Raw genomic sequence first — 103,243 nt, 5'->3', positions numbered from 1 at the left:
ACCCCAGGCCATCGACCTGGGGTTTCAATATGGAGCGGGTGACGAGAATCGAACTCGCACTCTCAGCTTGGGAAGCTGATGTTCTACCACTAAACTACACCCGCGTAAGACGCCGGTTACCCGGTGTCGAATGCTCGCTCACTCTACCTCATGGCCGGTCCCTGGCGCTGACGCCGAGGGGCCGGTGCGCGTTTCGGGGCGTGGACATGGGTGCGGGGGGCCGGAGTTGGGGCGTACGGTGGGGGAGTGGAAGAGGGTCTGGGCGGGACCGGAGTGCCGCTTGGAGGGCCATCCCTTTCATCCCGTAATGTGGCTTTCGTCGTCAGTCAGACGCGGCTCTTGGGGAAGGGACTCTGAGGACTTGATGGAGCGCACCGTCGTCCGTTGTGCCGAGGGGCACGTGTTCAGCACCGCTTCGTTCCCGATGCAGCAGGCCGAGCGACTCGGCCCCGGCCGATTGGTCCGGTGTCCGCGGTGTGCGCGGCTCCGGAGCGTCGTTCCGGTCACGCTCGAGAAGCGGTAGGACTCAGCAGTAGGACCAGCGGTAGGACCTGGGGCGCGGGGACTGTGCGAAATGCTGACAGTCCCCGCGTATCCTCGGGGCGTGCTTCTCTCAGACAAGGACATCCGGGCCGAGATCGACGCCGGTCGGGTGCGCATCGACCCGTACGACGAATCCATGGTGCAGCCCTCGAGCATCGACGTGCGGCTCGACCGCTACTTCCGGGTGTTCGAGAATCACCGTTATCCACACATCGACCCCTCCGTCGAGCAGGCCGATCTGACTCGGCTCGTCGAGCCCGAGGGGGACGAGCCGTTCATCCTGCACCCCGGGGAGTTCGTGCTCGCCAGCACGTACGAGGTGATCTCGCTTCCCGTGGATCTTGCCTCGCGGCTGGAGGGCAAGAGTTCGCTCGGGCGGCTGGGGCTCGTCACGCACTCCACCGCCGGGTTCATCGACCCCGGCTTCTCCGGGCACGTGACCCTGGAGCTGTCCAATCTCGCGACGCTTCCGATCAAGCTCTGGCCGGGCATGAAGATCGGGCAGCTGTGCATGTTCCGGCTGAGTTCGCCGGCCGAGTTCCCGTACGGCAGCGACCGGTACGGCTCCCGCTACCAGGGCCAGCGCGGGCCGACCGCCTCCCGGTCCTTCCTCAACTTCCATCGGACCCAGGTGTGAGCGGGAGCGGGGAGAGTGCGGGCATGAGCGTGTCCGACGTGCGGGAGAACCTCACCTACGAGCGGTTCGGGGTCGCGGTCCGTGAGCTCGCCCAGACCATCGCCGACGACGGGTACCAGCCCGACATAGTGCTCAGCATCGCCCGCGGGGGTGTCTTCGTCGCGGGTGGACTGGCGTACGCCCTCGACTGCAAGAACATCCACCTGGTCAACGTGGAGTTCTACACCGGTGTGGGTACGACGCTCGACATGCCCGTCATGCTCGCTCCCGTCCCGAACGCCATCGACTTCTCCGACAAGAAGATCCTGATCACCGACGACGTCGCCGACACCGGCAAGACGCTCAAGCTCGTGCACGACTTCTGCGTCGACACCGTCGCCGAGGTCCGCAGCGCCGTGATCTATGAGAAGCCCCACTCGCTGGTGAAGTGCGAGTACGTGTGGAAGCGGACCGACGACTGGATCAACTTCCCCTGGAGTGTGTTGCCTCCGGTACATAAGTCGGGAGAGGCGCCCAAGGCGAACAAGGAAGCGCTCTGACCTGCGGTTCCGTAACTGTCTCCGCACGCTGAACGGCCCCTGACCAGGTGAATCGGTCGGGGGCCGTTCGGCTGCCCGATGTCCGCGTTGGAGCCGACGCCGCCGAGAGCGAAGATCGCGTCGTCGCCGGGAGTGCCGATCGTTGGCGCCTGCGTTGAAGGTGACGGTCACGGGCGCTGCAGCCGCTCACCAGCGGCTTTGGCACCACGTCGTGGGGACACGGCAGGTTGCGGGGTCGGTCTCACCGATGGGGAAGTCCTCGGCAAAGAGCGCGGCACTCAGGGGGTGCCGCGGACGTCGGTTGATGGCCGCTGCCCGTCCCCGAAGGGCGACTCGGCCCCGCAAGGGATGGAGAAGGCCCCCGGCAGTGGTTCGGTGCCGGGGGCCCTCTCGTACGTACTCGACCGTACGCGGCGTACCGCGCGTCCTCGCTAGAACGTGCCCAGCTTGATGATCGACAGGATCGCGATCAGCTGGATCGCCGACGCGGCCAGTGCCTTCGGCCACGGGAGGTCGTGGGACTTGCTGACCATCAGGGTCAGCAGGGCGCCCGCCGCGACCCAGGTCGCCCAGCCGAGGAGCTGCACGAAGGACGCGTCGCCGCCGAAGAACATGGCGACGATCAGGCGCGGGGTGTCCGTGATGGACATGATCAGCATGGAGAGGCCGACCGTGGGCTGCCATGCCCCGTCGCCGCCGAGCTGGCGGGCCAGGGTGTGGGTGACCACGCCCAGGATGAACGTGCTGATGACGATCGCCACGGCCGTCGTCAGGACGATCGGGACGGCGTTGGAGAGGGTGGCGTTTATGGCGTCCTGGCGGGCGCCGTCGAAGCCGAAGACGGCCAGCAGGCCGTAGAGGAACGTCACGATCAGGGCCGGGGCCCACATCGTGTAGTCGCGCATCTGCAGGAAGGTCTGGTTGGGGGCCGTGACGATGCCCCTCAGCAGGTCCTTCCAGTGCAGACGGGGGCCGATCGGCGGGGCCGCCGCCTGGCCGGCGCGGTAGGTCCCGCCCTGGGTGTAGGGGTCCTCGCCGACCGAGAAGGCCTGGGTGTGACCAGGGCTGTTCGCCGCGTACGGGTCAGGGCCCTGCTGCGGGTGACCGTCGCCGAAGTACTCGGGCTCGCCGTGGCCGCCGGCGCCGCCGCCGTTCGCCTGGGGCCAGCCCGGCTGTCCGCCCTGCTGTCCGCCGCTGTACTGCTGCCCGCCGCCGTACTGCTGACCCCCGTACGGCTGCTGCTGCGAGGGCGCGGGCGGGTAGCCGTACGGCTGCTGGCCTCCCTGCGGAGCCTGCTGTCCGTACGACGGTCGGTGTTGTTGCGGTCGCGCTTGCGGGGCTCGGTCGTCCCGGCCGCGTCCGATCCTGAATCCAGCCACGTAATCGAACGTACCTGGTCCCGCAGTGTGACGTGCGGGGTGCGGGCCATCGGAGGGGGGTTTGGGTCCGAGCTGTGACATCCCCTAAGGGGAGGAGCACGGGTGTCCCTTACGGGGGCACGGCCCCGGGTTCCGCGGGAGGGCGGAAGCCGGGCCCGTGGGTGCGGGCCCGGCTGAAGGACAGCTGGTCTCAGTCCGCGAAGTTGGCGCCGAACGCCGGTGTGCCCGTCGTCGAGACGCCCGCGTCGGCCGGCCAGATGGCGCGGGAGCCGGTCGTGGTGATCTTGGAACCGTTGGAGGGCAGGTAGGTGACGCTGCCGTCGCCACCGTTCTCGTAGGAGCCCACGAGCAGGTCGGCCTTGCCGTCGCCGTTGACGTCGTCGAGCTTCGTGTCCAGGCCGAAGAGGTCGGACTTCTCGTCGCTGCCGGGGACGCCCGGCGTGCTCTGGGCGAAGGCCTGGGCGCCGGAGGAGGTGTTGACGCCGTGCGCGGAGCCGTACAGGACGGTGGCCATGCCGGCGTCCGCGACACCGTTCAGGTCCTCGTACGCGGCGCTGATGACCAGGTCCTGGTAGCCGTCGCCGTTGATGTCGCCGAGGTCCAGCTCGTAGCCGAAGTTGTCGGCCTTCTCCGAACTGCCGGGCACGCTGCCGGTGTTCTGGGTGATCCCGGTGGTGGAGGCCGGGCCAGAGGCGGAGCCGTAGGTGATGTTCACCTTCCCGCCGAGCGCGGAGTCCGGGATGGTCGTGCCGTCACCGGTCTTGTTGTCCCAGGACGCGCCGCTGACGATGTCGCCGAAGCCGTCCTTGTTGATGTCGCCGATGGCCGTGATGATGCCGGGCTTGAGGGTCTTGGCGGCGGAGACGTTCAGGCCGTTCGCGGTGCCGGGCACGTAGTAGTTGGTGTTCCAGCCGTTGTCGGTCTTGGTCTCGAAGCCGTCGACCACCAGGTCGGTGCGGCCGTCGCCGTTGATGTCACCGGCGGTGAGGTTCAGCGGGCCGAGGGCGGTGCCGCCGGACTGGATCGGGGGCTTGATCGTGGTGCGGGCGAGGCCGGCCGCGCCGGTGGAGGTGATGCCGCCCCGATAGACGTAGATCGTGCTGGAGGAGTTGCCGACGGCCAGGTCGGCCTTGCCGTCGCCGTCGAAGTCGCCCGCGGCGATGGTCTTGCCCCAGTAGTCGTGCGAGGAGCCGGCCGGGTCGGCGATGGCCACACCCTTGCCGGTGAGGCCGCTTGGGGAGCCCCAGAGGACGGCGAGGCCACCGGCGTCGGTGTCGTTGCCGAACTTCTCGTGCGCGGAGGACACGGCGAGGTCGTCGTAACCGTCGCCGTTGAAGTCCGCGTACGCCGTGTCGGAGCCGAAGATGTCCCCGGCCTCGGCGGTGCCGGGGACGCCGGCGGTGTTCTGGCTGAGCGTGGAGCGCTTGGCGCCGGACACGCCGCTGTGGGTGCCGTAGAGGACGACGACCTGGCCGGCGGCTTTGAGGCCGCTCACGTAGGCGTCGGAGGCGGAGAAGGCGACGTCGCCGATTCCGTCGCCGTTGAAGTCGGCCTGCGGGACCTTCGTGGAGTCCGCGGCGGTCGCCGTCGCGGCGGAGAAGGTGAGCAGACCGCCCGTCAGCGCGGCCGCGGTGGCCGTCGCGAGGGCGAGTCGCATGACGTGCGTCTTGGCGTGCGTACGGTGCTGCGGGTACTGCCGGTACTGCTTGTGCATGCGGGGGTCTCCTGCGGCATGCGGGGACGCCTGGCGGGCATTCCCAGTCAATGGGGTGCGGACCGCCCGCGTTCACCGGGAGTTGTCCCGGGGTTCGGAGGCTGGTCGGCGAACAGAAGACCTTGAAAGGGGGGCAAGGGTTGTACGTGAGTTTGATTAATTCCTGAGGTGGGTGTCGCTGGTGGTTCAGGAGTCCATTCCCAGGAACTCGGACGTGGAGAACGTGACCGTCGGCTTCGCCGTCACCAGCGCCTCCTTGCTGCCCGCGTACAGCGCGACCGTGTCCTTCGTCTCCCCGTCGTACGTCCTTACGACCAGGTCCGCCCGTCCGTCCCCCGTGAAGTCGGCGACGGTCAGGACCCGGGTGGTGCCCCGGGCCGGCGGCGGCACGGTCACCATCCCCGCCGCGGACAGTCCGGTCGTACGACCCCGCAGGATCCGCAACTCCGCTCCGCTGGAGACGAGTTCGCTCACGCCGTCCCCGTCGAAGTCCCCGGCGTCCAGCACCGAACCGGGGGTGCTGATGCTGTCGCGTACGGCGGTGGGGAGGTCGTAGCGCAGATACGTTCCGTCCATCGAGCCGACCGCCGCGTCCAGGGCGCGGCCCCTGCCGAAGCGGCCGAGGGCGACGTCGATGCCGCTCGGCAGGGCGGTGCCGGTGCGGGTGGGGCCGGCCGGGCCGCCGAGGACGAGCGCGGACGTGGCGGGGCCTTCCGCCGTACGGACGAGAAGGTCGTCGTAGCCGTCGCGGTTCACGTCGAGGGCGGGGCCGGTGGGCACGGTGCCGGGTGAGGGGAGGGGCCCGCCCGCCGCGCGCGGGGCGCCCTTCCTGATGAACGGGCCGCGCAGATAGCTGAGTCGGCCGTCCGAGGCGTGCACGACCAGGTCCTCGGCGCCGTCGCCGTCGAAGTCGCCGCACACGGGCTGGTCGGGCCAGTCGTTGCCGGCGCGGGCCGCCGCCGGTATGACCAGCTCCACCGCCCTGCCGGTGAGGCCGGCCGGGGAGCCGAAGAGGATCTGGAGGGGGACGGGGGGCCGGCCCTGGCCGTCGTACGGCGGGTCCGTCGACACGACGAGATCGGTGAAGCCGTCCCTGTCCAGGTCGCAGCTCGCCTCCGCGTCGAAGACGGCGGGTGACCGGCCCTTCGTACGGGCCGCTTGGCGCGCGGGGTTCAGCAACTGCCGTGCGCCAGGCGCGAGTCCGTGTGCGGTTCCGGTTCCGGTTCCGTAGACGATCCCGATGCCCGCGTCGTCGCCGTGGGCATCGTCCGGGCCCTTGACGAGGTCATTGAGGACCAGGTCGCGATGGCCGTCGCCGTTGAAGTCGTCGGCGGTCTTGCCGCCCTTGCCGCGGGGGACGGGGAGTTGGGCGGGAGCCTTGGCGACGGTCACGGGTTCGTGTCGCGCGGAACCGGTGTTCCCGGTGCCGGCGCATCCCCCGAGCAGCAGTACACAGCTGATCGCCGCGGCCCGTACACCGGCTTTTCGCTCGCCCACCGTTCACCTCATCCGCCCCACGGACAACAACCTCGCCATGATGCGCCGGATTCGGTGGGAGCGGAATCGGAGCGGCATCGCAGCCGCATCGGGGCGGTATCGCCAGCTCGGAAAGGGCTGTGTGTCAGCGATGAGTTTTACAGAATTGTTGACAATATCGAGCGGCTCAATTTACGTTCGCAAGGACCGGACAAACGGGGGCGGCGCCCGGCGCGAAGAGTGGCCCGTGAGCCCCTGAACAGCCGTTTTGGCCGCCGTATGGCCGCCGTGAACAGGGAGAAGGCTTTCCGTGAAGCACAGGGCAGTGAAGCGCAGGACCGTCGTCATGGGTATCGGCGCGACCGCCGGAGCCGCCGCAGCCGGTGGCTTCGCCTTGAGCGCGAACGCGTCGAGCACGAGCTCGAAGTCCTCGGGTGCGTCGGATTCCCTGGTCTTCGACAAGGACGCCTACACCGAGCTGACGACGACCATCACGGACGCCGACGGCACCGATCACACGGTGGTGTACCACTTCTGGAAGGCCATCACCTACGTCGCACGTCCGGTGGACGCGAAGTACCAGAGCCTGAACGTCAGTGTCCCCGTCAAGATCGACGGCAAGGCCGTGGACGCGACGAACGCTCCGATCGTCTTCGCCAACGCGGTGGGCGGCTACATGCCGTCGTCCGTGGCGGACGCCACCGGCGTGGGCGGCGCCGAGATGACCGGGGGCATGCCCACGGGCGGCGCCGGTGGCAGTGCCTCCCCCAGTGCGTCCGCCGGCCCCTCGGCCTCCAGCGGCGCCGGCACGGGCGAGGTGCAGTCCGGCGGCAACGCGATGGTGAACGCCCAGGGCGGGATGGTCAACCTCGGGAAGCTGGGCCTGGCGGCGGGTTACGTCGTCGTGGAGCCCGGCGCGCGCGGCCGGACCCTCACCGACTCCGCCGGCACGTACTACGGCACCGCCCCGGCCGCCATCGTCGACCTGAAGGCCGCGGTCCGCTACGTCCGCGCCAACAAGGGAGTCATCCCGGGCAACACCGACCGGATCGTCTCCACCGGTACGAGTGCGGGGGGCGCCCTGTCCTCCCTGCTCGGCGCGTCCGGTGACAGCCCGATCTACGACAAGTACCTCAAGGAGCTCGGCGCCGCCGACGCGTCCGACGCGATCTTCGCCACCGGCGCCTGGTGCCCCATCACCGACCTCGAGCACGCCGACGGCGCGTACGAGTTCAACTGGGGCACCAACGTCGCGGCGAGCACCGGCAAGGTCGTCGACCAGACGGTGTCGAAGGCGCTGCGGGCCCAGTTCGCGGAGTACCAGGCTTCCCTCAGGCTGCGGGGTCTGAACGGCTTCGGCCCGCTCACGGCCCGCAACTACGACGACTACATGGTGGAGACCTACCTCCAGCCGTCCGCCACGAAGTACCTGGCGGCGCTGTCGGAGGCCGACCGTGCGACGTACCTGGCCGCGAACACGTTCATCACGTGGTCCGGCGGCAGGGCGACCTTCACCTGGGCCGACTTCCTCACCCACGTCGGCGCGCGGAAGAAGACGACACCGGCCTTCGACGCGTTCGACCTGTCCGCGGGCGAGAACAACGAGTTCGGCGTCGGCACCACCGAGGCGCGGCACTTCACGGCGTACGGCGCGAAGAACGACACCACCGGCCTCAGCACCAAGCGGGTCGCGAGCGACATCCCCGAGAAGCTCGACCTGATGAACCCGATGCACCACATCGGGGAGGAGAACCCCGGCCGGTCGAGGCACTGGTGGATCCGCCTCGGTACGAAGGACTCCGACACCTCGCTGACGGTGTCCGCCAACCTCGCTGCGGCGCTGGACAACCTGGGTGACGACGTCAATCACCTCTACTACTGGGACGAGGGGCACGGCTCGAATGTCGACCCGGGTGACTTCCTCACGTGGGTCGCGAAGGTGACGGGCGACTCGAAGCGGCGGCGCTCCGCGAAGTAGCACCCCAGGACGTCGCCCGAGCCCGGCGCCGAGCCCGCACGTCACCGGGCTCGGCGCCGCACCGTCCAAAGCCCCCTTCGCCCCCGCCGCCCCTACCCAACCCATCCCAGGGGCTCCGCCCCTCCCACCCCACCAGGGGCTCCGCCCTCGCACCCCCGCGGGCTCCACCCCGGCCCGCCTGCGGGGCTCCGCCCCTGCACCCCGCCGGGGGCTGCCGCCCCCTGGACCCCGCAGGACTCTGCCCCGGACCTCTGCGGGGCTGCGACCCGGCCCTGCGGGGCTCCGCCCCCGCACCCCACCAGGGGCTGCCGCCGCCTGGACCCGTGCGGGACTCCGCCCTGGACCTCTGCGGGGCTGCGGCCCGGCCCTGCGGGGCTCCGCCCCTGCACCCCGCCGGGGGCTGCCGCCGCCCGGACCCCCGCGGGACTCCGCCCCGGATCCCTGTGGGGCTGCGCGTCGGGACCCCTGCGGGACTTCGCCCCGGGTCCCTGTGGGGCTGCGCGTCGGGACCCCTGCAGGACTCCGGCCCGGACCCCTGTGGGGCTGCGCCTCGGGACCCCTGCGGGACTTCGCCCTGGACCTCTGTGGGGCTGCGCCCCTGGACCTCTGTGGGGCTGCGCCCCCAGACCCCGCTTCGGCCGGAACGGCCTCGTCCTCAAACCCCGGACGGGCTGGGTGATGCGGCCCGGGGTGGGTGGACGGGGTGGGCCTCGTCCTCGAGCGCCGGACCAGGTGGGTGATGTGGCCCGGGGTGGGTGGGCGGGGGGAAACGGCTTCGGCCTCGGCCTCGAGCGTCGGACCGGCGGGATGATGCGGGCCGGGGGAGCGGCTTTGGACTTGTCCTCGGACGGGGCGGGCTGTATGAGGTCGGTCGGGGCGCGGGCCGCGTCTTTGAACGCCGGGTGCCCGAAGGCTTTGGGGGCGCGGGGAACTGCGCGGTCAACCCCCACCGTCCCGCGGACGAAATACTCCGGGCGAGTGGGGCGGCCGGGGCGCAGCCCGGGCCCAGGGGCGCGGGGAACGCGACGGGTCCCCACCCACCCGTGGTCGAAGAAGCCCCCGGGGGGCGAGGAAACGCGGACGCCGGTGGGCGAGAATCTCGGCCCACCGGCGTCCGGATGATCACGCTGGTTACTTCACCGGCTCAGGCTCCGGCTCGCTCTCCGCCTCCGCCGCCCCCGCCGGATCAACCGGCGTCTTGACGGAGTCGAGAAGGAGCTGGGCCACGTCCACGACCTGGACGGACTCCTTGGCCTGGCCGTCGTTCTTCTTGCCGTTGACCGAGTCGGTCAGCATCACGAGGCAGAACGGGCAGGCCGTGGACACGATGTCCGGGTTCAGCGAAAGAGCCTCGTCGACGCGCTCGTTGTTGATGCGCTTGCCGATCCGCTCCTCCATCCACATCCGCGCACCACCGGCACCGCAGCAGAAGCCGCGTTCCTTGTGGCGGTGCATCTCCTGCTGACGCAGGCCCGGGACGGCCGACATGATCTCGCGCGGCGGCGTGTAGATCTTGTTGTGGCGGCCCAGGTAGCAGGGGTCGTGGTAGGTGATGAGGCCGTCCACCGGGGTGACCGGCAGCAGCTTGCCCTCGTCGATGAGGTGCTGGAGCAGCTGGGTGTGGTGGATGACCTCGTAGTCGCCGCCGAGCTGCGGGTACTCGTTGCCGATGGTGTTGAGGCAGTGCGGGCAGGTCGCGACGATCTTCTTCGCCGACTTCGGCTTCTTCGTCGACTCGTCCTCGTCGTCCTCGCCGAAGGCCATGTTCAGCGCGGCGACGTTCTCCATGCCGAGTTCCTGGAACAGGGGCTCGTTGCCGAGACGACGCGCGGAGTCACCGGTGCACTTCTCGTCGCCGCCCATGATGGCGAACTTGACGCCGGCCATGTGCAGGAGCTCCGCGAAGGCCTTCGTGGTCTTCTTGGCGCGGTCCTCCAGGGCGCCGGCGCAGCCGACCCAGTACAGGTACTCGACCTCGGACAGGTCCTCGATGTCGCGGCCGACGACCGGGATCTCGAAGTCGACTTCCTTCGTCCACTCGAGGCGCTGCTTCTTGGCCAGACCCCAGGGGTTGCCCTTCTTCTCCAGGTTCTTGAGCATCGTGCCCGCCTCGGACGGGAACGCGCTCTCGATCATCACCTGGTAGCGGCGCATGTCGACGATGTGGTCGATGTGCTCGATGTCGACCGGGCACTGCTCGACGCACGCGCCGCACGTGGTGCAGGACCACAGCACGTCGGGGTCGATGACGCCGTTCTCCTCGAACGTGCCGATCAGGGGGCGCTCGGCCTCGGCGAGCGCGGCGGCGGGCACGTCGGCCAGCTGCTCCGCCGACGCCTTCTCCTCGCCCTCCATGTTCTTGCCGCCGCCCGCGAGCAGGTACGGCGCCTTGGCGTGCGCGTGGTCGCGCAGCGACATGATGAGGAGCTTGGGGGAGAGCGGCTTGCCCGTGTTCCAGGCGGGGCACTGCGACTGGCAGCGGCCGCACTCGGTGCAGGTGGAGAAGTCCAGCAGGCCCTTCCAGGAGAACTGCTCGACCTGGCTGACACCGAAGACGTCGTCCTCGCCGGGGTCGGTGAAGTCGATGGCCTTGCCGTCACTCGTCATCGGCAGCAGCGCGCCGAGGGCGGTCTCGCCCTTCGCGTTCCGCTTGAACCAGATGTTCGGGAAGGCGAGGAAGCGGTGCCAGGCGATACCCATGTCCGTCTTGAGGGAGACCGTGATCATCCAGATGAAGGACGTCCCGATCTTGATCATCGCGGTGAGGTAGATCAGGTTCTGGAGCGTGCCGACGCTCGTCCCCTTGAAGGCGGCGACGATCGGGTACGAGGCGAAGTACGCGGCCTCGTAGCCGTGCACGTCGGCGAGGGCGCCTTCCAGGCCGCGCAGCGTCATGATCGCGAGGCCGATGATGAGGATGACCGACTCGACGAAGTAGGCCTGGCCGACGTTGGACCCGGCGAAGCGGGACTTGCGGCCCGGCCGGTCGGGCCGGGACAGCTGGCGGATCACGATGAGCGTGAGGATGCCGAGGGTCGTCATCAGGCCGATGAACTCGACGAAGATCTCGTACGGCAGCCAGTGCCCGATGATGGGCAGCGTCCAGTCGGCCTGGAAGAGCTGCCCGAAGGCGTTCACCAGCGTGGCGACGAGGGAGAAGAAGCCGACCGCCACGAACCAGTGGGCGACGCCGACCACCCCCCACCGGTTCATCCGGGTGTGGCCGAGGAACTCCCGGACCACCGTGACGGTGCGCGCGGTCCAGTCGTCGGTGCGGGTGCCCGCGGGGACGTCCTGGCCGAGCCGTACGAACCGGTAGATCTGCGCGATGGCGCGGGAGAACAGCGCCACGCCGACCACGGCGAGTACCAGCGACACAATGATCGCGGCGAGTTGCATTCGGGGGCTCCTCGGGCCTGCGAGGGAGGGAGCTGAAGGCCGACCTTCAGCCGATTACTAAGCGGTAACTTATGCAGTCCGTCTGAGACTACCCATATCTTCCGCCGCACTGTAGCCAGCGGTGCGGTGATCTGCGTCGCTGAGGTCCACCTGAGTCGCCGAAGTCACCGACCGGCAGTTGCGCACGTCACCGGCCGACAACCGCCGAGGTCTCCGACCGACACGTAAACCCGATCGTGTTATCTCCAGCATATTCGCGACATTTAACACTAAATTAGCGGCGTGCTGTACGGAATCGCCGCCGCCACCTCTGCCCTGCTCCTCGCCGCCGTGCTCGCCGCCCTGCTGCGGCTCCTCGCCCTGCGCCTCGGCGTGGTCGAACGGCGGCGGGCGCGCGCGGTGCCGCTGCTCGGCGGGGTCGCGGTGGTGGCGGTCACGGCGTTTGTCGCGAGGGTCGGGGACTGGACGGACGTGGCGCCGCTGGGGCCGGCGGCCGGGCGGCTGCTGGCCGCCGGGATCGGGGTCGGCGTCCTCGGACTCGTCGCCGATCTGTGGCCCCCGCCGGCTCTTGTGCGGGTTCCGCTCCAGGCGGCCGTCGTGACCGGCGCCGCCGCGCTGACCGTGCCGTACGACGAACTCGGCCCGGTGGCCGGGGTGGTGGCCGTCGGCTGGATCGCCCTCGCCACCCATGCCTTCACCTCGCTCGATCACGCCGACGGAGTGATGGGGACGGTCGCGGTGGTGACCGCCTTCGCGCTGAGCGGCTGCGCGGCCGCCGAGGTCATGGACGGGCTCGCGGCGCTGCTGAGCGTGCTGGCCGCCGCGCTGACCGGGTTCCTGATGCACAACTGGCCCCCGGCCCGGATCGTGCCGGGGCGCTGCGGCGCGCTGTTCGTCGGGTTCGTGCTGACCTCGGCGGCGGTACTGGTGCACACCGGGCGGGCGGCCGGGTCGAGCGTGGGCGCCGGGTTCGCGCTGACGGCCGTGGCGACCGCCGACGCCGTACTGGTGCTGGTGTCGCGGCGGCGGGCCGGGCGTCCGCTGCTGCGCGGCGCCCCCGATCATCTGGTCCACCGGCTGCGGCGCCTCGGTGTCACGCCCCAGGGCGCCGCGGTCGTCGTGGGGGTCACCGGTTTCGCGGGTGCACTCGTCGGGATGCTGATCGACATGGGATGGGTGAGCGCGACGGCGGCGTTGTGGGTGGCGGGTGGCGTCGGTGTCGCCGTACTCGCGCTGCTTCGGATCCCCACTTACGGGGGACGGCATGTCCCCGCGTACGGGAGTCGGTTGACCGTGAAGCCGCAGGTCGGACCACGTGTGCAAGCACACCTGCGTGTAAGCAAGAGATAAGACTTGAGCCCCCATGACTCATGTCTGTTGACCCAGCAATGAGTGTGGTGCACACTTGAGTCCGTTCCACTCAAGTCATTGCTGGAGGAATTGAAATGGCACGTGCGGTCGGCATCGACCTGGGCACGACTAACTCCGTCGTCAGCGTTCTTGAAGGCGGCGAGCCCACCGTCATCACCAACGCAGAGGGCGCCAGGACCACGCCGTCCGTCGTCGCCTTCGCCAAGAACGGCGAGGTGCTCGTCGGCGAGGTCGCCAAGCGCCAGGCGGTCACGAACGTGGACCGGACCATCCGCTCCGTGAAGCGTCACATGGGCACGGACTGGAAGATCGAGCTCGACGGGAAGAACTTCAACCCGCAGCAGATGAGCGCCTTCATCCTGCAGAAGCTGAAGCGCGACGCCGAGGCCTACCTGGGCGAGAAGGTCACGGACGCGGTCATCACCGTCCCGGCCTACTTCAACGACTCCGAGCGCCAGGCGACGAAGGAGGCCGGCGAGATCGCGGGCCTGAACGTCCTGCGCATCGTGAACGAGCCCACGGCCGCCGCCCTCGCGTACGGCCTGGACAAGGACGACCAGACGATCCTCGTCTTCGACCTCGGTGGCGGCACCTTCGACGTGTCCCTCCTGGAGATCGGTGACGGCGTCGTCGAGGTGAAGGCCACCAACGGCGACAACCACCTCGGTGGTGACGACTGGGACCAGCGTGTCGTCGACTACCTGGTGCAGCAGTTCCGTTCCGGTCACGGCGTGGACCTCGCCAAGGACAAGATGGCGCTCCAGCGTCTGCGCGAAGCCGCCGAGAAGGCGAAGATCGAGCTGTCCTCGTCCACCGAGACCTCGATCAACCTGCCCTACATCACGGCTTCCGCCGAGGGCCCGCTGCACCTGGACGAGAAGCTCACGCGCGCCCAGTTCCAGCAGCTCACCGCTGACCTTCTGGAGCGCTGCAAGACGCCGTTCCACAACGTCATCAAGGACGCGGGCATCAACCTCTCCGAGATCGACCACGTCGTTCTCGTCGGTGGCTCCACCCGCATGCCCGCCGTCGCCGAGCTCGTCAAGGAGCTGACCGGCGGTCAGGACGCCAACAAGGGCGTCAACCCGGACGAGGTCGTCGCCATCGGCGCCGCCCTGCAGGCCGGTGTCCTCAAGGGTGAGGTCAAGGACGTCCTGCTCCTCGACGTCACCCCGCTGTCCCTCGGCATCGAGACCAAGGGCGGCATCATGACGAAGCTCATCGAGCGGAACACGACGATCCCGACCAAGCGGTCCGAGATCTTCACCACCGCCGAGGACAACCAGCCGTCCGTCCAGATCCAGGTCTACCAGGGCGAGCGCGAGATCGCGGCGTACAACAAGAAGCTCGGGATGTTCGAGCTGACCGGTCTGCCGCCGGCCCCGCGCGGTGTCCCGCAGATCGAGGTCGCCTTCGACATCGACGCCAACGGCATCATGCACGTGACCGCGAAGGACCTGGGCACGGGCAAGGAGCAGAAGATGACCGTCACCGGCGGCTCCTCGCTGCCGAAGGACGAGGTCGACCGGATGCGCCAGGAGGCCGAGCAGTACGCGGACGAGGACCACAAGCGCCGCGAGGCCGCCGAGACCCGCAACCAGGGCGAGCAGCTCGTCTACCAGACCGAGAAGTTCCTCAAGGACAACGAGGACAAGGTCCCGGGTGACGTCAAGACCGAGGTCGAGGCCTCCATCGCCGAGCTGAAGGAGAAGCTCAAGGGCGAGGACACCGCCGAGATCCGCACCGCCACGGAGAAGGTCGCCGCGGTCTCGCAGAAGCTCGGCCAGGCCATGTACGCCGACGCCCAGGCCGCGCAGGCCGCCGGTGGCGCCGAAGGTGCCCCCGGCGCCGAGCAGGCCAAGGCCGATGACGACGTCGTCGACGCCGAGATCGTCGACGAGGAGCGCAAGGACGGTGCCGCGTGACGGAGGAGACCCCGGGCTTCGACGAGAAGCCTGACGTCCCCTCCGGCGCCACCCCTGACGACGCCGAGTCGCAGGCCGCCACCGCCTCCACGGAGGAGGCGGCGGCCCCGGCCGGGGACGCATCAGCAGCACAGATGGTCGGTCTGACCGCACAGCTGGACCAGGTCCGTACGGCGCTCGGCGAGCGCACGATGGACCTCCAGCGGCTCCAGGCCGAGTACCAGAACTACCGCCGCCGGGTCGAGCGCGACCGGATCGCGGTCAAGGAGATCGCCATCGCGAACCTCCTGACCGAGCTCCTGCCGGTGCTCGACAACATCGCCCGCGCGCGGGACCACGGCGAACTGGTCGGCGGCTTCAAGTCGGTGGCCGAGTCGCTGGAGACCGTCGCGGCGAAGATGGGCCTCCAGCAGTTCGGCAAGGAGGGCGAGCCCTTCGACCCGATGATCCACGAGGCCCTGATGCACTCGTACGCGCCGGACGTCACGGAGACGACGTGCGTGGCGATTCTGCAGCCGGGGTATCGCATCGGCGAGCGCACCATCCGCCCCGCGCGGGTGGCGGTCGCCGAACCCCAGCCGGGGGCGCAGACCGTCAAGGCCGACGAGGCCGAGGCGGCCGACGACAAGGAGAGCGGTGGCCCGGACGAGGGCTGACGTTGAACGCATGAGAGAGGAGGGGCGTCGAGGATGAGCACCAAGGACTTCATCGAGAAGGACTTCTACAAGGTCCTCGGCGTCCCCAAGGACGCCACCGAGGCAGAGATCAAGAAGGCGTACCGGAAGCTCGCCCGCGAGTTCCACCCGGACGCCAACAAGGGCAACGCCAAGGCCGAGGAGCGCTTCAAGGAGATCTCCGAGGCGAACGACGTGCTCGGAGACCCCAAGAAGCGCAAGGAGTACGACGAGGCACGCGCCCTCTTCGGCAACGGCGGCTTCCGTCCGGGTCCCGGCGCGGGCGGCGGCAACTTCAACTTCGACCTGGGCGACCTCTTCGGAGGCGGCGCCCAGGGCGGAGCGGGCGGTGCCGGTGGCTTCGGCGGCGGCATCGGTGACGTCTTCGGGGGCCTGTTCAACCGCGGCGGCGCGGGCACGGGTACGCGGACCCAGCCCCGGCGCGGCCAGGACATCGACACCGAGGTGACGCTCAGCTTCACCGAGGCGGTGGACGGCGCGACGGTCCCGCTGCGGATGACGTCCCAGGCGCCCTGCAAGGCCTGTTCGGGCACCGGCGACGCGAACGGCACACCGCGCGTGTGCCCGACGTGCGTCGGCACCGGCCAGGTCGCGCGCGGCTCCGGCGGCGGTTTCTCGCTCACGGACCCCTGCCCGGACTGCAAGGGCCGCGGTCTCATCGCGGAGAACCCCTGCGAGATCTGCCACGGCAGCGGCCGCGCCAAGTCCTCACGCACGATGCAGGTCCGCATCCCGGCGGGAGTGAGCGACAGCCAGCGCATCCGCCTCCGGGGCAAGGGCGCACCCGGCGAACGGGGCGGCCCGGCAGGCGACTTGTACGTCACGGTCCACGTGGACGCCCACCCGGTCTTCGGCCGCAAGGGCGACAACCTCACCGTCACCGTGCCCGTCACCTTCGCGGAGGCGGCACTCGGCGGCGAGGTGCGTGTACCGACCCTGGGCGGCCCCCCGGTCACCCTGAAACTGCCCCCGGGCACGCCCAACGGCCGTACGATGCGGGCCCGCGGCAAGGGTGCCGTCCGCAAGGACGGTACGCGCGGCGACCTCCTCGTCACCGTCGAGGTCGCGGTCCCCACGGACGTGTCGGGCAAGGCTCGCGACGCCCTGGAGGCGTATCGCGAGGCAACCGCGGGCGAGGACCCACGGGCGGAGCTGTTCCAGGCCGCGAAGGGAGCATGAGCAGATGGACGGCCGTCGTCGAAACCCCTATGAACTGACCGAGGAGACCCCGGTCTACGTCATCTCGGTGGCGGCCCAGCTCTCCGGCCTGCACCCGCAGACCCTGCGCCAGTACGACCGCCTCGGCCTGGTCTCCCCGGACCGCACCGCCGGCCGGGGCCGGCGCTACTCGGCCCGCGACATCGAACTGCTCCGCACGGTGCAGGCGCTGTCCCAGGACGAGGGCATCAACCTGGCCGGCATCAAGCGCATCATCGAGCTGGAGAACCAGGTGGCCGCCCTCCAGTCCCGCGTCGCGGAACTGGAATCGGCCCTGGACGGCGCCGCTGCCGCGATGCAGCAGCGCGAGGCCGCGGTGCACGCCTCGTACCGCCGGGACCTGGTCCCGTACCAGGAGGTCCAGCAGACGAGCGCGCTGGTGGTCTGGCGGCCGAAGAGGCAGTCGGACTAGTTCCCACGTAACGAAGGGGGTGGGGAGGTCGTCGACCTCCCCACCCCCTTCGGCGTGCCTCGGCTCACCGCGCCGGTTCGGTGACCGCCCAGTCGCCGGCGGGCAGGGTCTCGGTGCCGTCGGCCCTCACACCGGTCACCCAGTAGTAGGACGTGGTGCCGCGCTTCGCGCCGGTGTCGAAGTACTCGAACGCTCCGGCCGAGGTCTCGTGGATCTTCTCGTACGCGGCGGTGGCGGGGTTCCACCGATAGACGCGAAAGCCCTGCGCGGGCTCGGCGGACTCCTCTTCGCCCGCTCCGAGCCCGGACCAGGTCAGGCGGTTGCCCTCGGCGCCCTCCGCCGGAGTCGCCTCCAGGTGCAGCGGCGAGCCCTCGGGCGTCGGCACGCTCGGCGTGGTGTCGAGCTCGGTCGCGGCCACGGCCTCGGCCGTCCGGGTCCACTTGAAGGAGGAGTTCCCGGACGTGTCGATGGCGTCGACGAAGAAGCAGACACGGTCGCCGTCCGGGCGGGTGGTGTACGAGTACGAGGTGGTGTCGGCCGGCAGATACGCCGTCAGCGTTCCGGAGCACACCTGCTCCTCGCCCTCGTCGCCCCAGAGCTCACCCCAGTAGACGGTGTACCGCCCGAGGTCGGTGGCCGGGTTCTTGTCCCACTCCAGCTCGAAGCCGTACTCGGTCGGGGTGACCGTCAGCCCGGTGACGGCGGGCGGCGGGGTGAGGTCCTCGCGCTCGCCGGCGGCGGCCACGGAACGCGCGGACTCGTTGGCCGCCGCGTCGAGAACGGTCACCCGGTAGTAGTAGGTGACGCTCTCGACGGCCGAGGTGTCCAGGTACGAGAGCTTGTCCGTACTGCCCACCTGGGCGTACACGCCGTTCTCGCTCGTCGCCCGGTAGACGCGGTAGGACACCGCTCCCGTGACCCCGTTCCAGTCGAGCTGCAGCCCGCGGGACACGGAGGTGGCGATCAGCCCGGCGGGCGCGGCGGTCGGGGTCCGGTCGACGGTGGTCACGGCCTGGTCGGCGGTGCCCGTCGACTCGTTGCCGGCCTTGTCGTAGGCGCGGACCTCGTAGTAGTAGGTGTCGCCGGTCGCGGGCACGGTCGTGTCCGTGTACGAGGTGGCGGTCGTCGTACCCAGTCTCGTCCAGGCGCCGCTGCCGTCGACGCGGCGGTAGACGCGATACCCCGCGAGGTCCATCTCCTTGTTCTTCGCCCAGCTCAGCTTGGCGTTGCCGCTCGCCGTGTCGTACGAGACGGAAGTCCCGCTCGGCGTGAGGGGCTTGACCTTGTCGACGGTGGCGGTGGTGCGGGGGGTGTAGGCGAAGGAGACGTTGGCGGCGCCGGTCCAGTTGGCGTAGTCGACGCGGAGGGTGTGCTTGCCGGAAGGGATCGTGAGGTTGACGGTCTTCTTGACCGTCGAGGAGACGTTCTTCCAGAGGTCGACCTTGCGGGTGCCGTCGAGGTAGACGCGCAGGCCGTCCTGGGCGGCGACGGGAAGGGCGAAGGGGCCTCCCGATCCGAAGTCCCTCGTCACGGTCCAGCGGACGCCGAAGTTGTCCTTCGGGAGGCCGGAGGCGGGGGCCTTCGTGCCCCAGTTCTCGCTGACCGCGGTGTCGCAGTCGGTCTTCTTCGGCGTACCCGAGAAGGCGGTGTTCGCGAAGAACTGCCGCTTGTAGACGGGGGAGGCGCAGCTCGTGGCGGCCGAGGCGGTGGGGGTGGCAACGGTGGTGAGGACACCGGCCGTGGTGGCCAACACCACGGCCGTCGCCCGCAGGGTGGTCTTCATCAGGAGGTCAGGCTCCGCTCGGCAGGGACACGCTGGAGTCCACGTTGCTGAAGGTCTCCGAGCCGTCGGGAGCGACGACCGAGAGCAGGTAGTAGACGGTCGTGCCGGCGGGCATGGTGGTGTCCGTGTAGTTGCTGGCGGTGGGCGCCAGGGGGACGTCCGTCACGCGGACGTAGGTGCTCGTCGCGCGGTCCCAGCGGTACACGTTGATGCCGGCGGCCTCCGTGGCCACCGAGTCGGCGCACTCGATGTACATGCCGCCCTCGTCGCCGCGGGTCGTGTACGCGGCCACGGAGCAGGGCGCGGAGTCCTCGGGGACGGTTGTCGGCCTGAGGTCGAGTTCGGTGACGGTGACGGTGGAGACGGGACGGTCCCAGTACGCTCCCGTCCACTCGGCGTAGTTGCCGTAGATGTCGGCCGGGATGACGACGTAGGTCTTCTCCTCGCCGTCCGCCGGCTCCGGGCCGACGACGAACTCCGAGGTGCCGGCCGGCACCTCGCCCAGGAAGTCCGGCGTGCAGCACGACCGGTACTCGTAGACCTCGTAGTGGTCCAGGTCCGTCGCCGTGCTGTCGTCCCAGTCGAGCTTGACGCCGTACTCCAGCGGCTCGGCGGTCAGGCCGGTCACGTTCGGCGGCGGGATCTCGTCGCCGGGCCGGGTGACGGTCAGCTCCGCGGAGCCGGTGGACCACAGACCCGCGGTGTTCTTCCGGATCATCACGTAGTGGTAGGTGCGGCCCTGGTCGCCGTCGTAGTCGGTGCAGCTGCGGATTGTGTTGCCGGCCGCGTCGGTGCGGGTCTTACGGCTGCGGCAGTCGACGGGGTAGGCGCTCGCGATGTTCACCGGGGAGGTCTCCGAGCGGAACACCTCGTAGTCGGCGGTGTCGCCGCCCGCGGGCTCCGTCCAGGTGAAGACCGCGCCCCAACTGGGCGTGGTCGCCACCACGTTCGTGGGCGGAGTGATGGTGCGCCTGCTGCGCACGTCGGCGGAGGCCGCGGTGTTCCCGGCCGCGTCGACGGCGCTGACCTTGTAGTCGTACGCCTTGCCGTACGACGCCGTGGTGTCGGTGTAGGCGGTGGCCGTGGTCTCGGCGAGCTCGGTGTACGAGGTCGCGGTGTCCCGCTTGCGGAGGATGCGGTAGGTGACCGCGTCCGCCGAGGCCGTCCAGGAGAGGTTGTTGGACGCCTCCGTGGCGGTCGCGGTGAGGACCGGAGCGGCGGGCGCGGTGTGGTCGTCCGTGGTGACCGGCCCCTGGTCGGCGCCGCCGGCCGACTCGTTGCCCGCCTTGTCGTAGGCGCGGACCTCGTAGTAGTACGACTGGCCCGTGGCCGGCGGGGTGTCCGTGTGACTGCGGCTGGTGGTCGTGGCCACCTTCGTCCAGGTACCGGTGCCCTTCACCCGCCGATAGACGCGGTAGCCGGCGAGGTCCATCTCCTTGTTCGCGGCCCAGGTGACGTGGACGAGGGAGCGGTTCTCCGCGTCCGGGAACTCCTCGAACCGGGCGCCGGTCGGAGCGAGCGGCTTGACCTTGTCGACGGAGGCCGAGGTGCGCGGACCGTAGGTGAGGGAGACGTTGGCGGCGCCGGTCCAGTTGGCGTAGTCGACGCGGAGGGTGTGCTTGCCGGAGGGGACGGTGACGTTGACGGTCTTTTTCACCGTTGACGACACGTTCTTCCAGAGGTCGACCTTGCGGGTGCCGTCGAGGTAGACGCGCAGGCCGTCCTGGGCGGCGACGGGAAGGGCGAAGGGGCCTCCCGATCCGAAGTCCCTCGTCACGGTCCAGCGGACGCCGAAGTTGTCCTTCGGGAGGCCGGAGGCGGGGGCCTTCGTGCCCCAGTTCTCGCTGACCGTGGCGTCGCAGTCGGTCTTCTTCGGCGTACCCGAGAAGGTGGTGTTCGCGAAGAACTGCCGTTTGTAGACCGGCGAGGTGCAGGTGGTGGCCGCGGCGGCGGAGGTGGCGGTGAGGAGGCCGCCTGCGGTGGTGAGCACGAGGGCGGCGGCGGTCGCGGCCGTCGTGCGTCTGGCTGGGTTCATGCGTTCCTTCGGTCCTGATCGTCAACGGCGGGCAAAGCCGTTGACGATCAGGACCGACAAGGAAGGGGATTGGTTGTACGGATCTTTGCCGCCCTTTGAAGGTCGGGCGACCTTGAAGGTCAGGCGACCTTGAAGGTCAGGCGACCTTGAACGTCAGGTGGGTGGACGGTCCGACGCGCCCGTACACGTCCACGGTGGCCACCTCGACGACGTAGGTCCCGCTCGTGGGCGGTGTCCAGGTGAGGCTGCCGTTCGTGGTCTGTGCGTATGTGCCGCCGATGACGTGCCACTGGTACCCGTGGATGACGCGGTCGTCGCCCGCGGGGCGGGTCATCGTCACGGTGGCCGCCTGGCCGGGTCCGCCGTGCCCCGCACAGTCGTTGGCGGTGCACTCGGTGTACGGCGCCGAGAGCGCGAGCAGCGGAGGCAGCGGCGCCGTGGACGTCGCCGGGGTGACGCGGTCCAAGGAGACGACGTCGGAGGGCGCCGACTCCCTGCCCTGCGCGTCGAGCGCCACCACGTAGTAGGACGCGCGGCCCGCCGGGGCCTCGGTGTCCGAGAAGAGGGTCGCGTTGGGCGAGCCGACCCGGTTCCAGGCGGCGGAGGCGTCGGTGCGGCGGTAGACCCGGGTGCCGTACGCCGCCCCGTCCGTCGAGTAGGCCCAGGTGAGTTCGGTGTCGCTGTCGCGGGGGGTGACCGTCACGCCGGTGGGCGCCGCCGCGTCACCGGGGGCGGGCCGGGTCGCGGTGACCGCCTCGGACACCGGGGAGACGTTCCCGTACGCGTCGACGGCCTGGACCGTGTACGTGACGGCGGTGCCCGCGGTGGCCCGGAAGTCGTTGAACGAGGTGCCGAGGACCAGGTCCGGCCCGTCCGGGTCCGACTGCCCCTCGGGCGCGGCCCACAGCTCGTAGTGCTCGACGTCGTCCGACGGGGCGTTCCAGCGCAGCGCGTTGCCCGCCGTGGTGCCCTCCGCCGTCAGACCGGTGACCTGGCCGGGCGCGAGGGTGTCCGGGGCGCCGGTGTCGGCGGTCGCGGACGGGACGGACTCGTTGCCGACCGCGTCCAGGGCCGTGACCCGGTAGTACAGGCGCTGATGGATGTCGGCCGAGGTGTCCCGGTAGGAGAAGTCCGACACGGAGGACACGAGCCGCTGGAAGGGGCCCTGCGGGGCGCTCGCCCGGTAGACGCGGTAGGCGGCGGCACCGGAGACCTTGTCCCAGCCGAGGGCCACGGAGCCGGTGCTCACCTTGGCGCTCAGGCCGCCGGGCGCGGCGGTCGGGGTCCGGTCGACGGTGGTCACGGCCTGGTCGGCGGTGCCCGTCGACTCGTTGCCGGCCTTGTCGTAGGCGCGGACCTCGTAGTAGTAGGTGTCGCCGGTCGCGGGCACGGTCGTGTCGGTGTACGAGGTGGCGGTCGTCGTGGCCGGTTTCGACCAGGTCGTGCTGCCTTGGAGACGGCGGTAGACGCGGTAGCCCGAGAGGTCGATTTCCTTGTTCTTCGCCCAGGTCAGCCTGGCCTTGCCGGTGGCTTTGTCGTACGCCACGGAGGTGCCCGTCGGAGCGAGCGGCTTGACCTTGTCGACGGAGGCCGAGGTGCGCGGATTGTAGGCGAAGGAGACGTTGGCGGCGCCGGTCCAGTTGGCGTAGTCGACGCGGAGGGTGTGTTTGCCGGAAGGGATCGTGAGGTTGACGGTCTTCTTGACCGTCGAGGAGACGTTCTTCCAGAGGTCGACCTTGCGGGTGCCGTCGAGGTAGACGCGCAGGCCGTCCTGGGCGGCGACGGGAAGGGCGAAGGGGCCTCCCGATCCGAAGTCCCTCGTCACGGTCCAGCGGACGCCGAAGTTGTCCTTGGGGAGGCCGGAGGCGGGGGCCTTCGTGCCCCAGTTCTCGCTGACCGTGGCGTCGCAGTCCGTTTTCTTCGGTGTGCCGGAGAAGGTGGTGTTCGCGTAGAACTGCCGCTTGTACACCGGTGATGCGCAGCTGCTCGCGGCGGAGGCGGGCGCCCCCGAGACGGCGAGCAGGCCGCCGGTGGTGGCGATCGTCAGCGTCGCGGCGAGCGCCGGTCCACTCCGCCCAACTGGTCTCATGCTTCCCCTGTTTCATGCTGCGATGTGTGCGGCCACCTTCGAGACTCGCGGACGTGGGGGAGGGTTGTATGCCGCCAGGGAGCGAGTGACGCAAGTCAATCAGAGGGGTTCTGTGGAAGTGGCGGCGCACCCCCTTCCCATCGTGTTCACTTGGGGAACACAGAATGCTGTTGCCATCTCGTTAAGTGGTTACTCCTTGACGCTGAGGTGATCGCCGCGTTGGCTTTCAGCCACCTGGGTCGCAAAGCAGCTACCTCGCCCGGAAGGCACCTGATGTGAACACTCGTAACACCCGGCTTCGTCGTACCGCCATAGCCCTGGCCTGCTCCGCGATGACCGTCTCCCTCGCCGCCTGCGGTGTCGTGGACGGGATCGGCGGCAGCAACACCAAGGCGAGCCCGACCAAGGGTGACGACATCACGGTTGGCCTGCTCCTCCCGGAGAAGGCCAACACCCGTTACGAGAAGTTCGACTACCCGATCATCGAGCAGCAGGTCGCCAAGCTCACCAACAACAAGGGCAAGGTCGACTACGCCAACGCGGCTCAGGACGCCACCAAGCAGAGCCAGCAGTTCCAGCAGATGGTGGCCGACAAGGTCGACGTGATCCTCGTCGACGCGGTGGACTCCAAGGCCATCGCGAGCGATGTGCAGAAGGCCAAGGACGCGGGCATCCCCGTCATCGCCTACGACCGTCTGGCGCAGGGCCCGATCGACGCGTACATCTCCTTCGACAACGAGCTCGTCGGCCAGGTGCAGGGCAAGGCGCTCCTGGACGCGCTGGGCACCAACTCCTCCTCGAAGAAGATCGTCATGATGAACGGCTCGCCCACCGACCCGAACGCGGCGCAGTTCAAGTCGGGCGCCCTGGGTGAGCTCAACGGCAAGGTCGTCATCTCCAAGTCGTACGACACCAAGGACTGGGACCCGGTCGTCGGCAAGGCCAACATGGAGAAGGCCATCTCGGCCATCGGCCTCAACAACATCGCCGGTGTCTACTCCGCCAACGACGGTCTCGCGGGCGCCGTCATCGACGCCCTGAAGACCATGGGCGTCAGCAAGGTGCCGCCGGTCACCGGTCAGGACGCCGAGCTGGACGCGGTGCAGCGGATCGTCCGGGGCGAGCAGTACATGAGCGTCTACAAGTCCTACCCCGATGAGGCCTCCGCGGCCGCCGAGATGGCTGTGGCGAAGGTCCAGGGGCGTGGCATCGAGTTCGACGCGCTCACCCGCGACAAGGTCGACAGCCCCACGAACAAGAAGATCCCCTCCCAGCTGATGCCCGTGGTCGCGCTGACCAAGGCGAACATCAAGGAGACGGTGATCCAGGACGGCATCTACACCGTCAAGCAGATCTGCACGGCCTCGAACAAGGCGGACTGCGCGGCGATCGGCCTCAAGTAGTCGTGCTCCCGCACTGACGACCTGCACCGACCACTGCGCTGACCACTGCACTGACGAACTTCCCTGACGAACGCGCGGGAGCCCTGGGTGAGGGGCTCCCGCGCGTTCGGCGGATCGGGGGTCAGCGCCCCATCGACTGCCAGATCGTCAGTGCCAGCGCCGTGCACGAGGTGGCGGCGGCGAGGGAGGGCAGGGGCCAGCGGGTGCGTTCCAGGGCGTCGAGGCGGGACTCGTGTTCGTCGAGGGTCTTGTCGGTCTGGTCCGCGCGTTGCAGGAGCAGGGCGAGGTCGCCGCGGGTGGTGGCGAACCCGACGTCGACCGAGCGGCGCAGCCGCTCCAGTTCAAGGGCGACGCTCTCGGCCTCAGTCGTCGGCATCGGCGGTTTCTCCGCGGGAGGGCCCGCGCAGCCACCCCGGCAGCAGCCGGTCCACCGCGGGCATCGACATCACCCGGCTGAGCAGCGCGGCGCCGCCCACCACGGCCGTCAGCGCGGGTACGTCCCGGACCAGCGGGTCCTCGGCGACCAGCGGCAGGACGGTGATCAGGGCGAACAGGGTCTGGAGTGTCGTACGCAGGGTTCTGCGGCCGGCGTCGCTCATCTCCGGGCTCCTTTCGGGTGCTCCAGTGCTTCTCGGGTACGTCCGGCCCCCTATGCGCGCGGGACGCGCAGCTTGTCCCAGCTGGTGCGGCCCGGGGTGCCGTCGGCGTCCTTGCCGACGTAGCCGAGCCCGCGCTGCCAGGCCGCGTACGACAGGACGTCGGCCCGCGTCCACACCGGGCCGGGGCCGATCGAGTAGCGCCCGCACCCCTCCGCGACCAGTCGCTCGCCGACGGCTGTGATCAACGGACTGCGGCGGCCGAGCGCGAAGAACGCGGCGCCCGGGAAGGGTTCGTACGAGACCGGTCGGGAGCCGAGCCGGGCCGCCACCCGTTGCCGCATCCCGGACATCGAGAACGACGGGTCGATCTTGCGGCGGGTCCACTCCTTGTGCGCGATCACGCTGGACGCGGACCAGCCGTGGGCGCGGCAGATCGCGGCGGAAAGCCGTTCCACGGCGGCGAGTTGGGCGGCCGGGTAGGGGTCCCGCCCGTTGCCCAGGTTCTCGATCTCGAAGCCGTAGAAGCGGGCGTTGCCGTCCACGGCGTCCGGTCCGGGGGCGGGCAGTGCGGCCCGTTCGGCCCGTACGGCCTCCAGGACCGCGGTCGAGCCCGAACCGGCGTGGTTGGTGCGGCCGTAGCCGACCAGGTGGACGGTGCCGTCCTTGGTGATCAGGCCGATGCAGAGCGGGCCCGGCAGGTCCGCGGTGCCCTCGCGGCACAGGCGGAGGCTGTCGGTGCCCGCCGTGTGGTGGAGCATGACGCCGTGGACCGGGCCCCAGGCGCCTCGGCTGTTGCGGTTGTGGGTGCGCCAGTTGCGGCTCTCGGAAAGGACGACGCCCTCGTCGCGCAGGGCGCGGGCGAGGGCGTCGGCGGTCAGTGGTGTGGCCATGTGTGCCTCACATCACGGGAGTTACGGTGATGAATCGGTTGGCGAAGGTCGCGGTGCTGGTGGTCGCGGCCGACTTGTAGGCGGCGGTCGCGGTGTAGACGCCGTTCACGGTGAGCCCGGTGACCTGGAACTGGGTCGTGGCGGAGCACTGGTTGGTGCCGACGACGAGTGCCGCGCGGGTGTCGGCGGCGGCGAGCGCGACCGTCGTGTTCAGGCGGATGTTCGCCGACATGTGGCAGGCCGTGGCCGCGCTGCTGCTGATGCGCGCGCCCACCGAGACGAGCACGGCGCCGGAGGCCGGAGCGGTGAAGGTGACGGTGGTCGGGTCGCCGGTGGAGCCGGTGAGGGTCTCCACGTACGCCGTCGACGTCGTCGTACCGGCCGTGGTGTTGGCCTTGTGGACCGGGCCGGGCGCCAGCTGCGTCCAGACGCTGCCGGTGTAGTGCCAGTACTGCTTGGGCGTGCCGAGCCAGCAGAGCATGCCCGCCACCGGGGCGGTCACCTTGGCGTCGCGGGTCGCGGCGTCCGCGAAGCGCAGCACGGTGCGGCCGTCGACGGCCTCCGCGAGCGACTGGATGTGCACGGGGATGTTCGCGGCGTCGGCCGGCTGCGGGTAGGGCAGGCTGCCGAGCGGGGTGAGCAGGGCCATGACGGCTTCCTCCTGGATCCTGGAGTGCGTACGGGACGACTGATCGTGTACGGGACGAGGGGGCGGGGCGCGCGTACGGGACGAGGGGGCGGTCAGTCGCCCAGGGGCGGCGGGAGTGAGCCGACCGGTGTGCCGCCGTCGCCGTCGCGTGCCGCGGCGCTGTCGACCGGGACCGGATGCGCCACGTTCGCGTCGTCGTCGGCGGTCTCCGGCGGTGGTTGCTCCACCAGCGGTTCTTCCGGGGGCAGTTCGCTCATGCCGCACCTCCCGGCGCCTTGAGCAGTTCGCGGTAGGTGATCCTGCTGGTGGTCAGAGCGTCGAGTGTGGCGTTCCGCGCGTCGATCAGGGCGTACGTCCGCTGGTTGCCGTACTCCGGATCGACCGGCGGGTCCGGGGTGAGCCCGGAGTCGGTCGGAACGCCGTTGTAGGAGGTACCGCGCAGGGTCAGCGTCTGCTGTGGAGCGGCCCCCGCCTGGCAGGTGGTGCGGATGCCCACGACCCAGGCGAGGGTGTCGAGCGTGGCCCCGCTGGTGTCCACCACCCGCACCACGTCACCGAGTTGGATGCGTGGATCGTGCAGCACCTCCACCTCGCCGAGTACCGGGACCGGATAACGGCCGGCGTCGAGCATGGCGTGCGAGAGGTCTGAGGCGACCTGCTGCTGTTGCACCCAGTCGGTCGCGGGCGCCTGGTAGACCTGCTTGCCGTAGGCGGCCTGGCTGGTGGTGTTGTACCAGGCGAACGACCGCCGGCGGGGATCGCCCGTCCGCTTCTGCGGGACGATCTGCACGGAGGGCTTGCCGTCCTTGGTGACCGTCCAGACGCTCGCCGTGCCGTGGTTGGCGAACCGCACGAGGTAGTTCGGGCCGTCGCGCCGCGAGCTGACCGTCACCGCGCCCTTCACCGAGGTGCCGCCGGTCGCTGCGCTGCCGAAACGGACCCGGTGGCCGCCGACGGGTGCCACGTCGTCCTCGATCTGGAGCGGGCCGACGTCGAGTTCCTCCTCGGCGATGGCGTACGCGACCTCCACCCAGCCGCCCGGCCTGACCTCCCGCACGACGGTGTCGGTGACGGTGTCGCTGTAGGTGTGGCTGATGCCGGTCCAGTCCTGGTAGGGCTGTTCGCAGTGGTTGCGGCAGGCGTCGATCTCCTCGGAGACGGTGAGGGCGGCGATGTCGCGCCGGGTGGTCACCGTGAGATCGGGCCCGGCGGGCACCGTCCGGAACCGGCCGGGCCCGCGCCAGCGGAAGACGCCCTGCTCGTCGAACTCGGCGGTGGACATGGTGGCGCGGGCGATCTCGGTGAGGGCGTCCCACTGGGAGCCGGAGATCTTCGGCACGTCGTAGAGCGGCACCGTCGCGTCGTCGAGCACCGCGCCCTTGGCCCAGCGGCCCTTCTGCTCCCACTCCTCGGCGGTGTACGAGTCGAGGTCCGGCCAGGAGCGGTCGGTGACCTGGAGGCACTCGACGGCCACGTCGGTCTTCAGGCTGATCTGGTAGAGCTCGGAAGGGGGCTGCACCGAGGAGGCATCGGAGAAGGTGTAGGGGGCTGTCGGCGGGGTGACGTACTCCCCGTCGGGTGCGGTGAGCCGCGGGTACACGGTCGCCGGGGTGTTCCCGCCGACGGCACCGGCCCGGGTGTCCACGGTGAACCCGAGGTGCCACACGCCCTTGAGCGAGGCGAGCTTGGGAATGGTCCAACTGGCGACCAGACCGCCGCCGCCGACCGTGCCTGAGGTGATCTTCACGACGCCGGTGGCGAAGTAGACGTTCAGGGCGTAGTTCCCGTACGCGCCGGCGCTGCGGTCGAAGATCAGCTTGAGTTCCAGTTCGTTGCCCACCGCCAGGGCGGTGTTCACATGCAGCTCGGCCTGGAACACCTTCCCCGCGACGACGAAGCGGGAGCGCGGCATCCAGGACGCCGTGAGCCCGGCCGCCTTCGGCATCAGCGCCATCTCGTACGGCGCCCCTTCCCGCACCCAGGAGTACGCGGACGGGGCCGGGAAGGTCTCGGGCTGGCCGTACGTGGCGTTGAAGCCGCCGTGCAGTGAGGCGTAGAGCGCGGTGAACGGCCGGGTGGTGTCGTCGGCCACGACGGGGGCGCGGGGCGGCGGGCAGCTGTGGATGCCGCCCTGGCGCAGGATCTCGTCCACGCACCAGGTCGCGGTCGCCACGGGCTGCCCGTAGCGCAGCCCGTGGTACGGCCGTGGCAGTTGCGCGGGTCCGCGCAGCCGTTCCGCGCCGTCGAGCGCCTGGACGGTGACGGTGTCACTGCCGGACGCGGCCGTGCGGGACCGGACGGCGCCGCGGAAGGCGGGGACGGTGCGGTCGTTCGCGCCCGCCGCGTGCACCACGGACTGCCCGGGCCGTACGACGTCGCCGGTGCCACGGGCCGACCAGGCCGAGTACAGCCGGGGCGCGGGCGCGCCGCTGCCGCCGAGCGACAGCTCCAGTTGGGCCGAGGCACTCCCGGAGAAGGCGCGCAGCGCCTCGGGCAGATCGGTGCTGTAGGCCCGCTCCACCTTCCAGGACTGCACCTGGCCGCCCATCTCCCGGCCGCCGAGCCGGGTGGAGTGGGCCGGGATCCGCTCGGTGGCGGCGAGCGCGGCGGCGAGCGTTTCGTCAGAGTTCTGCACCGCGCACCTCCACCAGGTCGACGCTGACGTTGCGGTACGGCAGCCGGGCGGACGGGACGTCGCTGTACGCGGTCACGGACATCGCCGGGCAGCCGTCACCGAGCGCGTGGGCGGCCGGGGCCTCGCCGATGGTCAGGCAGGCTCCGGCCAGCCCCGCGGGGCCGGCCGCGCCGGGTCCGCCGACCGGGGTGACGAAGGCGGCCCCGGCCGGGGCGACGCCGGAGACGGTCGGTCCGTTCGCGGACGAGGTGCTGAGATATGCCCCGTCGGCGGCTTTCCAGTCGAGCTGGGCGGTGGCGAGTGCCGGGTTCCAGTCGGCCGGGACCAGCCAGGACACCTGCATGCCGGGCATCACCGGCCAGCCGGTCCACACGCCGTGCCGCCAGCCGATCCGGGTGTTCTCCTGGAAGTCGGCGACGACGGTGTCCCCGGTCAGGGGGCTGACGACCATGGTGCCGGTGATGGCGAACCAGTGGTCGGTGCCGTTGCTCTCGCTCTGCGCGGCGGCCTGGTAGGGGTCGAGAAGGTTCACCGAGGCCGGGTCGAGCACCGCGAGCGGACCGTACGACGTCTGCGCGCTGCCCAGCAGACCGGGCCCGTTGATCCGGCGGGCGAGCCGGGAGAGGTGCTGGGCGTCGTCGGGCGCGAGGGAGTCCCAGGAGAACTTGAGCCGGCGGACGGTACGGGCCGGGGCCACGGTGGTGATCCGCCCCTCCAAGGACTTGAACTCCGTGACGTTGAGTTCCGCCGACCGGTCCCAGCTCTTGGCCGCCTGGTCGATCTCCCGGAGAAGTCCGGGCTTGCCGATCCAGAGATTCCTTGCCATGTCCCTGCCTCACCTCCGAGCGAGCTTGCGCTGCCCGAGCTGGACGGCGCGTGCGATGGTCTGGGAGTCCACGTCGATCTGGACGGGCCGGTCGGCGAGCGCCTCGACGGCGGCGGCGAGCCGGCGCAGGCCGCCGCCGGAGCCGAGCATCCGCTCCAGCCGGGACAGCGGGATGACCGCCTCGGGCTCGCCGCCCTCGCCGACGAGGGCGAGGGTGCCGCCGGTGCGGGCGCGCACGATGCCGCCCTGGGCGAGCTGCGGCACCGGGATGGGGGACAGATCGAAGGCGAAGCCCTTGCCGCCGATGACGGGCACCCAGTCAGGGACCTTGAACTTCACGTGATTCAGGCCGCCGATGAGGACGTTGAGCCCGCGCACCAGCATCCGGGTCGGGGTCAGGAACCCGTTCACCACGCCCTTGAACAGCGGCCCGAGGATCTTCGCGGCGGACTGCGAGGAGGACTTGATGTGACTCCAGGCGGCCGTGAGGCCCTTGCGGACGAGGGCGGTGACCTTGTCCATGTTGACGAACTGCGTGATGAGCGGGGTGAGCAGCGTCATGACCAGCCCGAACGGGTTGGCACGCATCGCGAGGTTGAGCCCCTTCTGCGCGGTGGACGCCCCCTTGAGTCCCTTCCCCAGGCCGCCCATGGACTTCCCGCCCTTGTCGGCGTTCTTCCCTGCCTTCCCCACGGACTTCTCGACCGCGTCGGCCTGGTTCTTCACGTCCTTGAGGGCGGCCTTGGTCTTGTCGGCGGAGGACTTGAGCTTGTCGAGTGAGGTCTTGAACTTGTCGGTGGCGGATTTGGATTTGTCGAGGGAACCGCCGACATCACCCAGCCCACCCTTGAGCTTTCCCATGGCGGTACCGCCGTTGTTCGCACCGGTACGCAGCTTGCCGAGCGCGGAACTGGTCTTGTCCGTGCCGGAACCGGTCAGGACCAGCTCGTTGCGAAAAGCGCGGATGCTTTCTGCGGCCTTTTTGAAAGAGCTTTGAACGGTCACGAGAATCCCTTACTGATCTAGATTCTTGTCGGAGTGGGTCAGGCCGCCACCGAAGCCATGGAATCCAACTTGGTCCGCACTCGTTCCAGGTCCGCACCCATGCCGTCCATCGAGCGTTTGATGGTTGCCCGCTGGGTCTTCACTTGTTCCGTCTTCTCTTCCGCCTTGTCGACCATTTGCTTGACCTTCGTATAGGCGTCGGTCGCCTTCTTGAGGGCCTTCGTCGCTTCCTTCTCCACATCGACGGCGCGCCGGCGTTCCGCCTCGGTCGCCCAGTTGGCGTTGCCGCTCGTCCTCGACAGGAGTCGCTGTGCGGTGTCCGCGGCGTTCTTGGCCCTGCGGCCGGCCGCTTCCGCGCGCTCGCTCAACCTGAGCAGCTTCTTGTCCTGAGCCTCGAGCTTGGCCTTCTCGTCCCGCGCGTACGGCCAGGTCCACTTCTGGACTCCGCCGATGACGATGCCCTTCTCGTCCATCTTGAACGCGGAGGCATCGATCTTGAGCGGGGTGAATCCGACCGCGGCAAATCCGGCTGCCACCTTCAGGACGTCCACCGAGGTGCTCAGGCCGTTCAGCTTGTGCTTGAATTTGTCCGCTTCGTCCTTCGTCCAGAAATACCAGACGCTGTCGTTGTTGTTTGCCGGTGTTCCTGCCACGTCAATCTCCAAGCTGCAGAAGGCACTTGTGGCCGATGGTGACGCATGCCATCATTGCCGAATGGATGCGCTGGCCTGGGTCTTCCTCTGTTTGTTTCTGTTCCCGCTGCCCTTCCTGCTCTGGTTCGGAGTGATTCCCCTATGGGTGAATCGACGACTGAAAAGAGTCGGGATAGAGGTGATGGGGCGATGTAGAAATGTCTCTGTCTCTGAAGACCGGTATTCCACGAGTTTTGAATTCGTTACGGAATCCGGAGAGGAGATCATCTACATCTCGCCGCTGAGCGGCACCGTCTGGGGAACTCCCGACGAAGAGGCGCCCATCGTGTACGACCCGAGCGCTCCGTGGCGCAGGGCGCGTAGTCGGCGCGAGCTCGATGCGCGTTCGGAGGCCTGGTTCTCGCTGTGGGTGCTGATCGCTCTGCAGACCCTCTTCGGTGCGGGATTCCTGCTCTATCTGAGCTACTGACCTCGGTCAGAGGAAGAACTGGACAAGCTGGTCCGCCGTTGGAGCGCCCTTTTCACCGGCTGTATCACCCGATGCTCCGTGCTCCGTGTCGGTCGGCTCGTTTCCCGGCCGGGGAATCGGTTCCGGGAAGTCCAGTGGTTCGCTGTCGTCGTCACGGTTGACGGTCGCGAACATCCAGTTCGCCTCCGCGAGTTGGTCGATCACGGTCGCGAGCAGGTAGTCGGTCGCCGTCCACTCGGCGGCTTCGCCGTGGAGTTCCTTCAGCAGTGCGCTGTCCCGCGGGAGATGCTGGACCAGGACCGACAGCCGGCGCGAGGAGAGGTGGCCGCGGTGCCAGTCCAGCAGGTCGACCCCGTAGTGGCGGAGCAGATCCGCCTCCAGGGCCTCGGCGTGCTCTTCGACGAGCTCGCCGAGGCTCAGTCTTCCCCCAGGCCCAGCCCCGTCTCCTTGCCGTAGGCCTCCAGGATGGCCGCGATGTCCTGCATCGTGACGTCGTGCTTCTCGAAGCGAGCGAACTGCCGCTCCCCGAGCAGCAGTTGCAGCAGCCCGTCCACGTCGTTGTCGTCGAGGTCGCGCAGCTCGCGCGCGGTCGTACGGGTCAGCTCGGTCGGCAGCTCGAAGCTGTCGTCGTCGAGTTCGAAGGTCCAGCTGCGCCCGAGCGCCTCCAGGCGCTGGGCGCGGGCCGCGTTGACGTTGAATCCGGCCATCGGGGATCTCCCTTGTCAGATGTACGTGGATGGGGGCCGGGGCGACGGGTGGGGGAGCCCGCCGCCCCGGGTGACGAGCCCTACGGGGCGCCCGTCACGGAAGGTGGATCGGAAGGTCCGTCACAGGGCGGCGTACGCCTTGTCCTTCATGATCCACTTGGCCAGTTCGCGGTTGGCGGTCTCCGCCTCCAGCGCGGTGAAGGTGACGCCGAGCTTCACCGACCCGGTCCGCGTGAAGCCCATCTCCTCGGTCTCGGTGACCTGGCCGCGCGGCAGGATGAAGCGGTACACGGCGTCCGTTCCGTCCGTGAACTCGATGCCGAGCGCCCGCTCGTCCTTGGCCGGCGTGCTCGGGACCAGGAACTCGTAGGTGTCCACGACCGCGGTGCCGCCGACCGAGGTCTGCGCGATGTTGGTGGCCGGGATGCCCATGAAGAAGGAGAGCGTGCTCTTGTTCATCTGGAGCAGCTGGAACTTCACGGTCAGATCGCGGTCGGAGTAGATGAAGCGAGCCGGGCTCGCCGACTGCCAGGTGTCGACCGGGTCGATCTTGTCCTTCTTGTTGAGCTTGATGCCGTCGGTGGAGGTGTACCCCAGCTCCACCCAGCCGGTCGGCCAGGCGTCGTCGGACTTGACCGGCGCGGTGGTGCCGGCGGGGGCGACGAGGACCCGGCCGGTACCGGCGACACGGATTTCCTTACCGTTGTTCGTAGCCATGCGAACTCCTTGTGTACGTAAGGGACGTGAGGCCCTGGTTCGAGGTGGGGCGGGCTCAGCCGAGGCGCAGCAGGAGCCGGATCGTTGAGCGGTAGCGGTTGGCGGCCGAGCGGGTGTAGTCGGGCAGCCAGCGCGGCCCGTCGGCCTCGGAGACGTCGACGACGGCCGCGGAGCCGTACACGGTGTCGGCCAGCTCCAGCACACAGGCACGGGCGGACAGCGCCACGGTGTGCGCCGTGGGCTTGTCCGGGCCGTACACCTCCAGGTCGAGCAGCGGCTGGTCGAGATGCTGGTCGTCGACCCAGGCGCCGCCCATGTGCGAGACGAGGACGACCTTCTGGGTGCCGTCGAACCCGGCGGGCGGCCGGCTGTCGACGACGACACCGGTCAGCTCGGCCCGGTTCTTGAGGAAGTCGACGACGAGTTGCTCGGCGTCGGGAAAGGTCAGGATGGCCACATGGACGCTCCCTTCGGGGCCCGGCTTCGTGCCGGGCGGGGCCCGTTTCCGGGCAACGCAAAGCGGCAGGTCCGTCGCCCCCGCTGAGGGTGGGCGCAGCTCTGCCGCTGCATCGAGTGTGACGCGACCCCGCGGATCGTGCAACTGGTCTATTCGCATGGGGTATTCACTCGGCATGGTCGGCATGCACCCACGCGCCATGCGCCCGGTCGGCAGCGCGCGCCGCCGACCGGGGTGGACGACAAGGGCCCCGCCGCATCGCGCGGCGGGGCCCTCGGGCGTGCGGAAGGTCAGCGGTCGGCGCCCGCCCGGTGCGTCGCGCGTTCCGCCGCGAAGACGTCCTCCAGGCGGTAGAGCCGGCGTCGGCCCCGGGTGTCCGCCGGGCGCAGGTGGCCTCGCTGGACCCATTTGCGGATCGTGGCCGTGGAGACCCCGGCCTCGTCCGCCGCCAACTCGGTGGTGATCAGCGGGGAGTTCATGATCCCTCCGGCACGAGTACCTGTCCGCACACGGGATTGACGCAGCGCACCTCGGCGCGTTCCGGGAAGGCCCGGAGAGAGACCGAGTCGCAGGCGGGGCAGCGGCCCGGCAGCCGTACCAGTTGTTCGGGGTCGCCGAGCGCCCGTGCGCAACGGGCGGCCATGCGCCGGGTCTCGTCCTCCACATGCGCGGCGAGGACGGAGTCCGCGGCGACGCGCTCCAGCAGGCCGGCGATCCGGCGCAGCCGCACCGGGACGGGGGCGGGCGGCACGGCCCGCAGCCCGAGCCGTTCCCGTACGGCCTCCTCCAGTTCGACCACTCCGTCGGTGATGTCCCGTACGGCGTCCGAGATGTGCAGCCGTACGGGCAGTGTCGTCCCCGCGACGGGCCCGCCCCCGCGGCGCTCCCGCAGCCCCCCGTGGGCAGCGGGAGCCAACTCGTCGACGAGGTCGGGGAAGCGGCGGACGAGCGAGGCGATCCAGACGGCACCGGGCAGTTCGCGGTTCATCGGGCGGCTCCCCCCGGTGCGCCCTGCGACATCCCACGGGGCACCTCGCGCCCGTTGCGCCACAGCCGTCCCCCGCTCACTCCGTCGAACCAGGTGTGGGCGGGGTCGACGACCGCCTCGCATTCGTGACGGATCGGGCACTGATTGCAGGCGCGCAATACCGGCTCGGCCTCGGAGGGGATGCGGGTGAACACGGAGTGTTCGGGAAGATCGGTGCAGGCTGCGGCGCGGCGCCAGTCCAGCTCTTCGCGTGTCGAGGGAAAGCGCCAGGTCGCGGTGGTGGCGGGTGTGGTCGAGTGGTTGGGCACGTGCAACCCCTCCCCAGGTATGGGAACATATGTTCGACAGTTGCGGACGCGCGATCAGAGTTGCATGGTGCGAGCGCGTGCGCAAGTGACTACGCTCCGGAGTCGCCCTCGACCGGAATCAGGGTCGAAGTCGGGGCCGGGGTCAGCCCGGGAGGTGTCGACAGCGCCTGTATCAGCCGCGTATGCCGCAATGAGAGCGCCCGCGCATGTCAGAACTTTACGAATGCGTGCGAGCGCGCACTCCCAGAGGTGCGCGCGCGCTCGGTACTCTTCCCTCGCGACGAGGGGAGAGCCACCACATGGGTGCAAGCTCGTGGGCCAACGCCTACAACGACCAGGGCCATCGCGCCGACAGTGGCCGAACGCCCAGGGCCGACGGCCTGGAGGAGTTCGCGGTCTGGATAGAAGGACTGATGCGCAGGCGTGGCTACGACATCGACAGCCCGCGGGGTGGTGGCAAGTCCAAGCTCGCCGACGACGCGGGGGTCCACCGGGCCGCGGTCAGTCGGCTGTTGCAGCGGCAAAGCATGCCGGACCTGGAGACGATGCGCCGGTTGGCGACAGTTCTGGCCGTTCCCTTGCGGGACATGTTGATCCGGTCCGGTCGGCTGTCGGAGGACGATCTTCCGCTCGACCCGCGGATCGGCGAAACCGCCGGGGGCCCGGCTGCGTCACTCAGCCCGGCGGAGGCGGCACGGCTGCTCGGGGTTCCGTCGGAGCTGCAAGAACTTTTCGTGAAGGTGGTCGGCCAGTTCCTGCCGGAGGAACGCAGACGAGAGTGACGCTTCGGCAGGGGGATTCGGAGCAGCGGTGAAGAAGGGTGTGCAGGTGGGGCACGGGCACGAGGGGGGAGACCCGCATGCGCGCGACCCGCGTGCGCGTGGTTCGCACGACTCACACGACTCGCACGCACGTGATCCACGCCCACCGGAGGAGGAAGCGGACGGACCGGCCTCCGTACCGGATCCGGACGCCGTGGCGTACACCGTGGGCGGCCTGCTGATCGAGCTGGGGGAGAAGATCCGGCGGGCCGGTACGGACGGCGTGCGCATCCTCACCGATGACGAGGTGCAGCGGGACCAACTGGCCTGGTTCCGCGCGGGCTGGACCGAGCATGCCAGAGCGACGTCCCCCGACCGCCCCGATGGCGACCGGCCCGACGGCCCCGAGCCCTCCAACGGCCCCGGCCAGCACCCGGACAGCGAGGGCTTCCCCGTGCCGCCGGCACGACTGCTCCGCTTCCCCGAGCGGCAGCCGGAGGACCACGACCACCAGGACGAGCGGCGCTCCCGCTATGCCGAAGGCCCTCAGGAACACCACAAGGCCGATGAGTTACGGCTGCCCGTGGCGGGCGCGGGCGAGCCCCGCGTTCGCGACCTGATGCCGCACCGGCCGCGCTTACGGCGATTACGGGAGGGCGAGGACGAGGACAACGGGGGAAAGGCGCCGGACGGGCCCTAGAGCGCGGACAGCAGGATGATGAGGGAGACGGGTGGGTACGCGGCGGTCGCCGCTGTGACGGGCAGGCCCAGGAGCACATACGCCAGGACGGAGAGCGTGCGTACGGCGGGCCCGTCGCGCGTGGTCATCCGCTTCGGGGCGCAAGGGTCGTAGGTCACCTCGATCCGCTCCGGATCAGTCCCCATGAGTCGGCCGCTTCCGCTGAACGTCCGCTCCGAGCCTGCCACGTCGGCGAACGAGTACGTCTTGATGAGTACGTCGCCGACGTAGTCGCTGTCCTTGTAGACGGCGAGGACGCGGCGGCGCAGCAGCCACCAGTCCACCGTGGCCCGGTACACGATGTGCGTGAGCGCGCACCCGACGAGGAACGGTGCGTAGGAGGTGACCCAGAGGAGGACGAGCGTCCACTCCCCGGTGGCCGCGGCGAGAGCCGTCCCGAGCGCGAACAGCGCGCCGAACGCCCATTGCACCCTACGCTCGCGGGATGTCGTCCAGCGGTCCTTCCGTTCCGTCCGCGGTGGCACGGGCACGGTGGTCACCAACGTCGCCCTGTCCGCACGCGGTTCGGCGGCGTCCCGGACGGGCAGCGCGGCGTTGACCGCGTCGGCGAACGCGGTCGCGGCGGTGGTACTCGGTGGGCTCAGCGTGTGGACGACGGGGGTGGCGCCGGCGGAGGTCAGGACGATCCCGATGACGCGCCGCCTCGATCCTCCGCCTGTACGGACGGTCTCGATCGCGGCGAGGGGGATACGCAGTCGATTCCCTCTCCGGTCCAACAGGACGGCGTCCCGCTCGAAGAGGGCCGTGGTACGGCGGGCGCGCAACACCAGTTCCGTCACGAGGAGCAACATCAGGCACCTGTACGTGTGTTCGACAGTCCTGACTCTCACGTCCCGGCTGAACCAATCCGGGCCCGCCGGTGTCTCAGAGGGCGACCGTGTTTGTCGTACTTGATGTGCTCGTCGTGCTGGAGGCGTCCGTGGCCATGATCGGCCTGTTCTGGATCACCAAGGAGAGCGTGTATGTGGGCGCCGAGCCCGAGGGGTACGGGCGCGGGGTGCGGCTCACCCGGGAGGGGCTGGAGGCCGTGGGTACGGGCCAGAAGGGCTTCTGGTCCTGGGCGGACGTGCGTGCGGTCACCGTCCACTACGCGAAGGTGCGCTCGAGCACACGGTGGCTGGTGGGCAGCATGGTGGACACCGTCGTCGACCTGTCGATGGGCGGGGGCGACGCGCCGTCCGCCTTCGAACTCCACGTCCAGACGGACGAGGAGAAGGCTGAACTCACGGTGTACACCGCCCCCGTCGGGGGCTACGTGCAATCCGAGTACGAACTGTCGGTGGCACTGCTGGAACGGTTCGCGCAAGGTACGGCGGATGTGGGCCGGCTGTTGGAGTGGGGCAGCGTGGAGGGCGGCGGCGTGACGCCCTTCCGAGCCGCCCGCGAGGCGCTGCTCAGGAGCTGGGCCGCCGCGGCTTGATGTGCTGGAGGAGTGCGGCGAGCTGGTCGGGGGTGGTGGTGAGTACGGTGCCGGGGTCGTCGCTCTCGCGTAGGCGGATCGTTCCGTCGGGGGCGACGGCGACGAACACGCAGTTCGCTTGGTCTTCGCTGAACGACGACTTCTGCCAGGCGAGTACGGACATGGTCAAGCCTCCTGAAGGTTGTAGAGCAGGTGCTGGAGCAGTGCCAGGGAGTCGCGGGACTCATGTGTGGACGCCGGTACGGCCGGGTCCAGGGGCGGTAGAGCCGCAGTGCGAAGGCGGTCGAAGCGGGTCCGGTACTTCAGGACGGCTTCGCCTTCGTGGACGTAGAGCGTTGCGGCCGGATTTTCGACGAGGACCGTTTCCAGAGCCGACCCGTGGGAGTCGGCGAGCAGGAACGGAGTGCTGAAGGCGGACAGCCCTTCGGCAGTGAACGGCAACACCTGGATCGTGACGTGCGGCAGTTCCGCGACGCGGATCAGATGCAGAAGCTGCCTGCGCATGACGGTCACGCCGCCGAACCGCACGTGCAGGGCGGCCTCGTGGATCACCGCGTGCAGGGCCGGGGGCTCCGCCTGTCTGAGGATCTGTTGCCGCTCCATGCGGAACTGGACGGCCCTCTCCAGGTCGTCGTGCGGCCGCTCGCTGGAGCGGAAGATGGACCGGGTGTACTCGGGTGTCTGCAGGATTCCCGGGATGAAGAGGGACTCGTATGAGAAGAGCGAGTCGGCAGCCGCTTCGAGCTCCGCCAGATCCAGGATGGGCTGGCTGAACGTGCGGCGGTACTCGGTCCACCAGCCTTTGCCGCTGTCCTCACCCATCGCCACCAGGGCCTCGACCAAAGGTTCCCGTGTGCACCCGTAAGCGTGACAGAGAGCGCGCAGTTTGTCCGCCGGAATCGCGGTGCGGCCGGCTTCGACGTGGCCCAGATGCGCCCGGCCCATGCCGATGAACGCACCACCCTCCGTCACGGAGTAGCCCGCCTGCTCCCGCATCTTCCGCAACTCTGCGCCGAGACGCCGTTGCCGTTCGGTGGTGCTGCTGCGCAGTGCCAACGCGCTTCCCTTTCCTGCTGGTTGGCGCCAGACTGCCCCGCCTGGGCTGTGAGGGCCACCTAATCCGGCGAATGGGTTGCACGTGGTAACCCTCATTCCGGCATCCAGCCGGAGTCGGACAATGCCATCGTGGGCGTACGTCAGGAGCTGATCCCTCCATGGAAGCTGCCGCAGGGCCCCACCGCCCCGCTCAACTCGCCTACGACTACAGCCTCTTCGCCCCCGCCGACGCCACCGCCCCCAAGGTCTGCCGGGACTTCGTACGCGCCGTACTCCTCACGCTCGACCGCGAGCCCCTCGTGCTGCCCGCGACCTTGTGCACCTCGGAACTCGTCACCAACGTCCACCTGCACACCAAGGGCACCACCATGCTCCGCGTCCAGCTCAGCCCGGCCCGGCTGCGGGTCAGCGTGTACGACGAGAGCCACGACGCGCCGGTCACACCCGAGACAAAGACCACCGCCTGCCGGGGCCGAGGCCTCGCACTGGTCGCCGAGGTCGCCGACCTGTGGGGCGTGGCCGCCGATCGGGCCGGGCGGTTCGCGAAGGGGGTGTGGTTCGAACTGGTTACACGGACGCGGAGGGGATCGGGCGGCGGGCGCGGGCCAACCGGCGATTGCTCGGCGACGTACTCACCGCCGGCGGGCTCGTCAACTACCCAACCGAATGGTGGCACTGGTCGTACGGCGACCGGTACTGGGCGCTCGGCAGCGGCGCCCCGCACGCGATCTACGGCCCCCGGGAGCTCAGCGACTGAACCCCCGGGGTACCGAAGGCATCCTCACGCCACCCGCGTGAACTCCACCGTCACCTCCGGTGGGCCCCCGGCCACGCCTCGGTAGATCCCCTTGTGCGGGGTGACGTCGTCGTAGTCGCGGCCGCGGCCGACCACGACGTGGGACTCGTCGGCCCGGGTGCTGTTGGTGGGGTCGTAGCCGATCCAGTCGCCGGCCCAGTACTCGATCCAGGCGTGGCTCTGGCCGGCGACGGGGCGGTGGAGTTCGGCATCACGTTCGGGGTGGAGGTAGCCGGAGACATAGCGGGTGGGCAGGCCCAGGCCGCGCAGGAGGGCCGCCGTCAGGTGGGTGATGTCCTGGCAGACGCCCGCGCCCTGCTCCCAGGCCTCCATGGCGCCGGTGTTCACGCCGGTGGCGCCGGGGAGGTACGAGACCTGGTCGGTGACCATGGCCGAGACCGCGACCGCCGTCTCGTGGGGGTCCAGGCCCGTCGACGCCAACCTCGCCCGCTCCACCAACTCCCGCGTCACCGTCGTACGGCCGGTCGGGGACGAGTACTCCAGGAGGCGGGAGTTCGCCGTCGTTCTGGCGACCTCCGCCCAGGTCGGCGCGGGGGCCGGCGGGCCCGGTGGCGCCGTTTCCACCAGGCTCGACGCCGTGATGGTCAGGTCCTCGTGCGGTTCTATCAGGTCGAAGCCCGTGACCTGGGTGCCCCAGTAGTCCCAGTACGACCAGGTGGGCGTGGTCGGGTTGACCGTGACCCTGGCGTCCAGGGTCGTCTGGCCGGGGAGCGTCAGGGGGGTCATGCGGACCTCGTTGTGGGAGGAGACCGCGGCCTGCGCGTACGAGACGCGGGTGGTGTGCCGGATCCGCAGCCGGCGTGTCACGGGAGTGCTCATCGCGCTCACGCTCCTTCCTGGGCCCACTCGACGGGCCCCTGGTACGGGAAGAACCTCTCCGCCACCGCCTCCGCCGAGGCCGTGCACGCTTGTTGCAGGTCACGCAGGAGCAAGGGGAGCTGTTCCTCCAGGGCCGCCAGGTCCAGGTATTCCAGGCGGGTTCTCATGCGGCCTATCGGGCGGCGGGCCGGGTCCTGACGGGGGCGGCCGAGGGCGGCGAGGCACTCCTCGGCGGTGGTGAGCGCGTGCAGCGCGGACCGGGGGAAGTCCCGGTCGAGGAGGAGGAATTCGGCCACTCTCGGGGTGTCGCCGAAACCGCCGTACACCCGGGCATACGCCTCGTCCGCGCCGCTCGCGCTCAGCAGTGTCGGCCAGTCGGGGGCGTGGGCGGCGTCCAGCACGCGGACGGAGAGGAGCCGTACGGTCATGTCCACCCGCTCCAGGCTCCGGCCCAGCACCACGAAACGCCAGCTGTCGTCGCGGCTCATCGTGGAGTCCGCGAGGCCGAAGAAGAGGGCGGCCCGGCGGCGTACCAGCTCCAGGTACGCGTACGGGCCCGTACGGCGGGCCGCGAGGCGCTGGTCGGCCAGCGCGTGCCAGGTGGAGTTGAGGCACTCCCACATCTCGGAGGAGACGGCCTCGCGGGCGCTGCGGGCGTTGAGGCGGGCGGCTCCGAGCGCGCCCTCGATGGAGCAGGTGGAGCGGGCGTCGAAGGCGAGCTGGTCCAGGACCTGTTGCATGTCGACGCGTTCGGCGCCCGCGTCGACGCCGAGGATGGCGTACAGGGAGCGGCAGGCCACGTCCTCGTCGCGCCAGGGGTCCTCGAGGAGGCGGTGGAGGTAGGCGTCGAGGATGCGGCCGGTGGCGTCCGCCCGCTCGACGTAACGGCCCGTCCAGGTCAGGGCCTCGGCTATGCGGGAGAGGATCACGTCGTTCACTGCTGTTGTGCCCCTTCCTGTACGACGCCACGGGCGCCGTCGGGTCCGAGCTGGCGCGGGACCACGTCCAACGCCGTACCGCCGGCGTCGGGGTCCTCGGCGATGGGGGTCCCCCCTGTTCGAGCGAAGTCGAGAACTTGGGGGAGCTCGGCGGGGCCCTCCGCCAGCACCCAGGTGTCCTTGGAGCCGCCGCCCTGGCTGGAGTTGACGATGAGGTTGCCCTCCTGGAGGGCGACCCGGGTGAGGCCGCCGGGCAGCACCCAGACGTCCGTGCCGTCGTTGACGGCGAACGGGCGCAGGTCGATGTGGCGGGGCGCCATCCGGTCGCCCGCGAGGGTGGGCGAGGTGGAGAGCGCCACGGGCCGCTGCGCGATCCAGCCACGCGGGTCGGCGGCGACGGCCGCCCGGGTGCGCTCCAGGGTGTCCCGGTCGGCCTTGGGGCCGATGACGATCCCCTGGCCGCCCGCCCCGTCCACCGGCTTGATCACCAGCTGGTCGATCTGGTCGAGGACGGCGTCCAACTGGCCCGGTTCGTCCGGACGGTAGGACTCCACGTTCGGGAGAACGGGCTCCTCGCCGAGGTAGTACCGGATCAGATCGGGTACGTACGTGTAGAGGAGTTTGTCGTCGGCGATGCCGTTGCCCACGGCGTTGGCGAGCGTGACGGTGCCCGCCTGGGCGGCGCTGAGAATGCCCGGGCAGCCGATCACCGAATCGGGCCGGAAGTGCAGCGGATCGAGGAAGTCGTCGTCGAGCCGTCGGTATACGACATGCACCGGCATCTCGCCCCGCGTGGTCCGCATCCAGACACGGTTGTTCCGGCAGGCGAGGTCGTGCCCCTCGACCAGCTGCACCCCCATCAGCCGGGCCAGCAGGGCGTGTTCGAAGTAGGCGGCGTTGCTGGGACCGGGCGTGAGGACGACGACCCTCGGGTCGCCGACCCCGTCGGGCGCGGCGGCGCGCAGGGCCGCCAGAAGTCTCTGCGCGTAGCCGTCCACGGGGACGACGTGCTGTTCGGCGAAGAGGGACGGAAAGATCCTGGTCATCGCGCGCCGGTTCTCGATGACGTACGAGACCCCGGACGGCACGCGGACGTTGTCCTCCAGGACCCGGAAGTCCCCGGCCTCGTCCCGTACGAGATCGATGCCGGCGACGTGGATCCGTACGCCGCCGGGTGGCTCGATCCCGTGTGCCGCCCGGTGGAAATGGGGTGAGTTGAGCAGGAGACGCCAGGGCACGACCCCGTCCTCGAAGGCGCGGCAGGGCCCGTAGGCGTCGGAGAGGTAGGCCTCCAGGGCCCTCACCCGTTGGGAGACCCCCCGTTGGACGAGGTCCCATTCGAGGGCGTCGAGGATCCTGGGGACCAGGTCCAGCGGCCAGGGGCGCTCCTCGCCCGCGAAGGCGTAGGTCACGCCACGGTCGGTGAACGCGCGGGCCATCTGGTCGGCCCGGAAGCGCAGTTCACCCGGTTCGATCGGCTGCAGGGCGGCCAGTACCGGCTCATAGGCGGTCCTGACTTCACCCGGCCGCTCAAACATCTCGTCCCACGCATCGGCCAACGCGTACGCGTCAAATATGTCCGCCATGGCCCGACGGTAGGTGCGGTACGTAACGTACCGATCACTCGACGATTTCCGGCAGCTCACGCGATCCGGACAGGGGCCGCGGAGCCCTGGCCGGACGAGGAGTGTCCGGCCAGGGCGGGCCAGGACGCCGTGTCGCCCCGGTGAACCGGGTCCACCATGGCATCGGGTCGCGCCACCCGACCACCGTCATCTTGTTGCAGAGCGCCGTGCGGAGGTGGGGATATTTCCGTACGTACATGGGCGAGAGGGGGCGTGCGAAGGGCGCAGCCGTGTTGCGATGGCGGTCGGGTCCGCGCATAGTTGCGCTGCGGACGGCGCGGAGGCGTCGCCTCGCGAGGATGCTGGAGCCAGGGGTGGAAGATGGCCGGGCACAGGAGGGACAGGCATCCGCACGGCGCTGACCGACTGTGCGAGGCCGGGGACCGGGTGTACTCCCGGGCCGTGCGGCGCGGACGCGTGCCGCGCGAGGACGCCGAGACGGTGCCCTGTCTTGTCGAGTTGGCGCTGCTGCATCCGGACCCCGACGACATGGGGTGGCTGGTGCCGACCTCGCCGCAGGAGGTCATGACACGGCTGCTGCGCGGGGTGTACGAGGAGGTCAGCGCGAGCCAGACGCGGGTGGGCGACGCGGTGGCCGCGTTCGAGTGGTACGCCGGTCTGGGCGGGCGCGTCCAGGCACCCACGGAGGGTGTGGCGATCCGCGTGCTCGACGGACTGCCCCGGATCCGGGCCGCGATGGACGAGGCGACCGAGGCGTGCGCGACCGAGGTGCTCACCGTGCAGCCCGGCGGCATCCGTCGCGAGGACGAACTCTCCGAGGGACTGCACCGGGCGCTGGAGATGCGCCGGCGGGGCGTGCGGATGCGCGACCTGTACACGCACGTGGCCCGGCACGGCCAGGGCCTGCACAACTACATGGAGCTGATGGGCGACGCGGCGGAGGCCCGCACCCTCGACGAAGTCGTCGAGCGCCTCATCCTCTTCGACCGCAAGGTGGCCTTCATCCCGGCGAACGCGGACCGCACGATCGCCCTGGAACTGCGCCACCCCGCCCTCGTCGACTACCTGGTCACGGTCTTCGAGCGGCTGTGGCGCCTCGCGATCCCGCTCGCCGCGCCGCTCCCGGAGACCGGCATCGACGGCATCACCCACCGCGAGCGGTCCATCGCCGCGCTGCTGGCGGAGGGACACCAGGACGCGGTGGTCGCGGAGCGGCTGGGGATCAGCGTCCGTACCTGCCGCGCGCACATCGCGCGCCTCTCGGAGACCCTGGGCGCGGCGAGCCGTACGCAGTTGGGGGTGCGGATCGCGCAGGCGGGGCTGGACGGGCCGCCGCGCTCCCCGGAACTCCAGACACTCACCGCTCCCGGCTCGGCTCCTGGTCCTGTTCCTGATCCAGAATCCCCGACCGGCCTATGAGATAGCCGAGTTGCGCCCGGCTCTCACTTCCCAGGGTCGCGGCGAGTTTGGCGATGTGGACGCGGGCGGTACGGACGTTCATGCCGAGGCGGTCGGCGATGGTGGAGTCGGTGTGGCCTTCTATGAGGAGGCCGGCGATGGCGCGCTGGCGTGGGGTGATGCCGTTCAGGGACGGGCGTTGGACGGCTTGGGGGTACATGGGGGTGGCCAGGCGCCAGAGGCGGTCGAAGGTGGTGACGAAGTAGTCGACGAGGGCGGGGTGGCGGACTTCCAGGGCGAGGGAGCCGTCCTTGTTGGCGGGGATGAAGGCGATGGTGGAGTCGACGACGATGAGCCGGTCGGTGACCTCGTCGAGCGAACGGGCCTCGGCGTCGCCTCTCAGCTGCTCATAGCGGGCGAGGAGGGACGGGGCGTGTCGGAGCGTGTGCTGGTAGAGGGTGCGGATGCGGCCGCCGCGGCTCAGCAGATCCTGGTCGCGGGTCAGGGAGCGGGCCTGCGCCACCGCGCTGCGCCGACCGGTGTGGCCGGTGTGCGGCTGGATGCACAGGAGTTCCCGGGTCGCTTCGGCCATGGCTTCGGTGATGGCCCGGTTGATCCGGTCCGAACCGCTGAGGACCCTGAGCATCGGGGTGTCCGACGCGGATGACGTGTGCCGGCCGTCGATACGCATGAGGGGCTCGAACACGGCGGCCAGCCGGGCCTCGCGCCGCCGCTCGTCCGCGATGCGCTCCTCGATGTCGCGCAGCAGCTGGTGGAGTGAGACGGCCGGGGCCGTGGGTTCCAGCCACTCCAGGTCCTCGATGCTCGGGTGGAGCAGGCCGAGGTCGATCAGGCAGGGGACGTCGTTGGCCTCATGGGTGAGTACGCCGCCGTCGCGTAACGCGCGTTCGTACAGGGCGCGGCCGGCCTCGCACATCTCGTCCACTGCGTGGCTGTGTGCCTCGGCTGTCATGTGTGGTGCACCTCCTCGCTGGTTCAGCGATCCTGGTCCAGGATCCCCGACTGCGCGATGAGGAAGCCGAGTTGGGCCCGGCTGCCGCTGCCGAGGGCGGTTGCCAGCTTGGCTATGTGGGCGCGGCAGGTGCGGACGTTCATGCCGAGGCGGCGGGCGATGGCCTCGTCGACGTGCCCCTCCACAAGGAGTTTGGCGATGGAGTGCTGGATCTCCGTGATGCCGTCGGGGGCCGTCTCGTAGGGGGCGCCGGCGCTCAGCGGGACGGACCGGCCCCACATGAACTCGAAGACCTTGATCAGGTAGCGGACGAGTCCCGGGTTGCGGAGTTCCAGGGCGACTTGCTGGTCGTCACGGGTGGGGATGAAGGCGACGGTCTCGTCGCAGATGATCAGGCGCTCGACCAGCTCGTCGATGGTGCGGTACTCCACCTTGCCGTTCGAGAGCTGCTCCACGTAGGCCAGCCGCTCCAGGTCGTAGCGGACCGTGTGCTGATAGAGCGTCCGGATGCGCACCCCGCGCTCGGTCAGCGGCCGGTCGCGCTCCAGCCCCTGGAGGACGCTGCGTTCGGAGAACCGGTTGCTCGGCTGGACCGTGAGCATCTCGGTCTGACACTGGGCCGTGGCCAGGTTGAGCGCCGCGTTGATGCGGTCGCCGCCCTCCAGCACCGTGATCGAGTGCGTGGTCGCCGTCGTCTGTGTGCTGAGCGCCATGAACGGCTCGAAAGCATCGGACAGTTCGATTGACCAGCGCCTGCGCTCGGCTATCTCCTGCTCTAGGGGGTTGAGCCGCTGAGCCAGGGCGACTGCCGGAGGTACGGGTCGCAGCCAGTCCGGGTCATCGGGATCAGGGTGAAGAAGGGACAATTCCATCAGACAGGAAGCCGACTTTACGTCTTCGCGGGCGATACGTCCGGTGCGCAGGGCATGCGCATAAAGTCGGCCACCTTCCTCACACAGTTCGGTCACCGCATGGGGATGTGTCGCTTTAGTCCGATTCGTTGTCAAATCTCCACCCCCCAGGGTCCTGAACGTGCAGGAACATGATGCACCGATTGTGTGGCCATGACGTGCCCGAATGAGCCATCGTCGTATCCGACGGGGGAAGAGGGGACCTTCAAGTGAGGACGAAGCCGACTATGCGTAACAGAATGCTTCGCTCGGTGCTTGTCGCTGCCTTCTCTGCCGTTGTGGCCATCGGAGCTCTGAGTGGCCTATCCGGTACGAAGAGCGACATGCGAGCGGACAGCAAGTGGCCGGCGGTTGCCGTGTCCACCACGCCCGTGGACACGGCAGAGGGAGCTGGAGGCTGACGTGACCACTCCACCCGACGACCGCTCCTTCCGTCGAGAAATGGCCACCGCCTACCGCTCTGGATGGCACTTCATCGACCTGGCCACCGCCATTCCCCACAGTGGCGACTCGTTGATGGTGACGGTGTTCGGAGAGCCGGTCGTCGTCACCCGGGATGACGACGAGGACGTCCGGGCGTACCGGTGTCTGCGGCGCCCGCGCGGCGCGCCGCAGCCCGTGCGATGTGCCATTCGGTACGGAATGATCTTTGTGAACCTCGATCAGCGTGACCACCAGCTGGCCGAGCCGGAAGTCCCGGACGTAAGGACCATCTCAGCCACCCCCCGCAGTGCCTGACGCGATTCCCCCGTCGTAGTAGATCGCGCAGGTACTTCCCCCCGCAGCGGCGTCACCGTGACCTGAACACGGTGACGCCGCTGCAGTTTTGGGCGAAAGATCCAGGTATCCGCCCATCTTCATGCCATCTCCACAACGGCTGAAATCAGCCGGGCCTCACGACCGGGGTCGTTCGGCGGGGTCCCGCGCCCGGAGCCGGTCAGTCGGACCTCGCGCCCGGGACCGGTCAGTCGGACCTCGCGCCCGGGACCGGTTAGCCGGATTCCACGCCCGGGTCGTTCGGCCGGGTCCCATGCCCGCGGCCGGTCAGTCGGATTCCGCGCCCGGAGCCGGTCCGCCGGACCTCGCGCCCGGGACCGGTCAGTCGGATTCCACGCCCGCGGCCGGTCGGCCGGACCCCGCGCCGGGGGCCGGTCAGCCGGACCTCGCCCCCCGGGGCCGGTCAGTCAGACCCCGCGCCCGGGACCGCTCAGCCGGGTCCCGCGCCCGCAGCCGGACCGCGCGCCCGGGACCGGTCAGTCGGATTCCACGCCCGCGGCCGGTCGGCCGGGTCCCGCGCCCGCGGACGGTCGGCCGGACCCGGGCCCGGGACCGGTCAGCCGTGTCCCATTGCCGAGGTCAGTGTGATCTCGATCGCCACACGGTCGGGGTTCGGTGAGGGCACCCTCCCGTACCGCTCCGCGTACCGCCGCTCCGCCTCCGCGACGCGCGTGGGGTCCGTGGCGATCCTCGCGCGCCCCTCCAGCGTCGCCCACCGGCGCCCGTCCACCTGGCAGACCGAGACGCGTGCCCCCTGCGCCCCCGCGGCCAGTACGTGCCCCACCTTCGCGCTGGACTTGTTGGTGATCACCCGAGCCAGGCCCGCCTCGGGGTCGTATGTAACCCCGACGGGCACGACGTGCGGGCTGCCGTCCGCCCGGAGGGTGGTGAGGGTGCACAGATGGCGTTCCCGCCAGAAGGTGAGGTACGCGGGGTCGGGATCGTGTGGGTCCACCGGGTATGCGCTCATGGTCGGAAATGTATCCCCACCCGTGCGCGCCATGCCTTCCCCGGCCATCCTTGAGTGGAATAGACTCAACTTTGTGTACGTTGGGTGAGTCAGTCCGTACATCAGGGTCGTATTGAGGAGGAGAACGCGAACGTGGACGCCGAGCTGACCAACAGGAGCCGGGACGCGATCAACGCGGCCACCAGCCGGGCCGTGTCCGAGGGGCACCCCGACCTCACCCCTGCCCACCTGCTGCTCGCGCTGCTCGGTGGTCAGGAGAACGAGAACATCACCGACCTGCTGGCCGCGGTCGACGCCGACCAGGCCGCCGTACGGGCCGCGGCCGAGCGCGTCCTCGCCGGCCTGCCCAGCGTGACCGGATCCACCGTCGCGCCCCCGCAGCCCAACCGCGAACTGCTCGCCGTCATCGCCGAGGCGGCCGACAAGGCCAAGGAGCTCGGGGACGAGTACCTCTCCACCGAGCACCTCCTCATCGGGATCGCCGCGAAGGGCGGCCCGAGCGGCGACGTACTCTCCCAGCAGGGCGCCAGCGCGAAGAAGCTGCTTGAGGCGTTCCAGAAGAGCAGGGGAGGACGCCGGGTGACGACCCCGGATCCCGAGGGCCAGTACAAGGCACTCGAAAAGTTCGGTACGGACTTCACCGCCGCCGCGCGCGACGGGAAGCTCGACCCGGTCATCGGCCGGGACCAGGAGATCCGCCGGGTCGTGCAGGTGCTGTCCCGACGCACCAAGAACAACCCCGTCCTCATCGGTGAGCCCGGCGTCGGCAAGACCGCCGTCGTGGAGGGGCTCGCCCAGCGGATCGTGAAGGGCGACGTACCCGAGTCCCTCAAGAACAAGCGGCTCGTCGCGCTCGACCTCGGCGCCATGGTGGCCGGGGCGAAGTACCGGGGTGAGTTCGAGGAGCGGCTGAAGACCGTCCTCGCCGAGATCAAGGACTCCGACGGGCAGATCATCACCTTCATCGACGAGCTGCACACGGTCGTCGGCGCGGGCGCGGGCGGCGACTCCGCCATGGACGCCGGCAACATGCTCAAGCCGATGCTCGCCCGCGGTGAGCTGCGGATGGTCGGCGCCACCACCCTCGACGAGTACCGCGAGCGGATCGAGAAGGACCCCGCCCTGGAGCGCCGCTTCCAGCAGGTCCTGGTCGCCGAGCCGTCCGTCGAGGACACCATCGCGATCCTGCGCGGACTCAAGGGCCGCTACGAGGCCCACCACAAGGTCGTGATCGCGGACAGCGCGCTGGTCGCCGCGGCCACCCTCTCCGACCGGTACATCACCTCCCGCTTCCTCCCCGACAAGGCCATCGACCTCGTCGACGAGGCCGCCTCCCGGCTGCGCATGGAGATCGACTCGTCCCCCGTCGAGATCGACGAACTCCAGCGTGCGGTGGACCGGCTGCGCATGGAGGAGCTGGCCCTCGACAAGGAGACCGACCCCGCCTCCCGGCAGCGTCTGGAGAAGCTGCGCCGCGACCTCGCCGACAAGGAGGAGGAGCTGCGGGGCCTGACCGCCCGCTGGGAGAAGGAGAAGCAGTCCCTCAACCGCGTCGGCGAGCTGAAGGAGAAGCTCGACGAGCTGCGCGGCCAGGCCGAGCGCGCCCAGCGCGACGGCGACTTCGACACCGCCTCCAAGCTGCTCTACGGCGAGATCCCCACCCTGGAGCGGGACCTGGAGGAGGCCTCCGAGGCGGAGGAGGAAGCCGCCAGGGACACCATGGTCAAGGAGGAGGTCGGCCCCGACGACATCGCGGACGTGGTCGGCTCCTGGACGGGTATCCCGGCCGGGCGTCTCCTGGAGGGCGAGACCCAGAAGCTCCTGCGCATGGAGGAGGAGCTGGGCCGCCGTCTCATCGGCCAGAGCGAGGCCGTCCAGGCCGTGTCCGACGCCGTACGCCGTACCCGCGCCGGCATCGCCGACCCGGACCGGCCCACCGGATCCTTCCTCTTCCTCGGCCCGACCGGCGTCGGCAAGACCGAACTGGCCAAGGCCCTCGCGGACTTCCTCTTCGACGACGAGCGGGCCATGATCCGCATCGACATGAGCGAGTACGGCGAGAAGCACAGCGTCGCCCGGCTGGTCGGCGCCCCTCCCGGGTACGTCGGCTACGAGGAGGGCGGCCAGCTCACGGAGGCCGTGCGCCGGCGCCCGTACAGCGTCGTCCTGCTGGACGAGGTCGAGAAGGCGCACCCGGAGGTCTTCGACATCCTCCTCCAGGTGCTGGACGACGGACGGCTCACCGACGGACAGGGCCGCACGGTCGACTTCCGCAACACCATCCTCGTCCTGACCTCGAACCTGGGCAGCCAGTTCCTGGTCGAGCCGCTGACCTCCGAGGAGGAGAAGAAGCAGCAGGTCCTGGAGGTCGTGAGGGCCTCCTTCAAGCCAGAGTTCCTCAACCGCCTCGACGACCTCGTGGTCTTCTCGGCCCTCAACAGGGAGGAGCTGGAGCGCATCGCAGGGCTCCAGATCGGCCGCCTCGCCAAGCGGCTGGCCGAGCGCCGGCTCACCCTGGAGGTCACCGACGCGGCCCTGGCCTGGCTCGCGGACGAGGGCAACGATCCGGCGTACGGGGCCCGGCCGCTGCGCCGCCTCGTCCAGACCGCGATCGGCGACCGGCTCGCCAAGGAGATCCTGGCGGGCGAGGTCAAGGACGGCGACACGGTCCGGGTGGACGCCTTCGGGGACGGCCTGATCGTGGGGGTCGCGCAGTAGCCCGGACGGGCTGATTCTCAGCGGTCGACGGCGCCGGTCCAACGGCGCCGTCGTCACTGGCCGCAGCGGATACACACTCCCGGTGGTGGTGTCCGTGCCTTTGCCTGTGGGGGTTGCCACTGACCGCCCGTGATGGGGGAGGATGGCAGCATCCGTACGAAGGGAAATACACGGTGAGCATCGACCCGTCCTCGATTCCGAATTTCGGGGGCCAGCCCGAGCCGCAGCCCGGCGGACCGGCGGGCCCCGTCGTCCCGGATCAGGACCTCGTGAAGCAGCTCCTGGATCAGATGGAGCTGAAGTACGTCGTCGACGACGAGGGTGACCTCGCGGCGCCGTGGGAGGAGTTCCGTACGTACTTCATGTTCCGCGGCGAGGGGGACCAGCAGGTCTTCTCGGTGCGGACGTTCTACGACCGGCCGCACCAGATCGACGAGAAGCCGACTCTGCTGGAGTCCATCGACGACTGGAACCGCCGCACGCTGTGGCCGAAGGTCTACAGCCACACGCACGACGACGGCACTGTCCGCCTGATCGGCGAGGCACAGATGCTGATCGGCACCGGCGTCGCCCTCGAGCACTTCGTTTCGTCGACGGTCAGCTGGGTGCGGGCCGCCATCGAGTTCGACAAGTGGCTCGTCGAGCAGCTCGGCCTCGAGCAGGAAGTCAACGAGGCGGAGGAGAAGCCCGAGGACGACGACGAGGAGTAGTCCTCCCACCAGGTTTTACAGCGGCGTGTGTGCGATGACGACCAGATACGCGCCGTAGGAAAACGAGAGCCCGGCCAGGGCGCCGACCACCAGGACGGCGTGCCAGGGCCGGGCTCTTGCCGTGCGGACCAGCGCCCGGGCCAGCGGCAGCAGCAGCGGGAACGCGGGCAGCAGGAAGCGCGGCTTGCACTCGAAGAACCCGGAGCCGCCGAGCGCGATCAGCAGCAGTACCCCGCTGTGCACGAGCAGGGGCAGCGGGGCACGGTCCGCGATCAGCAGCGCGTACAACAGCACGGCCGCCGCCACGACCACCATCGTCATCGGAAACACGAAACGGTCGCCGTGCGTCAGCAGATGCTGGACGAAGCGCAGCGAACCGGCGCCGAAGTCGAAGCGCGAACCCCACAGCCGCTGCACCTCGAAATAGCCGCCGAGCGGATCTCCCTCGCGCCGGCCCACCCACAGCACATAGCCGCCCCAGCCGACCGGCGCGAGCGCGGCGCCCGTCCACAGCCTGTGGGAAACCCGTCCGCGCCGCCGCCAGACCTCGCACGCCGCCGCGGCCAGCACCGCCGCGGCCACCGCGAGCCCGTTCGGCCGCGACATGCCCGCGAGCGCGGCCAGCGTGCCCGCCCACAGCCAGCGCCCGGTGAGCACCGCGTACAGCGACCAGGCGGCGAAGGCGGTGAGGACGGGCTCGGTGTACGCCAGGGACAGCACGATCGAGTGCGGGAGCAGGCCCCACAGCAGGACCAGCACGGTGGCGACGGCGCGGCCGTGCAGCCGGGCCCCGATCGCGTAGATCCCGCAGGCGGCGACCGCGGCGGCGGTCCAGGCGACCAGCAGCCCCGCCGCGCCGCCGCTCAGCGCGGTCAGCGTGGTGACGGCGCGGATCAGCCCCGGATACAGCGGGAAGAAGGCCAGGTCGCTGTGGACGACGGTGGACCTGAAGTACTGGGTGCGTCCGTAGCCGTGTGCCGCGATCCCCAGGTACCAGAGCGAGTCCCAGGACCGCCCGAGCAGGGCGAGGGGGTGCTTGCCGCCCGCCCAGGCGGTTCCGGCGAGCACGAGAACGCCGACGAGTCGCGCCGTCGCGAACAGCGCCAGCGCCTGCGCGAGAGGGGGCAGGCCGTGCGCGGGGCGCGCCGGGCGGCCGTGCCCCCCGTCACCGGGCTTCGGGGCTGCGGGGGCCGGAAGGGTACTGGCGTGGGTCACACCCGAACTGTGCGTCCCTTACGGGGTATTTGCGAGCTTTACACGCCTGGGCGGGTGCGGTTTCCCCCACTTCGGCGCGCCGTCTCCACCGTCCCGGGCCCCCGTGCTACCAGGCCGCCTTGAGCCGCTTCGCCGCCTCCTCCAGCACCTCGGTCCGCTTGCAGAACGCGAACCGCACGAAGGGCGCGCCCGCCTCCCGGTGGTCGTAGAAGACCGCGTTCGGGATGGCGACGACCCCGGCGCGCTCCGGGAGCGCGCGGCAGAAGGCGAAGCCGTCGGACTCGCCGAGCGGCCGGATGTCGGTGGTGATGAAGTACGTGCCCGCCGGCTGGAAGACCTTGAACCCCGCCTCCGTGAGCCCGGCCGCCAGCACGTCCCGCTTGGCCAGCATGTCCGCGCGGAACGCCGCGAAGTACGTGTCCGGCAGCGCCAGCGCCTCGGCCACGGCGTACTGGAACGGCCCCGACGCCACGTACGTCAGGAACTGCTTGGCCGACCGTACGGCGGTGACGAGGTCCGGCGTGCCCGTCACCCAGCCCACCTTCCACCCCGTGAAGGAAAAGGTCTTTCCCGCGCTGCCGATGGTGACCGTCCGCTCCCGCATCCCCGGGAAGGAGGCCAGCGGCAGGTGCTCGGCCTCGTCGAACACCAGGTGCTCGTACACCTCGTCCGTGATGACGAGGAGATCCCGCTCGACGGCGAGCTTCGCGATCTCCCCGAGCTCCTCGCGGGTCAGGACGGTGCCGGTCGGGTTGTGCGGGGTGTTGACGAGCAGCAGCCGGGTGTTGTCGGTGACCGCGTCGCGCAGCTCGTCGAGGTCGAGCCGGAAGCGCCGGTGGGTGACTCCGTCGCGGGTCTCCTCGTGCGGGCGCAGGGTGACCGGGATCCTGGTCCCGCCCGCCATCGCGATGCTGGCCGCGTACGAGTCGTAGTACGGCTCCAGGGCGATGACCTCGTCACCCGGCTCGACCAGCGCGAGCAGCGACGCCGCGATGGCCTCCGTGGCACCGGCCGTGACGAGCACCTCGCGGTCCGGGTCGTACGCCAGTCCGTACCGGTGCTTCTGGTGCGCGGCGATCGCCGTACGCAGCTCGGGCACGCCGGGGCCCGGCGGGTACTGGTTGCCGCGCCCGTCGCGCAGCGCCCGTACGGCCGCCTCCCTGATCTCCTCGGGCCCGTCCGTGTCGGGGAAGCCCTGGCCCAGGTTGATCGCCCCGGTGCTCAGAGCCAGGGCCGACATCTCGGCGAAGATCGTCGTGCCGAACTCGGCGAGTCGGCGGTTGAGGAGGGGGCGGCGGCCGTTGGAGGTCATGCCGGTCATCCTGCGCCGAAGCTCTGGACTTCCTCAACTCTGCTTTGGCTGGTGAGACGCGAGGGCATCCCCCTGGCACGCAAGAAGCGAGGCGCCCACGGGGGGTCGCTTCGGGGGAACGAAAGGAGGGTGACGCCATGTTCATCGGCTTCATCCTGGCGGTCGTCTTCATCCTGTTCGTCGTGTCGTTGCGTGCCGCCGCCCGCGGCCGGAAGAAGGTCGGGCTCTCGAAGAGCTCGTCGGGTTCGGCGCGGGGCCGCCGCTCGCGGGGCCGGTCCTCGGACAGCTCCGGCAGCTGGTGGGCCGGCGGGGCCGGGGGAGCCGTGTCGTCCTGCGGCAGCGGTTCGTCCGGCGGGCACCACGGCGGGCATCACGGGGGTCACTCGTGCGGCGGGCACTCGTCGTGCGGGGGCGGCTCGTCCTGCGGAGGCGGGTCGTCGTGCGGGGGCGGCGGGGGGTGCGGCGGAGGCAGCTGAGCCTCGCCGGGGGTGTGGGGCGCGGGGTAGAGGGAGGGGCTTCTGCTGCGGGCCGGTGGGGGCCGGCCGCGCCCGCGCGGCGGAGCCGAAGATGTCACCGCCCCGCGCCCCTTACGGTGCGCCGGGGCGCTTCGTTCCGCGCGCCCCGGCGCACGTCGTAGTTGAACAGTTGAACTGTGGAGCCCTCGGGGGGATGGAAACCCTACGAAGTTGGGTAAAAACGCTGTGACGGCGCCACAGTTCATGATTCCCTCTAAACCACCAAAGCAGCCCTCGGATCGTCCCTTCCCCACAGGGCAGACCGGGCTGACCGGGCCGATCCCCCGGTACCGAGGTACCGACCGGGTGCGCCGGATCCCCACCTCCCTTTTTGCGTGCTAGCGGAGCCGACCCATGCTCACGACCCTGAACACCTCGTACACCGACACGCGCGCGGCCGACCTGGCGTGGGCCCTGGGGCGCGAACCGCTCCCCGCGCTCGCCACCCTCGACCTCGAACTCGACGGGGCGAGACTGCAGTTGCGGCTCCTCGGCGCGTCCCACCAGGTCCTCCTGGAGGAGGAGCGGGGCAGCTGTTCGGAAACCGTCGCGTGCATCGCCGGCAGCAGCACGCCGCTTCCGCTCGGGGTGGCCAAGCGGGTCGGTGACTGGGAGTACGAGTTCGCGGCGCGCGTCGAGACGCTCTCCTGTGGGTCGTTCGCGGGGCGGGCGCAGGAGTTACTGGCCCTGGTCTCCGACCACCCCAACGGGCTCGCCGGCGTCTTCCCCGGCAGCCCGCACGCCTTCACCGCGCTGCTCGCCCAGCGCCACGAGGGGCAGGTCCACTGGCGTACGTGGCACGCCTACCCGCAGGACGGTCAGTTGGTGGCGACACGCACGAGGGTGGGGGTACGGGTGACGGCGGCGGTGCTGTGAGGGGGGTGGTGCTTCGGCTGTCGCAACGCGTGCCGTTTCGCCTGCCACTTCGCCTGCCACTTCGCCTGCCACTTCGGCTGCCGTCTCGCCTGCCGACGAACGCGTCATCAGCGCCGGACGCCACACATCGGGACGGCACTTCCACACGTGTGGGTGACGAAGCGTCGTGGTGGCGTGACGTAGCGTTCCACGCGTGATCGAACCGCACGCGCCTGCTCCCCCCGGCGCGCCGCCGCCCTGGGGCGTCCAGGGCCAGGCGCGGCTGCCCGTCCGCCCGGGCATCGGGCGGTTCCTGGTCCTCGCGGGCGTGTTCGTCTGCGCGGCCTGTGGACTCGTGTACGAACTCGAACTCGTCGCCCTCGCCTCGTACCTGATCGGTGACTCGGTCACCCAGGCCTCCGTGGTCCTGTCCGTGATGGTCTTCGCCATGGGCATCGGCTCCCTCGCCGCGAAACGCCTGCGCCCCCGCGCCGCGGCCGGCTTCGGCGCCGTCGAGGCGGCGCTCGCCCTGATCGGCGGCTGCAGCGCGATGGCCCTGTACGCGGTGTTCGCGTGGACCGGCGACTGGGGCGGAGTGTGGACGAGCGGCTCGCGCTACCTCCTGGCGGCCTTCTCCCTCGCCATCGGCCTCCTCATCGGCGCCGAAGTCCCCCTCCTCATGGAGCTGATACAGCGCATCCGCCGCCAGGACCCGGGCGGTGCGGTGGCGGACCTCTTCGCGGCGGACTACGTCGGCGCCCTCGTCGGCGGCCTCGCCTTTCCCTTCCTCCTGCTCCCCCTCCTCGGGCAACTGGAGGGCGCGCTGCTCACCGGAACCGTGAACGCGCTGGCCGGCGGATCCCTCGTACTGGGCCTGTTCCGCGGGGACCTGAGCCGGCGCGGACGCTGGTTCCTGATCATCGCCAACGTCCTGGTCCTCGCCCTGCTCGCCGCGGCCGCCGCCCATGTCGGCGACTTCGAACGCGCGGCCCGGCGCGCCGTCTACGGCAAGGACGTACGCGTCGCCCTGCAGACCGGCGTCCAGGAGGTCGTGCTCACCGGCGGCACGCACGGCCGCCCGCTCGACCTCTTCCTCGACGGACGCCTGCGCGTCAGCGGCCGCGACGAGCACCGCTACCACGAGGCGCTGGTCCACCCCGCTATGAACGGCCCCCACGCGCGCGTGCTCGTCCTCGGCGGCGGCGACGGACTCGCCACCCGCGAGGTACTGCGCGACCCGGGTGTGCGCCGCGTCGACGTGGTCGAACTCGACCCCGGGGTGGTGCGGTTGGCGCGCACCGACCCGGCCCTGTCGGCGCTCAACGCGCACGCGTTCGGCGACCGGCGCGTGCACGTGTTCACCGCCGACGCCTTCGGCTGGCTGCGCGGGGCCACGTCGACGTACGACGTGGTCATCTCGGATCTGCCCGACCCCGGGATCACGGCGAGCACCAAGCTGTACTCGCAGGAGTTCTACGGCCTGGCGCGCCGCGTCCTCGCCCCCGGTGGCCGCCTGGCCGTCCACGCGGGCCCCGTCTCCTCCCGCCCCCGCGTCTTCTGGACGGTCGAGTCCACACTCCGGGCGGCCGGCCTGCGCACCACCCCCTACTGCGTCGGCGGCCGGGACTCCAGTTTCGCGGCCGGCCCCGACCGCACGGCGGGCGCGTCGAGCGCCCCTCGCGACTGGGGCTTCATTCTGGCCTCCGCCACGGGCACGCCCCTGCGCCTCGATCCGCACGGTCCACGCCTGCGTTCGCTCACGCAGCCGTCCCTCACCGCCGACGCTTACGCCGCGTGGCGTACCCGCGTGCCCGGTCTGGCGCCCTCCACACTGGTCCATCCGCGCTACGCCGACTGAGACCCGACTGAGACGGCGGACGGACGAATCCCCGGATACGAGGGTGCGGTGCGGGCCGTCCTGGGTAGGCTCGGCCGACATGGAGCATGAGGTGTTCGTTCCGGTTCAGGCCGAGCGGCTGAGGGAGGCGCTGGCCGATCCCGTACGGGTGGCCCGGGCGGTCCCCGGACTCCAGCAGGACGCCGGGACGCCGCCCGTCTCCGGGCGCCTGAAAGTCCGCGTCGGCGGCCACACCATCACCTACCGGGGGACGGTCCGGGTCACCGCCCGGGACGACGGTTCGTACGCCGTCGAGGGCGACGCCGCCGAGGCGCGCGGCCCCGGCACCGTGAAACTCGCCCTCGCCCTCACCCTCACCCCCGCCGACGGCGGCACGACCGTCACCATCACCGGAACCACCACCGCGGACGGCCGCGTGGCGGATCTCCCCCCGGACGCGGTCTCCGCGACCACGGGCCGCCTGCTGAACCGGTTCGTCGAAAACTTGGCGGAGATGCCGGAGACGCCACCGGGCGCGGCCGAACGGGAGCCGGAACGGGAGCAGGAGCCGGAGCCGGAGCCGGAGCCGGAGGTCGAGCCGGAAGCGGAGGTCGAGCCCGCCCCGGAGGCCGAGCCCTCCGCCCTCTTCGAGGAGGAGGAACCGGCCCCGCCCGCCCCGAGCCGTGTGAACAGGGAGGATGCCGTGGCCGAGGCGGCGCATGCGCGGCGGACGATGATCGGCCGCAGCGCGGAGGAGGTGGACCACGCCCCGCCGCGTGGCCGCTACGCCCCCGTCCCGGCGCCGGAGACCGCCGACGCCCGCGCCACGCTCCGCTGGGCGGCCCCCGCCGCGGCCGTCGCCCTGGCCTCGGCCATCGCCGTCACCCGAGCCCTACGCAAACGCCGCTGACGGCGCCCCGCCAGGGCGCGGGGGGATGTGGGGCGAAGCCCCACCCTTGGGGGCGCGGGGAACTGCGCGACCAGCCCCCACCGTCCCGCGGCCGACAACCCCAACAGGGAATCCGGCCCAGTAGGGTCAACTCCGTGAGTAACGAAGACATCACGCTGACCGCGGGCGACGCGGAAGTGACCGTCACACCCGGCAACGGCGGACGGATCGGCAGTCTACGAATCGGCGACGCCGAACTGCTGCGGCAGGGCCAGAAGTTCGGCTGCTTCCCGATGGTCCCGTGGTGCGGAAGAATCCGCGACGGCCGCTTCCTGGACGGCGCCACCGTCCAGCAGATGCCGCTCAACGCCCCACCGCACGCCATCCACGGCACCGCGCGGGACGGCGCCTGGCGCACCGCCCGCACCGGCAAGTCCGAGGCCGTGATCACGTACGACCTCGTGGCCCCCTGGCCCCACCCCGGCCGCGTCACCCAGCTCTTCACCCTGACCGAGGACGCCTTCACGGTCATCATGTCCGTGGAGACGTACGAGGACTCGTTCCCCGCCCAGGTCGGCTGGCACCCGTGGTTCAACAGGAACCTCGGCCAAGAAGACGTCCAGGTCGACTTCACCCCGGCCTGGCAGGAGGAACGCGGCGAGGACCACCTGCCCACCGGCCACCGCATCGAGCCGAAGCCCAGCCCCTGGGACGACTGCTTCGGCATGCCCGACGGCGTCGACGTCACGCTCACCTGGCCGGGGCAGCTGGAGCTGAAGGTCGCCAGCAGGGAGCAGTGGGTGGTGGTGTACGACGAGCAGGAGGCCGCCGTCTGCGTCGAACCGCAGACCGGCCCGCCCAACGGGCTGAACACCCACCCGCGCCTGGTCACCCCCATCGACCCCCTCGAGGCGACCATGACCTGGAGCTGGCGGCGCCTCTAAGCTGGCGGACATGAGTGACGTACGCGGCGCGCTGCTGCAGCAGATCAAGGACAAGGCCGTGGTGCACGGCAAGGTGACCCTTTCGTCGGGCAAGGAAGCCGACTACTACATCGACCTTCGCCGGATCACGCTCGACGGTGTGGCCGGGCCGCTGGTCGGTCAGGTCATGCTCGACCTGACCGACGAGCTCGACTACGAGGCCGTCGGCGGTCTGACCCTCGGAGCGGACCCGGTCGCGACCGCGATGCTGCACGCCTCCGCCGCGCGCGGGAAGACGCTGGACGCCTTTGTCGTGCGCAAGGCCGGCAAGGCCCACGGCCTCCAGCGTCGCATCGAGGGTGCCGAGGTCAAGGGGCGCCGTGTCCTGGCGGTCGAGGACACCTCCACCACCGGTGGCTCGGTGCTGACCGCGGTGGAGGCACTGCGCGAAGCCGGTGCCGAGGTCGTCGCCGTGGCCACGATCGTGGACCGGGACACCGGTGCCGCCGAGGCCGTCGCCGAGAAGGCCGGAGTGCCGTACCTCTTCGCCTACTCCAAGACGGATCTCGGCCTGGACTAGGGCCCGGCACGGGACCCCGCAGAATTCGGGGTCCCGTATCCCGGACAGGGTGTCTGGAGCATCCGGTCAAGTCTGGAAAGATGGGGACGACGATGACGTCGCCCCCCTAGGTCAGGGCCGAAAGCACCAGTCCCGTCGTGCCGCAGCAGCGGTACGCAGACCCGCACATACAAGGAGCGGACAGATGCCCATCGCAACCCCCGAGGTCTACAACGAGATGCTCGACCGGGCGAAGGCAGGCAAGTTCGCCTACCCGGCCATCAACGTGACCTCCTCCCAGACCCTGCACGCTGCACTGCGCGGCTTCGCGGAGGCGGAGAGCGACGGCATCATCCAGATGTCCACCGGTGGTGCGGAGTTCCTCGGCGGCCAGCACAAGAAGGACATGGTGACCGGCGCCGTCGCGCTCGCCGAGTTCGCGCACATCGTCGCCGCCAAGTACGACATCACCGTCGCGCTGCACACGGACCACTGCCCCAAGGACAAGCTGGACACGTACGTCCGTCCGCTCCTCGACATCTCCGCCGAGCGCGTCGCCAAGGGCGAGAACCCGCTGTTCCAGTCGCACATGTGGGACGGCTCCGCCGAGACCCTCGCCGACAACCTGGCCATCGCCCAGGAGCTGCTCGCCAAGGCCGCCGCCGCGAAGATCATCCTCGAGGTCGAGATCACCCCGACCGGCGGTGAGGAGGACGGCGTCAGCCACGAGATCAACGACTCCCTCTACACCACCGTCGACGACGCGCTGCGCACCGCCGAGGCCCTTGGCCTGGGTGAGAAGGGCCGCTACCTGCTGGCCGCGTCCTTCGGCAACGTGCACGGCGTCTACAAGCCGGGCAACGTCGTCCTGCGCCCCGACCTCCTCAAGGAGCTGAACGACGGCGTCGCCGCCAAGTACGGCAAGCCGTCCCCGTTCGACTTCGTCTTCCACGGCGGCTCCGGCTCCACGGCCGAGGAGATCGCCACCGCGCTGGAGAACGGCGTCGTGAAGATGAACCTCGACACCGACACCCAGTACGCCTTCACGCGCCCCGTCGCGGACCACATGTTCAAGAACTACGACGGTGTCCTGAAGGTCGACGGCGAGGTCGGCTCCAAGAAGACCTACGACCCGCGCACCTGGGGCAAGCTCGCCGAGGCGGGCATGGCGGGGCGTGTCACCGAGGCGTGCGAGATGCTGCGCTCCGCGGGCAACAAGCTCAAGTAGTCACCCGGGTTCCCCCGGTCGGCCACCGGGTTCCCCCGGTCGGTCACCCGGTTTCCCCCGGTCCGGACCGTACGAGAAAGGGCTCGGCACCTCCACGGTGCCGGGCCCTTCCGTATGCTCCGAAGTATGGCTGCGCCTCTGCAGAAGACATCGGGCGAGGGAGCGGGACCGGGTCCCCAGGTGCGGATCTCCAGTCCCACCGGCAAGTGGATCCTGCTGACCACCGTCCTCGGCTCCAGCATGGCCATGCTGGACTCGACGGTCGTCAACGTCGCGCTGCCCACGATCGGCCGTGACCTGGGCACGGGCCTCGCGGCACTCCAGTGGACCGTGAACGCGTACATGCTGACCCTCGCGGGCCTGATCCTGCTCGGCGGGTCACTCGGCGACCGCTTCGGACGGCGCAAGATCTTCGTCCTCGGTGTGGTGTGGTTCGCCTCCGCCTCGCTGCTGTGCGGCCTCGCGCCGACCGGGGGCGTACTGATCGCGGCCCGCGCCCTGCAGGGCATCGGCGGAGCCCTGCTCACCCCCGGTTCGCTCGCGATCATCCAGGCGTCCTTCCACCCGGACGACCGAGCCAGAGCCGTCGGCCTGTGGTCGGGCTTCGGCGGCGTAGGCGCGGCGGTCGGCCCGTTCCTGGGCGGCTGGCTGGTGGACGGCCCCGGCTGGCGCTGGGTCTTCCTGCTCAACGTTCCGGTGGCGCTGATCTGCGCCCCCATCGCCGTGCGCCACGTCCCCGAGTCGTCCGACGGCCGTGCGCACGGCCGGGGCTTCGACGTCCTCGGCGCCGTACTCGGCGCCCTGGCGCTCGCCCTGGTGACGTACGCCCTGATCGAGGCCACGAGCGGTTCCGTACTGGTCTGGGTGTCGGCGGTCGGGGGCGTGGCGGCCGGTGTGGCCTTCGTGTACGTCGAGCGGCGCCGACCCGACCCGATGATGCCGCCGGACATCTTCTCGTCGCGGCAGTTCACGGCCGTCAACCTCGTCACGCTGTGCGTGTACGCGGCCTTCGGCGGCTTCTTCTTCCTGACCGCGCTCCAGCTCCAGGTCGTGGCGGGCTACTCGGCCCTGGGCGCCGGTACGGCACTGCTGCCGACGACCGTCCTGATGCTGCTCTTCTCCGCCCGCTCCGGCGAGCTCGCCCAGCGCATCGGCCCGCGCATCCCGCTCACCGTCGGCCCGCTGCTGTGCGCGACGGGCATGCTGCTCATGCTGCGGGTGGGCCCGCACGCCTCGTACCTCGGCGATGTGCTTCCCGCGCTGGTGGTGATGGGCGCGGGCATGGTGACCCTGGTCGCGCCCCTGACCGCTACCGTCCTCGCCTCCGTGGACGCCGGGCGGGCGGGCCTGGCCAGCGGGATCAACAACGCGGCGGCCCGCGCGGCCGGACTGATCGCGGTGGCCGCGCTGCCCCTGCTGACCGGGATGGGCCCGGAGGCGTACCGCTCGGCGGACGCCTTCAACGCCGCCTTCCGGCGTGCGATGCCCCTGTGTGCCGGGGTGCTGGTCGTCGGGGCGGTGCTGGCCTTCACGACCGTGCGCCGCCCGGCCCCCGACTGCCGGCGCCCCCAGTGCCGTACGCACGGCTGTGTGACGGCCCCGCCACTGGAGCCTGCGCGCCCGCGCCCGCCCCAGCCCCGGTGAGACCGGGAGGCGGGGCCGCCCGTCGTGGCTCCGGGGCGGCTGCTCGGGGCACCGGGTACCCCGTACGGCACAACCCCCGGAGGGTGCCGCAGACTGGAAGGTATGACGATTCACGAGAACCTCCTCGGGGGCCCGCCCCCGACTCACCTCCCCGACGACCCGGAGCCGCGTGAGCTCCTCGCGAACGGCACGGCGCCCGCGGATGTCGCCGCCAAGTACCCCACCTCCTCGCTCGCCTGGGCCCAGCTGGCCGACGACGCGTTCGAGCGAGGCAGTGTCGTCGAGTCGTACGCCTACGCCCGTACGGGCTACCACCGCGGCCTGGACTCCCTGCGCCGCAACGGCTGGAAGGGCCACGGCCCGGTGCCCTGGGAGCATGAGCCGAACCGCGGCTTCCTGCGCGCCCTGCACGCCCTCGCCCGCGCCGCGCAGTCGATCGGCGAGCAGGAGGAGTACGAGCGCTGCAGTCAGTTCCTGAAGGACTCCTCGCCGACGGCGGCGCAGACGCTGGGCTGAGTCCTCCCAGGGATGGCCGAGCCCTCCCAGGGTGTACCCGCGGTATAGCCGTCCGGGTGTACTCGCAGGTCGTACGGGTCCGCCTGGTCGATGTGACCGGGCGGACCTTGCGGTTTCGGGTGACGATTGTGGAGGATGCCCGGTGGGGACCGGGGCCCCCGTGTCGAAAACGGCAGGGGCGGACCGCTACCCGGAGTACGCATCAGGAGACAGCGATGTCGTCCCAGCAGGCTCAGCCCGCCGAGGCTCAGGAGCCCGAGACCCCGCATCTCGACTTCCAAGGAACGACCCCGTACGAGGACTACGTCCAGGCGGACGTTCTGACCCACCTCCAGCACACCCTCTCCGACGACCCCGGAGAGATGGTCTTCCTGGTCACCACCCAGGTCATGGAGCTGTGGTTCACGGTCATCGTCCACGAGTGGGAGACCGCGGCGAACGCGCTCCGCGAGGACCGGGTGCCGGTCGCGGTGGCCGCGCTGAAGCGGTCCGTACGGGAGCTGGAGGCGCTGAACGCCTCCTGGCGGCCCCTCGCCCAGCTCACCCCCGCCCAGTTCAACTCGTACCGCTCGGCCCTCGGCGAGGGATCCGGCTTCCAGTCCGCGATGTACCGCCGGATGGAGTTCCTGCTCGGCGAGAAGTCCGCGTCCATGCTGGTCCCGCACCGGGGCGCGCCGCGCGTGCACGCGGAACTGGAGAAGGCACTGCACGAACCGAGCCTCTACGACGAGGTCCTGAGGCTGCTCGCGCGCCGCGGCCACGCGGTCCCCGAGTCCGTGCTGGTCCGGGACGTGTCCCGGCGCTACGAGTCCTCGCCGGAGGTGGAGGCGGTGTGGACGGCCCTGTACGCGGGCGACGAGCACGACGAACTCGCCCGCCTCGGTGAGGCGTTGACGGACGTCGCCGAACTGGTGTGGCGATGGCGCAACGACCATCTCGTCGCGACGCGCCGCGCGATGGGCGCGAAGACGGGCACGGGCGGCTCCGCCGGGGTGGCCTGGCTGGAGAAGCGGGCGCAGAAGAACGTGTTCCCCGAGCTGTGGACGGCGAGGTCCCATGTCTGAGCGGTCTGAACTGGGTGTCAGGGCCGCCGAGCTCGACGCCTCCGACGAACTCGCCAAACTGCGCACGCAGTTCGTCCTGGACGACGTGGTGTACCTCGACGGGAACTCGCTCGGCGCGCTCCCGGCGTCGGTCCCCGGCCGGGTCGACGACGTCGTACGCCGCCAGTGGGGCGAAATGCGCATCCGCTCCTGGGAGGAGAGCGGCTGGTGGACGGCGCCGGAACGGATCGGCGACCGCATCGCGCCGCTGGTCGGAGCGGCCCCCGGCCAGATCGTGGTGGGCGACTCCACGAGCGTGAACGTCTTCAAGGCCCTGGTGGGAGCGGTCCGCCTGGCCGCCCTGTCCTCCGACGGGCGTGACGAGATCGTCGTCGACGCGACGACGTTCCCGACGGACGGCTACATCGCGGCGTCCGCGGCCCGCCTGACAGGCTGCGAACTGCGCCCCCTGGATCCGGCGGAAGTCCCCTCCGCACTGGGCCCCCGCACAGCGGCGGTCCTCCTGAACCACGTCGACTACCGCACCGGCCGTCTGCACGACCTCCCGGCCCTCACGTCCGCGATCCACGACGCGGGCGCCCTGGCGGTCTGGGACCTGTGCCACAGTGCCGGGGCACTGCCGGTGGACCTCGACACCCACGGGGTCGACCTGGCCGTCGGCTGTACATACAAGTACCTGAACGGAGGCCCGGGCTCCCCGGCGTACCTCTACGTCCGCGCCGACCTCCAGCCCCGCTTCGACTCCCCGCTCCCCGGCTGGAACTCCCACGCCGATCCGTTCGGCATGAGCCCCGCCTACGAACCGGCCCCGGGCGCCCTGCGGGGCCGCGTCGGCACCCCGGACATCCTCTCGATGCTGGCCCTGGAGGCCGCGCTGGAGGTGTGGGAGGGCGTCTCGATCGACTCCGTCCGCACCAAGTCCCTCGCCCTGACCGACTTCTTCCTGGAATGCGTCGAGGCGTACGTCCCCCGGGGTCGCGTCGAGTCCCTGACCCCCTCCCACCACGCCGAACGCGGCAGCCAGGTCGCCCTGCGCTGCGCGGACGCGGGCGAGGTGATGAAGCGCCTGATCGAACGGGGCGTCGTGGGCGACTTCCGCCACCCCGACGTCCTCCGCTTCGGCTTCACCCCCCTGTACGTGGGCTTCGGGGACGTGGAACGGGCGGCGCGGGTGCTGGGGGAGATGGTGAGCGAGGGGGCGTAGCTCGGTGTCTTGTTCGGCTGCGGATGGGTTGGGGGGCTGATCGCGCAGTTCCCCGCGCCCCTAAAAGCCTCGGGCCGTCCGATGCCCGAGGGGCGAGACCGGACCCCCACCCCACCCACCCCGGCCAGCCCCCGTCGTCAGCCCGTCCGGCGTTTGAGGACGAGGCCGTTCAGGCCGATACGGGGGTTCGGGGGCGTAGCCCCCGGTGGGGTTGAAGGGGCGGAGCCCCTGGGGATGGGTCGGGTAGGGGCGGCGGGGGCGATCAACCCCCGGCCGACCCCCACGCCGGTTCACTCCCCGACGACGTACACCCCCGCCACCGCCGCAGCGAACGCCCCCTCCGCCGCCCGCTCGGCAGCCCCCTCGTCCGGCACCACCCCAACAGTCAGCAACGAGTAGTACAGCGGCGCCGACACCGCCCGTACGACCATGGCCGCATCGGTCCCCACGGGCAACTCCCCCCGAGCCACCCCCTCCTCGACACACGGCACCCACTCACTCACCCGCACGTCGTAGAACCGCCGCAACGCCTCCGCCGTACGCACATCGCACGTCGCCGCGGCGATCACGGCCCGAAACAACGCCCCCTGCCGAGGATCGGCCAGCGTCCGCCGCACCAACGCGGCGTTGGCCCGCAGATCACCGAGTACGGACCCGGTCTCCGTACGCGGCGACGACTGCTCCGCCATGTCGCTCAGCAGATCGGCGACGAGCCCCGTCACCGACCCCCAGCGCCGGTACACCGTCGTCTTCCCGACCTCCGCCCGCCGCGCCACGTCGGCGAGATCGAGATGCGCGAACCCCTCCTCGGCGAGTACATCCCCCGCGGCACGCAACACGGCCGCACGAACCCGGGCGGTACGCCCACCAGGACGTACGGTGCCGGGTTCACCAGAACCCGCGGTGCCAGGCTCGCCACGACCCACGGTGCCGGACTCGGCGGACATGACGGACTCCTTAGCGATGCCGTTCAAGTAACCCCACCAGCGTAACGAAACACCAGATCCGTTTACCCCTCACCGAGCGTGACATCCGGGTGTAGACGCACGTCACGGGCCTGATACCGTCCCCGCCAACGGCCGAATTCACTCCTGGTCCGCCAAATCCGTTTCACCGCTGAGAGGTTGGAGCATGCCGGACGACGCCGCAGCACGGGACGCCGCCGAGGAGGCCTCGGCCTTCTCCCACCCGCCGGTCGACCCCGACGTCACCGCCACGTACGGCGACCATCCCGACCAGGTGATCGACTTCTACACCCCGCGCGATCCCGACCCCGAGGTCCCCGCCCCGCTGGTGATCGTCCTGCACGGCGGCGCCTGGCGCGCCCCGTACGACCGTCGCCACATCACCCCGTTCGCGGACTTCCTGGCCCGCCGGGGCTTCGCCGTGGCCAACGTGGAGTACCGCCGGGGCGCCGCCATCCCCGCGCAGGGCGGCGAGGGCCCGGTCGCGGGTCGCTGGCCGGACACCTTCGACGACATCGCGGCCGCACTCGACGCGCTGCCGGCGCTCGCCCGCGAGCACCTGCCGAGGGCGGACCTCCGCCGCACGGTGATCACCGGCCACTCGGCCGGCGGCCACCTCGCCCTGTGGGCCGCCGCGCGTCACGTCCTGCCCGCCGACGCTCCTTGGCGCACCGACCGCCCCGCCCCGCTGCGCGGTGTCGTGGCCCTCGCTCCGATCGCGGACTTCACGGTCGCCGAGAAACTGAACGTCTGCTCCGGCGCCTCCCGCCAACTCCTCGGCGGCGAGGCCAGGTTCGCGGAGCGGCAGCCGTACGCCGACCCGGCGTTCCTGCTCCCCACCGGCATTGCCACGACCCTCGTGCAGGGCCGCACCGACGTCATCGTCCCGGAGACGGTCGCCGAGTCGTACGCGGAGGCGGCGGCGAGGGCGGGCGAGGTGGTCGGCCTCACGCTCCTGGAGGACGTGGGCCACTTCCCGCTGATCGACCCGGCGGCGGACGCGTGCGCGGTGGTGGCCGAGGAGATCGCCCAACTGGCTTGGTAGCGCCCCCTGGTCATACCCGTAGTACCTGAGAGCTACCTCCAAGATGAGCTCCCTGGCGGGACGCGAACGACACGTCACGATCCGTAACTTCCCATCCAGAGGCGCCCGATGAGCGGGCGGACCGGATGGGAAGGACGCCATGGAGCTCCGGGGGAAGCCGACCGCGGCGGGAAGGGCGAAAGCCACCCGAACAACACCACCTGATCCGGCTCTTGAGCGGCCCAGTCCACCTCAGCCACCCGAGCCGGCCCGGTCGGCTCAACCGGCCGAGCCCCCACCCCCCACCACCCGCGTCCGATTCCTCCGACGACTGAGCCGCACCCTGCTCGCCGCCCTGGTCACGGCCGCCGTGGTCGTCCCCGTCTCCGCCGCGGCCCGCCCCCGGATCCCCGCCCCGGCCCCCGCCGCCCTCGCCCCGCCGACGACAGCGACGCTGGACAAGGCGTACACGGCGAACCGGGCGAACGCCGCGGAGGCGTCCCGCATGGCCGCCGCCCACGGCGACCGCACCCGCGCCGCCGCGGACCGCGCCATGGCCGCCCCCTCACGCCACTTCCTCACCTTCGACGGTCGCGGCCAGGGCCTGGCCGTCGAGGTCCTCGGCGACCTCGCCCACGCCGACCGCGTCGCGGTCCTGGTCCCGGGTTCCGACACGACCTTGGAGACCTACGGCCGCTTCCGAGCCGGAGCGGCAGCCCTCCAAGACCGCCTCAACAGCCTCGACCATCGCCACGGAGCCCACGGAACCCACGGAACCCACGGATCCACCTCGCGCCCGCATACGGCGGTCATCGCCTGGCTCGGCTACGAGACACCGGGCACGGTCAGCACCACGGTCCTGACGACCGGCCGCGCCGAGGACGCGGCCCCGCCGCTGAAGCGGTTCATACGCGAACTGCGGGGCGTCGTCGGCGAGAAGGCGCACGTCTCCCTGCTGTGCCACTCGTACGGCACGGTCGTCTGCGGCCGCGCGGCACGCGGGCTGGACGTGGACGACATCGCCCTCATCGGCAGCCCGGGCACCGGCGCGGACTCCGTGTCGGCACTGCGCACCTCCGCCCGGATCTGGGCGGCCCGAGGCGCCGACGACTGGATCGTGAACGTGCCGCACGTCCACGCCGATCTCTTCGGCACCACCGTCGGCTTCGGCGCCGACCCGGTGTCCCCGGCCTTCGGCGCCCACGTCTTCGCGGCGGGCATCGGCGGCCACAGCGACTACTTCAAACCGGGCTCCGTGTCCTTGGACAACCTCGCCCGGATCGTCCTCGGAGACACCTCGGAGGTATCCCGTGCGTGAGTCGATGCTCCGTAAGTCGATGGTTCATGAACAGGCAGCCGCCCGCCGAACGACCGCACCGACCGCACCGACCGCACCGACCGCACCGACCACACCGAAGCGCCGCACACGCCCCTCCGCTCCCACGCGCACGGTCGCCCTGCGCACCGCCACCCACGCCATAGGAGACGGCGCCCGCCGTATCGACGCCGCCACCCCCGCGGAGCGGGACCGCGCGGTCGACGCACTGCGCGCCTTCGCGATCCTCGGCGTGGTCCTGGGCCACTGGCTGGTGACGGCCCTGGTCGCGGACGGCGGCGCGCTGCACACGGCGAGCCCGTTGCAGCACATGCCGTGGCTGGCCCCCATTTCCTGGGTCTTCCAGACGCTCGCGGTGTTCTTCCTGGTGGGCGGCCATGTGGCGACGAAGAGCTACGCGTCGGCGCGGGCGCGCGGCACGACGTACGGACAGTGGCTGCGCGCCCGCCTCACGCGGCTCTTCAAACCCGTGGCCGCGGTACTGACCCTCTGGACGGTGGCCACCGTCGGCCTGCTCGCGTCGGGCACGGGAGTCGGCACGGTCCACACCCTCGTCAAACTCGCCCTGTCCCCGCTGTGGTTCCTCCTGGTCTTCGCGGGACTGACGGCCGCGACGCCCCTGCTCACCCGGCTCAACCCGCTGTGGCCGCTGGCCGTCGTTCTCCACGTGGACCTGATGCGCTTCGGGCTGGGCGGCCCGTCCTGGCTCGGCTGGGTGAACGTGGCGGCGGGCTGGATGGTCCCGTACACGCTGGGCGCGGCCTGGACGCGCGGCGAGTTGGACCGGCGGCGTGCGGGCTGGGTGCTGCTCCTGTGCGGCGCGGCGGCGACCGCGACGCTGGTGACGTGGGCCGGCTATCCGGCGTCGATGGTCGGCGTCCCCGGTGCGGCGGTCTCGAACCTGAACCCGCCGACGCTGGCCGCGGTCACCTTCGGCGTGGCCCAGTGCGGCCTCGCCCTTCTGCTGCGCGAGCCGTTGCGCCGGTGGCTGCGGCGGCCCCTGGCATGGGCCGCGGTGGCCCTGGTCAATCTGTCGGCGATGACGATATTCCTCTGGCACCAGACGTCCATGATGGCGGTCACCGCCGTGGGCCTGCTGGTGGGAAGGCTGCCCGGTCTGCACATGGTTCCCGACGGTGTGGGCTGGGTGGCTGCCCGCCTCGCCTGGCTTCCGGTCTTCGCCTTCGCGCTCGGCGTCTGCTGGGTCGCCTTTCGCTCCTACGAGCAGGGTCCGCGCCGCCGGTCCGGCCGTCCCTCCCGGGTCGTCCGCGTCCACCGTCGTGGTGGTCCGGCGGGGTCGCGCACGGCCCGCCGTGCCTAGGGTTGATCACGTGACCAGCGCCGAGCCGAGGCCCCCGGACAACGAGCCGATCCGCGCCCTCCTGCGCGCGGTCCTCACCGACCTCGCGTCACCGTCGGTGGCCCCGCTGCCCCCGCTGTCCCGGCCCCGTTGGCTGCGCCGGCTGCCGCACGTGGTGCTGTATCTGATCGCGCTCGGGCTCGCACTCGCGGGTGTGGCCGACAACGACACCTATCGACTCGGGTTCCCGCTGGGTGAGGTGACCGGGGCGGCACAAGGCGTGGCGCTCGCCCTCGCCCTTCGGCGGCCCGTGCCCGCGTGGTGGCTGTCGCTGGGCGCCACGCTCCTGGCCGCCGCCGGGGCCAGGGCGCACATGATGGCGGACATCCCGGCGTCGCGCCCCGACTGGCCGTGGAGTTCGCCCGCGCTGGTCGCACATGCCTTGGTGCTGTTCCTGCTGGCGCTGCGGCTGCCCGCACGGGTGGCCATCGGCGCGCTGTCCGTGACCGCCCTGCTGACGTACGTCATGCAGGGCCTGGTCGGCGGACAGCTGTACCACTCGACGGGGTTCCTGGCGGTCGTCGTCTTCGCCGCGGCGGTCCTCCTCGGCATCGCCCTGCGCGGCCGCCGCGAGGCCCGCACCCAGCTCGTCGAGCAGGCGTCGCAGACCGAGGAGGAGCGCGCCCGCCGCACCCTCCTCGAGGAGCGCAGCCGGATCGCGCGCGAGCTGCACGACGTGGTCGCCCACCACATGTCGGTGATCTCCATCCAGGCCCAGGTCGCCCCGTACCTGGTCGAGAACCCCTCCGACGAACTGAAGGAGAACCTGGAGGGCATCCGGCAGAACGCCCTGGAGGCGCTCACCGAGCTGCGCCGCGTGCTCGGTGTGCTGCGCTCCGAGAACCCCGAGGACCCGTACGGCCTCGGTGCCGGCACCGGTGCCGCCCCCAACTCCCCGCAGCCCACGCTCGACCGCCTCGACGCCCTCGTCGAGAACACCCGCGCCGCTGGTCTCCAGGTCACCACGGAGATCACCGGCGAGCAGCTCCCACTGCCGCCCGGCGTGGAGCTGTCGGCGTACCGGATCATCCAGGAGGCGCTGAGCAACGCCCTGCGGCACGCGCCCGGTTCGGCGGTCCGCGTCGAGCTGTGGCACTTCCCGCGCGGGCTTCAGGTGCGGGTGATCAACTCCAGACCCGAGCGTTCCGCCCCGCCGTCCCCGGGCGCGGGGCACGGTCTGCTCGGCATGCGGGAGCGCGCCGCGATGCTGGGCGGCACCCTCGTGACCTCCGAGACCGCGCACGGCGGATTCGTGGTGGCGGCCTTCCTGCCCCGCGACGGCGCGGTCACGGGCGACGCCCCTTCCACCGACCTTTCCCCTCCCCCTTTCACCGACGTCGATCGTTCAGGCCGCACAGGAGACGAGAGCCGATGACGAGCAGCACCATCCGCGTACTGATCGCCGATGACCAGCAGATGGTCCGCCAGGGTTTCACCGTGCTGCTCAACACCCAGCCCGACATCGAGGTGGTCGGCCAGGCGGTCGACGGCCTGGACGCGATCGCCAAGGTCGCCGAACTCGCCCCGGACGTCGTGCTGATGGACATCCGCATGCCCGAGCTCGGCGGCATCGACGCGACCAGACGCATCACCGGCGAGACCCCGCACATCAAGGTGCTGGTGCTCACCACCTTCGACCTCGACGAGTACGTGTACGAGGCGCTGCGGGCCGGCGCCTCCGGGTTCCTGCTCAAGGACGCGTCCGCTGACCAGCTGGCCGAGGCGGTACGGGTGGTGGCGGCGGGCGACGCGCTGCTCGCCCCCGGGATCACCCGCCGCCTCATCGCCGAGTTCTCCCGCCTCGACTCCACACCCCGCGCCCCGCTCAAGCAGCGCGTGGGCGAGTTGACCGAGCGGGAGACGGAGGTGCTGGCCCTCATCGCGCAGGGCCTGTCGAACGCGGAGATCGCCGAGCGCCTGGTCGTCGCCGAGCAGACCGTGAAGACCCATGTGGGCCGCATCCTGGTGAAGCTGGGCCTGCGCGACCGCACCCAGGCCGCGGTCTTCGCCTACGAGTCGGGCCTGGTGCGCCCGTCCGGCTACTGAGCCCGCCACCCCGCTCCCTCCCGGGGGATACCCGTAGTACCTGAGACGGATCCCGCAGGACCCTTCTCACTGGTGACGACCGCGACCCGGCAGGCGGCCTACCGTTTTGAACGTGACCGAGACGACCCAGACGCAGATGAAGCCGCCGGGCGGGGCCAAGCCCCGCAGCCCGGAGTTCCGGCTGGCCGCGGACGCCCTGCGCGGGCTGCGGCAGGACCTGTTCCACGACGCCTTCGCCTACCGCCCGCTGCCGCGGATGCGGGTGGACGGTCCGCTCGCCCGACGCCTCCCCGAGCGCGTCAGGGAGTACGCGGCCTGGACTCCGCACGCCGTGATCACGGCGTGCGGACTGCTCGCGATGGCCGTTGCGAGCACCGCGAACCAAGGCGGCCCCGGCATCGGGAGTCTGGTGCCCAGCCTCCTCGCGCTGCTCCCGGTCCTGCTGACGCTCGTCCGGCCGGTCGGAGCCTTCTGGTTCTCCATGGCGGCGACACCGTTCGCGGCCGCGTTCAGCGACAGCTGGAGCGAATGGCCCTGGTCGGAGGGCGCCTTCATCACCCACCTGGTGGTGCTGACGGTCGTGGCGCTGCGGACCAGGCCGCGCACCGCCGCCTGGATGTGGGTGCTGACCGCGTGGTACGGATTCATGTCCGAGTCCCTCTTCGGCGCCGGGCACATGGGGAGCAACGCGGCTCCGCTGCTGTTCCTCTCCGCCCTCGCCCTCCTGGTCGTCACCGTCCTGCACGTACGCCGCGCGGCCGAGCAGGAGGTGACCGCCCACCAGTCGGAGACGGCGCAGGAGCGCTCCAGGCGCACCCTCCTGGAGGAGCGCACCACGATCGCCCGCGAGCTGCACGACGTGGTCGCCCACCACATGTCGGTGGTCGCCATCCAGGCGGAGGCCGCGCCCTACCGGGTGGAGAACCCACCGCCCGAGCTGGAGCAGGCCTTCGTCACGATCCGCGAGAATGCGGTGGCGGCGCTCACCGAGCTGCGCCGTGTCCTCGGTGTCGTACGGGCCGCGGACTATGAGGCTCCGGACGCCCCGCAGCCCACCCTCGCCGACCTCGGCGCGCTCCTCGCCAATGTGCGGGAGGCGGGTCTGAGCGTGGAGAAGACGGTCACGGGCGCGGTGCGCGAACTCCCGCAGGGCGTGGAGCTGTCGGCGTACCGCATCGTCCAGGAGGCGCTGAGCAACACCCTGCGGCACGCGCCGGGCGCGACGGCCCGCGTCGAGATCGGCTACGTTCTCGGCGGGCTCGGCCTGCGCATAGTCAACGGCCCCGCGCGGACCACGACCCTGGTGAAGTCCACCCACGGCGCGGGGCACGGCATCACCGGGATGCGCGAGCGGGTCACGATGCTGGACGGCGAGATGACGACGGGCGAGACGGACGACGGGGGCTACGAGGTGACGGTCTTCCTGCCGGTGCCGCTGCGGGCGGCGGAGGAATCCGGATGACGAACGGCACCATCCGCGTCCTGATAGCCGACGACCAGGTGATGGTCCGCGAGGGCTTCTCGGTGCTGCTCGGCGCGATGCCGGACATCGAGGTGGTCGGCGAGGCGGTCAACGGCCGGGACGCGGTCGAGCGGGTCCGTGAGCTCGGGCCGGACGTCGTGCTGATGGACATCCGCATGCCGGAGATGAACGGCATCGAGGCGACCCGGGAGATCGTCGCCGCGGACAGCGCCGCGAAGGTGCTGGTGCTGACCACCTTCGACCTCGACGAGTACGTGTACCAGGCGCTGCGCGCGGGAGCCTCGGGCTTTCTGCTCAAGGACGCCTCGGCGCGTCAACTCGCCGACGGGGTGCGGGTGGTGGCGGCCGGGGAGGCGTTGCTCGCCCCGTCCGTGACCAAGCGGCTGATCAACGAGTTCTCCAAGCTCTCGGACGCTCCGCGGCTCTCGGCCACGGCCCAGGCGGCCTACGGCGAGCTGACCGAGCGGGAGACGGAGGTGCTGGTCCTGATCGCCCAGGGTCTGTCGAACGCGGAGATCGCCTCGCGGTTGTTCGTCGCCGAGTCCACGATCAAGACCCATGTGAGCCGGATCCTGGTGAAGCTGGGCCTGCGGGACCGCACACAGGCGGCGGTGTTCGCGTACGAGGCGCGGCTGATCACACCCAGGTGACCCAGGTGGCCCAGGTGGCCCCTGACCGGGGGAGCGCGGCGGCCGGGCCGATGGCGGGGTACGGGGGTCCCCGCCTGCGGCTCGGCCGCCGAGACACCCCTGTTCAGCGGGGCCGAGTCGGGCTAGCGTCCGCCCATGGCAGCCTCGCACACCCCGCAGTCCTCGCAGCCCTCGCAGTCTCCGCAGACACCGTCGGCCTTCGATCCCTGGAACCCGGAGTTCGTGGCGAACCCGTACCCCGCGTACGCGGAGCTGCGCGAGCGCGGCCGGGTGCACTACTACGAGCCCACCGACCAGTGGCTGGTCCCGCACCACGCGGACGTGTCGGCGCTGCTGCGGGAGCGGCGGCTGGGCCGGACCTACCAGCACCGTTACACGCACGAGGACTTCGGGCGGACGGCACCTCCGCCCGAGCACGAGCCGTTCCACGTCCTCAACGACCACGGAATGCTGGACCTGGAGCCGCCGGACCACACGCGGATCCGACGGCTGGTCTCCAAGGCGTTCACACCGCGCACGGTCGAGCAGCTCAGGCCGTATGTGGACCGGCTGGCGAACGAGTTGGTCGCCGGCCTGGTGGCGGCCGGCGGCGGTGATCTGCTCACCGATGTCGCCGAGCCGCTCCCGGTGGCCGTGATCGCCGAGATGCTGGGCATCCCGGAGTCGGACCGGGCGCCGCTCAGGCCGTGGTCGGCGGACATCTGCGGGATGTACGAGCTGAACCCTTCCGAAGAGACGGCGGAAAAGGCGGTCCGGGCGTCGGTGGAGTTCACCGAGTACCTCCGGGAACTGATCGCCGCGCGCCGCAAGGAGCCGGGCGACGACCTGATCTCGGGCCTCATCGCGGCGCACGACGAGGGCGACCGTCTGACCGAACAGGAGATGATCTCCACCTGTGTCCTGCTGCTGAACGCGGGCCACGAGGCGACGGTGAACGCCACGGTGAACGGGTGGTGGGCGCTGTTCCGCAACCCCGACCAGTTGGCGGCCCTGCGCGGCGACCGTTCGCTGATCCCCACGGCGGTGGAGGAGCTGATGCGCTACGACACCCCGCTCCAGCTCTTCGAACGGTGGGTTCTGGAGGACATCGAGATCGACGGCACGACCGTTCCCCGGGGTGCGGAGATCGCCCTGCTCTTCGGTTCCGCCAACCACGACCCGAAGGTCTTCGCGTCCCCGGAGAGTCTGGATCTCTCCCGCACCGACAACCCCCACATCTCCTTCAGCGCCGGCATCCACTACTGCATCGGCGCCCCGCTGGCCCGCCTCGAACTGGCGGCGTCCATGGGCGCTCTGCTGGAGAAGGCGCCGACGCTCGCCCTCGCCGCGGAGCCGGAGCGCAAGCCGAACTTCGTGATCCGCGGGCTCGAGGGGCTCAGCGTCGTGCTCTGACCCGTCGGCCGAGGGCCCGGAGTCCCAGGGCCCAGAGTCCCAGTGCGGCGGCCATCCCGCCGAGGACCATGAGGGGCAGCTCGGCATAGAGCACACTCCAGTCGGGCCCCTGCTCGAACCGCTGGAACCGGTCGCGGCTGTTGACGGCCCAGACCGCCAGCCCCGCCCCCGCGCCGACGGCAGCGATCAGACATCCGCCCGCGGCCTGCATCCTTTGCCCCATGCCCCTCATGGACGTGGTGCGGGGACCCGGAGTTCCCGGGTTCCCCGCACCAGGCACGCGCGGGCCCGCCCTCAGGTGCTCATGTCCCGTCGCCGCAGCGCCGCCAGCCCCGTGGCGGTCAGGGCCAGCGCGATCGCCGTCAGGATCAGTACCGGCGTCCATGTCATCTCCCCGCCCGGCAGCTTGGGGAGGTGGCCGAAGGGGGAGAGGTCCATGGCGGCCTGGGGGACGTTCAGGGCGGGGCCGATCCAGCCGAGCAGGAGGGCCACCCCGGCCGCGCCCCAGGCGCCGGGGGCCAGCTGGGGCGAGACCCCGTAGAGAAGGACCGCAAGCCCGCCCAGTGTCCAGACCGCCGCGACCTGGACGAGGCAGGCGCCGAGCACGGGCCAGAACTCATGGCCGTACCCGAGTCCGAGGCCGAGCCCGCCCAGCGCCATGATGAGCGCCGCGCCACCGAAGGCGACGACCAGATGGCCGCAGGCCCACCGCAGCCGCCCCACCGCGTTCGCCAGCACCGGTTCCGCCCGCTGCGAGGTCTCCTCACCGTGCAACCGCAGCACCGACGAGACGACGTACAGCGCGGCCACCATCCCGAGCATGCCGACCATCGCCGCGAGGAACGCGTCCGTGATCCCGGACTGTCCGCCCATCCGCTCGATGATCTGCCGGGTCTTGTCGTTGCTCCCGACGAGATCGGCGGCCCCCTTCGTGATCCCGCCGAACGCGGCGCCCGCGGCGAGGAACCCGAGGCTCCACCCCAGCACGGCGCCCCGCTGCAGCCGCCAGGCCAGCGCCCCGGCCGATCCGAGCCGCCCCCGCGCGGGCCCCGGCCGGGTCGGCAGGAAGCTCATCCCGACATCGCGCCGCCCGGCGAGTTCGTAGGCGACCGCGCCCTGGATCACCACGGCCGCGACGAACAGCGTCGGCACCCACCACCGCTCGTGAGCGAAGGGGCGTTCGTTCTCCAGCCACCCCAGCGGCGACACCCAGGTCAGCACGGAGGAACCGTCGTTCGTCGACGAGTCGCCCGCCGCCCGCAGCACGAACGCCGCGCCGAGCAGCCCGCCCGTCAGCCCCTTGGCGAGCCGCGCGCTCTCGGTGAGCTGGGCGACGATCGCAGCCAGGGTGGCGAAGACCATGCCGACGCCCCCGACGCCGAGCCCGAGGGCCAGCGCCCCGGCACCGCCCTGCCCTGCCAGCCCGCCCGCGATGAGCAGCGCGAGCACGCCGTTGGCGACGAGGGCGGCCAGCAGCGCCGCCGTCAGCGGGGCCCGGCGCCCCACCATCGCCGACGAGAGGAGTTCCTGGCGCCCGCTCTCCTCCTCCTCGCGGGTGTGCCGTACGACGACGAGCAGGCTCATGATCCCGGCGAACAGACCGGCGTAGCCGCCGATGCGCCAGGCGGTGAGTCCGCCGAGCGAGTCGTCGAACACCGGCCCGTACGTGGCGCGCAGGGAGCTGTTGGTGAGCATCTGGCGGGCGAGGTCGGCGCGTTCGGCGGCGGTGCCGTAGACGGACTTCAGGGAGTTCGGCATGGACAGCACCAGCAGGCCGAGCACGCCGACCCACAGCGGCATCATCAGCCGGTCGCGGCGCAGGAAGAACCTCAACAGCGTGCCGGTCCCGGCGAGTTGGCGGGCACTCCGGGCCCGGACCTCACCCCGTACGGCAGCGGTCGCGGTGGTCGTGGCGGTCATCGCGCCCTCGTCCCTTCGGCGTTCACCCGGACGTCGTCCTGGACGTCGTCCTGGTAGTGCCGCAGGAACAGTTCCTCCAGGGTCGGCGGCGTCGAGGTCAGCGACCGTACGCCCGAGTCGGTGAGCGAGCGCAGTACGGCGTCGAGCTTGTCGGTCTCGACCTGGAGCCTGACCCGGTGGCCCTGGATGTCCAGGTCGTGCACGCCGCGCAGGTGCGCCAGCCCGTTGGGCGGTCCCGCGAGTTCGGCGGTGACGCTGGTACGGGTCAGATGGCGCAGGTCGGCGAGGGTGCCGCTCTCGACGGTGCGGCCCTTGCGGATGATGCTGACGCGGTCGCACAGCTCCTCCACCTCGCTGAGGATGTGCGAGGAGAGCAGGACGGTCCGGCCGCGGTCGCGTTCCTCCTCGACGCACCGTTGGAAGACCTCCTCCATCAGCGGGTCGAGACCCGACGTGGGCTCGTCGAGGATCAGCAGGTCGACGTCCGAGGCGAAGGCGGCGACGAGGGCGACCTTCTGGCGGTTGCCCTTGGAGTAGGTGCGTCCCTTCTTGGTGGGGTCGAGTTCGAAGCGTTCGATCAGTTCCGCCCGGCGTGCCCGGTCGAGCCCCCCGCGCAGCCGCCCGTACAGGTCGATGACCTCGCCGCCGGAGAGGTTGCGCCACAGGGTGACGTCACCGGGAACGTAGGCGACCCGGCGGTGCAGCTCCACCGCGTCCGCCCAGGGGTCCCGGCCGAGCACCTGCGCCGCGCCCGCGTCGCCGCGCAGCAGGCCCAGCAGGACCCGGATCGTGGTGGACTTCCCGGAGCCGTTCGGACCGAGGAAGCCGTGCACCTCGCCGGCCTCGACGTCCAGGTCGAGACCGTCCAGCGCGTGTGTCCCGCCGAACGACTTGTGCAGCCCGGAGACGGTGATCGCCTTCGTCGTGGCCTTCGTCATTCCCTTGGCCCTGCCCTTCGTCATGCTTCAGAACGTACGCTTCTTTCAGAAGTTTGTGAAGTTAACGAATTGTATAAACGCTCGGATACAATCGAGGGATGGCAGAGCCGGAGGCGGTGGGAGCGGTAGGAGCGGTGGGTCGGGACGCGGAGGCGGTCTCGCGGTTCGTCGAGCACTTCGCGGCGCAACTCGTGGAGGCCGGGATGCCCCGGATGCCGTCCCGGGTCTTCGGGGCGCTGCTCGCCTCGGACACCGGCGCTCTGACCTCGGTCGAACTGGGCGAGCAACTGCGGATCAGCCCCGCGGCGGTCTCCGGTGCGGTGCGCTACCTGGCGCAGGTGCACATGGTGTCGCGCGAGCGGGAACCCGGTTCGCGCCGGGAGCGGTACCGCGTGCACAGCGACCAGTGGTACGAGGCGCTCACCAATCGTGAGGCGATCATCAAGCGCTGGGAGGACGCGCTGCGCGAAGGCGTCGCCAGCCTGGGCGCGGACACCCCGGCGGGCGCTCGGCTCGCGGAGACCCTTGCCTTCTTCGAGTTCATGGAGGGCGAGCTGGAGTCGATGATGGACCGCTGGCGGGTCCACCGGGAGCAGCACTTCGGCGAGGGCTGAGAGCCCTCGCCGAAGAAAAGTTTCCTACCGCTTCTTGGTCCTACCGCTCCTTGGTCTCCTCCAGGACCGTCCGCCCGAGCAGGGCGTACCGCTGCGGTGCGCGGCGCTTGAGGTACGTCGCGTACGCCACGCCGCCCGCCGCGATCAGGACGACGATCCAGGGGGTCGCCTTCAGCACGAGGGAGCCGGACTCCGTGCCGGCCGCGGCGCCCATGTTGGACACCAGCAGGACGACCACGCCGAGCATCGCGAGGCCGCCGACGAGCGGGGCGGTGAAGGTCTTGAACCAGTGCCTGCTCTCGGGGTGGTTCTTGCGGAAGTACGCCAGCACCGCGAAGGAGCAGACCGCCTGCACCACCAGGATGGCCATCGTGCCGAGGATGGCGAGCAGGACGTACGTACCGGTGTAGGGGTCCTTGCCGGCGATCCAGAAGGCGGCGATGAGGACGGCGCTGACGACCGTCTGGACGAGGCCCGCGATGTGCGGGGAGCCGTGCTGGGGGTGGGTGCGGCCGATCGTGCGCTGCAGCGAGGGGAGGACGCCCTCGCGGCCCAGCGCGTACATGTATCGGGCGGCGCAGTTGTGGAAGGCCATGCCGCAGGCCAGTGAGCCGGTGATCATCAGCCACTGCATGACGTCGACGGCCCAGTGACCGACGTAGTGCTCGGTGGGGTTGAAGAACAGGGCGAGCGGGTTCGAGGAGGAGGCGGCCGTGACGGCCTCGCTCTCGCCGTTGCCGATGATGGCCATCCAGGAGACGAAGACGTAGAAGACGCCGACGCCCAGGACGGAGATCATCGTCGCCTTGGGGATGATCTTCTTCGGGTCGCGGGACTCCTCGCCGTACATCGCCGTGGACTCGAAGCCGACCCACGACCAGAAGGCGAAGAAGAGGCCGAGGCCCGCCGAGGTCCCCTTGAAGGCGTTGACCGGATTGACCGGGCCGAAGGTGAAGCCGTGCGGACCGCCGCCGTGCAGGGCGACGGAGACGGCCATGGCGGCCAGGATCGTCACCTCGGTGGCCAGCAGTACGACGAGCAGCTTCTCGGCGACGGACACCCCGAACCACGTGCCCGTCGCGTTGACGGCGAGCATCAGGATCGCGAACGCCCACCAGGGCACGTCAAGTCCCGTCTGGTCCTTGAGGGTTCCGGTGGCGAAGGTCGAGAAGATGCCGATCAGGGCCGGCTCGAAGACGACGTACGCGAAGGTCGCGAGGAGTCCCGAGGCGAGTCCCGCGGTGCGGCCGAGGCCGTAGGAGATGAAGCCGTAGAAGGCGCCGGTGGAGGTGATGTGCTTCGCCATCGAGGTGAAGCCGACCGCAAAGATGGCCAGGACGACCATTGCGACGAGGTAGCTCGCCGGGGCGCCGATGCCGTTGCCGGCGGAGACCATGAAGGGCACGTTGCCCGTCATGGCGGTGATCGGGGCGGCGGTGGCGACGGCCATGAAGACCACGCCCAGCAGTCCGATCGCGTTCGGCTTGAGCCGGTGAACTGCGCCTCCGGGGGCCTCCGGGGTGCCCGCCGCCTCAGGGACCACGCCCTCTTGCACTGCCATCGAGTGGCCCCTTCCCATGGTCGCTCGCCGTCCGCACCCTGGGTGCGGCGGAGTGGATTACGAACCGGAATGCTGCACGAGAAATGAGTCCTGTCACGGGTCGGAACGTTAAATGTGCGTCAACCAGACCTTTAGGAGTCCGGGTGGAGCGAACGTCCTTGTTAACTCTGCGCCGGATCGTGGACCGCGCCCGATGCCCCTCCGTACGGTCCCTGGCATGAGCACCTACTCCGCCACCCTCGGCGGCCGGACGCACTCCTTCGCCGGTCTCGCGGGGCTGCTCGCCGCCGCGAGCCCCGAGCGTTCCGGCGACCGCCTCGCCGGGCTCGCCGCCGACTCCGCGCAGGCGCGCGTCGCCGCGCGGTGGGCGCTGGCCGAGGTACCGCTCGCGCGGTTCCTCGCCGAGCCGGTGATCCCGTACGAGACCGACGACGTGACCCGCCTCATCATGGACAGCCACGACGCGGCGGCCTTCGCCCCCGTCTCGGGTCTCACGGTGGGGGAGTTGCGCGAATGGCTGCTGTCGGACGCGGCGGACGCGCCGACACTCGCCGCACTCGCCCCCGGACTGACCCCCGAGATGGTCGCCGCGGTGTCGAAACTGATGGGCAACGCGGACCTGGTGGCGGTCGCCCGCAAGGTCCAGGTCGTCACCGCCTTCCGCTCCACCATCGGCCTCCCGGGCCGCCTGGCCACCCGCCTCCAGCCCAACCACCCCACCGACGACCCCGCGGGCGTGGCGGCGGCCCTGCTGGACGGCCTGCTCCTCGGCTCCGGCGACGCGGTGATCGGCATCAACCCGGCCACGGACAGCCCCCAGGCGGTACGGGATCTGCTGGACCTCCTGGACGGAGTGATCGACCGCTACTCCATCCCCACCCAGTCCTGCGTCCTGTGCCACGTGACCACCAGCATCGACCTGATGGAACGCGGCGCCCCGGTGGACCTGGTCTTCCAGTCCATCGCCGGTACGCAGGCCGCGAACGCCTCGTTCGGGGTCACGCTGGGGCTCCTGGACGAGGCGTACGAGGCGGCGCGCTCGCTGGCCCGGGGCACGGTCGGCTCCAACGCCCTGTACTTCGAGACGGGGCAGGGCAGCGCGCTCTCCGCCGACGCGCACCACGGGGTGGACCAGCAGACGGTGGAGGCGCGGGCGTACGCGGTCGCCCGCCGCTACGACCCGCTGCTCGTGAACACGGTGGTCGGCTTCATCGGCCCGGAGTACCTCTACGACGGCCGCCAGATCCTCCGCGCGGCCCTGGAGGACCACTTCTGCGGCAAACTGCTCGGCCTGCCCATGGGCCTCGACATCTGCTACACCAACCACGCCGACGCCGATGACGACGACATCGCCACGATGCTCACCATGCTCGGTGTCGCCGGCGCCTCCTTCGTGATCTGCACCCCCGGAGGCGACGACATCATGCTCAACTACCAGTCGGCCTCGTACCACGACGCGTTGTACCTGCGCGAGGTGCTCGGACTGCGCCCGGCACCGGAGTTCGAGGCGTGGCTGGGGCGGATCGGTCTGCTCGACGAAGGTGGCGGGATACGGGACGTGGCGGGTACGGGCCATCCACTGACGGCGATCGGGCGGGGGATGGCGGCATGACGGAACGTCAAGTAATCGCACCGGAGTCGGACGCCGCCCTCTGGAACTCCCTGCGCCGGCACACCCAGGCCCGGATCGGGCTCGGGCGGGCCGGCTCGGCGTTGCCCACGCGGCACCGGCTCGAACTGCAGGCCGCGCACGCCGCCGCGCGGGACGCGGTGCACTCGCCGTTCGACCCGGACGTGGTGGCGTCCGCGCTGGCGGGTGCGGCGACGATACGGGTGCGCAGCGCCGCCCCCGACCGGCTCACCTATCTCCAGCGTCCCGACCTCGGACGCAGGCTCCACGAGGTGGACCGGGCGCACCTGCCCCACGACGGCTGGGACGTGGTGTTCGTCGTCGCCGACGGGCTGTCCAGCCGGGCGGTGCACGAGCACGCGGCGGCCGTCGTACGCGCGACGGCACAACGGCTGCCCTCCGACTGGCGTGTCGCTCCCGTCGTACTCGCCGAGCAGGCGCGGGTGGCTCTCGGCGACGACATCGCGCACGCGTTGGGGGCCGGGATGGCCGTCGTCCTCATCGGGGAGCGGCCCGGGATGTCCGCCGCGGATTCGCTCGGTGCGTATCTCACGTACGACCCGCGCCCGGGTCGCACCACCGACGCCGACCGCAACTGCCTCTCCAACATCCGCCCACCCCTCGGCCTGTCCCACACCGCCGCGGCGACGAAGCTGGCGACACTGATGCGCAGAGCACGCGACCTCGGCCGCACCGGCGTATCCCTGAAGGACGAGTCCACCCCCGCGTTGCCTTAGCGAAGATGCGGGGCGAAGCCCCGCTTCAGGGGCGCGGGGAACTGCGCGACCAGCCCCCACCGCCCCGCAGCCGACAAACTCACCCCGGGGTCGAAGGGGCGGAGCCCCTGGGGATGATGGGGGTCCCCCCTGCTCGAGCGAAGCCGAGAGCTTGGGGGAGGGTAGGGGCGGCGGGGGCGAGAAACCCCTGGGGGCTCAGCTCGGCAGCGTGAGCCCCCACCCCCCTTCCCGAACCGTCCACGTCCGCGTCCGCACAGGCCCGGACACCACAGAATCCGCCCGATACCGAAAGTCCGCCCCGGACACCGTCACCCGCCGCCCCACCACCCGCAACGGCGAAGCCTCCGCCCCCACGGAAACCGGCCGAACCTCCACCTCCGCACCCCCGGCAACGCCGGGCGTCACGGACACCGCCTCGACCGGCTGATCCAGATCGACCAGGGTGACCCCGTCGACCTCGACCCGCAGCCGCGAAGGCCCTGGCCCCGGCACGGACGCCACACGCGCGGGCCGCGCCGCGAGCGTACGGACCAGTGACTGACAGGTCCGCAGCCACGCATGCCCTCCAAGCCCGGAAGCACCACCCCCGAAACTCCCGAAACTTCCGGAGCCCCCGGAACCCCCAGAACTTCCGGAATCTCCGAAACCGCCGAAACCGCCGACACCCCCCATGTCGACCTCCTCGGCCCCCCTCATCCCCCCACCCGCCCCCACCGGAGGAATCCGCAACGCCCCCAACACCACCCCGTCACTCTCGTCGACCAGCAGGTCGAGCCGCCGCTCGACCCCGTCGAGCACGGCCCGGGCCGCCGCGACGGCCCCGACGGGCACCCCGAGCGCCCGCGCCAGCGACAGCACACCCCCCACCGGCACCAACGACACCCCACATCCGGCCAGCTCCCGCTGTCGGTGCAAAAGGGACACAGCGCGCAAGAGGGCACGGTCGTCGCCCACCACGACCGGCCGCCGGGAACCTCTCCGGGCCAGCGCCCGGGCAAATTCCTCGGGCCCTTCCGGCAGGCATACTTTCGTCGCCGCACCCGCGCTGAGCACGTCTTTTGCGATCCGTACAGACTCGCCGTCCGTCCGACGGGCGACCGGGTCGATGACCACCAGGAGCTGGTCGGAAGCCGCCACCTCGGTCATGCCTCGCTTCCTCGGGTAGCATCTTTGTGCAAGAGCCCCTTGCGCTATTGCGCCAGGGGCTTCGTCTATTCCGGGGCATCCGGTCCGACGGTCGCGGCCAAAGGAGGTCGCCGGCGTACGCAGCCGTATCGAAAACCAGCCGCGTACGTCCCCGACCTTGGACATGCCCCGCCCGGAAGGGGTGTACGCCTGTGCCCGCACTTGTGCTGCTCGGTGCTCAGTGGGGTGACGAAGGCAAGGGAAAGGCCACCGACCTGCTCGGTGGATCCGTGGACTATGTGGTGCGCTACCAGGGCGGCAACAACGCCGGCCATACGGTAGTCGTGGGCGATCAGAAGTACGCCCTCCACCTCCTCCCTTCCGGAATCCTCACGCCGGAGTGCACTCCGGTGATCGGAAACGGAGTCGTCGTCGACCCGTCGGTCCTGTTCTCCGAGCTGAACGGACTGAACGAGCGCGGTGTCGACACCTCCAAGCTTCTGATCAGCGGAAACGCTCACATCATCACGCCGTACAACGTCACCGTCGACAAGGTGACGGAACGCTTCCTCGGGAAGCGGAAGATCGGCACGACCGGGCGTGGCATCGGGCCCACCTACGCGGACAAGATCAACCGCGTCGGCATCCGTATCCAGGACCTCTACGACGAGTCGATCCTGACCCAGAAGGTCGAGGCGGCCCTCGAGGTCAAGAACCAGCTGCTGACCAAGCTCTACAACCGCCGTGCCATCGAGGCCGGGCAGGTCGTCGAGGAGCTGCTGAGCTACGCGGACCGGCTCAAGCCGTACGTCGCGGACACGGTCCTGATCCTGAACCAGGCGCTGGAGCAGGACAAGGTCGTGCTCTTCGAGGGCGGCCAGGGCACGCTGCTCGACATCGACCACGGCACATACCCCTTCGTGACGTCGTCGAACCCGACGGCCGGCGGTGCCTGCACCGGTTCGGGCGTCGGCCCGACGAAGATCAGCCGGGTCATCGGCATCCTCAAGGCGTACACGACCCGTGTCGGCTCGGGCCCGTTCCCGACCGAGCTCCTCGACGAGGACGGCGAGGCGCTGCGCCGCATCGGTGGCGAGCGCGGTGTCACCACCGGTCGTGACCGCCGCTGCGGCTGGTTCGACGCGGTCATCGCCCGCTACGCGACCCGTGTGAACGGTCTGACCGACTTCTTCCTCACCAAGCTGGACGTCCTGACCGGCTGGGAGGAGATCCCGGTCTGCGTGGCGTACGAGATCGACGGCAAGCGCGTCGAGGAACTCCCGTACTCCCAGACCGACTTCCACCACGCGAAGCCGATCTACGAGAACCTCCCGGGCTGGTCCGAGGACATCACCAAGGCGAAGTCCTTCTCCGACCTCCCGAAGAACGCCCAGGCGTACGTCAAGGCGCTGGAGGACATGTCCGGCGCTCAGATCTCCGCGATCGGCGTCGGCCCGGGCCGCGACGAGACGATCGAGATCAACTCGTTCATCTGATCCGTTCAGACCGTTCGGATCGTTCGGATGCAGTGAGAGGCCGTCGTCCCCAACCGGGGTCGGCGGCCTCCGCGTTCACCGGGAAATGTGTCGCCGACACGCGTCTCATCACACTGCGTCAGTTGCTGGGCGCACTTCTCCATGATCGAAATGCCCGGCTTCCGTTAGGACACAGTCCCCCCAACGAGGGAGCCCCCGGCGCGGCTTCGGCCGAACCGGGGGGCGCCGTCATGGCACGGAGTGACCGTCGGGCAGGGCGAGCTGACCGTTAATTGACCTGGACATGGTCTGTTCCTGGTTCCCGACCGACCGGGACCCGACGACGATCTACGCGTGTAGTGCACTGAGTGCGCGAAGCGCACGTAGCGCACCCAGCGCATCTGCAGTGCCCGAAGTCCCCGCACGACTCGCGCAGTTGCTCCCGTCAGCCAAGTCCCAGCCAGTCCCAGGAGACACGTATGCCCGTCAATCCCATGAACCGCCGGGAGTTCGTGAAGAAGTCGGCCGTCACCGGGGCGGCCGTCACGGTCGCGGGGGCTGTCGCCGCGACCCCGGCCCAGGCCCAGACCGCGGACCACAAGCCCGAAAAGGCGCCCCGTACCTGGTCCTTCTCCATCCTGGGCACCACCGACCTGCACAGCCACGTCTTCGACTGGGACTACTACACGGACGCGGCGTACAAGGACAGCAAGGGCAACTCGGTGGGCGTCGCCCGCGTCGCCACCCTCATCAAGCAGCAGCGCGCCGCCAAGGGCGAGAACCACGTCCTGCTCGTCGACGCCGGCGACATCATCCAGGGCACCTCGCTGGCGTACTACTACGCCCGCGTGGACCCGATCGTCCCCGCCACCGGCAAGCACGGCCCCAAGCACCCGATGGCCGTCGCCATGAACGCCATGCGCTACGACGCCGCCGCGCTCGGCAACCACGAGTTCAACTACGGCATCGAGACCCTGCGCAAGTTCGAGAAGCAGTGTCACTTCCCGCTGCTCGGCGCCAACGCGCTGGACGCCAAGACGCTGCGTCCGGCCTTCCAGCCGTACACCGTGAAGCGCATCTGTGTCCCCGGCGCCCCGGACATCAAGGTCGGCATCCTCGGCCTCACGAACCCGGGCATCGCCCTGTGGGACAAGGACAACGTCTCCGGGAAGATGGCGTTCACCGGGCTCGTCGAGCAGGCGAAGAAGTACGTCCCGCGGATGCGCGCCCTCGGCTGCGACGTCGTGTTCCTCACCGACCACTCGGGCCTGGACGGCAGTTCGTCGTACGGCAGTGAGCTGCCGTACGTCGAGAACGCCTCGAACCTCGTCGCCCAGCAGGTCCCCGGCATCGACGCGATCCTCGTCGGTCACACGCACGTCGAGGTCTCGTCGTACACGGTGAAGAACGAGGAGACCGGCAAGGACGTCGTCCTCTCCGAGCCGTACTGCTGGGGCATGCGCCTGACCGTCTTCGACTTCGAGCTCGAACTCCACCACGGCCAGTGGAAGGTGACGAGCACCAAGGCACAGACCCTCAACAGCAACACGGTCGAGGAGGACCCGGAGATCACCAGGCTCCTCAAGGCCGATCACGACCTGGTCGTGAAGTACGTCAACACTCCGGTCGGCACCTGCACCGCGGACCTCTCCGCGGCCGAGGCCTGCTGGAAGGACGTCCCGGTGATGGACTTCATCCACCAGGTCCAGATGGCGACGGTGGCCTCCGGCCTGTCCACCGCCGACGCCGCCCTCCCCCTGATCTCCGTCGCCGCGCCCTTCAGCCGCACCGCCGACATCCCGGCGGGCAACGTCACCATCCGCGACGTGGCCGGGCTCTACATCTACGACAACACCCTGTACGGCAAGAAGCTCACGGGCGCCCAGCTCAAGGACTACCTGGAGTACGCGGCGAAGTACTACCACCAGTTCGCGTCCGGCACGAAGGTGGACACGGCCACCCTCACCAACGCCAACAACTTCTGGGACTACATGTACGACACCGCCGCCGGGGTCGAGTACGACATCGACATCGCGCAGGCCGAGGGCTCCCGCATCAAGAACCTCACCTACAAGGGTGTGGCGGTCGCCGACGACCAGGTCTTCGTCGTCGCCGTCAACAACTACCGCGCCAACGGCGGCAGCGGCTACCCGCACATCGCGGCCGCCGACATCGCGTACAGCTCCACCAACGAGATCCGCCAGCTGATGATCGACTACGTCACGGCCAAGGGCACCCTCGACCCGGCCGACTTCGCGGTCACCAACTGGAAGCTGACCCAGGACGGGACGCCGGTGTTCACAGCCAGCTGACAGACAGTCAAAAGGCTCTGGTTCAGGGCAAGTTGAATGTAGAAATCCGGTCATAGGTGTCACGGACGCGCATGAGTACGTGTACTCAACCGTGACGAGTAGGGCGGCTGATGCCGCTGTCATGGCCTGTTCAACAAGATGATCCCGCGTCGAAACGGCGCGCCGGACCTGGAGTTCGCACCCCCAACAGGTCCGGTCTTCGGTCGACCGCCGCGTCGCGGCGGTCACTCCACGAGGAGTCTTGTTGAAGAACCGGATCGTTCGGGCTCTGGTCGCCATGGCGACCGCGGGAGTCATGGTGGCGCTGGCGGCGGGTCCGGCCAGCGCCGCCACCCCGCCCCGGAAGGCGGGTGTGAGCAACGCCGTGTACTTCGTCCACGGCATCGACTGGAAGCACGGGAGCCCTTACCACGCCAAGCAGGACTGCAAGTCGGTCTGGGGCAAGGCCATGTCCGACCTTCGGACGAAGGGCTGGACGGGCAAGTTCGTCACCTGGGGCTACTACAAGAACGACGTCAACTGCACCCGCAAGGTCAACGGCAACCTGCAGACCCGTATCCAGGAACTCGGCCGTCTGCTCGCCTGGGACATCTACAACAACTACTCCAAGCACGGCAAGAAGGTCGACGTCGTCGGCCACTCCATGGGCGGTCAGGTCATCCGAGCGGCGATCACCGGCGTGAACAAGTACGGCCGGACGTCGTCGCAGTGGCCGGACTACATCTACGTCGAGGACGCGGTCACCTTCAGCAGCCCGTTCACGGGCTCCAACTGGGCGACGGCGTGCACGGCCGCCTACACCTACAAGCAGTGCAGCGACCTGCGGCCGGGCAGCGGCTTCCTCTCCTGGGCCGGACAGAACCCGCAGTCCAAGATGAAGACGGACTGGACCCTCATCGGCGCCGGTGACGACGACGCCGTCACGTCCGGCTCCGCCATCGGCATGAACGCCAAGCACAAGGTCGTCTACAACAGCGGCCAGGGGCTCGAACACAGCACCATCAAGAACGCCGGCGGCAACGGACTCTGGTCCTACAAGTTCTCCGACGACAACGGCAGAACCTGGTCGCCGGTCCGCGACCGTCATGCCCCGGTCCGCTACGCCTACGAGGCCATGAGAGCCCCTGCGGCCTGGTAACCGGTACCCGGCGGTCGCCGCTCGGCGCTCGGCGACCGACACAGAAAGGCGGCCCAGGTTCCACCGACTCCGGTGGGACCTGGGCCTTCCTTCGGGCCGCGTGCGCCTCAGCTGAAGATGATCATCGACCCTTGTGCGAGGCTGCGGGTCGCCGCCGCGTGCAGGCCGAGCCACACATGCCGCTCGCGCGCGAACGGACTCGCGTCGTACGGGGCGGGCGCGGCCGGTTCCTCCAGCTCCGTGGGAGCCATGGGCGGCTGCGGAGCGGCCGGTGGGTTCGCCGGGTCGATACCGATCGACGGCGCCACGAACTCCAGCTCGCGCAGCAGCGTCTGGGAGGAGCCCAGGGGGCCGCCCCCGGCGAGGAGTTCGTCATTGGCGAGCGGGTGCGGGAAGTCGACCGGGACGTACGCGCCCGCGTGGTCGTAGTGCCACACGAGGTGCGACTGCTGGGCGTTCGTCTCGAACATCTCCAGCAACTGCTCGTAGTCGCCGCCCAGTTCGTCCACCGGGGTCACCGCGAGGCCGCACATCTGGAGCAGATACGCCCGGCGCAGGAAGTGCAGCGCGTCGTAGTCGAAACCGGCGACCGGGGCCACGTCGCCGGAAAGCCCCGGCATGTACGCGTACACCGGGACCGGCGGAAGTCCGGCCTCGCCCAGCGCTTTGTCGTAGAGCGCGAGCTCCTCGGCGAAGGGATTGTCGGGGGTGTGGCACAACACGTCGACGAGCGGGACCAGCCACAGGTCACAGGCCAACAGACGGCTCCTCTAGCTCCTTGGGAAGCATGGTGGTCAGGGAAGCGTAATGGGTGGGACCCGTCCTCAGTCCCCCTCGTGCGGATCCCATACCCACACCCCGAGCGCCCACCTGTCGCACCGGCGCACACACCTCCCGCCACGACCTCACGTCGCGCTCATCCGGCGGCCAGGCGCTCGATGAGGGCGAGGGAGTGTTCGTTGTACGCGGCGACGATCGCGTGCGCCGCGCCCGGGTCGCGGCGGGCCAGCGCGTCCACGAGCTCCGTGTGGCCCGCCCACAGGTGGCCCTTCAGATCCTCCACCCGGCGCAGGTGCTGCACCGTGCACACCCAGGACTGGACGCGCAGACGGTGCAGGAAGTCGGCGAGGTAGGCGTTGCCGAACAGGGCGCTCAGCTCGCGCCAGAAGCGCAGGTCGTAGCCGATGAGGATGTTCAGGTCGCCGGCGGTCGCGGCGCGCTGGGCCTCCTCGCCGCGGCGGCGGACCCCGGCGAGGGCGGCGAGGGTGCGCGGATCGTCGGCCTGCGCCATGCCTCCGGCGAGGAGACTCCGGAACATCCCGTCGGTGACGAGACTCCGGGCCTCGATCATGCCGCGGTAGTCGTCCGGCGAGTACTCGTGCACGCGGAAGCCGCGGTGCTGGTCCGCCTCCAGGAGGCCCTGGGCCGACAGATCGACGAGGGCCTCGCGGACGGGGGTCGCGGAGACGCCGTACTGTTCGGCGATCTCCTTCACCGTGAACGCCTGCCCGGGCCGGAGCCGGCCTGCCAGCACCTCGTCGCGGAGCGCGTCCGCGATCTGCTGCCGCAGGGTGCTGCGGGTTACGGCGCCGTTGCCGCCGGTGCCGGGCATGGTCTCTCGCTCCCTCATCGCGTACGGGTGCACGTGTGTGCGCTTCTCTACAAGCACGGACACCTTACGCGGACGCGAGCCTCACAGGGACATGAGAACGCGGGACCCAGCCCCGCCCCCAGGGACGCGGCGCATGCGGGGCGCAGCCCCGTCCCGAGGGGTGCGGGGAACTGCGCGCCCAGCCCCCACCGGCCGCCGGCCGACGAACTTCGGACGGCCGGGGGCCCTGAGGGGCGCGGGGAACTGCGCGCCCAGCCCCCACCGGCCGCCGGCCGACGAACTTCGGGCGGCCGGTGGCTCTGAGGGGCGCGGGGAACTGCGCGCCCAGCCCCCACCCACCCGCAGCCGACCCCACCCACCCCGGGCCCGGGGTCGAAGGGGCGGAGCCCCTGGGGGATGGGACGGGTAGGGGCGGCGGGGGCGAGATCCCCCCGCGCGCGTCCCCCGCGCGTCCCCCACGCGTCACACGGTGTATTCGTCCGCCACCGACAACGCCTCGTCCAACACCGCGAGCCCCTCCTTCGCCTCCCCCTCGGAGACATTGCACGGCGGCACCACATGAGTCCGGTTCATGTTGATGAACGGCCACAGCCCCCGCGCCTTCGCCGCCGCCCCGAACGCGACCATCGGCCCATTGGCCTCACCGGCGGCGTTGTACGGCACCAACGGCTCCCGGGTCTCCCGGTCCTTGACCAGCTCCAGCGCCCAGAACACCCCCGTACCGCGCACCTCACCCACACTGGGATGCCGCGCGGCCAGCTCCCGCAGCCCGGGCCCGAGCACCGTCTCCCCGATCCGCGCGGCCTGCTCGACGATGCCCTCCTCCTCCATCACGTTGATGGTGGCGACGGCGGCGGCACAGGCCAGCGGATGCCCGGAGTACGTGAGCCCCCCGGGGTAGGGCCGCCGGGCGAAGGTCTCCGCGATCGCCGAGGAGATCGCGACACCGCCGAGCGGAACGTAGCCCGAGTTCACGCCCTTCGCGAAGGTCATGAGGTCCGGCGTCACGTCGTAGTGGTCCGCCGCGAACCACTTCCCCGTACGCCCGAACCCCGCCATGACCTCGTCCAGGATGAAGACGATCCCGTACTGGTCGCAGAGCGCCCGCACCCCGGCGAGATAGCCGGGAGGCGGCGTCATGATCCCCGCGGTCCCCGGAATCGTCTCGAGGATGATGGCCGCGACGGTCCCCGGCCCCTCGAAGGCGATCGTGTCCTCCAGGTGCTGAAGCGCCCGCTCGCACTCCTGCTGCTCACTGTCGGAGTGGAAGGGGGAGCGGTAGAGGAACGGCGCCCAGAAGTGGACGACGCCTGCCGCGCCGCTGTCGTTCGGCCAACGCCGCGGGTCACCGGTGAGGTTGATCGCGGTGGAGGTGGCCCCGTGGTAGGAGCGGTACGCGGAGAGCACCTTCGGGCGGCCGGTGTGCAGCCGGGCCATGCGCGTGGCGTTCTCGACGGCCTCGGCGCCACCGTTGGTGAAGAAGATCTTGTCCAGGTCGCCCGGGGTCCGCTCGGCGATCAGCCGGGCCGCCTCCGAACGGGCCTCCACGGCGAAGGCGGGCGCGAACGTGGACAGGGTCGCGGCCTGTTCCTGGATCGCGGCGACGACCTTCGGGTGCTGGTAGCCGATGTTGGTGAAGACGAGCCCGCTGGTGAAGTCCAGATACCGCTTGCCTTCGTAGTCCCAGAAGTACGACCCCTCCGCGCCGGCGACGGCGAGCGGGTCGATGAGCTCCTGAGCGGACCAGGAGTGGAACACGTGCGCGCGGTCCGCGGCCTTCACGGCGGCGCCGACCTGGGGGTTGGGCTGAGGGGTCATGCGCCGAAGCGTAAATGTCCCCGGAGGGGGCGCGACATCGGCGTCCTGTCTGTGACCGGGGGCTTTCCACGACAGTCTGTCGGGCTTGGCCACCGATAACGGCTTATTGACAGCATCCTGTCGAAATGACAGCATGCTGACATAGTGCCCCACCGTCACCACCGCACAGCCGCCCTCAGGACCCACGCGAGGAGAGAGCGATGAACACAACGAGCGCGATGAGTGCGATGAACGACCACGGCAGTCCCGTCCACCTCGCCGTCTACGACACCTACGCCGACTGGGAGACCGGTCACACCACCGCGTATCTCGCCCGCGCCGGCCGCGAGATCCGCACCGTCGGCCCCACCCGGGAGCCGGTGACGACGATCGGCGGTCTCCGGATCCAGCCCGACCTCGCGCTCGACGAACTCCGCCCCGAGGACAGTTCCCTGCTGATCCTCACCGGCGCCGACCTCTGGGACACCTCCGACGACCTCGCCCCCTTCGCCCGCAAGGCCCGTGCCTTCCTCGACGCGGGCGTGCCGGTCGCCGCGATCTGCGGGGCGACGGCCGGGCTCGCCCGTGAGGGGCTCCTCGACGACCGGGACCACACCAGTGCCGTGTCCTTCTACCTCGCCGCCACCGGCTACCGGGGCGACGGGCGGTACGTCGACACCGACGCCGTCACCGACGGCAACCTCGTCACCGCCGGACCGACCGAGCCCGTCGCCTTCGCCCGTGAGGTCCTGCGGCTTCTCGGGGTGTACGAGGGGGAGGTCCTGGACGCCTGGTACCGCCTGTTCCACGACTCCGACGCGTCCGCGTACGCCGTACTGGAGAAGGCCTCAGGGGCCGCCGAGGAGGCCGCCCGATGAGCCGGGAACGGCAGAACCTCCTCAGCCGCGCCGCCCTCGGCGTCTTCCGGCTCAACGGCCAGTTCCTCTCCGTGGCGGACGAACTGGCCCGCCCGGCGGGGCTGACCGCCGCCTGGTGGCAGGTGCTGGGCGCGGTGCTCCCCGAGCCGCTCCCCGTCGCCGGGATCGCCCGCGTCATGGGCATCACCCGGCAGAGCGTGCAGCGCGTCGCCGATCTGCTGGTCGGCAAGGGCCTCGCCGAGTACCTGCCCAACCCCGCCCACCGCCGCGCCAAACTGCTCTCCCCGACCGCCGCCGGCCGCACCGCCGTCGCCGCGATCGACCCAGGCCACGCGACCCTCGCCGACCGGCTGGCGCGGGCGCTCGGGGAGGACGGCTTCGCCGAGACCGTACGGATCCTGGAGCGACTGTCGGCGGTTCTCGACGAGATCGACGGGGCCGCGACGGACGTCACGGAAACGCCAGGTGCTGTTACTGAACCGTAGACACCGCCCCACCCACCTCCCGGTAGGGCGGCACTATCCTCGGCCTCGGGCGGTTGCACAGGCGCGGGGGAGGGCGGCACGACGATGGAGAAGCTGGGGGCGGGGGAACCGCAGCAGATCGGGGCGTACCGACTGCTCGCGCGGCTCGGTGCCGGTGGCATGGGGCGCGTCTATCTGGCCCGCTCCGACCGGGGCCGTACCGTCGCCGTGAAGCTGGTGCGGGAGGAACTCGCCGCGCAGGAGGAGTTCCGGGCCCGCTTCCGCCAGGAGGTGCAGGCCGCGCGCCGGGTGGGTGGCCTGTGGACCGCCCCCGTCCTCGACGCGGACACCGAGGCCGCCGTCCCGTGGGTCGCGACCGGATATGTCGCCGGACCCTCCCTCCAGACGGTCGTGGGCCCCGACCACGGAGCGCTACCGGAACGTTCCGTCCGCATCCTCGCGGCCGGACTCGCCCACGCCCTCAAGGACATCCACGCCGCCGGACTCATCCACCGCGACCTCAAGCCCTCCAACGTCCTCGTGACCATCGACGGCCCGCGCGTCATCGACTTCGGGATCGCGCGCGCCCTGGAGACCGTCACCGACGGCGGCCTGACCCGCACCGGTGCCCTCGTCGGCTCGCCCGGATTCATGGCGCCCGAGCAGGTCCGCGGCGACCGCGTCACGCCCGCGTGCGACGTCTTCTGCCTGGGCTCGGTCCTCTCGTACGCCGCCACCGGCGCCCTGCCCTTCGGGGCGGCGAACAGCGGGGTGCACGCGATGATGTTCCGCATCGCGCAGGAGGATCCCGACCTGGACGGCGTACCGGAGGGCCTCGCCGACCTCGTACGGCACTGTCTGCGCAAGGACCCCGCCGCCCGCCCCGGCCTCGACGAGATCCTGGAGCGCATCGGCGCGGAGGACACCGTCGTGGAAGGACGCTCCCGCGACCCGTGGCTGCCCAGCGCGCTGGTGGCCCAACTCGGGCGGCACGCCGTGCGGTTGCTGGACACGGAGAACCCGGCCGAGCGCCCCGCACCGGCTCCGGCGCCGCCCGCGCGTCAGGCCACCGCCCCCGCTCAGGAACCGGCCCCGGGATCCGCCCCGGCGGCCCTGGACCTGTCCAAGCCCTCGGCCGCACCCACCCCTGCCCCCGCTCCCGCCCCCGAGGTCGCCCCGGAGCACGCCGCCGCCCCGCCCCCACCGGGAGGGCCGGCCTCGACGGACCATCTCCCGACGCTGATCGCGGGCGCCGACCAGACGCCCCCGCCGGCCGCGCCGCCCGCCGCGCACCCGGCGTACGGCCATCCCCAGCAGCACCCCAGCCCCACGGGTCCTCCCGCGTACGGCTATCCGCAGGGCGGCTGGGGCGCGCCCGGCTCGTACGGCCCCACGCCGCCGTACGGACCGGGCATGCCCACCACGCCGTACGGCCCCGCGGGCGTCCCCGAGCCCGAGCCGCCGCGCAGAAGCGGCCGCTCCACCGCCGCCCTGATCGTCGTGGCGCTGGTCGTCGCGCTCGGCGCGGGCGGTTCCGTCTACGCGCTGATGCAGGGCGGCACGGCCAAGGGCAGCGACGACGCGAAGGCGTCCTCGGCCGCGTCCACGAGCCCGACCTCCCCCGACTCGCCCCCGCCCTCCCCCTCCACTCCCTCCTCCCCTTCCGATTCGCCCTCGCCCCAGGCATCCCAGGGCGGCACGATCCCGGAGGGGTTCCTCGGCACCTGGGACGCCTCCATCGACAACGCGACGGGCCACAACACCCGCCGACTGACCATCCAGCAGGGCGCGGTGGGCGACACGGTCCTCTCGCTCGTCGCGGACGGTCCGTCCGGCAGCAGCACCTACCACTGCGTCTTCCGGGCCGAACTGACCGCCGCCCCCGGCGCCGGTGGCCCGCTGGTGATCGGCCCCTCCGAAGTCACCGGCGGCGCACCGATCTCCTCCTGCTCCCCGGGCGCCGCCTCCGAGATCACCCTTCTGTCCGACGGCCGGCTGCGCCGGGTGAACACGGGCTCGGGCGAGGCGTTGACTTACACGAAGAGTGGCTGACGAAGCGTCAGTTCGGTTGAACGGCCGCTGAACTTCACCCGGCGTACGCCGGATGTTCCCGCCTCGAGCCGTACGGTGACCGCACCTTGGGCTCGGGGGAGTGGCTCGCGATGGAGTGGCTGAGCGCGGAGAACATTGTGGCCGTGGGGACCGCCGTGATCGGTGTCGTCGCCTCCGCGGTGATGGTCTGGTACGAACGCCGGGTGCCGCGGCGCAAGCGGATCGGCTACCGGGTGCAGATGGACAACCCGATAGGCGACGACGTGCGTTCGGGGCGCGCCAACGTACGGCTCGGGCTGTTCGACGAGACGCCGGGCATGATGGACGCCACTCTCGTGCTGCTGCGGATCGAGAACGACGGTTCGCAGAGCATCGCCGGTGACGACTACACGAGCCGTGAACGCCACGGTCTGACAGCGGTGTTCACCGACCGCACCATCCGCGGTGTGTCCGTCACCCAGCCGCCCGGCACCGACCACCTCATGGACCACTTCACCCCCGCCGCGGGGCTCAGTTACGAGGACGGCGTCCTGCGCATCCCGCGCGTCCCGCTCAACCGGGGCGAGCACTTCAAGCTCCTCGTGCTGCTGTCGGGCGGGGACGTGGGGCGCGAGATACGGCTGATCGGTGGACTGCGGGACGGCGAGGTCAGCCCCAACCGCAGTACGACACCGGACGACCAGCCGCCCCTCTTCAGCCGTGCGGCCCGGCTGATCACCGTGCTGCTGACCGTGTGTGTCGTCACGCTCGCGCTGATCGTCGTGCTGCGGGACGACTCCCCGCCGCCGATCGGCTGCGAGACGGGCACGCTCACCGTCACCGGCTCGACCGCCTTCGCGCCCGTGATGAGCGAGCTGGCGAAGAAGTACGAGCAGGACTGCGAGGGCGCCGACATCGTGGTCGACGCGCACGGGAGCACGGCGGGGGTGCGTGAACTCGGCGTAGCCGGCGCCAAGTCCTCGAAGGGCGCGCCGCCCGTCATCGCACTCTCGGACGGGCCGAAGCCGAGCGGGTTCCCGCAACTGCGCGAGAACCGCGTCGCGGTCTCGGTCTTCGTCCTGGTCGTGCACGAGGACCTGCCCGTGCGGAACCTGTCCCTCGCCGACGTACGCCGCCTCTACCACGGCGAGATCAAGAACTGGAAGCAGCTCGGCGGTCCCGACCGCCCCGTGCTCCTCGTCAGCCGGGACGCCAACTCCGGTACCCGCCAGGTCTTTCAGCGCCGGGTCCTGGGCCGGGGCGAGATCGCCAACTCCTCCCTGGACTGCGTCCACAAGGACGACGCGACGGCGCCCGTGGTGCGGTGCGAACTCGACTCCACCGAGCAGGTGCTGAGCACCGTGGCCGGGTTGCCCGGGGCGATCGGCTACAGCGAACTGAACCTCGCCACCGGATACAAGGGCCTGCACCAGCTCACCCTCGACGGACACACCGCGTCCGTGGAGGACCTGGAACACGGCACGTCCTCCTACCCGTACCGGGAGATCGAGTACGCCTACACCTACGGCCAGCCGCCCGCCGACTCCCTCGCCTCCAGCTTCCTGACCTACATCAGCCGCGGCAACGGCCAGGACGTCATCCGCACCCACGGCCACCTACCGTGCGGCACCCCAGTGGGCCTGAAAATCTGCGGCACCAACTGATCCTCCGACGCCGGGTGCGCTGCTTGACTGCGGGCCCGGTGGGGGTTGGCCGCGCAGTTCCTCGCGCCCCTGAGGCGGGGGCTTCGCCCCGCGTCCCCCGCCCGCCCGGTTTGTTTGGCTGCCGGTCCGGTGGGGGCTGGTCGCGCAGTTCCCCGCGCCCCTGAGGGGCGCTGCGCGCATCTTCAGCCCGTCCGGCGTTTGAGGACGAGCCCTTCGGGCGATGCGGGGGTCCAGGGGGCGGCAGCCCCCGGTGGGGTGCAGGGGCGGAGCCCCGCGGGCCCGGATTTCGGGGTCGAAGGGGCGGAGCCCCTGGGGATGGGCTGGGTAGGGGCGGCGGGGGCGAGGGAACGCTAGCGCGGCTCCGGGGGGCGCTGGCGAGGCATGTTCGGGCGGGCGCCCGGAGGTAACGGCAGCCGCCCAGCCGACGCACCCTCCACCCGAGGAACCCCGGCCAGCGACGACTGGATCCCCAGCGGCGCGGGCCCGGTCCGGAACTCCACCATCCAGTCCGCCGTCTCCACCCGCACCAACTCCGTCACGTCCTCCGAGAACCGGCGCAACACCGCCAGACACCGATCCGCCGCCTCGCTGGCGGTCCCCTCCGTCGGCCCCAAAACCTCCCGCACACTCTCCGACGCCCAGTCGAACTGCAACACCTGCAACCGCCGCTGTACGGCCTGCGCGGTCGCCACGTCCCTTATCCACCCGGAGGTCACCCCGAAGAACCGGTCCCCGGCCACGCACGCGACCCCGAGCAGCAGCGCGAGATACCCCCAGGGGGCGACCCCGCCGACCACTCCGGTGAGGTCCAGCAGGGGAAGCGCGGCCCCGGCCACCGCCCCCGCCGCCGCCCCACCCCGCAGCACCCGAGCCCCCCGCCGCTTCCACACCCGGTCCGCGAGATACCAGGACGCCGTGTCGAGCGCCCCCTGTTCCACCCACCGGTACAGCTCATGGAGCCGCTCGGCCGGCTCCCCCCAGTCCCCGAGCGGAAACGCCCGGCCGGTCAGATCACCCGGCCGGGTCCCCGCGGCCCTGTCGTCCCGCCCGTCCTGGGGCGGCCCCTCGGGCTGCATCTCCGGCTGGCTCACCCGGCACTCCCTACTGGCGAAGGACGACGAAGGACGAAGCTGGTGATGTTGGATGGTGCTGGTGACGTTGTGTCTGGTGACGTTGTGTGATGTCAAGTGACGCGTGGTGCCGAAGCGTCGCTCCCTTCCTACCGCCCAATGGGTGGCGATGGCCCGGGTTTCGCCGCTTTTCCGCCCGGAAGAGGGTCTTGATCAGGTATAGGATTCGAGATCGTCTCACTCGAAAGAGTGCTTGGGCGACGGCCCCGCCAACCACGTAGGCTCGTGCTGAACGGGAAAACCCCGTCCAGACAGCCGTACGAACCAGGAGCTGATCGTGATTCCCGGTGGTGGCCAGCCCAATATGCAGCAGCTGCTCCAGCAGGCCCAGAAGATGCAGCAGGACCTCGCCAACGCGCAGGAGGAACTCGCGCGCACCGAGGTCGAAGGCCAGGCGGGTGGCGGTCTGGTGACGGCGACGGTGACGGGCTCGGGCGAGCTGCGTGCCCTGGTCATCGACCCGAAGGCCGTGGACCCCGAGGACACCGAGACCCTCGCCGACCTGGTCGTCGCGGCGGTCCAGGCGGCCAACGAGAACGCCCAGGCGCTCCAGCAGCAGAAGCTCGGCCCGCTCGCCCAGGGCCTCGGCGGCAGTGGCATCCCCGGCCTGCCTTTCTAAGACCGGCGGCGGCCAACTACCGTACGTACTGAAAGATTCCAGGAAGGGCGGCAGTCCGTGTACGAAGGCGTGGTCCAGGACCTCATCGACGAGTTGGGGCGGCTGCCCGGCGTCGGTCCCAAGAGCGCGCAGCGGATCGCCTTCCACATCCTGCAGGCCGAGCCGACGGACGTCCGCCGGCTCGCGCAATGCCTCATGGAGGTCAAGGCGAAGGTCCGCTTCTGTGCGACCTGCGGCAATGTGGCGCAGGAGGAACTGTGCAACATCTGCCGCGACCCGCGTCGGGATCTGACCGTCATCTGTGTGGTCGAGGAGCCCAAGGACGTCGTCGCGGTCGAGCGGACGCGCGAGTTCCGGGGCAAGTACCACGTGCTGGGCGGCGCGATCAGCCCGATCGAGGGCGTCGGCCCCGACGACCTCCGGATAAGGGAACTCCTCGCCCGTCTCGCCGACGGCACGGTCACGGAGCTCATCCTCGCCACGGACCCGAACCTGGAGGGCGAGGCGACGGCCACGTACCTCGCCCGCATGATCAAGCCTATGGGCCTCAGGGTCACCCGCCTGGCCAGCGGCCTCCCGGTGGGTGGCGACCTGGAATACGCGGACGAGGTCACACTCGGCCGCGCCTTCGAGGGGAGACGACTCCTAGATGTCTGACGCCACGCTGCACGCGACCAGTCAGGACCCCGACGACTTCGTGGTCCAGATCGCGGACCAGGTCGAGAGCTTCATCGTCGCCGTCACCGAAGTGGCGAAGGGCGACGAGCCGGACTCCGCCGTGCCCTTCCTCCTCCTGGAGGTGTCCCAGCTGCTGCTGGCGGGCGGCCGTCTCGGCGCGCACGAGGACATCGTCCCCGACGAGCGCTACGAGCCGGACCTCGGTCCGGAGCCGGACGTCGACGACCTGCGTGAGCGCCTCGCGGTCATGCTGGACCCGATCGACGTCTACTCCGAGGTGTTCGACCCGTACGAACCGCGCAAGGCCCCGGTGGCCTGCCGCATCTCGGACGACCTCGCGGACGTCATCACCGATCTGCGCCACGGCATGGCCCACTACCGCGCGGGCCGCACCACCGAGGCCCTGTGGTGGTGGCAGTTCTCCTACTTCTCCAACTGGGGTTCCACCACCTCGGCGGCCCTGCGCGCCCTCCAGTCCCTGGTGGCCCACGTCCGCCTGAACCAGCCCCTGGACGACCTCAACGGCCTCGACACCGACCAGGGCCTCGGCGAGGAGGTCCTCGCGGAGGAGGCGGGCCGGGTCATGGCCGAGGAGATCGGCGGGCCGCTCGGCATCAGGTCGTCCAAGTAGCCCCGGTCCGGGGTCAACCGGCGGGCCAGTGTGCCCGGGTGAAGGCGGCGGCGGAGGTCAGCGCGGCGTCGGCGTCGTCGAGCAGCGCGGCGAACCCCTGGAAGACGTGCGGGACCTGGGGCCAGACCTGCAGCTCGACCGCCACGTCGTGCGCGGCGGCGCGGGCGGCCAGTCGTACGGCGTCGTCCAGCAGGATCTCGTGCGAGCCGACCTGGATGAGCAGGGGCGCGAGCCCCGTCAGGTCGGCGAAGACCGGGCTGGCCAGGGGCGTGGCGGGGTCGCTCTCGCCCAGGTAGTCGCGGGCGCGGGATCTGCAGCCCCTTGGCGGTCAGCGCGGGATCGACGTCGGCCTTGCCGGTCAGGCTCTCCCCGGACAGGGTCAGATCGGCCCAGGGGGAGAAGACCACGGCCGACGACGGCTGCGGCAGCCCCGCCTCCTTGAGCGCGACGAGCGTGGCCACCACCAGCCCGCCGCCCGCGGACTCACCGACGAACGCGACCTCGGAGCTGGGTGTCCCGTCCGCGAGCAGGGCGCGATAGGCGGCCACGGCGTCGTCGACGGCCGCGGGGAACGGATGCTCCGGTGCCAGCCGGTAGTCCACCGACACGGCACGGACCCCGACCCGCCGGGCCACGTCGGCGGCCAGGCCCACGGAGTCGCCGGCCGAGCCGAGGGCGTAGGCGCCGCCGTGGAAGTAGAGCACCACAGCCGAAGACTCATCACCCGGAGTCTCCACGGTGACGACCGGTATGCCGCCGAGCCGGCCCGGCGTGGCCGTGACGTCTTCGGGCAGCGGCACGGACGCGATCATCTCGTGGAAGAGGGCGCGCTGTTCGCCGAGTTCACCGCCGATGTCGAACGGGGCGTGCCGCAGGAGCTCATCAAGAGCCTGGCGTTGCTGCTGGGTCATGAGGGACCTCTCATCGGTGAGCGGGACGGGGCGGGCGTCGGTCAGCGGGGCGGTCCCAGAACGATCTGCCCGTACTTGTCGGCGGCCTCGGCCAGCAGCTCCGGATCGATCCGGAAGCCCTCGGGCCGTGGGGTGGCCAGATCGCGTCCGGCGTGCCGGAACATGCCCTCGAGGCCGCCCGGGGTGCAGATCATCAGCAGGTCGGCGGTGTCGGAGGTGATCCGGTAGCCGTGCGGGACGTTCTTGGGCAGATAGACGATGCCGCCCTCGGACAGCTCCATCTCCTGGTCGTCGGACCAGACCAGCGCGGAGCCCTTGATCAGCATGAAGACCTCGTCCTCACGGGTGTGCATGTGGTACGGCGGCGCCTCGCCCTTGGTGACGCTGAACCGCCCGACGGTCAGTTGCCCGTCGGTGGCCGCGCTGTCCAGCAACACGGCGAAGACGCCGCCGTCGAGCCATTCGAGCTTCTGCTGCTGATCGGCCTGTGCGAGATAAGCCATGCTCATGACCAGTCTCCCCTTCGCTGTGGCAGATGTTACGAATTCGAAGCACGTGGCGACCTTACTTCTGCTTCGAATTCGCAGCAAGTAAACTCTTGGTCATGCCCGACACCCCGCCCCCCGATCCCGAGCGACTGGATCCCGAGCAACTGGCCGCCTACTTCGCCCTGATGGAGGTCGGCAGCCTGCTCCAGCACGCCGTCGACCAGCAGCTGCGCGACGAGGGCGGCCTCAGCTACACCCAGTTCCAGATCCTCGCCGTGCTCGGGCAGGCCCCCGAGGGGCAGCTGCGGATGACCGACATCGCCGACCGCCTGGTCCACAGCCGCAGCGGACTGACCTACCAGGTGGCCCAGTTGGCCAAGGCGGGACTGGTCACCAGGGCACCCTCGGCGGACGACGAACGCAGCGTCAACGTCACCGCCACCCCACAGGGCCAGGAGCTCCTCGGCCGCGTGATGCCGGGCCACGTAGCAGTCGTACGCAGGCTCCTCGTCACACCCCTGAACCGCTCCGACATCACCACACTCAGCGACGTACTGGGCCGGGTCCGTACCCACATCCGCACGACCCCACCCCGCTCGGCAACCCCCGGTCGCAAGCCCACGACACTCCGCAACGACTGACCCCCGCAGCCACCGACCACCCGCGGGCCGCCATGCGACGCGAGGGGCCGTGGCGGTGCGTCGCAAGCCCGTCGCTTACGCCCGGATCGAGCAGCGGCTCCCTTGCCCGGCCCACGTCT

At 70.5% G+C, this 103,243-nt stretch carries 95 protein-coding genes, 1 tRNA gene and 3 pseudogenes; 50 read left to right on the top strand and 49 right to left on the bottom strand.

The features are described 5' to 3' along the window. Positions 1-30 precede the first annotated feature (30 nt). Positions 31-104 (bottom strand) — tRNA-Gly (locus tag KVT44_RS44765). A 500-nt stretch (positions 105-604) separates the two neighbouring features. Between KVT44_RS44765 and dcd the strand changes: the two genes are divergently transcribed. Together dcd and KVT44_RS44755 are read left to right on the top strand one after the other, a co-directional pair. Further along, positions 605-1,180, top strand: coding sequence for a dCTP deaminase (gene dcd / locus KVT44_RS44760; protein WP_054231394.1), 576 nt, complete (start codon positions 605-607; stop codon positions 1,178-1,180). Positions 1,181-1,203: 23 nt separating this feature from the next. Further along, on the top strand, positions 1,204-1,719 hold the full coding sequence (locus tag KVT44_RS44755) for a phosphoribosyltransferase (RefSeq protein WP_097285582.1): 516 nt from the start codon (positions 1,204-1,206) through the stop codon (positions 1,717-1,719). A gap of 431 nt (positions 1,720-2,150) precedes the next feature. On the opposite strand, the gene KVT44_RS44750 is transcribed toward KVT44_RS44755, so the two are convergent. From KVT44_RS44750 to KVT44_RS44740, 3 genes are all read right to left on the bottom strand, one after another. After that, positions 2,151-3,179, bottom strand: a complete 1,029-nt coding sequence (locus tag KVT44_RS44750; RefSeq protein WP_190171340.1) for a Yip1 family protein — start codon at positions 3,177-3,179, stop codon at positions 2,151-2,153. 109 nt (positions 3,180-3,288) lie between these two features. Then, positions 3,289-4,812 carry an FG-GAP and VCBS repeat-containing protein gene (locus KVT44_RS44745; protein WP_254650744.1) on the bottom strand — a complete coding sequence of 508 codons (1,524 nt, stop codon included), beginning with the start codon at positions 4,810-4,812 and terminating at the stop codon, positions 3,289-3,291. 186 nt (positions 4,813-4,998) lie between these two features. Beyond that, positions 4,999-6,261, bottom strand: coding sequence for a VCBS repeat-containing protein (locus KVT44_RS44740; RefSeq protein WP_254650761.1), 1,263 nt, complete (start codon positions 6,259-6,261; stop codon positions 4,999-5,001). A gap of 373 nt (positions 6,262-6,634) precedes the next feature. On the opposite strand from KVT44_RS44740, the gene KVT44_RS44735 reads away from it, so the two are divergent. Continuing rightward, entirely contained in the window at positions 6,635-8,266 is a 1,632-nt protein-coding gene (locus KVT44_RS44735) for a subtype B tannase (protein ID WP_217573802.1), read from the top strand. A 1,131-nt stretch (positions 8,267-9,397) separates the two neighbouring features. Here the strand turns inward: KVT44_RS44735 and KVT44_RS44730 are convergent. After that, positions 9,398-11,665, bottom strand: coding sequence for a (Fe-S)-binding protein (locus tag KVT44_RS44730; RefSeq protein ID WP_099921505.1), 2,268 nt, complete (start codon positions 11,663-11,665; stop codon positions 9,398-9,400). Positions 11,666-11,947: 282 nt separating this feature from the next. Here KVT44_RS44730 and KVT44_RS44725 point away from each other — a divergent pair, with 282 nt between their 5' ends. The 5 genes from KVT44_RS44725 to KVT44_RS44705 all read left to right on the top strand — a co-directional run bounded on the left by KVT44_RS44725 (position 11,948) and on the right by KVT44_RS44705 (position 17,286). Further along, complete coding sequence (locus tag KVT44_RS44725; RefSeq protein WP_217573780.1) at positions 11,948-13,015, top strand: MraY family glycosyltransferase; 1,068 nt, start codon at positions 11,948-11,950, stop codon at positions 13,013-13,015. 95 nt (positions 13,016-13,110) lie between these two features. Then, the gene (dnaK, locus tag KVT44_RS44720; RefSeq protein ID WP_099921503.1) at positions 13,111-14,961 is read left to right on the top strand and encodes a molecular chaperone DnaK; all 1,851 of its coding nucleotides are present in this window, start codon (positions 13,111-13,113) and stop codon (positions 14,959-14,961) included. Continuing rightward, entirely contained in the window at positions 14,958-15,617 is a 660-nt protein-coding gene (grpE, locus tag KVT44_RS44715) for a nucleotide exchange factor GrpE (protein ID WP_099921502.1), read from the top strand. The genes dnaK and grpE overlap by 4 nt, the downstream gene beginning before the upstream one ends. Positions 15,618-15,650: 33 nt before the next feature. Continuing rightward, positions 15,651-16,835, top strand: coding sequence for a molecular chaperone DnaJ (gene dnaJ / locus KVT44_RS44710; protein WP_054231330.1), 1,185 nt, complete (start codon positions 15,651-15,653; stop codon positions 16,833-16,835). Positions 16,836-16,839: 4 nt separating this feature from the next. After that, positions 16,840-17,286 carry a heat shock protein transcriptional repressor HspR gene (locus KVT44_RS44705; protein ID WP_054231331.1) on the top strand — a complete coding sequence of 149 codons (447 nt, stop codon included), beginning with the start codon at positions 16,840-16,842 and terminating at the stop codon, positions 17,284-17,286. A 64-nt stretch (positions 17,287-17,350) separates the two neighbouring features. Here the strand turns inward: KVT44_RS44705 and KVT44_RS44700 are convergent, their stop codons facing one another. From KVT44_RS44700 to KVT44_RS44690, 3 genes are all read right to left on the bottom strand, one after another. Next, entirely contained in the window at positions 17,351-19,069 is a 1,719-nt protein-coding gene (locus tag KVT44_RS44700) for a PA14 domain-containing protein (protein ID WP_217573778.1), read from the bottom strand. Between the two features lie 7 nt (positions 19,070-19,076). Next, complete coding sequence (locus tag KVT44_RS44695) at positions 19,077-21,104, bottom strand: PA14 domain-containing protein (protein ID WP_217573776.1); 2,028 nt, start codon at positions 21,102-21,104, stop codon at positions 19,077-19,079. Positions 21,105-21,240: 136 nt separating this feature from the next. Then, positions 21,241-23,193 carry a fibronectin type III domain-containing protein gene (locus tag KVT44_RS44690; protein ID WP_217573774.1) on the bottom strand — a complete coding sequence of 651 codons (1,953 nt, stop codon included), beginning with the start codon at positions 23,191-23,193 and terminating at the stop codon, positions 21,241-21,243. A 275-nt stretch (positions 23,194-23,468) separates the two neighbouring features. Between KVT44_RS44690 and KVT44_RS44685 the strand changes: the two genes are divergently transcribed. After that, positions 23,469-24,596 (top strand): substrate-binding domain-containing protein, encoded by a 1,128-nt coding sequence (locus tag KVT44_RS44685; protein ID WP_308314282.1) that lies wholly within the window; start codon positions 23,469-23,471, stop codon positions 24,594-24,596. 121 nt (positions 24,597-24,717) lie between these two features. Here KVT44_RS44685 and KVT44_RS44680 read toward each other — a convergent pair whose 3' ends face one another. The 9 genes from KVT44_RS44680 to KVT44_RS44640 form a co-directional block, all read right to left on the bottom strand. Continuing rightward, complete coding sequence (locus tag KVT44_RS44680; protein ID WP_095853492.1) at positions 24,718-24,972, bottom strand: hypothetical protein; 255 nt, start codon at positions 24,970-24,972, stop codon at positions 24,718-24,720. Further along, a complete protein-coding gene (locus KVT44_RS44675; RefSeq protein WP_099921498.1) occupies positions 24,959-25,195 on the bottom strand; it encodes a hypothetical protein in 237 nt (78 codons plus the stop codon). Before KVT44_RS44675 ends, KVT44_RS44680 begins: the two co-directional genes overlap by 14 nt. A 50-nt stretch (positions 25,196-25,245) precedes the next feature. After that, positions 25,246-26,085, bottom strand: a complete 840-nt coding sequence (locus tag KVT44_RS44670) for a peptidoglycan-binding protein (RefSeq protein WP_217573773.1) — start codon at positions 26,083-26,085, stop codon at positions 25,246-25,248. 7 nt (positions 26,086-26,092) lie between these two features. Next, on the bottom strand, positions 26,093-26,734 hold the full coding sequence (locus KVT44_RS44665) for a hypothetical protein (protein ID WP_217573771.1): 642 nt from the start codon (positions 26,732-26,734) through the stop codon (positions 26,093-26,095). A 92-nt stretch (positions 26,735-26,826) separates the two neighbouring features. Then, the gene (locus KVT44_RS44660) at positions 26,827-26,991 is read right to left on the bottom strand and encodes a hypothetical protein (RefSeq protein ID WP_180292915.1); all 165 of its coding nucleotides are present in this window, start codon (positions 26,989-26,991) and stop codon (positions 26,827-26,829) included. Next, positions 26,988-29,369: a hypothetical protein gene (locus tag KVT44_RS44655; RefSeq protein ID WP_217573769.1), complete on the bottom strand. Its 2,382-nt coding sequence runs from the start codon at positions 29,367-29,369 to the stop codon at positions 26,988-26,990. The genes KVT44_RS44660 and KVT44_RS44655 overlap by 4 nt, the downstream gene beginning before the upstream one ends. Further along, positions 29,356-30,195, bottom strand: a complete 840-nt coding sequence (locus KVT44_RS44650) for a hypothetical protein (protein ID WP_217573767.1) — start codon at positions 30,193-30,195, stop codon at positions 29,356-29,358. Before KVT44_RS44650 ends, KVT44_RS44655 begins: the two co-directional genes overlap by 14 nt. 9 nt (positions 30,196-30,204) lie before the next feature. Further along, complete coding sequence (locus tag KVT44_RS44645) at positions 30,205-31,200, bottom strand: hypothetical protein (RefSeq protein ID WP_217573765.1); 996 nt, start codon at positions 31,198-31,200, stop codon at positions 30,205-30,207. A gap of 38 nt (positions 31,201-31,238) precedes the next feature. Then, entirely contained in the window at positions 31,239-31,865 is a 627-nt protein-coding gene (locus KVT44_RS44640) for a hypothetical protein (protein ID WP_217573762.1), read from the bottom strand. A 49-nt stretch (positions 31,866-31,914) separates the two neighbouring features. On the opposite strand from KVT44_RS44640, the gene KVT44_RS44635 reads away from it, so the two are divergent. Next, positions 31,915-32,322: a hypothetical protein gene (locus tag KVT44_RS44635; protein ID WP_217573761.1), complete on the top strand. Its 408-nt coding sequence runs from the start codon at positions 31,915-31,917 to the stop codon at positions 32,320-32,322. 6 nt (positions 32,323-32,328) lie between these two features. Here the strand turns inward: KVT44_RS44635 and KVT44_RS44630 are convergent, their stop codons facing one another. From KVT44_RS44630 to KVT44_RS44600, 7 genes are all read right to left on the bottom strand, one after another. Continuing rightward, positions 32,329-32,691 (bottom strand): hypothetical protein, encoded by a 363-nt coding sequence (locus tag KVT44_RS44630; protein ID WP_217573798.1) that lies wholly within the window; start codon positions 32,689-32,691, stop codon positions 32,329-32,331. A 47-nt stretch (positions 32,692-32,738) separates the two neighbouring features. Then, positions 32,739-33,029 (bottom strand): hypothetical protein, encoded by a 291-nt coding sequence (locus tag KVT44_RS44625; protein WP_217573759.1) that lies wholly within the window; start codon positions 33,027-33,029, stop codon positions 32,739-32,741. Between the two features lie 120 nt (positions 33,030-33,149). After that, positions 33,150-33,746 carry a phage tail protein gene (locus tag KVT44_RS44620; RefSeq protein WP_217573757.1) on the bottom strand — a complete coding sequence of 199 codons (597 nt, stop codon included), beginning with the start codon at positions 33,744-33,746 and terminating at the stop codon, positions 33,150-33,152. Between the two features lie 55 nt (positions 33,747-33,801). After that, on the bottom strand, positions 33,802-34,203 hold the full coding sequence (locus KVT44_RS44615; RefSeq protein WP_121415501.1) for a hypothetical protein: 402 nt from the start codon (positions 34,201-34,203) through the stop codon (positions 33,802-33,804). A gap of 290 nt (positions 34,204-34,493) precedes the next feature. Continuing rightward, positions 34,494-34,682, bottom strand: coding sequence for a MerR family DNA-binding transcriptional regulator (locus KVT44_RS44610; protein ID WP_095853479.1), 189 nt, complete (start codon positions 34,680-34,682; stop codon positions 34,494-34,496). Further along, on the bottom strand, positions 34,679-35,191 hold the full coding sequence (locus tag KVT44_RS44605; RefSeq protein ID WP_099921486.1) for a hypothetical protein: 513 nt from the start codon (positions 35,189-35,191) through the stop codon (positions 34,679-34,681). The genes KVT44_RS44610 and KVT44_RS44605 overlap by 4 nt, the downstream gene beginning before the upstream one ends. Continuing rightward, entirely contained in the window at positions 35,188-35,499 is a 312-nt protein-coding gene (locus tag KVT44_RS44600; protein ID WP_308314281.1) for a hypothetical protein, read from the bottom strand. The genes KVT44_RS44605 and KVT44_RS44600 overlap by 4 nt, the downstream gene beginning before the upstream one ends. 413 nt (positions 35,500-35,912) lie before the next feature. On the opposite strand from KVT44_RS44600, the gene KVT44_RS44595 reads away from it, so the two are divergent. Next, the gene (locus KVT44_RS44595) at positions 35,913-36,281 is read left to right on the top strand and encodes a helix-turn-helix domain-containing protein (RefSeq protein WP_254650757.1); all 369 of its coding nucleotides are present in this window, start codon (positions 35,913-35,915) and stop codon (positions 36,279-36,281) included. A 193-nt stretch (positions 36,282-36,474) separates the two neighbouring features. Continuing rightward, positions 36,475-36,960, top strand: coding sequence for a hypothetical protein (locus KVT44_RS44590; RefSeq protein ID WP_217573755.1), 486 nt, complete (start codon positions 36,475-36,477; stop codon positions 36,958-36,960). Here KVT44_RS44590 and KVT44_RS44585 read toward each other — a convergent pair. Beyond that, on the bottom strand, positions 36,957-37,811 hold the full coding sequence (locus tag KVT44_RS44585; RefSeq protein ID WP_217573753.1) for a hypothetical protein: 855 nt from the start codon (positions 37,809-37,811) through the stop codon (positions 36,957-36,959). The two genes, KVT44_RS44590 and KVT44_RS44585, sit on opposite strands and share 4 nt — an antisense overlap. Before the next feature lie 86 nt (positions 37,812-37,897). On the opposite strand from KVT44_RS44585, the gene KVT44_RS44580 reads away from it, so the two are divergent. Beyond that, positions 37,898-38,440, top strand: a complete 543-nt coding sequence (locus KVT44_RS44580) for a hypothetical protein (protein ID WP_308314280.1) — start codon at positions 37,898-37,900, stop codon at positions 38,438-38,440. Here the strand turns inward: KVT44_RS44580 and KVT44_RS44575 are convergent. Together KVT44_RS44575 and KVT44_RS44570 are read right to left on the bottom strand one after the other, a co-directional pair. Then, positions 38,415-38,603: a DUF397 domain-containing protein gene (locus KVT44_RS44575; RefSeq protein ID WP_217573751.1), complete on the bottom strand. Its 189-nt coding sequence runs from the start codon at positions 38,601-38,603 to the stop codon at positions 38,415-38,417. The two genes, KVT44_RS44580 and KVT44_RS44575, sit on opposite strands and share 26 nt — an antisense overlap. A gap of 2 nt (positions 38,604-38,605) precedes the next feature. Next, entirely contained in the window at positions 38,606-39,496 is an 891-nt protein-coding gene (locus tag KVT44_RS44570) for a helix-turn-helix transcriptional regulator (protein ID WP_099921480.1), read from the bottom strand. Positions 39,497-40,064: 568 nt separating this feature from the next. Here KVT44_RS44570 and KVT44_RS58990 point away from each other — a divergent pair. After that, positions 40,065-40,253 (top strand): annotated as a pseudogene (locus tag KVT44_RS58990) (M15 family metallopeptidase); the annotation flags it as partial. 24 nt (positions 40,254-40,277) lie between these two features. On the opposite strand, the gene KVT44_RS44560 reads toward KVT44_RS58990, so the two are convergent. Genes KVT44_RS44560 through KVT44_RS44550 form a run of 3 tightly spaced genes read right to left on the bottom strand, consistent with a single transcriptional unit; the run spans position 40,278 to position 43,656 of the window. Continuing rightward, positions 40,278-41,132, bottom strand: coding sequence for a transglutaminase family protein (locus KVT44_RS44560; RefSeq protein WP_254650743.1), 855 nt, complete (start codon positions 41,130-41,132; stop codon positions 40,278-40,280). 5 nt (positions 41,133-41,137) lie between these two features. Next, entirely contained in the window at positions 41,138-42,070 is a 933-nt protein-coding gene (locus KVT44_RS44555) for an alpha-E domain-containing protein (RefSeq protein WP_075033050.1), read from the bottom strand. Next, the gene (locus tag KVT44_RS44550) at positions 42,067-43,656 is read right to left on the bottom strand and encodes a circularly permuted type 2 ATP-grasp protein (RefSeq protein ID WP_190171323.1); all 1,590 of its coding nucleotides are present in this window, start codon (positions 43,654-43,656) and stop codon (positions 42,067-42,069) included. Before KVT44_RS44550 ends, KVT44_RS44555 begins: the two co-directional genes overlap by 4 nt. A 360-nt stretch (positions 43,657-44,016) precedes the next feature. Here KVT44_RS44550 and KVT44_RS44545 point away from each other — a divergent pair, with 360 nt between their 5' ends. After that, complete coding sequence (locus tag KVT44_RS44545) at positions 44,017-45,075, top strand: LuxR C-terminal-related transcriptional regulator (protein WP_217573749.1); 1,059 nt, start codon at positions 44,017-44,019, stop codon at positions 45,073-45,075. On the opposite strand, the gene KVT44_RS44540 is transcribed toward KVT44_RS44545, so the two are convergent. Both KVT44_RS44540 and KVT44_RS44535 read right to left on the bottom strand, forming a co-directional pair. Continuing rightward, positions 45,014-46,027 (bottom strand): helix-turn-helix transcriptional regulator, encoded by a 1,014-nt coding sequence (locus KVT44_RS44540; protein ID WP_217573747.1) that lies wholly within the window; start codon positions 46,025-46,027, stop codon positions 45,014-45,016. The genes KVT44_RS44545 and KVT44_RS44540 overlap by 62 nt on opposite strands. Before the next feature lie 23 nt (positions 46,028-46,050). Continuing rightward, positions 46,051-47,034 (bottom strand): helix-turn-helix transcriptional regulator, encoded by a 984-nt coding sequence (locus KVT44_RS44535; RefSeq protein WP_099921473.1) that lies wholly within the window; start codon positions 47,032-47,034, stop codon positions 46,051-46,053. Between the two features lie 345 nt (positions 47,035-47,379). On the opposite strand from KVT44_RS44535, the gene KVT44_RS44530 reads away from it, so the two are divergent. Next, positions 47,380-47,676: a (2Fe-2S)-binding protein gene (locus KVT44_RS44530; RefSeq protein ID WP_075033054.1), complete on the top strand. Its 297-nt coding sequence runs from the start codon at positions 47,380-47,382 to the stop codon at positions 47,674-47,676. A 595-nt stretch (positions 47,677-48,271) separates the two neighbouring features. Here the strand turns inward: KVT44_RS44530 and KVT44_RS44525 are convergent. Beyond that, positions 48,272-48,685: a pyridoxamine 5'-phosphate oxidase family protein gene (locus KVT44_RS44525; RefSeq protein WP_180292913.1), complete on the bottom strand. Its 414-nt coding sequence runs from the start codon at positions 48,683-48,685 to the stop codon at positions 48,272-48,274. A 132-nt stretch (positions 48,686-48,817) separates the two neighbouring features. On the opposite strand from KVT44_RS44525, the gene clpB reads away from it, so the two are divergent. Next, a complete protein-coding gene (clpB, locus tag KVT44_RS44520) occupies positions 48,818-51,403 on the top strand; it encodes an ATP-dependent chaperone ClpB (RefSeq protein WP_190171321.1) in 2,586 nt (861 codons plus the stop codon). A 173-nt stretch (positions 51,404-51,576) separates the two neighbouring features. Further along, entirely contained in the window at positions 51,577-52,113 is a 537-nt protein-coding gene (locus KVT44_RS44515) for a YbjN domain-containing protein (RefSeq protein WP_067374173.1), read from the top strand. Positions 52,114-52,128: 15 nt separating this feature from the next. Here KVT44_RS44515 and KVT44_RS44510 read toward each other — a convergent pair whose 3' ends face one another. Together KVT44_RS44510 and KVT44_RS44505 are read right to left on the bottom strand one after the other, a co-directional pair. Further along, positions 52,129-53,328, bottom strand: coding sequence for a hypothetical protein (locus KVT44_RS44510; protein ID WP_180292912.1), 1,200 nt, complete (start codon positions 53,326-53,328; stop codon positions 52,129-52,131). 106 nt (positions 53,329-53,434) lie between these two features. Then, positions 53,435-54,649, bottom strand: a complete 1,215-nt coding sequence (locus KVT44_RS44505) for a pyridoxal phosphate-dependent aminotransferase (RefSeq protein WP_217573745.1) — start codon at positions 54,647-54,649, stop codon at positions 53,435-53,437. An 860-nt stretch (positions 54,650-55,509) separates the two neighbouring features. On the opposite strand from KVT44_RS44505, the gene KVT44_RS44500 reads away from it, so the two are divergent. The 10 genes from KVT44_RS44500 to kynU all read left to right on the top strand — a co-directional run bounded on the left by KVT44_RS44500 (position 55,510) and on the right by kynU (position 65,874). Further along, on the top strand, positions 55,510-56,031 hold the full coding sequence (locus KVT44_RS44500) for a DUF2617 family protein (RefSeq protein WP_054231344.1): 522 nt from the start codon (positions 55,510-55,512) through the stop codon (positions 56,029-56,031). 193 nt (positions 56,032-56,224) lie between these two features. Beyond that, the gene (locus tag KVT44_RS44495; RefSeq protein WP_217573743.1) at positions 56,225-57,868 is read left to right on the top strand and encodes a polyamine aminopropyltransferase; all 1,644 of its coding nucleotides are present in this window, start codon (positions 56,225-56,227) and stop codon (positions 57,866-57,868) included. A gap of 79 nt (positions 57,869-57,947) precedes the next feature. After that, the gene (locus tag KVT44_RS44490) at positions 57,948-58,757 is read left to right on the top strand and encodes an SRPBCC family protein (protein ID WP_217573741.1); all 810 of its coding nucleotides are present in this window, start codon (positions 57,948-57,950) and stop codon (positions 58,755-58,757) included. Between the two features lie 134 nt (positions 58,758-58,891). After that, positions 58,892-59,680, top strand: a complete 789-nt coding sequence (locus KVT44_RS44485; RefSeq protein WP_217573739.1) for an aldose 1-epimerase — start codon at positions 58,892-58,894, stop codon at positions 59,678-59,680. 10 nt (positions 59,681-59,690) lie between these two features. Continuing rightward, positions 59,691-60,239: an orotate phosphoribosyltransferase gene (gene pyrE, locus KVT44_RS44480; protein ID WP_190171316.1), complete on the top strand. Its 549-nt coding sequence runs from the start codon at positions 59,691-59,693 to the stop codon at positions 60,237-60,239. Between the two features lie 184 nt (positions 60,240-60,423). Then, the gene (gene fbaA / locus KVT44_RS44475) at positions 60,424-61,446 is read left to right on the top strand and encodes a class II fructose-bisphosphate aldolase (RefSeq protein WP_060901612.1); all 1,023 of its coding nucleotides are present in this window, start codon (positions 60,424-60,426) and stop codon (positions 61,444-61,446) included. A gap of 126 nt (positions 61,447-61,572) precedes the next feature. Continuing rightward, a complete protein-coding gene (locus KVT44_RS44470; protein WP_217573737.1) occupies positions 61,573-63,090 on the top strand; it encodes an MFS transporter in 1,518 nt (505 codons plus the stop codon). Between the two features lie 102 nt (positions 63,091-63,192). Beyond that, the gene (locus KVT44_RS44465; RefSeq protein WP_099921464.1) at positions 63,193-63,606 is read left to right on the top strand and encodes a DUF3151 domain-containing protein; all 414 of its coding nucleotides are present in this window, start codon (positions 63,193-63,195) and stop codon (positions 63,604-63,606) included. 215 nt (positions 63,607-63,821) lie between these two features. Next, positions 63,822-64,670 (top strand): tryptophan 2,3-dioxygenase family protein, encoded by an 849-nt coding sequence (locus KVT44_RS44460; RefSeq protein WP_099921463.1) that lies wholly within the window; start codon positions 63,822-63,824, stop codon positions 64,668-64,670. Then, entirely contained in the window at positions 64,663-65,874 is a 1,212-nt protein-coding gene (gene kynU / locus KVT44_RS44455) for a kynureninase (RefSeq protein WP_217573735.1), read from the top strand. The genes KVT44_RS44460 and kynU overlap by 8 nt, the downstream gene beginning before the upstream one ends. 290 nt (positions 65,875-66,164) lie before the next feature. On the opposite strand, the gene KVT44_RS44450 is transcribed toward kynU, so the two are convergent. Next, the gene (locus tag KVT44_RS44450; RefSeq protein ID WP_217573733.1) at positions 66,165-66,821 is read right to left on the bottom strand and encodes a TetR/AcrR family transcriptional regulator; all 657 of its coding nucleotides are present in this window, start codon (positions 66,819-66,821) and stop codon (positions 66,165-66,167) included. A gap of 184 nt (positions 66,822-67,005) precedes the next feature. Between KVT44_RS44450 and KVT44_RS44445 the strand changes: the two genes are divergently transcribed. The 8 genes from KVT44_RS44445 to KVT44_RS44410 all read left to right on the top strand — a co-directional run bounded on the left by KVT44_RS44445 (position 67,006) and on the right by KVT44_RS44410 (position 76,130). Continuing rightward, positions 67,006-67,884, top strand: a complete 879-nt coding sequence (locus tag KVT44_RS44445; RefSeq protein ID WP_190171312.1) for an alpha/beta hydrolase — start codon at positions 67,006-67,008, stop codon at positions 67,882-67,884. Between the two features lie 139 nt (positions 67,885-68,023). Then, positions 68,024-69,181 carry an alpha/beta hydrolase gene (locus tag KVT44_RS44440; RefSeq protein ID WP_217573731.1) on the top strand — a complete coding sequence of 386 codons (1,158 nt, stop codon included), beginning with the start codon at positions 68,024-68,026 and terminating at the stop codon, positions 69,179-69,181. Positions 69,182-69,341: 160 nt separating this feature from the next. Next, positions 69,342-70,520, top strand: coding sequence for an acyltransferase (locus KVT44_RS44435; protein WP_308314284.1), 1,179 nt, complete (start codon positions 69,342-69,344; stop codon positions 70,518-70,520). A gap of 97 nt (positions 70,521-70,617) precedes the next feature. Then, the gene (locus KVT44_RS44430; protein ID WP_308314283.1) at positions 70,618-71,934 is read left to right on the top strand and encodes a sensor histidine kinase; all 1,317 of its coding nucleotides are present in this window, start codon (positions 70,618-70,620) and stop codon (positions 71,932-71,934) included. After that, a complete protein-coding gene (locus KVT44_RS44425; protein WP_054231356.1) occupies positions 71,931-72,605 on the top strand; it encodes a response regulator transcription factor in 675 nt (224 codons plus the stop codon). The genes KVT44_RS44430 and KVT44_RS44425 overlap by 4 nt, the downstream gene beginning before the upstream one ends. Before the next feature lie 112 nt (positions 72,606-72,717). Continuing rightward, entirely contained in the window at positions 72,718-74,067 is a 1,350-nt protein-coding gene (locus KVT44_RS44420) for a histidine kinase (RefSeq protein ID WP_217573729.1), read from the top strand. Then, the gene (locus KVT44_RS44415) at positions 74,064-74,738 is read left to right on the top strand and encodes a response regulator transcription factor (RefSeq protein ID WP_099921458.1); all 675 of its coding nucleotides are present in this window, start codon (positions 74,064-74,066) and stop codon (positions 74,736-74,738) included. The genes KVT44_RS44420 and KVT44_RS44415 overlap by 4 nt, the downstream gene beginning before the upstream one ends. Positions 74,739-74,873: 135 nt before the next feature. Then, positions 74,874-76,130 (top strand): cytochrome P450, encoded by a 1,257-nt coding sequence (locus KVT44_RS44410; RefSeq protein WP_217573727.1) that lies wholly within the window; start codon positions 74,874-74,876, stop codon positions 76,128-76,130. Here the strand turns inward: KVT44_RS44410 and KVT44_RS44405 are convergent. The 3 genes from KVT44_RS44405 to KVT44_RS44395 form a co-directional block, all read right to left on the bottom strand. Then, complete coding sequence (locus KVT44_RS44405; RefSeq protein WP_099921456.1) at positions 76,114-76,353, bottom strand: hypothetical protein; 240 nt, start codon at positions 76,351-76,353, stop codon at positions 76,114-76,116. The two genes, KVT44_RS44410 and KVT44_RS44405, sit on opposite strands and share 17 nt — an antisense overlap. A gap of 71 nt (positions 76,354-76,424) precedes the next feature. Beyond that, positions 76,425-78,050, bottom strand: a complete 1,626-nt coding sequence (locus KVT44_RS44400) for an ABC transporter permease (protein ID WP_217573725.1) — start codon at positions 78,048-78,050, stop codon at positions 76,425-76,427. After that, on the bottom strand, positions 78,047-79,012 hold the full coding sequence (locus KVT44_RS44395) for an ABC transporter ATP-binding protein (RefSeq protein ID WP_302832185.1): 966 nt from the start codon (positions 79,010-79,012) through the stop codon (positions 78,047-78,049). Before KVT44_RS44395 ends, KVT44_RS44400 begins: the two co-directional genes overlap by 4 nt. A gap of 74 nt (positions 79,013-79,086) precedes the next feature. Here KVT44_RS44395 and KVT44_RS44390 point away from each other — a divergent pair, with 74 nt between their 5' ends. Continuing rightward, entirely contained in the window at positions 79,087-79,602 is a 516-nt protein-coding gene (locus KVT44_RS44390) for a GbsR/MarR family transcriptional regulator (RefSeq protein ID WP_217573723.1), read from the top strand. 40 nt (positions 79,603-79,642) lie between these two features. Here the strand turns inward: KVT44_RS44390 and KVT44_RS44385 are convergent, their stop codons facing one another. After that, a complete protein-coding gene (locus KVT44_RS44385) occupies positions 79,643-81,163 on the bottom strand; it encodes an APC family permease (protein ID WP_190171306.1) in 1,521 nt (506 codons plus the stop codon). Between the two features lie 217 nt (positions 81,164-81,380). Between KVT44_RS44385 and KVT44_RS44380 the strand changes: the two genes are divergently transcribed. Then, a complete protein-coding gene (locus tag KVT44_RS44380; RefSeq protein ID WP_217573721.1) occupies positions 81,381-82,775 on the top strand; it encodes an ethanolamine ammonia-lyase subunit EutB in 1,395 nt (464 codons plus the stop codon). Next, positions 82,772-83,530: an ethanolamine ammonia-lyase subunit EutC gene (gene eutC / locus KVT44_RS44375; protein WP_217573720.1), complete on the top strand. Its 759-nt coding sequence runs from the start codon at positions 82,772-82,774 to the stop codon at positions 83,528-83,530. Before KVT44_RS44380 ends, eutC begins: the two co-directional genes overlap by 4 nt. A 195-nt stretch (positions 83,531-83,725) precedes the next feature. On the opposite strand, the gene KVT44_RS44370 is transcribed toward eutC, so the two are convergent. Next, positions 83,726-84,676, bottom strand: a complete 951-nt coding sequence (locus tag KVT44_RS44370) for a diacylglycerol kinase (protein WP_190171303.1) — start codon at positions 84,674-84,676, stop codon at positions 83,726-83,728. 191 nt (positions 84,677-84,867) lie between these two features. Between KVT44_RS44370 and KVT44_RS44365 the strand changes: the two genes are divergently transcribed. The 3 genes from KVT44_RS44365 (at position 84,868) to KVT44_RS44355 (ending at position 89,580) form a co-directional block, all read left to right on the top strand. Then, positions 84,868-86,151, top strand: coding sequence for an adenylosuccinate synthase (locus tag KVT44_RS44365; protein ID WP_099921449.1), 1,284 nt, complete (start codon positions 84,868-84,870; stop codon positions 86,149-86,151). A gap of 458 nt (positions 86,152-86,609) precedes the next feature. Further along, positions 86,610-88,442: a bifunctional UDP-sugar hydrolase/5'-nucleotidase gene (locus tag KVT44_RS44360; RefSeq protein WP_217573718.1), complete on the top strand. Its 1,833-nt coding sequence runs from the start codon at positions 86,610-86,612 to the stop codon at positions 88,440-88,442. Positions 88,443-88,686: 244 nt separating this feature from the next. Then, the gene (locus KVT44_RS44355; protein ID WP_190171301.1) at positions 88,687-89,580 is read left to right on the top strand and encodes a triacylglycerol lipase; all 894 of its coding nucleotides are present in this window, start codon (positions 88,687-88,689) and stop codon (positions 89,578-89,580) included. A 107-nt stretch (positions 89,581-89,687) separates the two neighbouring features. On the opposite strand, the gene KVT44_RS44350 is transcribed toward KVT44_RS44355, so the two are convergent. From KVT44_RS44350 to KVT44_RS44340, 3 genes are all read right to left on the bottom strand, one after another. After that, positions 89,688-90,338, bottom strand: a complete 651-nt coding sequence (locus tag KVT44_RS44350) for a hypothetical protein (protein ID WP_054231368.1) — start codon at positions 90,336-90,338, stop codon at positions 89,688-89,690. 158 nt (positions 90,339-90,496) lie between these two features. Further along, positions 90,497-91,192, bottom strand: a complete 696-nt coding sequence (locus tag KVT44_RS44345) for a GntR family transcriptional regulator (RefSeq protein WP_075033086.1) — start codon at positions 91,190-91,192, stop codon at positions 90,497-90,499. Positions 91,193-91,654: 462 nt separating this feature from the next. Further along, complete coding sequence (locus tag KVT44_RS44340) at positions 91,655-93,010, bottom strand: aspartate aminotransferase family protein (RefSeq protein ID WP_097225236.1); 1,356 nt, start codon at positions 93,008-93,010, stop codon at positions 91,655-91,657. 200 nt (positions 93,011-93,210) lie between these two features. Between KVT44_RS44340 and KVT44_RS44335 the strand changes: the two genes are divergently transcribed. From KVT44_RS44335 to KVT44_RS44320, 4 genes are all read left to right on the top strand, one after another. After that, positions 93,211-93,867 (top strand): type 1 glutamine amidotransferase family protein, encoded by a 657-nt coding sequence (locus KVT44_RS44335; RefSeq protein ID WP_254650742.1) that lies wholly within the window; start codon positions 93,211-93,213, stop codon positions 93,865-93,867. Next, entirely contained in the window at positions 93,864-94,352 is a 489-nt protein-coding gene (locus KVT44_RS44330) for a MarR family winged helix-turn-helix transcriptional regulator (protein WP_217573716.1), read from the top strand. Before KVT44_RS44335 ends, KVT44_RS44330 begins: the two co-directional genes overlap by 4 nt. Before the next feature lie 84 nt (positions 94,353-94,436). Continuing rightward, positions 94,437-96,383: a serine/threonine-protein kinase gene (locus tag KVT44_RS44325; protein ID WP_217573715.1), complete on the top strand. Its 1,947-nt coding sequence runs from the start codon at positions 94,437-94,439 to the stop codon at positions 96,381-96,383. A 110-nt stretch (positions 96,384-96,493) separates the two neighbouring features. Further along, the gene (locus KVT44_RS44320; protein ID WP_217573712.1) at positions 96,494-98,026 is read left to right on the top strand and encodes a substrate-binding domain-containing protein; all 1,533 of its coding nucleotides are present in this window, start codon (positions 96,494-96,496) and stop codon (positions 98,024-98,026) included. 350 nt (positions 98,027-98,376) lie between these two features. Here KVT44_RS44320 and KVT44_RS44315 read toward each other — a convergent pair whose 3' ends face one another. Then, complete coding sequence (locus KVT44_RS44315) at positions 98,377-99,117, bottom strand: SLATT domain-containing protein (RefSeq protein WP_217573710.1); 741 nt, start codon at positions 99,115-99,117, stop codon at positions 98,377-98,379. 316 nt (positions 99,118-99,433) lie between these two features. Between KVT44_RS44315 and KVT44_RS44310 the strand changes: the two genes are divergently transcribed. Genes KVT44_RS44310 through KVT44_RS44300 form a run of 3 tightly spaced genes read left to right on the top strand, consistent with a single transcriptional unit; the run spans position 99,434 to position 101,084 of the window. After that, on the top strand, positions 99,434-99,775 hold the full coding sequence (locus KVT44_RS44310) for a YbaB/EbfC family nucleoid-associated protein (protein ID WP_075033091.1): 342 nt from the start codon (positions 99,434-99,436) through the stop codon (positions 99,773-99,775). Between the two features lie 57 nt (positions 99,776-99,832). Beyond that, positions 99,833-100,432, top strand: a complete 600-nt coding sequence (gene recR / locus KVT44_RS44305; protein WP_095853428.1) for a recombination mediator RecR — start codon at positions 99,833-99,835, stop codon at positions 100,430-100,432. Then, entirely contained in the window at positions 100,425-101,084 is a 660-nt protein-coding gene (locus tag KVT44_RS44300) for a DUF5063 domain-containing protein (protein ID WP_099921441.1), read from the top strand. The genes recR and KVT44_RS44300 overlap by 8 nt, the downstream gene beginning before the upstream one ends. A 13-nt stretch (positions 101,085-101,097) precedes the next feature. Here KVT44_RS44300 and KVT44_RS60785 read toward each other — a convergent pair whose 3' ends face one another. From KVT44_RS60785 to KVT44_RS44290, 4 genes and pseudogenes are all read right to left on the bottom strand, one after another. Continuing rightward, complete coding sequence (locus tag KVT44_RS60785) at positions 101,098-101,229, bottom strand: hypothetical protein (protein ID WP_308314285.1); 132 nt, start codon at positions 101,227-101,229, stop codon at positions 101,098-101,100. Between the two features lie 12 nt (positions 101,230-101,241). Next, positions 101,242-101,349, bottom strand: a pseudogene (locus KVT44_RS60780) (alpha/beta hydrolase); the annotation flags it as partial. Positions 101,350-101,458: 109 nt separating this feature from the next. Continuing rightward, a pseudogene (locus KVT44_RS58980) lies at positions 101,459-101,896 on the bottom strand (alpha/beta hydrolase fold domain-containing protein); the annotation flags it as partial. A 140-nt stretch (positions 101,897-102,036) separates the two neighbouring features. Further along, positions 102,037-102,504, bottom strand: coding sequence for a cupin domain-containing protein (locus tag KVT44_RS44290; RefSeq protein ID WP_217573709.1), 468 nt, complete (start codon positions 102,502-102,504; stop codon positions 102,037-102,039). 95 nt (positions 102,505-102,599) lie between these two features. Here KVT44_RS44290 and KVT44_RS44285 point away from each other — a divergent pair, with 95 nt between their 5' ends. Continuing rightward, complete coding sequence (locus KVT44_RS44285; protein WP_099921438.1) at positions 102,600-103,124, top strand: MarR family winged helix-turn-helix transcriptional regulator; 525 nt, start codon at positions 102,600-102,602, stop codon at positions 103,122-103,124. Positions 103,125-103,243 lie beyond the last annotated feature (119 nt).

Origin of the sequence: Streptomyces sp. GbtcB7, assembly GCF_019091445.1 — a bacterium.
GTDB lineage: Bacteria > Actinomycetota > Actinomycetes > Streptomycetales > Streptomycetaceae > Streptomyces > Streptomyces mirabilis.
This window is presented reverse-complemented; position numbering and strand designations above follow the sequence as displayed.

Coding starts and splice junctions, on each gene's coding strand:
- KVT44_RS44470 (WP_217573737.1), top strand. CDS start 61,573: ATGGCTGCGCCTCTGCAGAAGACATCGGGCGAGGGAGCGGGACCGGGT.
- KVT44_RS44425 (WP_054231356.1), top strand. CDS start 71,931: ATGACGAGCAGCACCATCCGCGTACTGATCGCCGATGACCAGCAGATG.
- KVT44_RS44390 (WP_217573723.1), top strand. CDS start 79,087: ATGGCAGAGCCGGAGGCGGTGGGAGCGGTAGGAGCGGTGGGTCGGGAC.
- KVT44_RS44575 (WP_217573751.1), bottom strand. CDS start 38,603: ATGTCCGTACTCGCCTGGCAGAAGTCGTCGTTCAGCGAAGACCAAGCG.
- KVT44_RS44690 (WP_217573774.1), bottom strand. CDS start 23,193: ATGAGACCAGTTGGGCGGAGTGGACCGGCGCTCGCCGCGACGCTGACG.
- KVT44_RS44450 (WP_217573733.1), bottom strand. CDS start 66,821: ATGTCCGCCGAGTCCGGCACCGTGGGTCGTGGCGAGCCTGGCACCGCG.
- dnaJ (WP_054231330.1), top strand. CDS start 15,651: ATGAGCACCAAGGACTTCATCGAGAAGGACTTCTACAAGGTCCTCGGC.
- eutC (WP_217573720.1), top strand. CDS start 82,772: ATGACGGAACGTCAAGTAATCGCACCGGAGTCGGACGCCGCCCTCTGG.
- KVT44_RS44650 (WP_217573767.1), bottom strand. CDS start 30,195: ATGGCAAGGAATCTCTGGATCGGCAAGCCCGGACTTCTCCGGGAGATC.
- KVT44_RS44750 (WP_190171340.1), bottom strand. CDS start 3,179: ATGTCACAGCTCGGACCCAAACCCCCCTCCGATGGCCCGCACCCCGCA.
- kynU (WP_217573735.1), top strand. CDS start 64,663: ATGTCTGAGCGGTCTGAACTGGGTGTCAGGGCCGCCGAGCTCGACGCC.
- KVT44_RS44665 (WP_217573771.1), bottom strand. CDS start 26,734: ATGGCCCTGCTCACCCCGCTCGGCAGCCTGCCCTACCCGCAGCCGGCC.
- KVT44_RS44340 (WP_097225236.1), bottom strand. CDS start 93,010: ATGACCCCTCAGCCCAACCCCCAGGTCGGCGCCGCCGTGAAGGCCGCG.
- KVT44_RS44400 (WP_217573725.1), bottom strand. CDS start 78,050: ATGACCGCCACGACCACCGCGACCGCTGCCGTACGGGGTGAGGTCCGG.
- KVT44_RS44605 (WP_099921486.1), bottom strand. CDS start 35,191: ATGAACCGCGAACTGCCCGGTGCCGTCTGGATCGCCTCGCTCGTCCGC.
- KVT44_RS44610 (WP_095853479.1), bottom strand. CDS start 34,682: ATGAACTCCCCGCTGATCACCACCGAGTTGGCGGCGGACGAGGCCGGG.
- KVT44_RS44585 (WP_217573753.1), bottom strand. CDS start 37,811: ATGTTGCTCCTCGTGACGGAACTGGTGTTGCGCGCCCGCCGTACCACG.
- KVT44_RS44595 (WP_254650757.1), top strand. CDS start 35,913: ATGCGCAGGCGTGGCTACGACATCGACAGCCCGCGGGGTGGTGGCAAG.
- KVT44_RS44680 (WP_095853492.1), bottom strand. CDS start 24,972: ATGCCGACGACTGAGGCCGAGAGCGTCGCCCTTGAACTGGAGCGGCTG.
- KVT44_RS44730 (WP_099921505.1), bottom strand. CDS start 11,665: ATGCAACTCGCCGCGATCATTGTGTCGCTGGTACTCGCCGTGGTCGGC.
- KVT44_RS44625 (WP_217573759.1), bottom strand. CDS start 33,029: ATGGCCGGATTCAACGTCAACGCGGCCCGCGCCCAGCGCCTGGAGGCG.
- KVT44_RS44675 (WP_099921498.1), bottom strand. CDS start 25,195: ATGAGCGACGCCGGCCGCAGAACCCTGCGTACGACACTCCAGACCCTG.
- KVT44_RS44285 (WP_099921438.1), top strand. CDS start 102,600: ATGCCCGACACCCCGCCCCCCGATCCCGAGCGACTGGATCCCGAGCAA.
- KVT44_RS44540 (WP_217573747.1), bottom strand. CDS start 46,027: ATGACAGCCGAGGCACACAGCCACGCAGTGGACGAGATGTGCGAGGCC.
- KVT44_RS44550 (WP_190171323.1), bottom strand. CDS start 43,656: ATGGCGGACATATTTGACGCGTACGCGTTGGCCGATGCGTGGGACGAG.
- KVT44_RS44325 (WP_217573715.1), top strand. CDS start 94,437: ATGGAGAAGCTGGGGGCGGGGGAACCGCAGCAGATCGGGGCGTACCGA.
- KVT44_RS44360 (WP_217573718.1), top strand. CDS start 86,610: ATGCCCGTCAATCCCATGAACCGCCGGGAGTTCGTGAAGAAGTCGGCC.
- KVT44_RS44745 (WP_254650744.1), bottom strand. CDS start 4,812: ATGCACAAGCAGTACCGGCAGTACCCGCAGCACCGTACGCACGCCAAG.
- KVT44_RS44490 (WP_217573741.1), top strand. CDS start 57,948: ATGGAGCATGAGGTGTTCGTTCCGGTTCAGGCCGAGCGGCTGAGGGAG.
- KVT44_RS44700 (WP_217573778.1), bottom strand. CDS start 19,069: ATGAAGACCACCCTGCGGGCGACGGCCGTGGTGTTGGCCACCACGGCC.
- KVT44_RS44290 (WP_217573709.1), bottom strand. CDS start 102,504: ATGAGCATGGCTTATCTCGCACAGGCCGATCAGCAGCAGAAGCTCGAA.
- KVT44_RS44465 (WP_099921464.1), top strand. CDS start 63,193: ATGACGATTCACGAGAACCTCCTCGGGGGCCCGCCCCCGACTCACCTC.
- KVT44_RS44545 (WP_217573749.1), top strand. CDS start 44,017: ATGGCCGGGCACAGGAGGGACAGGCATCCGCACGGCGCTGACCGACTG.
- fbaA (WP_060901612.1), top strand. CDS start 60,424: ATGCCCATCGCAACCCCCGAGGTCTACAACGAGATGCTCGACCGGGCG.
- KVT44_RS44670 (WP_217573773.1), bottom strand. CDS start 26,085: ATGGCCACACCACTGACCGCCGACGCCCTCGCCCGCGCCCTGCGCGAC.
- KVT44_RS44500 (WP_054231344.1), top strand. CDS start 55,510: ATGCTCACGACCCTGAACACCTCGTACACCGACACGCGCGCGGCCGAC.
- KVT44_RS44380 (WP_217573721.1), top strand. CDS start 81,381: ATGAGCACCTACTCCGCCACCCTCGGCGGCCGGACGCACTCCTTCGCC.
- KVT44_RS44385 (WP_190171306.1), bottom strand. CDS start 81,163: ATGGCAGTGCAAGAGGGCGTGGTCCCTGAGGCGGCGGGCACCCCGGAG.
- KVT44_RS44440 (WP_217573731.1), top strand. CDS start 68,024: ATGGAGCTCCGGGGGAAGCCGACCGCGGCGGGAAGGGCGAAAGCCACC.
- KVT44_RS44695 (WP_217573776.1), bottom strand. CDS start 21,104: ATGAACCCAGCCAGACGCACGACGGCCGCGACCGCCGCCGCCCTCGTG.
- pyrE (WP_190171316.1), top strand. CDS start 59,691: ATGAGTGACGTACGCGGCGCGCTGCTGCAGCAGATCAAGGACAAGGCC.
- KVT44_RS44320 (WP_217573712.1), top strand. CDS start 96,494: ATGGAGTGGCTGAGCGCGGAGAACATTGTGGCCGTGGGGACCGCCGTG.
- KVT44_RS44635 (WP_217573761.1), top strand. CDS start 31,915: ATGGATGCGCTGGCCTGGGTCTTCCTCTGTTTGTTTCTGTTCCCGCTG.
- KVT44_RS44735 (WP_217573802.1), top strand. CDS start 6,635: ATGGGTATCGGCGCGACCGCCGGAGCCGCCGCAGCCGGTGGCTTCGCC.
- KVT44_RS44460 (WP_099921463.1), top strand. CDS start 63,822: ATGTCGTCCCAGCAGGCTCAGCCCGCCGAGGCTCAGGAGCCCGAGACC.
- KVT44_RS44530 (WP_075033054.1), top strand. CDS start 47,380: ATGGCCACCGCCTACCGCTCTGGATGGCACTTCATCGACCTGGCCACC.
- KVT44_RS44415 (WP_099921458.1), top strand. CDS start 74,064: ATGACGAACGGCACCATCCGCGTCCTGATAGCCGACGACCAGGTGATG.
- KVT44_RS44620 (WP_217573757.1), bottom strand. CDS start 33,746: ATGGCTACGAACAACGGTAAGGAAATCCGTGTCGCCGGTACCGGCCGG.
- KVT44_RS44330 (WP_217573716.1), top strand. CDS start 93,864: ATGAGCCGGGAACGGCAGAACCTCCTCAGCCGCGCCGCCCTCGGCGTC.
- dnaK (WP_099921503.1), top strand. CDS start 13,111: ATGGCACGTGCGGTCGGCATCGACCTGGGCACGACTAACTCCGTCGTC.
- KVT44_RS44410 (WP_217573727.1), top strand. CDS start 74,874: ATGGCAGCCTCGCACACCCCGCAGTCCTCGCAGCCCTCGCAGTCTCCG.
- KVT44_RS44505 (WP_217573745.1), bottom strand. CDS start 54,649: ATGACCGGCATGACCTCCAACGGCCGCCGCCCCCTCCTCAACCGCCGA.
- KVT44_RS44335 (WP_254650742.1), top strand. CDS start 93,211: ATGAACACAACGAGCGCGATGAGTGCGATGAACGACCACGGCAGTCCC.
- KVT44_RS44395 (WP_302832185.1), bottom strand. CDS start 79,012: ATGACGAAGGGCAGGGCCAAGGGAATGACGAAGGCCACGACGAAGGCG.
- KVT44_RS44345 (WP_075033086.1), bottom strand. CDS start 91,192: ATGCCCGGCACCGGCGGCAACGGCGCCGTAACCCGCAGCACCCTGCGG.
- KVT44_RS44300 (WP_099921441.1), top strand. CDS start 100,425: ATGTCTGACGCCACGCTGCACGCGACCAGTCAGGACCCCGACGACTTC.
- KVT44_RS44705 (WP_054231331.1), top strand. CDS start 16,840: ATGGACGGCCGTCGTCGAAACCCCTATGAACTGACCGAGGAGACCCCG.
- KVT44_RS44560 (WP_254650743.1), bottom strand. CDS start 41,132: ATGAGCACTCCCGTGACACGCCGGCTGCGGATCCGGCACACCACCCGC.
- KVT44_RS44405 (WP_099921456.1), bottom strand. CDS start 76,353: ATGGGGCAAAGGATGCAGGCCGCGGGCGGATGTCTGATCGCTGCCGTC.
- KVT44_RS44660 (WP_180292915.1), bottom strand. CDS start 26,991: ATGAGCGAACTGCCCCCGGAAGAACCGCTGGTGGAGCAACCACCGCCG.
- KVT44_RS44755 (WP_097285582.1), top strand. CDS start 1,204: ATGAGCGTGTCCGACGTGCGGGAGAACCTCACCTACGAGCGGTTCGGG.
- KVT44_RS44445 (WP_190171312.1), top strand. CDS start 67,006: ATGCCGGACGACGCCGCAGCACGGGACGCCGCCGAGGAGGCCTCGGCC.
- KVT44_RS44525 (WP_180292913.1), bottom strand. CDS start 48,685: ATGAGCGCATACCCGGTGGACCCACACGATCCCGACCCCGCGTACCTC.
- KVT44_RS44370 (WP_190171303.1), bottom strand. CDS start 84,676: ATGACCGAGGTGGCGGCTTCCGACCAGCTCCTGGTGGTCATCGACCCG.